This window comes from Spiroplasma endosymbiont of Colias croceus, from assembly GCF_964020095.1.
GTDB lineage: Bacteria > Bacillota_I > Bacilli_A > Mycoplasmatales > VBWQ01 > Spiroplasma_E.
Genome location: NZ_OZ026536.1, coordinates 980418 through 1095760, shown reverse-complemented (window position 1 = coordinate 1095760; position 115343 = coordinate 980418). Strand labels below are relative to the sequence as shown.

The window sequence follows — 115343 nt, the reverse complement described above, 5'->3', positions numbered from 1 at the left end:
TACCTTTATCATCTTTTGGTTTAATAAAATTAGAATTATCTTCAATAACTTCTCATAATGAATTATCAATATCTGTTTTAATTCCACTAGTATCAATATTAACTATTGGTCTTAACATATTTTGTGGATGAGTAATAGTAATTTTAGTTCTAGAATCTAATGATTTTATATTATTATAAGGTATATATGCATTTAATGGACTATCTTCACCACAATTTGAAATAAATTTATTAAATCAATTATTTTTTTGTGATTCTATACCTTTTAAATTAAAACCTTTAATATTTGGATATTCTTTAATTTTTCTTAAACAATTAAATACTTCGGGTGGTATAAAATAAGGGTCATCTGGATTAGTTTCACTATAAGTTAATCCACCTTGACTAATTGAACCTTGACCACGTAAATAATCTACATCTTTAGTTAATAAAAATCTAACATAATGAGTAGTTGCTGTTTGAATATTATCTGTAAAATCAGTTGGTGTTATTTCTGGTCATTTTTTTGAAATAGTAAAACCACTTAAATAATTAATATTACTACTTGCTACAGATATTGCAAATCAAATTTCATTATCTGGAGTAGTAACTTTATCAAATAATAAATCATTAAAATATTTAGAATTTTTAAATTCTTCAACTGTTATAAATAAAATTGGGTCTTTAATAGCCATAATAATTTACTCCTTAATGTAAAATAAAGGGTATTTAAACCCTTTAAATTCCAACTTTAGTTGCTTTTTTCTTATCTTTTTCTGATAATTCTTTTTTAGAAGCTCTTTGACTAATAATAGTATTTTTAAATACTTCATCTTTTTCATTATCATTATTAAAACTATCTAAAGATTTAGCAATTGATGTAGTTTCTAATTGTAATTGAGAATTTATTTGTTTAATATTTGATTTAATAAATTCAATTTCTTTATCTCTTTTTAATTCTTTTGCTAATTTATTTTTCTTTGATTTTTTAATTGATTTTCCAAATAATAGAAATGCTAAAGTAATACATATTCCACTAGCAACTGCTCCTCCTATTACTGCTGATATTAATTCTATTGAAAAATTCATTTTTTATTCCTCCAATTGTATTTTATTTGAATGTTGTTTACATAAATGACATTCTTTTTTATGTTTTTTAATTTCTTTATATTGATATATTAAATAAGGACTTGTAATAATAATTGGTATAGTTATTAATATATATTTAATTAATTTTCCATAATTACCTAATTTAGTAATAAGATTTAATCCAATATGACCAAACATAGGAAATAAAGTTAATATTAAATGGTCAGGTCAAGTAAAATTATATTGATTAGTATAATTTCCTATTCCCATTTCTATTGGTATTTTAGGTATTAATCAAGGTGTACTAGTAAAAAATAATGTTATTAATATACCAATAATATGACTAGTTATTTTTAAAATATTTGATATTAAAATTTTAATTTTATCAATATGAGTACTATTTTTATTAAATCAAATCTTATTTAATCTTTTATATTCTTTATTATCTTTACTTATAGGATTAATAGTATTTCATATACCAATTGGTTTAATTGGTTTATCTAATTCAATAATAATTACCACCTACTTTCATGTTTTATATTTACTTTTATTTTTATAAATTGAAATACCAATATTTTTATTTAAATTATTAGTTTTATGAAAAGTTAAATATTCTTTTCTTTCTACTCTTCATGCTCTACTACCTAATTCAGTTTTTGGTAAAGTTTTAAAATCTTTAAGTTTAAAAAATCCACGTTCTAATCTATTAATAAATGCAGTTGTTTTTAAAACATTAATATTAGTTGATTTAATAATGTTATAACGTTGTTTACCTTTACTAATACCTTTCTGTTCTTTAAGTTGTTTCTTTACATATAAACGTATTTGACTTGGTAAAAACCCTCTTAAAAAATATCTTCAAAATATTGTTCCAGCACCAGAACCATTTTTACCTTTTTGAACTTTCATTAAATTTCAAGTTTCTTCTGGTACATTTGGATAAGTATAAGGACCATATCAACGTTTATTTTTACTTGTATCACTTTGAAATAAACCCTGTAATATTCCTACTTTTAATGATTTATTTGATTTATAAAATAAACCTTTTTTAAATCAAGAACTTGATAATATTACTCATCCTTTATAATCTTTATTATTGTGTTGTTTAATATCTTTATCATTAATATCTTTTTTATCTTCTTTAAACAAATTATTAACTTTTTTTATAGGTTTAAATATTAATTTATCTAATTGAGTTTTTAATTCAGTTAATTGACTAGGTTTTAAAATTGAAATAAGTTTTTTAATAATATTTGGATTAAAAGTTGAATATGGTTGGTCAAGTTCTTCATTACTAACATTTTCACTATCTAAAATTGATTTTAAACTTTGATTTTTACTATATAATTTTAATAAACTAATAATTGCAGTTCTTATATCATTAGTTTCTAATGCAGAATAAATAATTCTAATAATTAAAGGTAACATTATAAGCTCATATGGTTATAATCTCAATTTAATGAAGCATTATCTAATATTACTTCACTCATATTATCACTACCATATTGACTAGTTGTTTCACTATTAATAGTGAAACTATTATCATTAATTAATCTTGCAGTTTCGTTATTAAATGGTGTTTCTTGCATTTCTTCAACATGATTAGTAGTTTCCATAGGTAATAAATTATGAATTATTTCAGATGCACCAGCAACTATTGTTGGAATTGCATAAGCATTATTAAAATCATTATTAATACCCATAGCAACACCACTTGATATTAAACAACCACCAGTACCCATATTTGCTATTTTACGTATAGTTTCAAATCTATTTGGGATTAATTCAGTTAATCCACTAATAAGATTTGAAATACCATAAGCATTTAAACTAATATATGTATCTCAATCCATTAATTTATTATTTTTTAATAATAAATCTGGAAATGGATTTGGATTAATTGAAGAATTAGTAAATTTGCTATAATTTGATAATCCAATTGTTCCTAAACCTAATAATATTTTTTTAGAACTATTAATTAATTTAGTTTTAGTATTTGGTCTTTGATTTAAATTTCAAATATCTAAACCTAATTTTTTACCAAATAATAAACTATTGATTGAACCTAATACTGGATTTGCAATTACTTGACCATAATAAGCACTTGTACCAATCATTGCTGATAATGGACTAATTGAAGAACGAATTATCTTTAATAAAGTATAATTATTTGATTGTATAGTAATGTCATTTGGCATTTTCATTTACTCCTTTTAATAAATTAGTTTGTTTTTCTATTTTAATAATTACTTTACCTTCACAATGAATATTATCTCCAACACATATAGCATAATTATCATGTACATCACTTACTATAAAATAATCATTTCTTAATTTAGGATATTCATCTAATAAAATTGCTCTTATATCATTACTACTAGTTAAATCTTCTGGTTTAGGTGAATAAATAGTAATATGTGCTTTTTCATCAAAATATTTATATATAAATTCCATAATTATTTTTTAGTAAATTCTAATTTTACTGTTCCATAATAATCTTTATTATTGCCAGAAATAGTAGCACTTGTTGATGTAATATTACTAAATGTTACTTTACCTTTTTCATAACCATTATTACCAATATTTAATATTACAGTTTCTAATTCATCATTAGTAGGAGTAGTTCCTGCCATAGTAATTTTTCCTAAATTTTTATAATAAATTACATCTTGTAAATCTAAAATATTCATATTATCATAATCAGTTGATTGATAACTTGCATTAATATTAGTTGCATCAACTTTATAATTTTTTGCTCTTGCTTCTTTAATTTCATCTATTGTAGGCATTTTTTCTTGAATTATATACATTAAATTAGGTCTTATTGCTGCTGGTAATGAATATAATGCTTTACCAATAATACGAATATTATCAGTAGCATTATCTAATTTATTTCTTACTTTAGTAAATGAAATAGGCATACCTCACATATATCTGTTATAAACTACTCCAAATAAATCTAATAATTTATAATCTTTTTCTAAATGCATACCAGAAACAGTATCATGAATAAAATCTTGTTCTAAATAAAAACTTTCATAAAATTCCATTCCCATAATTTGATTTGTATATCTTTTACCAGTTGCTAAAGTATTTGCAGCAATTTGTCCATAATTTAATAATGTAAATGCTTTTGCTAAATTAAAACTACTATCAATACCACAAGCACCAGTTAAATCTGCTTTATTAATACCAACTGTAATATCATCTACTTTTTTAATTAATTTATTATTTCTTTCTCCGATTATATAATAAGCATTTAATGCTTGTTCTTTAGTCATATTATTTAAATTTAAAGGTAATACTAATGATTTAGCAATTGCATAATCTTTTGTACCTTGTAAAAATATTAATTCAAAGTTTTCTCTTAAATTTCTCATAAATGAACTTGTTCAATTTGAAACAATTTGTGTTGCTACATTTGCTGGTGAAGTCATAAATCTTTCAATATCAAATTCTGGAATATTAAAATCAATTGTTAATTCTTTATCAATAATTAATGTTGTTGTTTTAACTGTTCCTTTTTGTCTTTTAGTACCAGTAAATTCATCTCATGTTGAACCTCATAATACACGAACAGTTGCTCTATATATTGCCATTGCTACACCACTAATATTTGCTATTTGGTCAGCAGTAACAGTATTTCTCATAAATAAAGTACTTAATTCAGCAGTTAATTCACCACGAACTTGTGCTTCAAGTACACTTAAAACAGCATTTTCAGTAGGAGAATTACCACCAATAATAAATGCTTTAGGTATTTGTGGAATTGCCATATTATCCTCTTTCTATTTAATAGATTGAAGTGCATTTCCTCTTGCTAAATTTACAAGTTTTTCTAATTCTTTAGGGTCAGTAATACCTGTAGTTTTTGCTTTTTCATTTAATTTTCTTTCTAATTCTTCTGGATTAATACTATTTGTATGTAAATCTAAAAGAGTTTTAGGATTAAAATCATTTGAATTAAGTTTATTTTCTGATTTAATAGGTTCTGTTTTATCAATAAGAAATTCTTTATAATCTTCATTTATTTTATTAAATGCTTCTTGTTTAGATAAAGATTTATAATTATCAGTACTCATTAAATTTTTAATTAAATTTACTTTTTTTGTATCTTTAATATTAGAAAATAATTGTTGCTCTTCAAAACTATTAATTTTATTTTCATATTCTTTTATTTTTATTTCATATTCACTTAATTTAGTTAATTTAGGTTCAATATCTTTTTTACTTTCAGCATATACTACATTTCTATGTTGTTTTAGTAAATTTTTAACATCATCTAAACTATAATTCTCTTTTTCATCAAAAGTAAAATCACTCATACTTTTAATCTCCCTTGTTAATAAAATTTTAATAATTCACTTGGTTAATAGGTCACTTTTATATATGTTAATTTAACATATTCACTTTAATATATTGTATCATTTTTTCCCTTTAAAATAAAGAAAAAATCTATATATAATATAGACCTTTAATCATCATTTTCAATTTTTCTTGGTTCACAAATATTAATAATTATATTATTTTTAGTGGTATTATCTTGATAATTTTCTTGTAAATCATCAAATTCTTCTGGATGACATTTTCTTAAATATTCTCATTGATACTTTGGGTCTTGCATAGTACTTCTTAATAAATAATTAGCAATTTTTTGACATGCTTTATCATAATCTTTTAAAAATTTTTGTTGTCATTTTGTCTGGTAGCGTCGGCAATCAAATATATATTTTCTATCAATTCCTAATGCTAAATTTAAACCAGTTTTTGTCATTCTAGTTGGAACATTTTTATTATCTCTAAAATATTCATTTATTTTTTCTTTATAATTTCCTAATTCTTTTCTTTTTGCTGGCATATTAATCACCTTATTTTAAAACATCAAGTATATAGGGACTTCGTCCCTCGCCACTACGTGGCTCACCCAAATTATAGTCCCAGTAGGTTCACTGGGACTATAATCATTTTTATTTATCTTTATTTTTAGGTTTATCTTTTTTCTTTAAAATATTATCCAATTTATCCAAACCAGCAGACTTAATATCACTATAAGTCATATCAATACTACTTGCTTCTTTAAGATATTTCTTAGGCGACAATTCACTTTTAAGTTCATGCACATAATGTAAAGCACGTGAATTATACCTTTTTAACCAGTGTCTAGGAAAAAATAAAGTCATAGCCATTGCTTCACCACTATAACTTGGAGGCATAATACCTCTTTTAATCATTTTCTTTGTTCTACGACGTGAAAATACTACCTTATTATAATCCTCAATATTAGTATATAAATTAAGATTAAATATAACAATAAAACCCAAAAAACGCATACGTTTAACTTGAACAACATACTCAACTTTTTCTCTTGCTTGTACTGGTATTCTATTAGGGTGTTGTTCAATCAAATACATTGTACCATTAAACATATGACCTATTAACTTACAAAATTGTCCTAAACTTTCTTGTTGATTTTTAAACTGTACTCCTAAATCATTAGAATTTATCTTTAATGCTAATTCATCTAAAATTATTAAATCTTGTTCTTCAAAAGCATAATTACTTGCTAACTGATTAAAAGTAAAAACATCGTTATAATTAACCAAATAAGAATAACCAGTCTTTAACTTAATAGGGAAAGGACTAACTACTCGTTTCTTATGAGTTTGTGCTAAACAACAAGCAAGAGCAGATTTGCCAGTCCTTGGAGGTGCTGAAATAATATAACTACCAACTCGTTTTAAAATTTTAACATTACGAATAGTTATAAGAATTGGATAAATAATTATAATCAAACCTATAACTAATAACACATAACCATATCAAGGCATAATAAACTCCTAACCTATAATTAAACTAATTGCTCTAACAAATAATCATAAAGGTATAATATTTTCTATTCCACTAACAATATCAACATTTAAAGCAGTACTAATCGTATCTGAAAAAATATGTCGTAATAAACTATCCGTTGTAAAAAGAAATTGTCTTAGTGGTTCAACTGGTAAAACTTTACCAACAACACCATAAAGTACTCATCTAAAAGCATTACGTAAATGTCCAAAAACATCATATCAACTTGGTCTTTCATATTCGGGATTAAAAGGACTATTTGGTGGCACTGGCGTTATATTTTCACTTGAAAAAATATTGATTTGACCAAAATTCAACTGTGGTGAAAAAGTTGGTCTAGTTGATTCACCATGAACATCAAAAAATACTGTTAAATGTCTTAAATTTGGAACACGAATAGGCATAGTAACAAAATTATATAAATCTTGTTGATAAATATCATTATCCACTTTACCTTTAAAAACATATTTTGTATCACCAACATAATCTAAAAAACTAAAAGTAAAATTAGCAGTAAAAGTTTTAAAATATTCATATTCAAAATAGAACATAAAACCTTGAATATAAAAACTCAAAGGTTTATCAATTTCAAAATTTAACTGTGTTTGAAAATTTATAATACTTTTACCAGTATTAACAAAATTTAAATTATTAGTATTATTCTTTGCAACATAATTATGATTAAACATAATACGTGAAAATTCATCTAATTGTTTTCTATTAAAAGTATAAACACCAGTTCCCATATCTATCATTTGTGACGGAACACCAACTGTATCACTATAATAATAACACGTATATAAACCTTCATTATTACCTATAAATTCACCACTTACTAATTTTAAATCCGGTTGGTCAACATCAAAATAAGCAGAATTTCATGGTATTGTTGCTCAATCATCAAAATTATGATACTTAACATGTTTAACCATTTCTTTTGTAATATCATAATTAACAATATTAGGGTCATTTGAAGCAATTAAACTAGTTGGTGCTTGAACAGAAGTATTTACAACAAAAAACAATTTAGCAAATTTAAATCACATAATTATTTACCAAACAAACATCTTAAAACTCATCATAAACCATAAAATATAATAAATCCAATAAAAAACTGTGTACCATAAACTACTAAATTTCATAAAATAGTAGTAAATTGGTCAACTGGACTTCCTATAAACATAGTTCAATAATCAACTATACATTGATGTATTTTATTATAAATATCTCAAACACTCATATCTAACACCTACCCAAACAATGACCTAAAAACAAATTTAATACTACGATAAATAAAATTAAAAAATACACCTAATACCAACCAAAAAGTCAAATTAAACAAAATATAAACTTCATCAGTAATATTAGTTTGATTTAAAAATATACCAATATCATTACTAGAAAATATAAAAATTAAATGCAATATACTATTAACAAAATCACTCATAACTAATTACCTACAAACTTCCCTTTTTTATTTTCAACACCCTTAGCCTTATTTCTTAAACGTTTTCTTTCATGTTGCTTAGCAATTTGCTTTCCAACAAATTTTGAACTACCTTTAATGTTTTTGTAACTTTTCTTTACAGTACCCGATGTAGAAACTGGCTGAATATCAATATTTAAAAAAACTGACATAGCAAACTTTATTAAAAGAATAAAAACAACAAAAGTACCCAAATTAAAACCTAAATCTGCCATTGGCAAATTTCAAAATTTCATAAAAATTTGTCCAAATAGTTCTAAAACTTTTGAAATAAAAGCAACACCCATAATAAACTACTCCTATATTATTTTTAATAATTTTAAAATTAATGAAAAAGTAAAAAGTACTAAAATAATTGCTAACAAAGGTACTGGCATTGAAACTATTTGTTGTGAACTATCACCAAAAATAAAACTTTTAATAACCAAAGATAAATTATGTAAACCGGAAAAATCAGTAATATAACTTTGTAAAATATTTTGCACAATATTATTTAAAGAAGGTAAAAGTTTACCTAATAAAGGAAAAACAAAAATTATTGCAAAAAATAATTTAATCATAACTATTACCTCCTAAAAACAACTTTAATTTTTTCTATCTAAATCCACGAATAATATGTCCAATAAATTCTTTAATAAATACTAAGACCATCATAAATATTGGAATTAATACCGGTCAATTTGTCATTATAGAATCACCCGCAAATACTCAGTTAAAAACATAACTAAAAGATTCTAATAATTTTTGACCAATACCTCCAATCATTTCTATTAAAGCACTTAATCCTTTTGGCATACTAATCACCTCCCTCCTCTAATTCTTTTCTTGCTCTTTCTTTACGTTTTTGTTCTTTACAATATCAACAATCTGGGTCAACTACATTGTGTTTTCTATGTTTAAATTTTCAAACTAACTTTTTAATAGTACCTTTAAAAACCCAAGAAGTACCAAGCACAGCAATTATCACAACTATTCATTTAACCATTATTTTCTACCTCCTAAAAAACTATCAAAACTCATATTTTCATATAATCTTTGGTCAAAATTTCTTTTTGCCTTTTTCTTATGCAACTTTTGTCTTGGCATATTTTTTCATTTATCTTTTTTCATAAAATTAATTCACTCCTTATAAAATAAATGTTCTTATAGTTTTATTTTGTTCATTATTTCTTAAATTTTCATTATTAATTTCTAATAATTTACTTTGAAATTCTAATGTTTGTTTTAATTCTTTTACTTGATTATTTAAATTTTCAAATTTTCTTTCTAATTTTTGTTTTTCATATCTTTTTCTTTCAACTTTTAAATCATTCTTTTTAATAAATTTATTTTCTTTTCTCTTAAAAACTCAATTTGTTATTTTATTTTTAATATTATTTCATGGAATACCAATATAACCCACAACAATACCAATTAAGATAGATACTGGTTTAATTGCAACAATTCCTAAAACTATAATGCTAGGAATTAATCCTAAAAATATACTAAATGTAATACATCCAGTTAATGCCATAAATTTTAAAATTCATCACATATATATTTTCACTTTAAACACCACCTAGTGTATAAACATAAGAATAATCCCAGTTTAAACTTGCTCTATCTAAATTAATCTCCGACATACTATCATCATTTAAATCAACATCAACAATACTGTCATCTGTACTTTGATAATCATTAACACTGCCATTAATTAATCTTGCTCTTTCATCAGTAAATACTTCTTGCATTTGAACAACATTATTAGTATTTCCAAAAGGCAATAATAATTGATTTATAATTTCACTTGCTCCGGCAATAATCGTAGGAATAGCAAAATAATTATTAAAATCATTATTTATACCCATAGCAACACCAGTGCTAATCAAACAACCACCAGTACCCATATTTGCTATTTTACGTATAGTTTCAAATCTATTAGGTATTAACTCAGTTAAACCACTAATAACATTCGCTATACCAAAACTATTTAAAGATATATAAGTATCTCAATCTACAAAAGGATTATCAACTATTGGCTTAGGTGTTGGTATTGGAGTAGGAATTGGTGGCTCAGTAGGACATGGTGGTCAAAAACAAGGTTCATCTCTTAATAAAGAAACTGACTTATCTACATACTGAACAAACTTAGCATAATTTATTAAACCAATTGTTCCTAAACCTAAAAATATCTTTTTATAACTATTAATAACTTTATTTCTAGTAGTAGGTCTTTGATTAATATTCCATATATCAATTCCTAACTTTTTACTAAATAATAATGAATTAATAGAACCTAATATTGGGTCTTTTAAATATTGACCATAATAAGCACTAATTCCTACCATAGCACTTAATGGACTTAATCCAGTTCTTAAAATTTTAGTTAAAGTATAATTACTAGTTTGTTCTAAATCATTAGGCACAAATAAAACTCCTTACTTTATATACTAATAAGGAGCTTATTTATGAATTATAATCTAATCCATTGGGGCTGAATGAAAAATATATAATCCATATATAAGCCCCTTATTTAATTTTTACTTATTTCTTTTATTCTCTTTTCTTATTCGTTCCATTTCATTAGCAACTCTATAGCACATTTCACAACCATATACTCGCTCATAAGTCCAATCATTACACTTATGTCTCATAATTTAACTTACTTTCTTGTTGTCTCATTGATTTATTTAAAGCAATATCTAATATACAATTTGGACAATAATATTTTCTAGTATATAAGTTTTGTAAAACTCTTTTAGGACAAATAACTTGGTCACAAAGTTTACACATATAAATCGCTAAATGAAATGCTTGTTCACATGAACAATTATCATTTTTAGCCATAATTTAAAATTAACTCCTAACATATTAATAATTATTTAAAATTACCCTTTTAATAAATAACTATTTTCAATTAGAAAGTTTTTTAATATTACCGCTTAAATCAAGTTCAAGTGAATAAAAATTACCAACTTTTAAATCAACAGTAGATAAACAATTATTAAAATCACTAGCAAATTCTGGATTATATCATTTATCACGTGTTTGGCCAGTTGGCACGCTCGTTTGTTTATTTATTTCTACAAACTTCAAAACATCAAACTTTAATGTTTGACCTTTATTATTTTTATCGGGTATAATACGCCCTTTTTCAATATTAACTAATTGAACTTTAAACATAAAAAAACTTAACCTCGACTATTCATTAAAATTTAATTTAATAAGTTAAGCATAGTAGGGTAAAACCTATACTTATTAATAATATATCATAAAAATATAAAATTTCAACAAAAAATAAAAAAATGAACACTAGTAAGAATAGTCGTAATTACTAATGTTCAATAAACATTATATATATATATATATATATATACAAGTAAAAATATAGAAAAACTAGTTTTTTTCTAATGTAAAACTTTTTTCTTAAAATCTATTTTTTCAACTTTATTACCAAAAATTTTATCTACCCAATTCAAAACATCTTTATCTCTTTGAATTAAATAACCTATTTCACTAGTCCGCAAATAATGCTTATGCGATAAAGCACTTAAATATACATAACGTTCGTAATCTTCATATTCTTTAAAATAATCATTTACAACAGTACTTTCAATAATACCACCAATCATAACAGTATCACCACTACTATCTCTTTGAGTTTTAAAATAAAATACATTTGTAGCATTAAAACTTGCTTTAATTATATCTCCAATTGTTAATTTCTTAATACCACGAACTACAATAGGATTTTTACAATTACGACTAAAAGCATAAGCCTTTACACCTACATCTGCTTGATTTATAGATTTAACATCATCTAATGCTTTTGTAACATATTTTCCTAAATATTTAATAACAAATTCATTTGTACCTTGTTTAACTACTTTTAAATCATTAAAACCGTGAGTTCATCATTCTGCTAACATACTTTTATATATCTTTCTATTAAAAATTATATGAAAATGAATAGCTCCACGTTCTTGATATTCATAAACATAAAAATATTTTAATTCTCCTAAATGTTCAAAACGTTTAGGGTCATTTCATCATTTTTTTAATTTAAGAAAAAATAAACGAATATCTTTTTTTGCTTTTTTAATATCTTGTATATTATCTTTATAAGTTAAAGTAACAAAACTCAACATTTTACTATCATAAAAATTATGTAATGCTTTTTGAATTAAATTAGTTTTAGTACGAACAGTATTATTTCTTAATTTTTGCTTATTACCAACATAACATTTACCTTTTTTATTTCCAATATTATTTAAAAAAGAAATAGGCAAAACAACATTTTTAACATAACAAGCATAAAAAATCTTTTTAACATAAAAATCTTGTTGAAAATCCATATATAAAACTCGACTATTCTAGGTTTTAAAAAAACCAATTTTATACATTTTAATAACAAACAAATCTTAACATAAAAAATTATAAAAGCAAACATAAACAAAAACGATACTTAATATATATTTAATTATATCATTTTACAATTATCATATTTCCAAACTTTTTTTCTAAAATTACTATAATGAAAATCATAAATTAAGAAAGGAAATAATATTATGAATTTTCTTAATAATGAACTTAATTATGATGAACTTGATAATCAAATTAAAAATAATGGTTTAAATTATTTTACAAATCTATTAAAAGCATATGATGATTTTTGATATCAAAATATATATGATAAAACTAAATATAAATATGTTAAAACTGCAAAAAGAAATCCAAATACTCAATATGGTAAAATAAATAATTTTTATCGTAGAGGTTATTTAATATTAGAAACTAATAAATATTATTATCCTTTAGATAATTATATAAAAATTAAAAAAAGAAAAAGAACACTTACAAGTTTAGAACATACAATAATAAAAAATTCAGGTAATGGTAAAAGACAATCTGATGTACAAGATATAATAAAAAATACTAATTTTTCTAAAACATATATGACTAATGTAATGAAAAATGCAATAATTGAAGTTGAAAAAATAAAAGAGAAAAAAGTAGTATTACCAAATGAAAAATTATTTATAAATATGGATGATTGTTTTATTTCTTCATTATTTAATAACAAAAAACAAAAAAATCGTATTCGTACTATTAGTGCAAATAAGGGTAAAGATTTAGATAAATCAACTAAAAGTAGAAATGTTTTAAAAGATAAAAAAATTACTTATATGAAAAATAAAAATGGTCAAAGAATTAAAAGACAAGAATTAATTGATAAAATTTATGAATTTCTTGATTTACAATATATTTATAGTAAAAGTAGTTTAATATTTATTGGTGATGGTGCAACTTATCTTAAATCTACTGCTAAAAAAGAAAATATTCCTTATGTAATTGATAGACATCATGCATTTAAAGCACTTAAAAAAGGATTTATTATTAATAGAAAAGTAGATAATAAAAAATTAACTAATGCATATGAATTATTTGTTAATGGTGAATATTATAAATTATTAGATTTTTTAAAAGAAAATAATGTAAATGAAGAAGTATATAAATATTTTAAAAATAATAAAGATGGTGTTATAAATCAAAAAGAAAATTGAAATCAAGGAGTTTGTGCTGAAAGTGATGTATCACATTTAGTTAAATCTTTAAAAGGATATGGTGCTAAAATTTTTAATGATAAAGTTCTTGATAATATGCTTATTATTAATTCAGCAAGAATTAATAAATTAAATCTTTTACTTTAATATTTTAAAAAATTAATAAATCTAAACCTAAATAGTTAGGAATTTTTAGTTTAGATAATTGTAAAATAATAACTTAAAACACTTGATTATAAATATAAAAAGGTATATAATGTAACCAACAATTAATAATTTAAAGTTGTCTTTTATTTAAAGAAAATTAAATTATAACTATTAACTTTACTCACCCTTATTTTTTTAATTTATAAGAAAAAAATAAATGAAAATTTAATTAAAAATATTTTAATAAATCTCAATTATTAAAAATAAATATTTATATTTAAAAAAGTGGTACTTTAAAAATGATAAATGATAAAGATAAAAATATAGTAAAAAAATCTGATGTTGATAGTTGATGAGGTATTACCACTAGCAATAAATGTGATAAAAAAATTGAGAAATTAAATAAAAAATTACAAGAAACATGTAATAAATTAGATGAAATAAGCAATCTTTATACAAAATCAGTAAAAGAAAACAAAAATTTTGAATATAAAGTTAAAGAACTAAAAGAAGAATTAAAAAAAATTCAAGATAATAATACAAAATTAGAAGCAGAATTAAATGATTCAAAAAACAATAAAAAAGAATTAGAAGCACAATTAAAACAATTTCAAGACAATAAAGAAAAACTAGAAACAGAACTTAAAAATTCTAGAAATAGTAAAGAAAGATTAGAAGAAGAACTAAAAGAAATTCAAGATAAAAATACAAAATTAGAAACAAACTTAAAAGAAGCAACAGAAAGTATTGAACATTTACAAGAAATAATCCAAGATTACATGGATAATAAAGAAAAACTAGAAACAGAACTTAAAAATTATAAGGATAATAATCAAAATTTAGAAGAAGAACTAAAAAAAATTCAAGATAAAAATACAAAATTAGAAACAAACTTAAAAAAAGCAACAGAAAGTATTGAACATTTACAAGAAATAATCCAAGATTACATGGATAATAAAGAAAAACTAGAAGAAGAACTAAAGAGGCTTTTATGTAATCTGTGTATCTTTGTTTTACAAAGTACTAGTTTAGATTAATTCTATCTTCAAATTTTATCATAAAATGAGCAATTGCTGTATTTCAATTTTGAATGGGCATTGTTCATTTTTTTGTTATATTTTCAATTGCTAAATAAAATATTTTAAAAACTGCCATATCATTAGGAAAAACTTTTTTATTTCTGATAACTTTTCGTAATTGACTATTTACAGATTCAATAGCATTTGTTGTATAAATAACTCTTTTGATTTCTGTAGGATAACTAATAAAAACCATTAAATTATCTCAATTTTTATATCAAGATTTAGCAATTTGAGGATATTGTTTATTTCACTTATTTTCAAAGGATTCTAAAGCCTGCATTGCTTGTTCTTCACTACATGCAGTATAAATTGGTTTTAAATCTGCAACTAGAGATTTTCTATGCTTATATGAGACATATTTCAAACTATTTCTAATTTGATGAACGATGCATAATTGATGTTCTGTTTTAAGATAAACTGATTGTATTGCTTCTGACATGCCTGTTAAATTATCACTGCAGGCAATAAGAATATCATTTAAGCCACGATTTTTCATTTCTGTTAAATTTGCTAATCAAAATTTAGCACCTTCATTTTCACTAATTCATAAACCTAAAACATCTTTTTTACCTTCTAAATCAACTCCTAAAGCTATATAAACTGATTTATTAATAATCCTTTTATCTTGTCGTACTTTCACTACTATGCAATCAAAATAAACAATCGGATAGACACTTTCTAATGGTCGATTTTGCGGTAATGTTTAGTAATCTGTGTAACTTACAAAAATAACTATGTTTAATTAATTCTAGTAAATATAATTAAATGACTAGAAAGAGTGAGTTACAGATGGCTAAAAAGCAAAATATTAATAATAATGATCCAATATCAAAAGCAGTAGATTTATTATTAAGACATATTCCGTAATTAAATTTTTTAAAAGTCAATTAATAATTTTAAAATTTATTTTATAATTTTGTTATTAACAATAAATTTAGAAAAGTATTGATAAAAATGATTTTTGAAAATTTAAAAAAATTAAAAAATGAAGAATTTTATAGATATTTTGGTATAAAACGTTTTCATTTTAATGAAATGTTAGAAAAATTAATTGAAATAGAAAAATTAGAAAAAAATAAAGGTCGAAAAAATAAACTTTCAGTAGAAGAAAGATTAATGATGACTTTATTATACTGAAAAGAATATTATACTTTTTTTCAAATGAGTATTAAATCTAAAATGAGCCCATCAAGTTGTTTTCGAAATATTACTTGAGTAGAAAATAAACTTAGTAACCACAAAGATTACCAATTTTTAAAAGAAAGATATAAATTAAAAATTGATAAAAAACAAGAAAATTCAAATGAATTTCAATTTTATTTAATTGATTCAACTGAGATTGAAATTGAAAGACCAACTAAAAAAAACTACAGTTAGAATATTTTTCTGGTAAAAGTTGAATGTATTCTATAAAATTTCAAATTGTATATGATTTTTTTAATAAAAAAATTGTTGATATTTTTGCTGATAATGGTAAAGTGCATGATTTTCAAATATTAAAAAATTCAAATCTTGAATTTTCAGAAAAAACAATAATTATTGGTGATTTAGGATATCAAGGTATACAAAATATTTATAAAAATACAATAATACCAATTAAAAGAACTAAAAATAAAAAATTAACTAAACAAGAAAGAAAATACAATAAGATTGTATCTAAAATTAGAATTAAAGTTGAACATGTCTTTGCTTGATTGAAAAGATTCAAAATTTTAGTAAATAAATGTAGAAAATCTAAATTTAGACTTATGTACTTAAGATTTAACTTACTTTGTGAAATTTTTAATAAAATAAAACCATTAAAATAAAAAAAATATTAAAAATATTTTTTTAAAATTTAAATTTTTATCGAGTTAATATAAAAATATTATTAACAATTTTTTGTTTAAAATGTAAACTCATTTTTTAAACTATTTTTTCAAAAAATATTTATTTCTATATTCAATAACACTAAATAGTTTTAAAACAATTTTATTGACAATTAATTAAATTTAATTACGGAATATGTCCTTAGAAAATACTGAAGATTTAACAACAGTTTTTAAAGAGGGAGGATTGTATAAAGAATTAACAAAAAGATTAGTAGAAAAAATGTTGAATTCTGAGATGCAAAATTATTTGGGATATGAAAAGAATCAAAATAGTAATAGTGACAATGCTCGTAATGGTATAAGTTCAAAAAAAATAATAACTCAACAAGGTAAAATTGAGATTGATGTACCACGAGATCGCAATAGTAATTTTAATCCTATAATAGTTGCAAAAAGACAAAGAAAATTTGATGGTTTTGATCAACAAGTTCTTTCTTTATATGCTTTATATGCAAAAGGTATGACATTATCAGATATTAGAATGCAATTACAAGAGTTATATCATGGTGCTGATATTAGTGAAAGTGTTATTAGTCAAATTACTGATGATGTTATTGATGATGTAAAAGCATGGCAAAATCGACCATTAGAAAGTGTCTATCCGATTGTTTATTTTGATTGCATAGTAGTGAAAGTACGACAAGATAAAAGGATTATTAATAAATCAGTTTATATAGCTTTAGGAGTTGATTTAGAAGGTAAAAAAGATGTTTTAGGTTTATGAATTAGTGAAAATGAAGGTGCTAAATTTTGATTAGCAAATTTAACAGAAATGAAAAATCGTGGCTTAAATGATATTCTTATTGCCTGCAGTGATAATTTAACAGGCATGTCAGAAGCAATACAATCAGTTTATCTTAAAACAGAACATCAATTATGCATCGTTCATCAAATTAGAAATAGTTTGAAATATGTCTCATATAAGCATAGAAAATCTCTAGTTGCAGATTTAAAACCAATTTATACTGCATGTAGTGAAGAACAAGCAATGCAGGCTTTAGAATCCTTTGAAAATAAGTGAAATAAACAATATCCTCAAATTGCTAAATCTTGATATAAAAATTGAGATAATTTAATGGTTTTTATTAGTTATCCTACAGAAATCAAAAGAGTTATTTATACAACAAATGCTATTGAATCTGTAAATAGTCAATTACGAAAAGTTATCAGAAATAAAAAAGTTTTTCCTAATGATATGGCAGTTTTTAAAATATTTTATTTAGCAATTGAAAATATAACAAAAAAATGAACAATGCCCATTCAAAATTGAAATACAGCAATTGCTCATTTTATGATAAAATTTGAAGATAGAATTAATCTAAACTAGTACTTTGTAAAACAAAGATACACAGATTACATAAAAGCCTCATCAAATCTTCTTTGTCTTTTTGCAACTATTATAGGATTAAAATTACTATTGCGATCTCGTGGTACATCAATCTCAATTTTACCTTGTTGAGTTATTATTTTTTTTGAACTTATACCATTACGAGCATTGTCACTATTACTATGTTGATTCTTTTGATATCCCAAATAATTTTGCATCTCAGAATTCAACATTTTTTCTACTAATCTTTTTGTTAATTCTTTATACAATCCTCCCTCTTTAAAAACTGTTGTTAAATCTTCAGTATTTTCTAATAATAAATCTACTGCTTTTGATATTGGATCATTATTATTAATATTTTGCTTTTTAGCCATCTGTAACTCACTCTTTCTAGTCATTTAATTATATTTACTAGAATTAATTAAACATAGTTATTTTTGTAAGTTACACAGATTACTAAACATTACCTTTTGTGCATTTAAATATTGTTTTAAATGTTCTTCAATCTCTTCTTTTGTTAAATCAGGATTTCGATTGTGGTTTAATAAACATTCTTCTGTAGTATAAATTGTTCCTTCACCATCTTGATGAATGCTTCCGCCTTCTAATACAATTGGTGCTTGATAATAATCAATGTTACTATTTTTAGTCATTTCAATTCCAACTTTATTATCAATTTCATAATTTCAATTTCAACTGGGTGGATTAATATTTGGTTCATTTTTCATGCCTCATGCAGTGAAGTGAAAATGAACAGCTCTTCGTTGTCCTTTTTTATTTAATAGACTTCTTGCAAAACCTATCTATTAAAAATTTAATTTTTAAAATAAAATTAAAAATAAAAAAGATAGGTAATCTATGATGTTTGATAAATTAAAAACTATTAACAATCCAGAATTATTAAGATTAACTGGTATAAATGATATTATTTTTAATAAAATTCTAGAAATTTTAAAGACAGAAGAAGTAAAAAAGTTTAAAAATGGTGGTAGGGCGGTTGTCAAAGTTACGAAATAATTTATTATCATATTAGTAACTTATTTCCAAAAATGAATTATTTGAAAAATAATGAAAATTAGACAAAATTACTCTCTTTAACCCTTAATTTTAAATTTATATTCGACGTATTTTAAAAAATATACATTTAAAAAAAATTATTCTCAAAGTTATTAAGGAAAAGACAAGAAATAATCTTGTCTTTTTTTTGTAATTGTAAAATTTTAAAATTTTTTATTATTAACATCCTTTAAATATCTACTACACGCAGTGACCAAGTAGGAGAAAGTTAATAATTAATAACCCTCTTTAATGCTATTATCAACACGTGTTAAGGAACTAAAAAAGTGAACTACAACACAGTTGTTAAAAATAGTAGCTAGCATGTGGACTTGCATGGATAAATAAAAAGTGGAGTGATACCTAATAAAATATACTAACCATTAATGGTAATTCTTGGGGTGGGAGCGAATTGGAAACTAGTATATATAGACCTGTTGTAGGGACCTATTGTATTAATTCTATTCTTTATTTAACCAACCTTGCCACTCCCCAGTGAGCAAGTGTTGGTTTTATTTTTTATTTTTTTTGAAAAAATTTTTTGGGCGAGAAAATAAATTTCAAACTTGTAAAAAAAATTGAGCGGTGCCGGTTCAATTAAAATATTAATTTGCTAAACACAAATTAAATAAATATTGAATCGAATGCCTCAATGTTTTTTAAAATTTCACAATTTATTTTTGAGCCCAGAATTTCTGGAATGAATAAAACGAATAGTATTAATAATATAAAAATAAAAATATATATTCTTTATGCTACAAGCAACAGAATATATTAGAAAGAACTATTATGAAAAAGTATTTTTGTTGAACATGTAAACAACATAAATTAGATTATTTATTCTTTAATACTGATGATATAAAAACAAGACAAAACTTTTTAAGAGACAAAAATAATAAAGCAATTTGTTATGACTGTATTTTAAATGTTAGGTTAAGTAGGAGGTATAAATATGAATAAACAAAAACTATTTTCTTATAAAGACCAAGAAATTATTAATGATTATAATAAAAAACGTAATCAAGAAATAACAAAAGAACATTTAAATAATATAGAAAAATTAAGAGAAGATTTTAAAAAAGAAATAATTAATGAATATAAAGAAAAATTAATTAAATATTTAAAAAATAAAATTGAAAATGATGGATATAGAAGTGCAAGTAATGATTCAATATATTATTCATTAATTAAAAAAATCAATAATCGAGAATTTGATTAATAATGCAATATGACTTAATTATTGGAATTGACCCTGCTGGAATTGGTAATAATGGAATGGTTATATATTCAAGTGAAACTAATAATATTGTTTTTAATGAAACATTTAATACATTAACTGTTTTATGACCTAAAAATATGTATAAAGAAAAATTTAAATTAATTAAAGAAAAATTTATTGATAAAAAAATATTAGTTATTGTAGAAAATTTCTTTTTAACTTCAAAACAATTATTAACTAATCCATTAGCAACTCCTAAAATTATTGGTGCATTAATGGTATTAGTTCAAGATGTTTTTAACTGAGATTATCTAGAAAACCACCCAAAAAATAAAAATAAAATAACAAAGGACATATTCCGTAATTAAATTTAATTAATTGTCAATAAAATTGTTTTAAAACTATTTAGTGTTATTGAATATAGAAATAAATATTTTTTGAAAAAATAGTTTAAAAAATGAGTTTACATTTTAAACAAAAAATTGTTAATAATATTTTTATATTAACTCGATAAAAATTTAAATTTTAAAAAAATATTTTTAATATTTTTTTTATTTTAATGGTTTTATTTTATTAAAAATTTCACAAAAGACATATTCCGTAATTAAATTTTTTAAAAGTCAATTAATAATTTTAAAAAATTTAATTACGGAATATGTCTAAAGAAACAAGAAAAGAAGTAATTAATAATGCAAGAGTAACTGATACTTGATTAGGTTGAGAAATGGGTGGTATTTGAAATGGTAATTGACCATTAAAACATGAAATACATTTAGAAGATAAAAAAGTTTTATCTTTTAGTAATGAAGGATGATATGTTTATCTTGCAACTAATAATAGATTTAAAGATATTGCAATTGAAATACAAGATGCACCAAAAAATGATAGTTTACAACAATTATTATTAAACATGTTAAGTTATACATATAATTACAATAGAAATTTTGAAGGTGCTACATATGATGAAAAAACGGGTAAACCAACAAATAAAATAGCAGAATTACGTGATACATTTTCGGGGCAAAAACCTGACGAAATAATTACTAATTTATTTAAACAATGAGAGTTAGATTATCCAAATTATATAAATTTGCAACAAGTTAAAATATTTAAACAAGTATTTATTATGTTATCAAAATATATTTATTCAACTTTATCAATAAATAAAGGTTTGAATGATGATAATAAAATATTATTACCTTATTATTTTGAACTAAAATCAAGTCCAATAAAACCCAGTAAAAATGATATTTGACAATTTAAAGATATAAAAGTTATATTAAAATCTGAATATTTTGATTTTTCAGATAAGAATAATATTAAATTAAAAAATAATGATATTAGTCAAAATGAATTATTTAAACTTGATGATAATCAATTTAATTGATTATCTATTACAAATGAATTAGAAAGTAATAATATTCCATCATTAGTTCCTGCTGATTGAACACTAGCAAATGGAGAATATGGTAAATATTTTACACGATTAATTATTAATAAAAATAAACTTGAGAATACTTTAAACTTATATGGTTCAAATAAATCTCAATTATTTTCTAAATTAGAATTTTATGAAGAAATATTACAAATTGATAACAATAATGAATTTGATTTACAAATTAAAAAAGCAATTAATAATTTAAATCGTATTGAAATTAGTGGAATATTTGGTGCTGGTAATTATGATTTAATTTTAATAACTGATAAGCAAGAAATAAATTTAAAAAATATTAATCTATTTGATAAATATAACGAAAATATTTCTTATATAAATATTGAACTTTAATTATCAAAAATATCCATCAGGATAATTACCATCTCATGATATATCTATTCTTTCAAGAGTATTTCCACTATTATAAAATTCTGTTTTTTCAGGAGTATCAGAAAAATAAATTTTAAATTCATTTTTTATATCGACTGAAATACCATGAATATCAGACATTCATATTTTTTGAACACCTCATTCAACTTGTTTATGTGGAGTTAAAAAATATTTAACTCCACTAACATTATGGGTAAGCATCCCTCCCATGATTAAACCTATTGTTCCAGTTGTAGCACCAGTTAGTGCTAATGCCAATGTTATTTTACTTAAATTTATTTTTATTCATGTTTTCATAATAAACTTCTCCTTTTTAATTTATTAAATGTTCTGCATTATTAATTTCGTCATCATTTTCTATTTTTTTAATATTTTCTAATAATTCAGGTACAAATCTATCTTCACATTCATCTGCATGTTCTTCACATGCAAAAATATTTGCTAATTCTTCGTCATCAATTACTACATGAACAATATTATCTGAAATATTATTACATCCTTTTCTTTGACAAATTACAATTTCTTCATCAAAATTATCATTCATTATTTTAAATTGTTTTTGTTTACTTTTTACCTTTTTTCGAACTTTACTCCTTTTTTTACTCATAAATTCTCTTTTTTTCCTTGATTTTACTTATAAATTGTACTATTTTTGATTATTTTTACAAGTATGCTTTTAAATGTAAAATAACGCCTAAATTAAAGGCGTTTATTTTGTGATACCTATACTATTAATTATATTGAAATTGTTTATTATATTTTAAATATGAAAGCATTTTTTAAAATAATTTTTATTTTATTTAAAATTACACTTATATATTTATATAATAATTAAGTAAATTAATTTTTTAAATATATTTACAATAAATTTAGATTTTTTTAAAATAGCTAGGAGAAGTAAAATTGAATTTTAATTATAAATGAACTTATAAAGAACAATATCCTAAAATTGATAAATTAATTTTAGAACATATAACAAAGAAATGAGAAAAGTGAGATTGAAGAATAAAAAATACAAGAGATAAAAAGAAATATAAAATTGTTGATTTTCAATATCGAACAAGAAAAACAATGTATGGATTAGTAACTTATAAAAGAAGAATTTATGAATATTTTGATGAAAAATTACAAAAATTAGTTCGTGTTTGTTTAGTTGATGAAAAAATGGAACTTCCAAAATATAAAAGAATTGGTGAAGATATCGAAGATACTATTATTGAAAATTTTGCTGATGGAAAAAGATATCGTGATATTTGTGCGATTTGTAAACAGGCAGGTATTAGTCTTAGTAGCGTTCATAGAGTTTTTAAAAATTTAAAAATAAATGAAGCAAATCCAGTAAAAGTAAAATTGGAAAAAAATCAACCTATTTTTGTAGCAATTGATGATGGACATCGAAAATTTTGAGATTTTAAACGTAAAGGTACAAAATACTCTATGAGATTAATAGTAACATATACAGGACATATTCCGTAATTAAATTTAATTAATTGTCAATAAAATTGTTTTAAAACTATTTAGTGTTATTGAATATAGAAATAAATATTTTTTGAAAAAATAGTTTAAAAAATGAGTTTACATTTTAAACAAAAAATTGTTAATAATATTTTTATATTAACTCGATAAAAATTTAAATTTTAAAAAAATATTTTTAATATTTTTTTTATTTTAATGGTTTTATTTTATTAAAAATTTCACAAAGTAAGTTAAATCTTAAGTACATAAGTCTAAATTTAGATTTTCTACATTTATTTACTAAAATTTTGAATCTTTTCAATCAAGCAAAGACATGTTCAACTTTAATTCTAATTTTAGATACAATCTTATTGTATTTTCTTTCTTGTTTAGTTAATTTTTTATTTTTAGTTCTTTTAATTGGTATTATTGTATTTTTATAAATATTTTGTATACCTTGATATCCTAAATCACCAATAATTATTGTTTTTTCTGAAAATTCAAGATTTGAATTTTTTAATATTTGAAAATCATGCACTTTACCATTATCAGCAAAAATATCAACAATTTTTTTATTAAAAAAATCATATACAATTTGAAATTTTATAGAATACATTCAACTTTTACCAGAAAAATATTCTAACTGTAGTTTTTTTTAGTTGGTCTTTCAATTTCAATCTCAGTTGAATCAATTAAATAAAATTGAAATTCATTTGAATTTTCTTGTTTTTTATCAATTTTTAATTTATATCTTTCTTTTAAAAATTGGTAATCTTTGTGGTTACTAAGTTTATTTTCTACTCAAGTAATATTTCGAAAACAACTTGATGGGCTCATTTTAGATTTAATACTCATTTGAAAAAAAGTATAATATTCTTTTCAGTATAATAAAGTCATCATTAATCTTTCTTCTACTGAAAGTTTATTTTTTCGACCTTTATTTTTTTCTAATTTTTCTATTTCAATTAATTTTTCTAACATTTCATTAAAATGAAAACGTTTTATACCAAAATATCTATAAAATTCTTCATTTTTTAATTTTTTTAAATTTTCAAAAATCATTTTTATCAACACTTTTCTAAATTTATTGTTAATAACAAAATTATAAAATAAATTTTAAAATTATTAATTGACTTTTAAAAAATTTAATTACGGAATATGTCTACAGATAATATTAATCATAAAGTACAAAATAAAAGAGTAAAAGCAATTATAAGAAAAACAAGAACTCCAATTGGAGTTAAAAAAACTGCTGAATTTGTTAAAGACCATTGTCAAAAATTTTATGAAAATATTGAACAAGCAAAAATTATTATTTGTGGTGATAGTGCAGGATGAATTAAAGAAGTTGCTGATTATTTAGGTGCACAGTTTGTTTTAGATAAATTTCATTTAGTTAGAACATTATATCTTGGTATAATGGCTGGAAATAAAGAAAAATATTTAGAAGAATATAATCATTGTAAATATTTAATTAATAATGGTCAATATGAACAATTAATTAACTATTTATATAATCAATTAGATAATCATAAAAAATTAAAAAAACAATACTTTAAAAATAATAAAGAAGGTATTGAAAATCAAGGTGCAAAGTGAAATATTGGTTGTTTTACAGAAACTAATATTTGGCATGTTTTAAAAGAAATGCTTGGTAATAGAACATATAATATTTCAATTTATATTAAAATGGTTATTTTTAAATGTAATAAGATAAATTTTGAAACATAATTTTATATAAAAATTTCTAATTAAAAATATTTTAATAAAAAATAAATACTTTACATATACTTAATAAGTTAAGAATTTTTATTGTGTATAAATATTAAATTTATTTTAGTAATTTTTAAAATTAAGTATTTTAGTTGAAATATATTTTAAAAAATAGTAAGATGAATGTACAATTTCATAAAAATCCAAATTATTTCTTGTCTAAAATTATAATAAAAATATATAGATTTAATTTATTCCGGATTTTTGACAATCTCCCATGGTGGTACACCTAATAAATTATCATTAGAAAATCGTTTATTAATGACTTTAGAATATTGAAGAGAATATCGAACTTATTTTCATATTGCTAAAAGTTATGGAATTAGTGAAAGTAGTTGCTATAGGAATATCAAGTGAATAGAAAATACTTTAATAAAACATCCTGATTTTCAACAACTTGATGGGCAAAAATCACTGTTAAATAATAATTTTAAAGATAAAACAGTTATCATTGATGTGACTGAAAGTACTATTCAACGCCCAAAAAAAGTCAAAAACAATATTATTCAGGAAAAAAGAAAAAACATACAATAAAAACTCAAGTCATAATTGAAAAAGATAGTAAAAAAATTATAAGTTCTTATTTTTCTTATGGTAAAAATCATGATTTTAAAATTTTAAAAAATTCAAAAACGAAATTTTTATCAGAAACAACTATTTTAGTAGATTTAGGATATCAAAGTATACAAAACATACATAAAAATGTCTTATTACCTAAACGAAAATCAAAAAAAACCCTTTAACTAAAGAAGAAAAGAAAAATAATAAGGCTATTTCAAAAATGAGAGTTTTTATTGAACATGTTTTTGCGATTCTTAAAAAATTTAAAATTATTAGTGAAAAATATCGAAATAGAAGAAAAAAATTTGCATTAAGATTTAATTTAATAGCTTCAATTTATAATTTACAATTATTAATTTAAATATATTTGATAATTTAATATTTTATTTTTTTATTTGAAATAATAATTTTTGTTGTATTTTAATGACAAAAAATAAAACATATTTTGAACAATAATTTTTAAAAAATATTAAAAGTGTTATTAAAATAAATTTTTAAACTTAAAAAATGTGATTAATATCATAGTTTTGCAAGAAGTCTAATGTATCATGATTTAATCCAATAACATGGTAAGCAAAATAATATTGATAATAGTTTTCGCCACCTGCATATGTTGCTACGTTATTTTTTGTTAGATATTTTCAAACGTTATTTTCAGCAGTAATATTAGATAAATCAACATTACTTACTTTTTTTATATCTTGGTTTAAAATAGTATTAACAGCTTCTGTTTTTTGATTAGTCTTTAAGTTACTACTTAAATTTCCTACAGTTGTACCAAGTGTTAAAAGACTTAGGGCAGTAATTAAATTTTTCATTTTAAACACCTTCTTTATATATGTGATAAATTAAAAGGATATTTTGGATTAATAATAGTTTCTATAAATTTTAGGAATGATAATATTAATCCAAAACTTGGAAATATTTTCTATCCATCTTAATTTTAACACTTTAAGTATTAATATAAAAGGCAAGAAAAATTAGTAATATATTAATTAATATATTGTTATAATATTATTTTTAAATTTTGGTAATTTATTAGGATTAGTAATTCCTGAATAATTTGCAAAGTTACTATGTTCTCTTACTTTTTTTACATTTCATGTTGAAAGGTCTTGATCAAATAATTTAGCGCCATAAAACATAAAATTCATATATACTGCATTAGAAGTATTTCAATTTGAAAGGTTTTGATTGAATGAGGTTGCACCATAAAACATAAGACTAAAACGGTTTATATTAGATACATTTCATGTTGAAAGATCTTGATTGAATGAAGTTGCATTTGCAAACATAACAAAAGTACTTTTTACATTAGAAACATTTCAATTAGTAATATTACTATTAAATGAAGTGGCTCCATTAAATGTAAAATTCATATTTGTTATATTGGAAGTATCTCATGTTGAAAGGTCTTGATTGAATAAGGTTGCACCTGTAAACATATTTTTTAAAGATGTGATTTCTGGTGGTAATTTGTCAGGTACTTTTTCAATTGTTCTTGGCATTCTAACAACTTGAATTTCTTCTAATGTATTTTTAAAAAATCCAATTTGAATAATTTCTTTACTATTTATCTTTGATAGGTCTCTTTCACTAGTTGTTATTTGTTTGCCATCTTTGTCAATATAAATTGTGTCTTGTTGAGTTTTATTTTGAATATAGTTAGTTGTAATATCATTTTTTTGTATAGTTGAGTTTAAGAAACTTGTTAAATTTCCTGTGGTTGTTGCAAGTGTTAAAAGACTTACTGCTGTTAATAATGTTTTCATTATGAAAACCCCCTTTTTATTTTTTCCAATAACTTCTTAAATTTAAGAAGTTAACTACATTTTAGTGTTTTTAAAAATAAATGCAATTAACTATTTTTGTATATTTGTATTAATAACAAATTATGAAATACTACAATAACTATTATCTTTGTTTGTTGAATTTTGTTTATTTTGTGTATCATTAGCATTTATTTTAATAACATCTAATTTGTCATTTACTTTTTCTTTTTTAATATTTTTATTTTTTTCTCTTTCTTTTAATAAATCTTGTGTGTAATATATATTAACTATTTCAGTTATTGATGGCATAATTTTAATTCCCCTTTATTTTAAAATTAAAAATTCAATTACTTTAAAACTAAAGTTAATTATAAACTTATATTATGTAAGTTTATAATTGAATTATATATTTAAAATATATAATTTAAATATATTTTTGTACAAAATTAAAATTTAAATCTAAGTTATTAAACTTATTTCATTAGTTGTTATAATTGAAATATATTTAATATAATTTAGAGAGGTATTTATTATGGATTTTTATATTATACTTTGAATATTTTTAATATCATTAACTATTAATTTTATTTTCTTTATGATAGCTTTTATTTTTAAAACTACTATTTTAACTGATATTATTTATTGTTTAAGTTTTATTTATTTAAGTGTGATCATCGTTGCGTGAAAGCAAAATTTTAGTCCTGTCCAAATTTCGTTGTTTGTTCTTTATAATATTTGAGCTCTAAGATTAGGTAGTTTTTTATTATTAAAAATTATTAAACATAAGGTTGAATATCGTTTTGATAAAATTATTATTAATTTTTGAAAATTTAGTATTTTTTCAATTTTACAAGGAATTTCAGTTTTTATGATTAGTATTCCTACGGTTTTTGCATTAAGTCTTGATATTGGTTATTTTAATAGTACATTTAATAATTACTTACTTATTTTTATTATGCTTGCTATTTTATTTTTAGTTATTGAGACAATTGCAGATTGACAAAAGTTTAGATTTTCCTTAAAGAAAAAACATGATTTATTTTTTATTAATTATGGTTTATGAAAAGATTGTCGTCACCCTAATTATTTAGCAGAAATTGAGTTTTGATATATGATGACAGCATTGTTTATTTGTGATTTATTATTTAAAAATATTAATAGTGATATAAATTATTTATTTCATTTATTATGATTATTAAGTCCGTTGTATTTTAATGTTGTAGTAATTAATATTACCGACATACCAATATGAGAAGTAAAACAATGACAAAGGTTCCACTCTAATGAAGATTATTACAAATATTTAAATGAAACTAGTTGTGTAATGTGTTATATTGGTAAAAAAGGTCCAATTAATAAAGTGAAAAAATTAATATATAAAAAATAAGAACATATGTTCTTATTTTTTATATATTAATTTATTAAATTCTTTTTATTGCACTATTAACAAAATCTTCATTTGGATCAAATTTAGTTTCGTTATTAATATTTCATAATTTTTCTTGCTCTGTTTTAGTAACTTTATTAGGCATTTGTATATCAAGAATAACATGTAAATCACCACGTTTACTACTATTAGGGTAATAGAATCCCTGATTTTTTAAAGTAATTTTGTCACCGTATTGTAGTCCTAATGGTAATTTATGTTTAATTATTCCTTCAAAGGTAGGAATCATAATAATATTTCCCAAAATAATATCTAAGTAAGATACTGGTAATTTAATATACATATCACTACCTTGACGATCTAAGAAAGCATGTCGCTTAATATTAATACCAACAAATAAATCGCCTTGAGTGCCACCATTATGACCAATTTTACCTTTACCTTTAATTCTAATTTGTTGACCATCAAAAATACTGCGAGGAATATCAAATTCTAATTTTTGATTTTCAATATAATAGCGATGTCCTTTGCATTTTAAACATTTTTGACGAATAATTTTACCAAGTCCTTGACATTGGTTGCAAACACCTTGATGTCTAAACATACCTAATGGTGATTGTTGAACATATTCAAGAACTCCTTTACCTTTACATTTATCACATGTACTAATATCATTAGGAGTTCTAGCACCAGTTTCTTTACAATCATTACAAGCAACATCAATGTTAATACTAATGGTCATTTTTTTGCCAAAGAATACATCACGATAACTAATTTCAACTTTTGTTAGGATATTATCACCTGGTGTTTTACCATTATAGCGTTGTTGTTGTTGTCTTCTATTACCACCAAATAAGTCACCAAATAAGTCACCAAATGCCGAACTAAAGTCACCGAAACCACCAAAGCCACCGAAGCCAGAAGAACTACCAACTCCGGGCATATCATGACCAAATTGATCATATTTTGCTCTTTCATTAGTATCAGATAAAACTTGATAAGCTTCACTTATTTCTTTAAATCGAGCTTCATCACCACCACTTGGTGAATCGGGATGATATTTTTTTGCAAGCGTACGAAACGCTTTCTTAATTTCATCTGGAGTAGCATTACGCGAAACTCCTAGAATTTCATAATAATCACGTTTTTTACTTGCCATTTTGTCCACCTCTAATTATTTTATTTAGTTGTTGCGTCAACATCAATAACATCATCACTTTTATTATCATCTTTTTTAATATGATCTGTTGGTTCTTGTTTTTGTTGGTTCATAAATTGTTGTGCAGCAGCAAATGCTTGTTTTAATTGTTCTAGTTTTTCTTTTAAATCATCATATTTTTTTTCATCTAGTGATTTTTGTAAGTCATCACGTAGTTTTTTCATTTCAGCAATTTGTGGATTTTCTGCTTCGCCTTCTTTTGCTGATTTAGTAACTTCAGCAGTCATTTTATCAATATCATAAATATAGGCTTGTGCTTGATTAGATAATTCAATTTCTTCTTTATGTTTTTCATCGTTTTCACGATTCTTTTCAGCATCTTGTACCATTTTTTCAATTTCGTCTTTACTTAAAGTACCACTATTGCTAATAGTAATTTTTTGTTCTTTATTAGTTTTTAGATCTTTAGCACTAACAGATACAATACCATTAACATCGATATCAAAAGTAACTTCAATTTGTGGAACACCTCTTGGTGCTGGTTCGATACCACTTAATTGGAAACGACCCAGTGAATGATTATCTTTAGCTAGTGGACGTTCTCCTTGTAAAACACTAATATCAACAGCGGGTTGATTGTCTTCAGCAGTTGAAAAAACTTGTGACTTTTTAGTAGGAACAGTAGTATTACGAGAGATTAATGGCGTCATTACTCCTCCTAAAGTTTCAATACCTAATGATAAAGGAGTTACATCTAATAGTAAAACGTCAGTAACATCACCCGATAATACTCCTCCTTGAATAGCAGCACCCAAAGCTACTACTTCATCAGGGTTAACACCACGATGTGGTTCTTTACCAATTTCGTTTTTAATAACTTCTTGCACAGCTGGGATTCTTGTTGAACCACCAACTAAAATAACTTCATCAATTTCATTTTTGCTTAATTTAGCTTCTTTTAAGGCATCACGAACAGGAGCAATAGTTCTTTCAACTAGTGATTTTGTTAGTTCATTAAATTTGGCACGTGTTAATTTTTCATTTAAATGTAATGGACCTGAGGCATTCATTGAAATAAATGGTAATGAAATATCAGCTTGTACTACTCCTGATAAGTCTTTTTTTGCTTTTTCAGCAGCATCTTTTAAACGTTGCATTGCCATTTTATCTTTTGATAAGTCAACACCATTACTTTTTTTGAATTCACTAACTAAATGTTGAACAATTAAGGCATCAAAGTCGTCACCACCAAGTTTGTTATCACCACTAGTTGATAATACTTCAAATGTTCCACCTGCTAATTCTAGAACTGAAACGTCAAATGTTCCACCACCTAAGTCAAATACTAAAATTTTGTGATCTTTATCTTGTTTGTCTAAACCATAAGCGATGGCAGCAGCAGTTGGTTCGTTAATAATTCTTTCTACTTTTAATCCTGCAATAATTCCTGCATTTTTAGTAGCTTCACGTTGTTCATTGTTAAAGTAAGCAGGAACAGTAATAACTGCTTTTGATATTTTTTTACCTAATTTTGATTCAGCAAAAGTTTTAATAGTGCGTAAAATTTCTGCAGATACTTCTTCTGGTTTACGTGTTTTAGTACCGGCTTTAACTGTTTCTTTAGTTCCCATAATTCTTTTAATTGAACTAACAGTATTATCTGGATCAGTAATAGCTTGACGTTTAGCAACTTCACCAACCATAATTTGACCATCTTTGTAAGCAACAACTGATGGTGTTGTTCTTCCGCCTTCGGCATTTTCAATAACTTTTGGCTTATCACCTTCCATTACGGCAACACATGAATTAGTTGTTCCTAGATCGATTCCTAAAATGATTTCTTTATTTGTTGTTTTATTTGTAGACATAATATTTTCACTCCTTAATTTTTCTTTGTTTCTGTTTTTTCTTCTTTAGTTTGAAAAACTTTAACTTTAGTGGTGCTAATGACACGATTATGCAATTCATAACCATTAGCTATAACTTCAACAATAGTATTATTTTTTACATTTTGATAAGCATTGTTTGTATTATCATTAATAATTTCTACTGCCTCATGTTGGTGAGAATTAAATTGATCTCCAACTTTAGCAGTAATTTCTTTTAAACCTTCTTTACCAAGTGCTTTAATTAATTCTTCATAGATAAATTTAAAACCAACTAGGAAATTTTGAACAGCTGCATTATCAGTTTTAAAGTTTAGTGCTCGTTGGAAATTTAATAAAGTATGAACTAAATCTTTAATAATTTTTTGGTTAGCATATTTAATGTGTTCTTTATTTTGAATTTCTAATTCTTTAATGGTATTTAATCTAGTAGCTAGCATTAATTGCTTTTGTTGTGAATTAATTTTATTAAGTTCTGTTGTTAATTCTTTAATTTTTGTTTCTAATTCGATTTCTTTATTTAATGATATTTTTTCTTCTTCGACACTTACTGGTGTTTCAGTAACAGGAGTTGAAATAGTTGTATCTTTAGTTTCTGTTGCTGATACGTTATCAATGTTATCTTTTTTAGCTTTTGTCATTTTATCATCTCATTTCTATTTAAAGTTTTTAATCAATGTTTGATTAATCCAATTTAGAATTTCAGTTAGTTTTTCATATTCTAAACGTTTAGGTCCAACAATTGCAATTTGTCCTTGTTCACCATCATGAACTTTAAAAGTAGTAGTAATCATTGCCATATCGTTATTTTCATTACCCAGTTCTTCACCAATTTTAATTTGTAGTTGATTATTATTTAATTCATCAAAATACATTCATGGTGATTGTGATTCAATGAATTTAATAATTGTTTTAACCTTATTAATATCATTAAATTCAGGATTTTCTAACATATATTGAACACCGTGTGTTGTTGATAGTGGTCGTGAGAAATTAATTAAAGTGTTAACAAATCCTTGAATAATATATTCTGATTTTTGTACTTGTTGTTCAAGGATTGGTTTTAATAAATTTACTTTCTCACTAATTTCACTAATTTTAGTACCAATTAATCTGGTGTTAAAAATATCAATGGCAATTGATAAATCGGTTAATGATGTTTCTTGAATATTAAACATTTTGTTTTGAACATGACCATTACTAGTAATACAAATTGTTAAAGCATTATCATTACTAATCGGTATTAATTCAATTTTTTTTAAAGTATCTTCATTAATATTAGGACCAGTAACAATACTAATCAAATTAGTCATTTCACTTAAAATACTACTAGTTTTATTTAATACTTCGGTAATTACTAAGTTACGGTTATTAAATACTTCTGCTATTTTTTTCTTCAAGATTTCTAGTTCTTGATGTTCACCCATATTCATTAAATTATCAACATAATAGCGATAACCTTTTGTTGAAGGAATACGACCACTAGAGCTATGTGCTTTTTCTAATAATCCTAATGTTTCTAATTCAACACATTCATTACGAATAGTAGCACTAGAAAAATTAATATTGTTATTATTTTCTAAAATAGTTTTGCTACCAATTGGTAATCCTGTTTTAATATATTTTTCAACAATGATTTTTAAAATTTGTGATTGTCTGTTACTTAACATTGTTCACCACCTTTTTTAGCATTCATTAACATTGAATGCCAATACTTATATAATTATAACTGAGAGTGTAATAATATCAAGACTTAATTGAATTTTATTTTTTTACTGAGAATAAACATATTGTCTTTATTGATAGTAATTATCATTCGTTTGTGGGGTATTAGTTCTTCTTTAATAATAGCTTGTGCGATAATAGTTTCAATATAGTGTTGAATATAGCGTTTAATCGGTCGTGCGCCATATTCTTCATCATAAGCATCTTTTAGTATTTTATTAACTACTTCTGATTCATAAGATAATTGTAAATTTTTTTCTTGTCTTAATCGCAATAATAAAGTATCTAATTCTTTAATAATAATTTCTGTTATAACTTTTTTACTTAATGGATTGAAGATAACAATTTCATCAATTCGATTAATAAATTCTGGTCGAAATGATTTTTTTAAGATATTTAATGCTTGCTCTTTGCTGTTATCTTTACCACTTAATAGTTCTTGTGAACCAAGATTTGAAGTCATAATAATTATTGTGTTTTTAAAGTCAATTAAGAGACCATGACTGTCTGTAATTCTACCTTCATCAAGAATTTGTAATAAAATATTTAATACTTCAGGATGGGCTTTTTCGATTTCATCAAAAAGAATGATACTATAAGGATTTCTTCTTACTTTTTCGGTTAATTGTCCACCGTTTTCATAACCAACATAGCCAGGAGGTGAACCTAGTAATTTGCTAACTGCGTGTTTTTCCATAAATTCTGACATATCAATACGAACCATATTTTTTTCGCTATCAAATAAAATATCAGCTAAGGTTCTAGCAACTTCAGTTTTTCCAACACCGGTTGGACCCAAGAAAATAAATGAACCAATTGGGCGATTGGGATCTTTAATGCCAGCACGAGCTCTAATTAAAGCATCACTTACCAACTGTAGGGCATTACTTTGACCTTTAATTCTCGTATTTAAAGTTAAGGGTAATTTTAATAATTTTTCTTTTTCGGTTGCTAATAAACGAGTAACAGGAATGCCAGTTCATTTTGCAACAACTTTTGCAATATCTTCACTAGTAACATCTTCGCGTAGTAAAGGATTATCTTTTTTTATATTTTCACTATCTTTAAGTTCTTTTTCTAAGTTGGGAATAATACTATATTGTAGTTCACCAGCTTTTGTAAAATTACCTGATAATTGATACAATTCTAATTCTGATTTAGCATTTTCTAATTTATTTTTTAAACTAGTAATATGGTCTAATGCTGACTTTTCTTTGATTCATTTATCTTCTAATTGTTGTAAAATATTTTTTTTAGTTTTTAATTGTTTATCGACTTCAATTAGTCTTGTTTGCGAATTTTCATCTTTTTCTTTGCTTAAGGCTGCTTGTTCAATTTTTAATTGTAAGACTTTTCTTCTTATATCATCTAAATCACTAGGAACCGAAGCAATTTCAGTTTTAATACTAGCACAAGCTTCATCAATTAAGTCAATTGCTTTATCAGGTAAGTAACGATCATTAATATATTTATTAGATAGATAAACAGCTTCTCTTAATGCACTATCATGAATTTTGACACCATGATAAGCTTCAAAACGTTCTTTTAAACCACGTAAGATAGCAGTTGTATCTTCTGTTGTTGGTTCTTTAATAATCATCTTACGAAATCTTCGTTCAAGGGCTGCATCTTTTTCAATGTATTGACGATATTCGTCAAGTGTTGTGGCACCAATACAACGTAGTTCACCGCGTGCTAACATTGGTTTTAGTAAATTAGAAGCATCCATTGAACCTTGTGTTCTACCAGCACCAACAATTAAATGTAGTTCATCAATAAATAAAATAATTTTTCCATTAGAATTTTTAATTTGGTTAATAACCGCTTTTAATCGTTCTTCAAACTCACCTTGGAATTTAGCGCCAGCAATTAGTGCTCCCATATCTAGTTCATAAATAATTTTATCTTTTAAGTTACTGGGAACATCACCACGAACAATACGTTGGGCTAAACCTTCAATAATAGCAGTCTTACCAATACCAGGTAAACCGATTAAGACGGGGTTGTTTTTAGTTTTTCGTAAGAGTATTTCTTCTACTTTACGAATATCTTCATCACGTCCAATAATAGGATCCATTTTTCCTGTTTTAGCTTGTACAATTAGATTACGAGCAAATTTATCAAGAATTTTAGGATCATTACTATAGTTAGGGATTTCATTTAATTGCATAATGTCACTCCTCTTTTTAGCACTATAATTACTTGATTGCTAATCATATTAATATACTAACAAATAAAATTAGCAGTTTCAAGTAGTAACTGCTAATTTTATATTTAATTGACTTAGGGATAAGTATTTTCAATTAAAGAAACTTAATATAATATTAATATTTGTGATAGATCTTGTAGGTATTTTAGATCTTAAATATATATTTCTCGTGTAAATAATATATATCATATTTTTAAAAGAATTGATATACTAATTACATAATTGCTAGATAAAAATAAAAAATAGTAATTTAATAACTTTTAAATATTAAATTTATAAGGAAATATTATGAAACAATTTAAACAAAAATTAATTTTATTACTTAGTGCTAGCAGTTTATTAGTAACCTCAGTATTAAGTATTAGTTTTAATAATAAAAATCATCAAACTAGTAATAGTAAAGTTAGCGGCTTTCATATTACTGTTAAGTCATCAAATCGTAACTTAGTTAATAGTATTAAATCTTGAAATAATGATTCACAATATTTATATAATAATGTTAAAAGTACACCATTAAATGTTAATTTTGATAGTTATGATCAAATTATTAATAATGATTGAACACATAGTAATATTGAAACCAATGATATTATTAATGATCAAGGTTATAGTCAATTAAAAAGTATTATTAATGATAATAGTAGTTATTTTAAAAATGCACAAGGTTTTCTTACTGCGGGTGCTTTTGGTCATACTTTTAATGAAAAAAGTAATAATTTAATTTTACAATATCATCAAACAATTAAAGAAAGTATTGATGCAGGACTTTTTGCAACAATATATGAAGCAAGTGACATTAATACTTTAATGGAAGTTCCATATAATTTACAACCAAGTACTAATTTTCAAAAATCTAATTTTGAAACGCGTGCTAAAATATTTCCAATTGGACCATTTGCAAATACTAAGGATAGTTTTAGTAATGAAATATTTGTTTTTTATGTGCATCCTCCTTTTAAAAAATCAGGATTAGAAATTTCTATTAATAATGAAAACAGAGAAATAAAAAAAATTGTTAAAACTAATAGTAATAAAACTTTTGACTATGCTATTTTAAACCAAGATTATACTAAAAATAAACCCACTATATATAATGTTAAATGAAATGATAGTGATGGTAGTACCGTTTTAAGACAAGAAACACTTACTATTAATAGTTCTATGCCAGACATTCAATTTATTAATGAAAAAGAAGATAAATCTTCATTAATTCATCAATATTTTATTAATGAAGAAAAAAATAATAATTTACAAATGATTGCTTTTAGCCAAATTAAATCAGAAGCTGTTATTACTGCTAATGTTAGTGAAGATAAATGAATATATCAGCGTGTTGATGATAATCTTGTTCCACAAGAAGAAAAGGTAACACCTATTTCAAATCAACCATTAAAAACATATCAATCTGAAGATCATACTATTTATTTATTACAAAGAATAGTAAATGATAAAGTTGATAGTTCTTCAAGACAATATTTAAATATTTATAATATTAATCCTTTATCAACTAAGTTTTCTGGTTTTACTAATTTTGCTAATAGTCAATCTGGTATTGATTTTAATCAGTATTTACAAGAAACCACTAATATAGATTGTGCAATTGATGTACTAAATCCAGGTCAATTACGTTATTGATTATTGTTTTATGAGCACGATTTAATTACTCATTTATATGCTAATGTTAAACATGATGAAAAAAATAAAAATAACCCTTTTGCCTTACCAGAAATAAAACCAAAAACAACAACTTTAATTAATAATTGAAATATTATAATTATTGGTAGTACTTTTTTATTAGTTATTATTGCTATTCCAGTAGTTATAGCAATATTAAGAAGAAAGAAAATTAAAAAGTAAGCAGTTTGGGGTAACTCTAGTCATTATAGATATAGTTTACTAAATTTGGGAGCATACCGAAGATGTCAATAATATTCAAATTTGTCTTAAAATTATAAAGTTAGACGAAAATAATTTTGACTTCAATATGCAATTGTATGTTAATATTAACACTTGTAAAATATTAGTCAACAATAATACTTACTTTTATAATTCAAAAATCCTTATTAATAGTTACTTTAATAAGTTTTATTTTATTTTTAGTTATTTTTAAATTTAAGTTTTTATTTTATAATAACTGGATGGCGGTATTTATTTGATAGCATTTAAAATTAACCATTTTTGTATACATATCAATATTATAGGTTCTATCACCAATCATATGCTTTAAAATTTGTTTAATATTAGTTTCAGTAAAGCAACCAATATTTTCAACTAATGCTTGGTTTAATACGCCATCTTTTGCATTAATAAAATAACCAACTTTTAATTTTTTATATTGCAAAGTTAGTAATTGTAAAAAATCAATTAATTCATAATATTGACCTTTGGAAAATAAATTTATTGCATTTTGATAGTGTAATTTAGCAATTTTATTTTTTCTTCTTCCGGCCATTATACCAAGAAATAAAACATGAAAAGCATGGAATTTATCTAAAATAAATTTAGCATTTAAAATTGTAGCAGTTTTTCTAATTCATTTTGCACTATCTCCACAAACTACTAAATTTGCTTGGTCAAAATTTTCAAAATATAAATTACCATATGTTTGAATTAATTTAGCTGTTTTTTCTGCACCAATTTCTGTTTTTGATACTCTTATTTTACATACAGCTCTTTTATTAATTAATTTTCCATTTTTCTTTTTACCAGTACAAAATACTATTAATCTCATAGAACATTTTTTACAATTTTTAGTATTGTGTTTTTCATTAAACTTAAATTTTCTATGTCCCTCATCAATATTTATGTATAGAGTTTGATTTAGTTGCAATGGTATTTTAGGAATATTAGCTTTTGGTAATTCAAACTTTTTATATGTTCTACAAACTGTACTAGTACCTATTAAATCTTCAATAAAAGTATCACAAACATCACGATACTTTTTTCCATCAGCAAAAAATTTTAAAATTTGTTTAATAACATTAGGTGCAAGTTTACTATATTTTTTAACACCAAGATAATTATCTAATAAAGATACGTATTCAGTTTTTTGTTTTTCTATGTTATAATGTGTACAAATACGTCGTTTATAATTTAATAAACCTTTTTTTGTTTTTAATTTTCTTTTTCTAAATCTATATGATTTATATGCAGATTTATCACATGTACTTCATAAATAATCATCTATTTTTGCAAATAATTCTTCTGTTTGTTGTAAATTTAATTCATCTTGATTAAAATAGTGTTTGTCTCAATCAAAATGATTAGGAAATGGTAATTTTATCATTTTTAATTTTCCTTTCTTTTAAATAATTTAATTTTAACTTATATGTGTTAATAAGGAGTAAATATGGCTTTTATCACTAGTTATGCACAATTAAATAAAAAATATAATCTTAATTTTAGTGATAATAATTATGGTTTTAGTTGAGATATTTTTAAACAATTTGTTGGTGATGAATGAGCAGAATATTTTACTACTAATTGTTTTTATCGTTTTATTCCAACTGCAGGGGGAACAAGAAAAACTTGAAATTGTTTAGCATTTGATTTATTTATATGCTGTAATTTTAGCGATAGCAGTGTTCAAGAAGTAAGAAGATACGAAAATACCCATAGTGAAACTACAATTGGTGCTTTAATGAATGTTTGGACATATTCCGTAATTAAATTTAATTAATTGTCAATAAAATTGTTTTAAAACTATTTAGTGTTATTGAATATAGAAATAAATATTTTTTGAAAAAATAGTTTAAAAAATGAGTTTACATTTTAAACAAAAAATTGTTAATAATATTTTTATATTAACTCGATAAAAATTTAAATTTTAAAAAAATATTTTTAATATTTTTTTTATTTTAATGGTTTTATTTTATTAAAAATTTCACAAAGTAAGTTAAATCTTAAGTACATAAGTCTAAATTTAGATTTTCTACATTTATTTACTAAAATTTTGAATCTTTTCAATCAAGCAAAGACATGTTCAACTTTAATTCTAATTTTAGATACAATCTTATTGTATTTTCTTTCTTGTTTAGTTAATTTTTTATTTTTAGTTCTTTTAATTGGTATTATTGTATTTTTATAAATATTTTGTATACCTTGATATCCTAAATCACCAATAATTATTGTTTTTTCTGAAAATTCAAGATTTGAATTTTTTAATATTTGAAAATCATGCACTTTACCATTATCAGCAAAAATATCAACAATTTTTTTATTAAAAAAATCATATACAATTTGAAATTTTATAGAATACATTCAACTTTTACCAGAAAAATATTCTAACTGTAGTTTTTTTTAGTTGGTCTTTCAATTTCAATCTCAGTTGAATCAATTAAATAAAATTGAAATTCATTTGAATTTTCTTGTTTTTTATCAATTTTTAATTTATATCTTTCTTTTAAAAATTGGTAATCTTTGTGGTTACTAAGTTTATTTTCTACTCAAGTAATATTTCGAAAACAACTTGATGGGCTCATTTTAGATTTAATACTCATTTGAAAAAAAGTATAATATTCTTTTCAGTATAATAAAGTCATCATTAATCTTTCTTCTACTGAAAGTTTATTTTTTCGACCTTTATTTTTTTCTAATTTTTCTATTTCAATTAATTTTTCTAACATTTCATTAAAATGAAAACGTTTTATACCAAAATATCTATAAAATTCTTCATTTTTTAATTTTTTTAAATTTTCAAAAATCATTTTTATCAACACTTTTCTAAATTTATTGTTAATAACAAAATTATAAAATAAATTTTAAAATTATTAATTGACTTTTAAAAAATTTAATTACGGAATATGTCTTTTGTCAAGTCTTACTAGAAAAATATGATATTAATTTATTACCTAATAATTCATATGGTATTAAGTGAAAAATTACTAAGGATGGTGGTAGTATTATTTTTCCTAATAATCAACAAATTGATTTTATTGGTTATGCTAATGGTAATAAGATTTTTGGAAAAGAAGCAGGTGGGTCAAGTTTTTTAGGTTCACGTACTGATGAAATAATTATGGCAGAAGAAAAAGAAACATTAACAGAAAAGCAATTAACATATCGATATGAATGATTACAAAATTCTATGTTTAGAAGTAATCGTATTAAAGTTTCAAATGAACCAATTAAAGAGTGAAGTTGAACATTTATTGATAAAAATATATATAGTAGTACCTTTGGAAAATCAATTACTCGCTATTTTTACAAAAGTTTTTTTATTACTTTTACATGCAATCCTTATGATAAATACCACCCATTTTATTTAAAGTATTGCACGCCATTTTTACCTTTAAATGATAAGGTCATGGAAAATCTTAAAAAAGTTGGTAAAATTTATTATGAAAATAAAGATATATTTAGTGGTTTAGGCTTATTTATTTTAAGATTTACTATTAAACCGTTTTGAGATAAATTACCTGAAATTCAACAAAAAACATTATTAGAAATGGAAAAAAGTAATCCTGATGAATTTAATACTGTTTATTATGGTTTTGAATTTTTAGATAGTGATGCAACAATTTTCCCATTTCAAAAAACAGTAAAATATTGACAATTATATGACTTAAAACAATTTTATAATCAAGAAAAAGATATGTATAAATTTGATTTTTATAGTGTTGGTATTGATTGAGCAACTGGTCCAAAAGACCATACTGTATTTATGATAGTTGGTTTTAAAGAATATAATAATACTGGATATTATGACCCTTATGTTATTTGTGAATTAGTAGTTACTCCAAATGATTTTATTAATGAAAATGAAAAAATTAATGCTTATGTAAATGAAATTTTAGGATTAATGGATAATTTTGAAAATTTTGACCAAGCAATTTATTTTTATGATGATAAAGCAAGAACAGCCATTGATTGATTAAATCAAAAATTAATAGATGAACATAATACTATTTTAATAACACAAACTGCTATTAAACATGCTTCAAATCTAAATCAAGAAGCAGGATTAACTAATAGAGTAGTTTGAATGAGAAATATTGGACATATTCCGTAATTAAATTTAATTAATTGTCAATAAAATTGTTTTAAAACTATTTAGTGTTATTGAATATAGAAATAAATATTTTTTGAAAAAATAGTTTAAAAAATGAGTTTACATTTTAAACAAAAAATTGTTAATAATATTTTTATATTAACTCGATAAAAATTTAAATTTTAAAAAAATATTTTTAATATTTTTTTTATTTTAATGGTTTTATTTTATTAAAAATTTCACAAAGTAAGTTAAATCTTAAGTACATAAGTCTAAATTTAGATTTTCTACATTTATTTACTAAAATTTTGAATCTTTTCAATCAAGCAAAGACATGTTCAACTTTAATTCTAATTTTAGATACAATCTTATTGTATTTTCTTTCTTGTTTAGTTAATTTTTTATTTTTAGTTCTTTTAATTGGTATTATTGTATTTTTATAAATATTTTGTATACCTTGATATCCTAAATCACCAATAATTATTGTTTTTTCTGAAAATTCAAGATTTGAATTTTTTAATATTTGAAAATCATGCACTTTACCATTATCAGCAAAAATATCAACAATTTTTTTATTAAAAAAATCATATACAATTTGAAATTTTATAGAATACATTCAACTTTTACCAGAAAAATATTCTAACTGTAGTTTTTTTTAGTTGGTCTTTCAATTTCAATCTCAGTTGAATCAATTAAATAAAATTGAAATTCATTTGAATTTTCTTGTTTTTTATCAATTTTTAATTTATATCTTTCTTTTAAAAATTGGTAATCTTTGTGGTTACTAAGTTTATTTTCTACTCAAGTAATATTTCGAAAACAACTTGATGGGCTCATTTTAGATTTAATACTCATTTGAAAAAAAGTATAATATTCTTTTCAGTATAATAAAGTCATCATTAATCTTTCTTCTACTGAAAGTTTATTTTTTCGACCTTTATTTTTTTCTAATTTTTCTATTTCAATTAATTTTTCTAACATTTCATTAAAATGAAAACGTTTTATACCAAAATATCTATAAAATTCTTCATTTTTTAATTTTTTTAAATTTTCAAAAATCATTTTTATCAACACTTTTCTAAATTTATTGTTAATAACAAAATTATAAAATAAATTTTAAAATTATTAATTGACTTTTAAAAAATTTAATTACGGAATATGTCTATTATGAGTTATGGAAACTTTTATGCTAATAAAGATGATTTACCAAAAACTACTCAATGTTTAGAAGAATTACGTTATGACCAAACCAAAACTAACATTCCTGACAAAAATATGTATCAAGACCCATATGATGCATTGTTTTATGCACTATATCCATATAAAAATATAATTAGGGGTAAAAATAATGCTACTGTGAAAAAAAGCATCTTCACATTTGCCATATAATAAACAAGTACAATATAATTAATAGTTATGGTTTCACAAAATAAACGCCTTGAATTTAGGCGTTATTTTTCGTTTAAAAGCATACTTGTAAAAATAATGAAAAATAGTACAATTTTAAAGTAAAATTAAGACATAAAGAGTAATTTAATATGAGTCAATTTGAAAAACATAAAATAGAACAATCTATTAAAGATTTTAAGAAAAATATAGAAAATGCTCATACAGAAATATCTTTTTTAGAAAAGAAAAAAAATCAAGAATTTAATAATATATCTTTAAAAGACACATCTTTTGATTTTACTGATTGAAATAAAAAAATAAATTCTAAAATTAAATACCACGAATCTGTAATAGATTATTTTAATGAAAAAATATATCAAAGTAATGAATTATTATTAATATTAAATACTAAAAAAGCACCAGTTTTTTCAAAAAAAATCATAAATAGTATTGATAATAAAATAGAAAAATCTAAACCAATTAATATTGCAAAAGGTAAAAGAATAAAACCATAAATATTCTTGTAGGAAGGACAATAAAATGAAAACATGAATAAAAACAAATTTAAACAAAATAACATTAGCATTAGCATTAACTGGTGCTATAAGGAGGCTTTTATGTAATCTGTGTATCTTTGTTTTACAAAGTACTAGTTTAGATTAATTCTATCTTCAAATTTTATCATAAAATGAGCAATTGCTGTATTTCAATTTTGAATGGGCATTGTTCATTTTTTTGTTATATTTTCAATTGCTAAATAAAATATTTTAAAAACTGCCATATCATTAGGAAAAACTTTTTTATTTCTGATAACTTTTCGTAATTGACTATTTACAGATTCAATAGCATTTGTTGTATAAATAACTCTTTTGATTTCTGTAGGATAACTAATAAAAACCATTAAATTATCTCAATTTTTATATCAAGATTTAGCAATTTGAGGATATTGTTTATTTCACTTATTTTCAAAGGATTCTAAAGCCTGCATTGCTTGTTCTTCACTACATGCAGTATAAATTGGTTTTAAATCTGCAACTAGAGATTTTCTATGCTTATATGAGACATATTTCAAACTATTTCTAATTTGATGAACTATGCATAATTGATGTTCTGTTTTAAGATAAACTGATTGTATTGCTTCTGACATGCCTGTTAAATTATCACTGCAGGCAATAAAAATATCATTTAAGCCACGATTTTTCATTTCTGTTAAATTTGCTAATCAAAATTTAGCACCTTCATTTTCACTAATTCATAAACCTAAAACATCTTTTTTACCTTCTAAATCAACTCCTAAAGCTATATAAACTGATTTATTAATAATCCTTTTATCTTGTCGTACTTTCACTACTATGCAATCAAAATAAACAATCGGATAGACACTTTCTAATGGTCGATTTTGCCATGCTTTTACATCATCAATAACATCATCAGTAATTTGACTAATAACACTTTCACTAATATCAGCACCATGATATAACTCTTGTAATTGCATTCTAATATCTGATAATGTCATACCTTTTGCATATAAAGAAAGAACTTGTTGATCAAAACCATCAAATCTTCTTTGTCTTTTTGCAACTATTATAGGATTAAAATTACTATTGCGATCTCGTGGTACATCAATCTCAATTTTACCTTGTTGAGTTATTATTTTTTTTGAACTTATACCATTACGAGCATTGTCACTATTAATATGTTGATTCTTTTCATATCCCAAATAATTTTGCATCTCAGAATTCAACATTTTTTCTACTAATCTTTTTGTTAATTCTTTATACAATCCTCCCTCTTTAAAAACTGTTGTTAAATCTTCAGTATTTTCTAATAATAAATCTACTGCTTTTGATATTGGATCATTATTATTAATATTTTGCTTTTTAGCCATCTGTAACTCACTCTTTCTAGTCATTTAATTATATTTACTAGAATTAATTAAACATAGTTATTTTTGTAAGTTACACAGATTACTAAACATTACCGCTATAAGTGGAGTAACTGGTTTAATAATTGGCTCAGTAGCACAAAACAAAACTAATAACATAAGTTATTTTTTAAATCCTAATTATACAGTGACTTGGGGGGCTATTATATGGTCAGAAAAAATAAGTCGTAAACAAAAAATACATTTGTATTTTGATACAATAAAACAAAATCCTGATGATATAATATGAGATGGAAAATATCCAAAAGGATACTTTAATCATTAAGTTTCAATATTTATATAAGAAATATTTTCGTTATATTTATCAAATAAATTAATATTAGTTAAATTGATTTCTCGTTTATCTGTTATTAGAATTAAATCATAGTTACCAGCGCCAAATATGCCACTAATTTCAATCCGATTAATAATTTAAATCGGATTGAAATTTGTAATTCAAAATTACTATTATTATCAACTTGTGAAATTTCTTTATAAAATTCTAAACTAGAAAATAATTGAAATTTGTTTGAACCATATAAATTTAAAGCATTTTCAATTTTATTTTTATCAATAATTGCTCTTGTAAAATATTTTCCATATTCGCCATTTCCTAATGTTCAGTCAGCCGGAATTAATGATGGGATATTATTGCTTTCTAATTCGTTTGTAATAGATAATCAATTAAATTGATTATCATCAAGTTTGAATAATTGATTTTGACTAATATCATTATTTTTTAATTTATATTTATTAATATCTGTAAATTCAAAATAGACAGATTTTAATACTACTTTTGCATCTTTAAATTCTCAAACTTTTTCAGGTGTAGAATGTATGGGATTTGATTTTAATTCAAAATAATATGGTAATAATAATTTATAATCATCATTTAAACCATTATTAATTGACATTGTTGAATAAATATTTTTTGATAACATAATTACTATTTGTTTAAATATTTGAATTTGTGGTAAATTAATGTAATTTGGATAATCTAGTTCTCATTGCTTAAATAAATTAGTAATAACATCACTTGGTTTTTGATTTTCAAATTTAGCACGTAATTTTGCAATATCTTGTGACAAATTAGTAGGGTCAAAACCATCAAAATTTCTATTATAAGTATATGTGTAAGTTAGCATATCTAATAATACTTTTTGTAAACTATCAATTGGTGGTTTATCATTTACTTCAATTTCAATTGAATTAAAGTTCTGTGATAATTCAATAGCAATAACTCTACTTGGATATGGTGGGTTTGGTTCTTGATGACTATATAAGGAGGCTTTTATGTAATCTGTGTATCTTTGTTTTACAAAGTACTAGTTTAGATTAATTCTATCTTCAAATTTTATCATAAAATGAGCAATTGCTGTATTTCAATTTTGAATGGGCATTGTTCATTTTTTTGTTATATTTTCAATTGCTAAATAAAATATTTTAAAAACTGCCATATCATTAGGAAAAACTTTTTTATTTCTGATAACTTTTCGTAATTGACTATTTACAGATTCAATAGCATTTGTTGTATAAATCACTCTTTTGATTTCTGTAGGATAACTAATAAAAACCATTAAATTATCTCAATTTTTATATCAAGATTTAGCAATTTGAGGATATTGTTTATTTCACTTATTTTCAAAGGATTCTAAAGCCTGCATTGCTTGTTCTTCACTACATGCAGTATAAATTGGTTTTAAATCTGCAACTAGAGATTTTCTATGCTTATATGAGACATATTTCAAACTATTTCTAATTTGATGAACTATGCATAATTGATGTTCTGTTTTAAGATAAACTGATTGTATTGCTTCTGACATGCCTGTTAAATTATCACTGCAGGCAATAAGAATATCATTTAAGCCACGATTTTTCATTTCTGTTAAATTTGCTAATCAAAATTTAGCACCTTCATTTTCACTAATTCATAAACCTAAAACATCTTTTTTACCTTCTAAATCAACTCCTAAAGCTATATAAACTGATTTATTAATAATCCTTTTATCTTGTCGTACTTTCACTACTATGCAATCAAAATAAACAATCGGATAGACACTTTCTAATGGTCGATTTTGCCATGCTTTTACATCATCAATAACATCATCAGTAATTTGACTAATAACACTTTCACTAATATCAGCACCATGATATAACTCTTGTAATTGCATTCTAATATCTGATAATGTCATACCTTTTGCATATAAAGAAAGAACTTGTTGATCAAAACCATCAAATCTTCTTTGTCTTTTTGCAACTATTATAGGATTAAAATTACTATTGCGATCTCGTGGTACATCAATCTCAATTTTACCTTGTTGAGTTATTATTTTTTTTGAACTTATACCATTACGAGCATTGTCACTATTACTATGTTGATTCTTATCATATCCTAAATAATTTTGCATCTCAGAATTCAACATTTTTTCTACTAATCTTTTTGTTAATTCTTTATATAATCCTCCCTCTTTAAAAACTGTTGTTAAATCTTCAGTATTTTCTAATAATAAATCTACTGCTTTTGATATTGGATCATTATTATTAATATTTTGCTTTTTAGCCATCTGTAACTCACTCTTTCTAGTCATTTAATTATATTTACTAGAATTAATTAAACATAGTTATTTTTGTAAGTTACACAGATTACTAAACATTACCTATATAAGAAATATTGTTCGTTCTTTTTCATTTCAAAATCTGGTAATTTTTTCGGTACTGGTTTTCCACCATCATATTTACCAATTTTTGCATATGTTATTTTTGCATTATTAATAATTTCTTTTCTTGTTTCAGTTCCACCACCGATAGCAATTAAATCTAATACTGATTTTTCTTGTCCAATAAATTGTTTTGCTAAATTTCAAGGTAATATTTGTTCACTAAATCATTGTTCTAGTATTCTAACTTTTGGTTGAGTTTCAATAGGCATTGATAATAGCGGAAATGCTATCTTATCTTTAACAAATAACTTTGGGTATACTTCCATATTATCAACTTCACCAAGTACCTTTATATTGCCAAAAATCATGCTTCTAGGGGCTTTAATTTTTAAACCAATTACTTTGGTATCTTTATCTAATGGTTTTTGTAATTTAATAATAATTGGATAACCATCTCTTGTTTTAAAATCTTTAATTTTAATAATAGTTATACTTTTAGTACTTCTTGTTTTAGGGTTTTGATAAGGTTGTGAGTAGTTATTAATGATATATAAATTATCAATATTATTTTCAGTTAGTGGCTCATTAATAGATACAGCATATAACTTAAATTGATTTAATAAATTTATTTCTTGAAAAATTAAGTTTTTAATATCAGTCATACTATATTCAATAGTATTATCATTAATATTTGTGCTAGCTCTTTGATTTAATTGCATAGTAAAGTCTGATGTTTCAACAGCAGTAGTTTTTAATGCTTTATCAATATCAATAAAACCTATTTTAATAGTATTTGCTGAAAATTTTAAACTATTATTTTCATTATTTTTAAATAAACGTTCAATTTCATAAATATAAATTGTTCTTTGGATGGGTTACAATTTATTGGACACTAATTACGTAGACAAGTAAACAAATTTGTTAAAAGAAAGGAACTATAATTATGGCCAATATTAACTCATATACCGATGAATTTAAAAAACAAATAGTAGCTTTATATCAAAGTGGCAAATCAGTATCTTGCCTTGCTAAAGAATATAATGTTACAAGAGCAGCTACTTACAATTGAATTAAGCAATTTAGTAATTCAGGAAGTTTTAAAACTAAAGATAATCGTTCTTTTGAAGAAAATGAATTAATTAAATTAAGAAAAGAATTAAAGCAATTACGAATGGAAAATGATATTTTAAAGCAAGCAGCACTAATAATAGGCAGAAAATAGAAATTATTGTCAAAAATAAAGCTAAATATAAAATTCGCACAATGTGTCGTTTTTTAAAAATATCTAAATCAACATATTATTTTAATTTAAAGAAAAAAGAAAATAAAATCAAAAATAATATTTATGATGAAGCTGTTATTAGTGCTTTTAAAGAAAATAAAGAAGTTTATGGACTAGAAGATTAAAAAAAATTCTAGAAAACCAAGAAATTTATTTATCGCGCAGAAAAATTAAAAAAATTATGAATGAACATAATTTAATATCAAAATATACTAAATTATCATTCAAAAATCATAATAACAAAGTTAACGATAGTCAAATAACTAATCTTGTTAATAGAAAATTTAAGAATAGGATTAAAAATGAAGTTATTGTTAGTGATTTAACTTATGTACAAGTTAATGGTAGGTGAAACTATATTTGCCTATTAATAGACCTATTTAACCGCGAAATTATCGGACATAGTGTTGGAGTTAAAAAAGATCCATCATTAGTACATCAAGCATTTATGCAATCAAATCGCTGTTTAAAAGATATTCAAATATTTCATAGTGATCGCGGTAATGAATTTAACAATAAAATTATTGATAAACGAGGCTTTTATGTAATCTGTGTATCTTTGTTTTACAAAGTACTAGTTTAGATTAATTCTATCTTCAAATTTTATCATAAAATGAGCAATTGCTGTATTTCAATTTTGAATGGGCATTGTTCATTTTATTGTTATATTTTCAATTGCTAAATAAAATATTTTAAAAACTGCCATATCATTAGGAAAAACTTTTTTATTTCTGATAACTTTTCGTAATTGACTATTTACAGATTCAATAGCATTTGTTGTATAAATCACTCTTTTGATTTCTGTAGGATAACTAATAAAAACCATTAAATTATCTCAATTTTTATATCAAGATTTAGCAATTTGAGGATATTGTTTATTTCACTTATTTTCAAAGGATTCTAAAGCCTGCATTGCTTGTTCTTCACTACATGCAGTATAAATTGGTTTTAAATCTGCAACTAGAAATTTTCTATGCTTATATGAGACATATTTCAAACTATTTCTAATTTGATGAACTATGCATAATTGATGTTCTGTTTTAAGATAAACTGATTGTATTGCTTCTGACATGCCTGTTAAATTATCACTGCAGGCAATAAGAATATCATTTAAGCCACGATTTTTCATTTCTGTTAAATTTGCTAATCAAAATTTAGCACCTTCATTTTCACTAATTCATAAACCTAAAACATCTTTTTTACCTTCTAAATCAACTCCTAAAGCTATATAAACTGATTTATTAATAATCCTTTTATCTTGTCGTACTTTCACTACTATGCAATCAAAATAAACAATCGGATAGACACTTTCTAATGGTCGATTTTGCCATGCTTTTACATCATCAATAACATCATCAGTAATTTGACTAATAACACTTTCACTAATATCAGCACCATGATATAACTCTTGTAATTGCATTCTAATATCTGATAATGTCATACCTTTTGCATATAAAGAAAGAACTTGTTGATCAAAACCATCAAATCTTCTTTGTCTTTTTGCAACTATTATAGGATTAAAATTACTATTGCGATCTCGTGGTACATCAATCTCAATTTTACCTTGTTGAGTTATTATTTTTTTTGAACTTATACCATTACGAGCATTGTCACTATTACTATGTTGATTCTTTTCATATCCCAAATAATTTTGCATCTCAGAATTCAACATTTTTTCTACTAATCTTTTTGTTAATTCTTTATACAATCCTCCCTCTTTAAAAACTGTTGTTAAATCTTCAGTATTTTCTAATAATAAATCTACTGCTTTTGATATTGGATCATTATTATTAATATTTTGCTTTTTAGCCATCTGTAACTCACTCTTTCTAGTCATTTAATTATATTTACTAGAATTAATTAAACATAAGACATATTCCGTAATTAAATTTTTTAAAAGTCAATTAATAATTTTAAAATTTATTTTATAATTTTGTTATTAACAATAAATTTAGAAAAGTGTTGATAAAAATGATTTTTGAAAATTTAAAAAAATTAAAAAATGAAGAATTTTATAGATATTTTGGTATAAAACGTTTTCATTTTAATGAAATGTTAGAAAAATTAATTGAAATAGAAAAATTAGAAAAAAATAAAGGTCGAAAAAATAAACTTTCAGTAGAAGAAAGATTAATGATGACTTTATTATACTGAAAAGAATATTATACTTTTTTTCAAATGAGTATTAAATCTAAAATGAGCCCATCAAGTTGTTTTCGAAATATTACTTGAGTAGAAAATAAACTTAGTAACCACAAAGATTACCAATTTTTAAAAGAAAGATATAAATTAAAAATTGATAAAAAACAAGAAAATTCAAATGAATTTCAATTTTATTTAATTGATTCAACTGAGATTGAAATTGAAAGACCAACTAAAAAAAACTACAGTTAGAATATTTTTCTGGTAAAAGTTGAATGTATTCTATAAAATTTCAAATTGTATATGATTTTTTTAATAAAAAAATTGTTGATATTTTTGCTGATAATGGTAAAGTGCATGATTTTCAAATATTAAAAAATTCAAATCTTGAATTTTCAGAAAAAACAATAATTATTGGTGATTTAGGATATCAAGGTATACAAAATATTTATAAAAATACAATAATACCAATTAAAAGAACTAAAAATAAAAAATTAACTAAACAAGAAAGAAAATACAATAAGATTGTATCTAAAATTAGAATTAAAGTTGAACATGTCTTTGCTTGATTGAAAAGATTCAAAATTTTAGTAAATAAATGTAGAAAATCTAAATTTAGACTTATGTACTTAAGATTTAACTTACTTTGTGAAATTTTTAATAAAATAAAACCATTAAAATAAAAAAAATATTAAAAATATTTTTTTAAAATTTAAATTTTTATCGAGTTAATATAAAAATATTATTAACAATTTTTTGTTTAAAATGTAAACTCATTTTTTAAACTATTTTTTCAAAAAATATTTATTTCTATATTCAATAACACTAAATAGTTTTAAAACAATTTTATTGACAATTAATTAAATTTAATTACGGAATATGTCCATAGTTATTTTTGTAAGTTACACAGATTACTAAACATTACCGCAATAAATTCTATTTTTATTTATAGACTTCTTGCAAAACCTATCTATTAAAAATTTAATTTTTAAAATAAAATTAAAAATAAAAAAGATAGGTAATCTATGATGTTTGATAAATTAAAAACTATTAACAATCCAGAATTATTAAGATTAACTGGTATAAATGATATTATTTTTAATAAAATTCTAGAAATTTTAAAGACAGAAGAAGTAAAAAAGTTTAAAAATGGTGGTACACCTAATAAATTATCATTAGAAAATCGTTTATTAATGACTTTAGAATATTGAAGAGAGTATCGAACTTATTTTCATATTGCTAAAAGTTATGGAATTAGTGAAAGTAGTTGCTATAGGAATATCAAGTGAATAGAAAATACTTTAATAAAACATCCTGATTTTCAACAACTTGATGGGCAAAAATCACTGTTAAATAATAATTTTAAAGATAAAACAGTTATCATTGATGTGACTGAAAGTACTATTCAACGCCCAAAAAAAGTCAAAAACAATATTATTCAGGAAAAAAGAAAAAACATACAATAAAAACTCAAGTCATAATTGAAAAAGATAGTAAAAAAATTATAAGTTCTTATTTTTCTTATGGTAAAAATCATGATTTTAAAATTTTAAAAAATTCAAAAACGAAATTTTTATCAGAAACAACTATTTTAGTAGATTTAGGATATCAAGGTATACAAAACATACATAAAAATGTCTTATTACCTAAACGAAAATCAAAGAAAAACCCTTTAACTAAAGAAGAAAAGAAAAATAATAAGGCTATTTCAAAAATGAGAGTTGTTATTGAACATGTTTTTGCGATTCTTAAAAAATTTAAAATTATTAGTGAAAAATATCGAAATAGAAGAAAAAAATTTGCATTAAGATTTAATTTAATAGCTTCAATTTATAATTTACAATTATTAATTTAAATATATTTGATAATTTAATATTTTATTTTTTTATTTGAAATAATAATTTTTGTTGTATTTTAATGACAAAAAATAAAACATATTTTGAACAATAATTTTTAAAAAATATTAAAAGTGTTATTAAAATAAATTTTTAAAATTAAAAAATGTGATTAATATCATAGTTTTGCAAGAAGTCTATTAATAATTTAAAATATTCTTACTTATAATATCAACTATCTGTTTAGCAACTTCCACTTTTGAACCAATCAAATTATAATTATTATTTTTAAAATAAAAATTAATTTCTGTTTCATTTTTACCCATAACACTAATATTATTAATACAAATACCATCACAATTTTTAATTTTCATTTTTTCGATACCAAGATTTTTATCATTAAATTCTTGAGCAGCAAAACCAATTAAAACTTGTTGTGTTTTCTGCTTACCTAAAAATGCCAATACATCAATATTAGCAATCAGTGATAAAGATAAATTTTCATTTTTATTTTTAATTATTTTATTAGGAATATATTTACTTACTTTATAATCATTTAAACCAGCACCACATATTACAATATCAGCATTATCAAAGTTTTCTTTCATTGCTAAGAACATTTTTTCATTAGTATTTGCTTCAATAATAGTTAGGTTTTTTTGTGATTTAATTTCAAAATCACAATCACCTGCAACTAATACTACTTTAGCCTTAGTTTTAAGAAAAGCATCTACTAATGCTTTACCCATTTTTCCTGAAGAATTATTAGTAATATAACGAATTGGATCAATATAAGTTCTAGTACGACCAATATTAATTAAAATTTTTTTATTAGATAAATCAATACTTTTTTTAAAAAAATCTTTAATTATTGTTAATGCATTATTTGGACTTTTAACCCGTCCATCACCAATCATCTTACAGGCTAACATTCCTGAATCTGGAGGAATAATAGTAATATTTTCAAAATTAGATAATTCTAATAAATTTTTTTGAAAACTTTGATTGTGATACATATTATGATTCATTGCTGGAAATAATATCTTTTCTGCTTTGGAAGCTAAAAATACTGATAATGCTAAACTATCAGCAATTGCTAAATTTGCTTTACTAATAAAACTCATAGTAGCAGGATAAACAACAATTAAATTTGTTTTAATTGCTAAATTAGTGTGAGTAATTAAATCTCCTTTAACATACGATTCTTGTTCAAACATTTCAGAATAATAAGAAAATGTTTTATCTTCTAGAAAATGTAAAGAACTTTTAGTACAAATAATATCAACTAAAAATTCTTTTTTTAATTGTTTTAATAAAATTAAGGCTTTGTTTGCTGCAATACTACCAGTAATTATTAAAGTAATATGTTTCATTATTTTCTCCTATCATATCATTAAACATAAAATAAACAAACAAAACCTATCTTTAAAATATGATAGCATTGAAAATAGGTTTTTATTATTAAAAATTTATTTTTACTTTTTATCAAGTATAACTGAAACTCGTGTTTTATTTTTTTTAAAAATAGTATACTTAACAATTCCTGATTTTAAAGCAAATAAGGTATCATCACCACCACGCCCTACATTTTCACCAGGGTGAATTTTAGTTCCACGTTGACGATAAATAATTGTTCCCTCTTTTAAACTTTGTCCATCACCAATTTTAGCACCTAAACGTTTAGAATGTGAATCACGACCATTACGAGTTGAACCTACTCCTTTTTTTGAAGCAAATAATTGTAAATTTAATTTATAAAACATAATTACACCTCCTTTATGTTAATATATTTTGGATATTGTTCTTTAATAGTTTTTAATAGTCAAAGCATTGTTTTTAAAATGATTTGACTATTATTAGTGAAACTAGCAACTTTAAGTTTAACTAATCCAGCAGTATTATTAATTACTTGAACTTGATCATTATCAAGTTCATGAAGTGCATTTAATGTACCAATAACAATGGCTGAAATCCCTGCACAAACAATATCATTTCCAATTTTTGAAAAATTAGCATGACCAGTAATTATAACTTCTACAATGTTACTATTTTGGTAATTATAAGTAACTTTAACCATAATTTGATATTACCTTAAATTATTTTTTATTATTTTCATCATCATCTTTAACAGTCATATTTTTATGATCAAAAATAGTTTTTAAATTACCTTCACTAACAACAGTTTTAGTGTTATCTGGTTCTGTAATATTATCCTTAACAACTGATTTAGTTTTAACAACTTTTTCTTTTGTAAGTTCTTTTTTTACTTTACTAACTACTGATTTTGGCTCTTTAATAATAGGAGTTACTACTTTAGAAATTACTTCTTTTTTTACTTCATCTTTAATTACTGATTTTGATTGTTCTGCCTTCTTATCAACAAGACTTTTACCAGCAAGTAAAATATCAGTAATTAATACCTTTGTATATGGCTGACGGTGTCCATACATTGTTTTTGAATTTTTCTTAGGTTTATATTTAAACACTCGAATCTTTTTTGATTTATCTTGTTTAATAATCTCACCATGAACTTCAGCACCTTTTAGGAAAGGTTTACCGAATTGTTGATCAATCATCAATATTTTGTCAAAAATAATCTTATCTTTAGCTTTGCCAACAAGTTTTTCAACAAAAATTTCTTGACCATAGGAAACATTAATTTGTTTTCCTCCTGTTTGAATAACTACAAACATTTTTCTTATTACCTCCAGTTTAGACTCGCCTTATAGGTGGAATAAATCACTTGTTAACCTAAAGTAGAGCGGTTGAAACTGCATAAACAGTCTTAAATATTATAAAGTATTTTTTATTAAAAGCAATACAAAATTTAGTAATTATAGACATAATTTAAATATAAAAATTACTAAAAAAAGAAAAATAAAAAAATATATCTTTAATACTTAATATTTAATATAACTATAATTATATCTACACTAAATTATGTAATTAATATTTTTTTATAATTATTATTAAAATTATGATATTATTTTTCTAAACTTAATATAAGTTTTTAACTCATTACTTGTTAAAAAGTAAATGAGTTTTTTATTTTTAGAAAGGAAGATTAAAAGAAATGGCTAAAGATAAAAATATCGTTAATGAAACAATTGATTATTTACCATTGATTGGTGCTGGATTAGGAGCAATTGATGGTCTTTCATGAACAAATCCACTACCTGTTACCGACATTGCAATTGGTGCTGTAGCCGGAGGAATAACAGGTTATCAAATTAAAAAATCCATAAAACATAAAGATAAAAATAAAACCAAAGTTGGAACATCATTAATTTGTGGTGCTGGTGCTGGTGTATTAAATGCAATATTAAATCCAGAAGCATCATTAATGAATACATTAGAAGCAACTGCTGGTGGTATTATAATTGCTAAAGGTGGCAAATATATTGTTGATAAAGGTAGTAATTATGTAAAATCTAGACCAGAATATCAAATATTGAAACAAGGATATAAAATCAAGAAAAAAGTAAATAAGATTCAAGATTTTTCTTCAATAAAAAAAGAAGCAAATTCACTAAATTCACAAAAAAAATCTTCAACAAATCAATATAAATTAAAACTAATGTAAACTAATCAATAGTAAATTAAAACATTAAAAAATTATTTAGGAATGAAAATATAATTGATATTCAATTTAACTCATTTCTTTTTAAGTATTGAAATTAAAACAGAAAGGAAATATAATAACACTTTGGAGTGGTGAAAAATGAAAAGAAAATTAAGTTACAAAAAAATGCTAGCAACAGTTGGTGCATTAACTGTTGTATTACCAATGTCTTTAAGTATTGCATCATGTGCAATAAAAGAAAAACAAAAAAAATAATGATCAAAAAATAGTAAATTGAATTAATCAAACTAATTATTCACTTGATAATATTATAATTAATAGTACTATAGATGAATTAAAAACAAACATTAGTTCAGAATTTATTAAAAATTCATTAGATGAAATTAATCAAAAAAATTTTAATAATGATTTATTTTCATTAAATAAAATTATAAATGAAAAAAATGAAGAAATTAATAATAATGATTTTAAAAAAATAGGACTTATTAATGCAAAAATTAATTATAATTATGGAAAAATTAAAAATCAATTTGTTGATTTAAAAATCAGTGTAAAATATTCAGATAAACAAATTGTTGATGCTATTAGTGAAACAAAATATACAAAAAAAGTTAATTTTCAAAGTTCAGTAATGGAATTAAATGATTCAATTAATGCTGAATTTATTAAAAATTCATTAATTTCTGAAATTAAAAATTCTTTTAAAAATAATTTATTTTCATTAAACAAAATTACTAATAATAAAGAAATTGATTTAAAAGATGAAGACTTCACAGTTAGTGGTTCTATTGATGCAAAAATTAATTATAATTATGATTCATTTAAAAATTTAACTACTAATCTAACAATTATCATAGGTGAAGGTCAAATTTCTAATAAATATGAATTAAATGATGGAAAAATAAATAAATTTCTTCAAATCTGAGATAGTATAATATTTGCTGCAACAGAGAACGGAAATATTTGAGAGATTGATTTTACTAATAATACAAAAATCAATAAATATCAATTAAATGAAGAACGTATAAATAGTTTAATTAAAGCATCAAATGGTAAAGTATATGCTGGTACAATAACAAATACAGTTTGAGAAATTAATTTAGAAACTGAAACTGCAGAAAAGAAATTCACTGGATTTGGTGATAAGTATGATTCTAAAACTTTAATTGAAGGTTCAAAAGATAAGTTATATGTTGGTACTGGTATTGGTAATGTTTATGAATTAGATATTAATACTGGTAATACTAAAAAATATCGTTTTGACGATTGAGGTGATGTAAATACCCTAGTTAAAATTACAGAAAATAAAATAGACTTCTTGCAAAACTATGATATTAATCACATTTTTTAAGTTTAAAAATTTATTTTAATAACACTTTTAATATTTTTTAAAAATTATTGTTCAAAATATGTTTTATTTTTTGTCATTAAAATACAACAAAAATTATTATTTCAAATAAAAAAATAAAATATTAAATTATCAAATATATTTAAATTAATAATTGTAAATTATAAATTGAAGCTATTAAATTAAATCTTAATGCAAATTTTTTTCTTCTATTTCGATATTTTTCACTAATAATTTTAAATTTTTTAAGAATCGCAAAAACATGTTCAATAACAACTCTCATTTTTGAAATAGCCTTATTATTTTTCTTTTCTTCTTTAGTTAAAGGGTTTTTCTTTGATTTTCGTTTAGGTAATAAGACATTTTTATGTATGTTTTGTATACCTTGATATCCTAAATCTACTAAAATAGTTGTTTCTGATAAAAATTTCGTTTTTGAATTTTTTAAAATTTTAAAATCATGATTTTTACCATAAGAAAAATAAGAACTTATAATTTTTTTACTATCTTTTTCAATTATGACTTGAGTTTTTATTGTATGTTTTTTCTTTTTTCCTGAATAATATTGTTTTTGACTTTTTTTGGGCGTTGAATAGTACTTTCAGTCACATCAATGATAACTGTTTTATCTTTAAAATTATTATTTAACAGTGATTTTTGCCCATCAAGTTGTTGAAAATCAGGATGTTTTATTAAAGTATTTTCTATTCACTTGATATTCCTATAGCAACTACTTTCACTAATTCCATAACTTTTAGCAATATGAAAATAAGTTCGATACTCTCTTCAATATTCTAAAGTCATTAATAAACGATTTTCTAATGATAATTTATTAGGTGTACCACCATTTTTAAACTTTTTTACTTCTTCTGTCTTTAAAATTTTTAGAATTTTATTAAAAATAATATCATTTATACCAGTTAATCTTAATAATTCTGGATTGTTAATAGTTTTTAATTTATCAAACATCATAGATTACCTATCTTTTTTATTTTTAATTTTATTTTAAAAATTAAATTTTTAATAGATAGGTTTTGCAAGAAGTCTATTGAATAATTTTTATACAGTAAATAAAAAACATATATTTAAAAAGGTGCGTAACATATATTACGCGCCTTTTTTTCGTTTTATTTTTTTAGATTTATATCACTTATTATAACTTAATATATGATTTTTTTTGTTTTTTTCTTAATACTAATAATAAAATAATACTCGTTAAAAAAATACCAATAACAGCACCAGCGATTGAAATAATAAAACGTATTAAAATTTGTTGAGGAGTTAAAAAGTATCCTGACAAATAAAATAATGATAAAACAAAAGCAAATGGAATACTATATGTAAATTGATCTAATTGATGTAATTTTAACTTATATGTAATAAAGGTTATAATAAAAGTAAATATGATTAAACTTAAACTAGAAAGTACCATTATTCAAAAAGGTAATTTAAAAGTAAAAGTAAAATCAGTACTAGTAGTAAAAAAAGAATAATCCCTGGAATTAATACTTGTATTATTAAATAGCCAACACTTATCAAAAACTTAGTTCTTAGAAATGTATTTTCACTATTATTTTCAAAATTAACTTCTTGGTTTTTATTTTCCATACTTATCCTCTTCTATAATATAATTCTTTACAATTTTAACATGCTTTTATCAATAATTAAATACGATTTATATTTATTAAATAACACTTATTTTAATACAAAAATTTAAAATAAAAGTAAAAATAGTTTTCCACAATTTAATGAAATTAAAAATTATTTATCCTATAAATTAATTGATTTTTTTGATTTAGTTTTTGTTTTATTTTGTAAATATGTATTAAAATTTATTGCGTGTTTTTGTGCTTCTTCTAAATCTTGTTTTTGTACTTTTTTCTTTTCATCAAATTTTTTTGCTGCTACTTTTCCTTTTATAATAACTACATGACTACCTTTAACAACTGCATAAGTAACACCACCAGCAACAGCAGCTCCTGCAACAATAATGCCTGCAGGTGGAGATATAAAAAAAGTTGTAACCAAAACACCAGCAGCACCAATAATAGTACCTCTAACAGCACCTTCAGGAATCCCTTCATAAGCCTCCTTAACAAGTCCTTTAGTAGACGCACAAATAATTTTTAACGTTTTTGCTGTTGTTGAATGCTTTGTTTTAAATTTTTTTCAGTATTTGTATTTTTTCTTAGTCATTTCTGGATGATAATTACTATCAACTAATATAAAATTAGTTTCATCTTTTTGTCTTTCATCTAAATCTGCAATTGCCTTTTCTAGTTCTAATCAAGTCATTATTAACTTCTCCTTTTTTAAAAAAAATAAAAAAAACTCATTTACTTTTGAATAAGTAATGAGTTTAAAACTTAATATAAGTTTTAAAAAAATAATATCATATTTTCTATATTTAGTATAGAAAATTTAATTATTCTTATCAATATTACATAAATTTTTATACTATCTATATGATTAAAATTTAGGGGACCGTGTCGAAGATGTCGGTAACTAATCATTTTCAAAAATAAAAACTTTCTTTTTTTTACCCTTGAATTAAAAATAAATGACAAAAGACGAGAATAAAAATCTTGTCTTTTTTTGTAATTGTAAAATTTTAAAATTTTTAATAAACCTCTTTAACGCTATTATCAACACGTGTTAGGAAACTAAAAAAGTGAACTACAACACAGTTGTTAAAAATAGTAGCTAGCATGTGGACTTGCATGGATAAATAAAAAGTGGAGTGATACCTAATAAAATATACTAACCAGTATTGGTAATTCTTGGGGTGGGAGCGAATTGGAAACTAGTATATATAGACCCGGAGTGGGGACGAACTATTATTATTCTTAATTTAACCAACCTTGCCACTGACAAGTGAGCAAGTGTTGGTTTTATTTTTTATTTTTTTTGAAAAATTTTTTGGGCGAGAAAATAAATTTCAAACTTGTAAAAAAAATTGAGCGGTGCCGGTTCAATTAAAATATTAATTTGCTAAACGCAAATTTAATAAATATTGAATCGAATGCCTCAATGTTTTTTAAAATTTCACAATAGACTTCTTGCAAAACTATGATATTAATCACATTTTTTAAGTTTAAAAATTTATTTTAATAACACTTTTAATATTTTTTAAAAATTATTGTTCAAAATATGTTTTATTTTTTGTCATTAAAATACAACAAAAATTATTATTTCAAATAAAAAAATAAAATAGACTTCTTGCAAAACTATGATATTAATCACATTTTTTAAGTTTAAAAATTTATTTTAATAACACTTTTAATATTTTTTAAAAATTATTGTTCAAAATATGTTTTATTTTTTGTCATTAAAATACAACAAAAATTATTATTTCAAATAAAAAAATAAAATATTAAATTATCAAATATATTTAAATTAATAATTGTAAATTATAAATTGAAGCTATTAAATTAAATCTTAATGCAAATTTTTTTCTTCTATTTCGATATTTTTCACTAATAATTTTAAATTTTTTAAGAATCGCAAAAACATGTTCAATAACAACTCTCATTTTTGAAATAGCCTTATTATTTTTCTTTTCTTCTTTAGTTAAAAGGTTTTTCTTTGATTTTCGTTTAGGTAATAAGACATTTTTATGTATGTTTTGTATACCTTGATATCCTAAATCTACTAAAATAGTTGTTTCTGATAAAAATTTCGTTTTTGAATTTTTTAAAATTTTAAAATCATGATTTTTACCATAAGAAAAATAAGAACTTATAATTTTTTTACTATCTTTTTCAATTATGACTTGAGTTTTTATTGTATGTTTTTTCTTTTTTCCTGAATAATATTGTTTTTGACTTTTTTTGGGCGTTGAATAGTACTTTCAGTCACATCAATGATAACTGTTTTATCTTTAAAATTATTATTTAACAGTTATTTTTGCCCATCAAGTTGTTGAAAATCAGGATGTTTTATTAAAGTATTTTCTATTCACTTGATATTCCTATAGCAACTACTTTCACTAATTCCATAACTTTTAGCAATATGAAAATAAGTTCGATACTCTCTTCAATATTCTAAAGTCATTAATAAACGATTTTCTAATGATAATTTATTAGGTGTACCACCATTTTTAAACTTTTTTACTTCTTCTGTCTTTAAAATTTCTAGAATTTTATTAAAAATAATATCATTTATACCAGTTAATCTTAATAATTCTGGATTGTTAATAGTTTTTAATTTATCAAACATCATAGATTACCTATCTTTTTTATTTTTAATTTTATTTTAAAAATTAAATTTTTAATAGATAGGTTTTGCAAGAAGTCTAATGCAATATCACTTAATTATTGGTATTGACCCTGCTGGTATTGGTAATAATGGAATTGTTATATATTCAAATGAAACTAATAATATTGTTTTTAATGAAACATTCAATACATTAACTGTTTTATGAACTAAAAATATTTATAAAGAAAAATTTCAATTAATTAAAGAAAAATTTATTGATAAAAAAATATTAGTTATTGTAGAAAATTTCTTTTTAAGTTCAAAACAATTATTAACTAATCCATTAGCAACCCCTAAAATTATTGGTGCATTAATGGTATTAGTTCAAGATGTTATGAATTGAGATTATCAAGAAAGTGAACCAAAAAATAAAACTAAAATAGAAAATTATAAAGGAAATATAAAATTAACAAAACATGAACAAGATGCTTATAAACATATTCAATATTATTTAAAAAATCATAAAAAAATATTAATTTTTGATAATTATTTAAGGAAATTATAAAAATGAAAGATAAAACAAATTATGTCAAATTAACAGTAAAACTTAGTAACACTATTGAAGCAAAATATTACGAAAAAGGTAATAAAGAATTATATTATAGTGTTCGTGGTCAATGAAATGGATTAAACTATGTTATGGAATTGCAACACTTTTTAGGACTATTTTTTGGTAAACATTTGTTGTTGATATTTAACTGGAGTTAAGTAGTTTAAAGTGCTGTGAATTCTTATATTGTTATATCAATTGATGTAATCAAATAATTCTAATTTTAATTGGATTAATGATAAAAATTTTACATCATTAATAAATTCGGTTTTAAAAGTTTTAAAAGTTGCTTCAGCAACAGCATTATCATAAGGACAACCTTTTTTACTTAAAGAACGGTTAATGTTGAATGCTAGTAAAAGTTTATCACGTAATGTTTAGTAATCTGTGTAACTTACAAAAATAACTATGTTTAATTAATTCTAGTAAATATAATTAAATGACTAGAAAGATTGAGTTACAGATGGCTAAAAAGCAAAATATTAATAATAATGATCCAATATCAAAAGCAGTAGATTTATTATTAGGACATATTCCGTAATTAAATTTAATTAATTGTCAATAAAATTGTTTTAAAACTATTTAGTGTTATTGAATATAGAAATAAATATTTTTTGAAAAAATAGTTTAAAAAATGAGTTTACATTTTAAACAAAAAATTGTTAATAATATTTTTATATTAACTCGATAAAAATTTAAATTTTAAAAAAATATTTTTAATATTTTTTTTATTTTAATGGTTTTATTTTATTAAAAATTTCACAAAGTAAGTTAAATCTTAAGTACATAAGTCTAAATTTAGATTTTCTACATTTATTTACTAAAATTTTGAATCTTTTCAATCAAGCAAAGACATGTTCAACTTTAATTCTAATTTTAGATACAATCTTATTGTATTTTCTTTCTTGTTTAGTTAATTTTTTATTTTTAGTTCTTTTAATTGGTATTATTGTATTTTTATAAATATTTTGTATACCTTGATATCCTAAATCACCAATAATTATTGTTTTTTCTGAAAATTCAAGATTTGAATTTTTTAATATTTGAAAATCATGCACTTTACCATTATCAGCAAAAATATCAACAATTTTTTTATTAAAAAAATCATATACAATTTGAAATTTTATAGAATACATTCAACTTTTACCAGAAAAATATTCTAACTGTAGTTTTTTTTAGTTGGTCTTTCAATTTCAATCTCAGTTGAATCAATTAAATAAAATTCAAATGAATTTCAATTTTATTGTTTTTTATCAATTTTTAATTTATATCTTTCTTTTAAAAATTGGTAATCTTTGTGGTTACTAAGTTTATTTTCTACTCAAGTAATATTTCGAAAACAACTTGATGGGCTCATTTTAGATTTAATACTCATTTGAAAAAAAGTATAATATTCTTTTCAGTATAATAAAGTCATCATTAATCTTTCTTCTACTGAAAGTTTATTTTTTCGACCTTTATTTTTTTCTAATTTTTCTATTTCAATTAATTTTTCTAACATTTCATTAAAATGAAAACGTTTTATACCAAAATATCTATAAAATTCTTCATTTTTTAATTTTTTTAAATTTTCAAAAATCATTTTTATCAACACTTTTCTAAATTTATTGTTAATAACAAAATTATAAAATAAATTTTAAAATTATTAATTGACTTTTAAAAAATTTAATTACGGAATATGTCTAAAATATGTTTTATTTTTTGTCATTAAAATACAACAAAAATTATTATTTCAAATAAAAAAATAAAATATTAAATTATCAAATATATTTAAATTAATAATTGTAAATTATAAATTGAAGCTATTAAATTAAATCTTAATGCAAATTTTTTTTTTCTATTTCGATATTTTTCACTAATAATTTTAAATTTTTTAAGAATCGCAAAAACATGTTCAATAACAACTCTCATTTTTGAAATAGCCTTATTATTTTTCTTTTCTTCTTTAGTTAAAGGGTTTTTCTTTGATTTTCGTTTAGGTAATAAGACATTTTTATGTATGTTTTGTATACCTTGATATCCTAAATCTACTAAAATAGTTGTTTCTGATAAAAATTTCGTTTTTGAATTTTTTAAAATTTTAAAATCATGATTTTTACCATAAGAAAAATAAGAACTTATAATTTTTTTACTATCTTTTTCAATTATGACTTGAGTTTTTATTGTATGTTTTTTCTTTTTTCCTGAATAATATTGTTTTTGACTTTTTTTGGGCGTTGAATAGTACTTTCAGTCACATCAATAATAAATGTTTTATCTTTAAAATTATTATTTAACAGTGATTTTTGCCCATCAAGTTGTTGAAAATCAGGATGTTTTATTAAAGTATTTTCTATTCACTTGATATTCCTATAGCAACTACTTTCACTAATTCCATAACTTTTAGCAATATGAAAATAAGTTCGATACTCTCTTCAATATTCTAAAGTCATTAATAAACGATTTTCTAATGATAATTTATTAGGTGTACCACCATTTTTAAACTTTTTTACTTCTTCTGTCTTTAAAATTTCTACAATTTTATTAAAAATAATATCATTTATACCAGTTAATCTTAATAATTCTGGATTGTTAATAGTTTTTAATTTATCAAACATCATAGATTACCTATCTTTTTTATTTTTAATTTTATTTTAAAAATTAAATTTTTAATAGATAGGTTTTGCAAGAAGTCTAATATTTATTGTTAATATTTGATTTTTATTTTATTTAATTTATCATCAAAAAGAGCAGACAAATAGATTCACTAATATTTATAGTCAAATTAATTTAACAATATACATAACTATTACTGCCCTTATTTTTTGAGTGTGGATATTTATTGATAGTGTTTCAAAGTTAGATTTAGAACTTAATTGATTTTGAAAATTGAATAATTTATCTTTATTTTGTTCCTTTTTAGATCATTTAGTATCACCAATATTGATGATTATTTTTTTAATTTTAACGTTTAGAAAAAACAAATTTAATATCAATATTAAAAAACAATTTATATTAGTGGTTATTTATCCAATTATTTATCTAACTTATATTTATATTAGAGCCGGTATTTTACAAGCAAATGATGTTAAAAATTTTATTTATCCTTATAACATCCTCAACTTTAATTATTCAATTATTGGAATTCCATTATGAATTAATAGTATCTTAGTTATAATGTTAATTATTAGTACTATTATTAGTACTACATTATTTTATTTGTGAATTAATAAATTTTATTATAAAACAATTAAAGAACAAATAATAATGCAAATAAAGTAATATTTCTGCTAAATCTTAACAATAAATATTAAGCTGATTCATGGTAAAATATAAATATATATTTTAATATTTTAAAATAGGTGAGGTAAGATGGCATTCTTAAAAAGAATCGAAGCATATGGTTTTAAGTCATTTGCAGAGCCTTTAACAATAGAATTTGATACTAATATTGTAGGTATTGTTGGCCCTAATGGTTCTGGGAAGTCTAATATTAATGATGCTATTCGTTGAGTTTTAGGTGAACAATCAGTTAAATCATTACGTGGTGAAAATAGTGAAGATATAATTTTTAATGGTGCTAAAGGAAAACAACCATTAAATAGTGCTCAAGTTACTTTAGTTTTTGATAATACTAATAAAATATTTAAAGTTGATTTTAATGAAGTACAAATTACTAGAAAAACTTTTCGTAATAGTTCAGAAAATGAATATTACATTAATAAAGCTCGTGTTCGTTTAAAAGATGTACAAGAAATTATTATGGGTACAGGTTTAGCTAAAGGTTCACTTGCAATTATTAGTCAAGGTAATGTTTCACGATTTGCTGATTCTAAGCCAGAAGAAAGAAGAACTTTATTTGAAGAGGCTGCTGGTGTTTCAAAATACAAAAAGAGGAAAGAAGAGTCATTACGTAAATTAGAGCGTACTAATGAAAATTTAGTTCGAGTTAATGATATTATTAGTGAAATAAGTAGAAAAATTGAACCATTAGCAAAACAAGCACAGAAAGCTAAAACTTATGTTGAATTACGTGATAATTTAAAAAAATATGAAATTACTATTATTGTTAAAGATTTGGAGACATATCATAATCAATTAAAACTTACAACAGTTAGTATAAATGATAATGAAATTTTACAACAACAACTTAATTTAAATATTAGTAAGAATGAACAACAATTAAAATTTTTAAAAAATAAAAGTTATGATTTAGATAAAAACATTAATAGTTTAGAAATGAATTTATCTAATGTTAATAGTTTATTGCAAGTTTTAGAACAACAAAAATCGTTAATGAAAACAAAACAAAGTGAAATAAAAGATCAAACAGAAGTTGAAAAATTAAAAAATGAAATTGAAACTTTGCTTACTATTATTGAACAAAAAACTTTTTTACAAAAAAAAGAACAAGAAAATTTTGATAAAATTAATAATTTATTTGAAGAACTAAATGTTCAACATCAAGATTTAATTTTAGGACAAAATAATATTCATCGTGGTTTAGGTGAAAAAAAAGCACAATTAGAATCGGTAATTAATTATCAACAACGACAAAATCAAAAATATTTGGGTGTTCAAACAATTTTAAATAATAAAGATAAACTATATGGCATCATTGGAGTAGTGAGTGATTTAATTTCGGTGCCCGATCTTTATAGTGAAGCGATTGTTAAAGTATTGGGCAATACTTTAAAAAACATTGTTACGGCGACTAACAAAGATGCAACCAAGGCTGTTGAATTTTTAAAACAAAATAAAGCGGGAATTGCCACTTTTTTACCTTTAAATTCAATTCAAGTTCGAACAGCGACTAAAGAAGATGAAATTATTGTTAATAATAAATCAGGTTATTTAAGTTTTGCTCATCATTTAGTTACAGCAGTTGATAATAGAATTCAGCCGATTATTAATTTTCTTTTAGGTCGTACTATTATTTGTGAAGACTTAGAAAGCGCAAGAGTTATTTCACAATTAATTGCTGCTAAATACCAATGTGTAACTTTAGATGGTCAATTAATTAAAGCTGGTGGTGCTATTGTTGGAGGTTATCAACATCAAAATAGTATTAATGTTTTTAAAGAAAAGTTAATAGTTTCTGAATTAAAAGAAGAAATTAAATCATTAGAACAACAATTAGTTAATATAAATGTCCAAAGAACAAGTATTGAAAGCGAATTAAATAATTATCAAGGTCAAAAGTTGACAATTACTTTAACAATAAATAAACTGATTAGTGAAATTAGTGATATCACTAATCAATCACAATTATTAACTACTCAATATCAAACATTAACTGGTAAAAAATTAGATATTGATACTACAAACCAATTAAATGATATTTTTATTCAATATGAAAATTCTAAATATGATCAAGCAACAATAAAAAGTCAACTACAATTAATTCGTAAACAGAAACATCAATTATTAGAACAAATGCAAAGTTTAGAAAATGAATTATATAGTTTAAATCAAGAACATTTTATGACTAGTGATAAATTAAATAATCAAAAGCTTGAACAAGTAAAAATGGAGTCAAAAGTAGAACAACATTTAAGACGTTTAGTTGAAACTTATAATTTAACTTATGAATATGCTAGAGAACATTATAGTGAACCATTAGCAGACGAACAACAAGCACGTAATTTGGTACAACAATTACGTAGTGAAATTGAAGATTTAGGATTTGTAAATATTAATGCTATTGAAGAATTTGAAAATGAAAATGAACGTTATTTACGTTTAAAAACTAAACATGATGAATTACAATTAGCATCACAATCTTTGTTAACAGCCATTGATGAAATGGATAATGTTATGGTAACGCAATTTGATGAAACAATGAAAGCTATTAATATGGTATTGCCCGAAACATTTCAAACTTTATTTGGTGGAGGAACTTGTAGTTTACGATATACATCACCTGATGATATTTTAAATACAGGTGTGGAAGTGCTTGCTAATCCTCCTGGTAAAAGAATTAGTAATTTAAACTTATTATCAGGTGGTGAAAAATCATTAGTTGCATTAGCAGTATTATTTGCTATTTTAAAAGTCAAGCCGTTGCCATTGACAATATTAGATGAGGTTGAAGCACCATTGGATCCAGCAAATTTAGAGCGTTTTGCTAGATATGTTCGTAGTTTTTCACAATATACACAATTTATTATTGTTACTCATCGTCCAGGCACAATGGAAAATTGTGATGTATTATATGGTACAACTATGCAAAATCAAGGAATTACGAAAATGGTAGCCATTAAATTAGCAGATGCTAAAAAAATTATTGAAAGCGATAAATCAGTGAAAAATGTTAATTATGTCGTTTAAATTTTATGTTATATTAAAAATAAATTTATTAAAAACAGACCTATTTCACAGGTCTGTTTTTAATAAATTTAAGTATTATTATTTTTTATTGTGATGAAACATTAACGATTCATGTTGGTGTTAAACTAACCATATCAATAACAACTCCATTACCATTATCATAGTCAGAAATTTGTCATATGTATCATTGTGCAATTAATATTGCTGCAACTGCACCAATTATTGGAGCTAATGCTGGTAAGGCAACACCTAGGACAGCAGAGACTGCTCCTATTCCCGAACCAATCGCATTATTTAATTTATGTAATAGACTTCTTGCAAAACCTATCTTTTTTATTTTTAATTTTTAAAATAAAATTAAAAATAAAAAAGATAGGTAATCTATGATGTTTGATAAATTAAAAACTATTAACAATCCAGAATTATTAAGATTAACTGGTATAAATGATATTATTTTTAATAAAATTCTAGAAATTTTAAAGACAGAAGAAGTAAAAAAGTTTAAAAATGGTGGTACACCTAATAAATTATCATTAGAAAATCGTTTATTAATGACTTTAGAATATTGAAGAGAGTATCGAACTTATTTTCATATTGCTAAAAGTTATGGAATTAGTGAAAGTAGTTGCTATAGGAATATCAAGTGAATAGAAAATACTTTAATAAAACATCCTGATTTTCAACAACTTGATGGGCAAAAATCACTGTTAAATAATAATTTTAAAGATAAAACAGTTATCATTGATGTGACTGAAAGTACTATTCAACGCCCAAAAAAAGTCAAAAACAATATTATTCAGGAAAAAAGAAAAAACATACAATAAAAACTCAAGTCATAATTGAAAAAGATAGTAAAAAAATTATAAGTTCTTATTTTTCTTATGGTAAAAATCATGATTTTAAAATTTTAAAAAATTCAAAAACGAAATTTTTATCAGAAACAACTATTTTAGTAGATTTAGGATATCAAGGTATACAAAACATACATAAAAATGTCTTATTACCTAAACGAAAATCAAAGAAAAACCCTTTAACTAAAGAAGAAAAGAAAAATAATAAGGCTATTTCAAAAATGAGAGTTGTTATTGAACATGTTTTTGCGATTCTTAAAAAATTTAAAATTATTAGTGAAAAATATCGAAATAGAAGAAAAAAATTTGCATTAAGATTTAATTTAATAGCTTCAATTTATAATTTACAATTATTAATTTAAATATATTTGATAATTTAATATTTTATTTTTTTATTTGAAATAATAATTTTTGTTGTATTTTAATGACAAAAAATAAAACATATTTTGAACAATAATTTTTAAAAAATATTAAAAGTGTTATTAAAATAAATTTTTAAACTTAAAAAATGTGATTAATATCATAGTTTTGCAAGAAGTCTAATGTATCATGATTTAATCCAATAACATGGTAAGCAAAATAATATTGATAATAGTTTTCGCCACCTGCATATGTTGCTACGTTATTTTTTGTTAGATATTTTCAAACGTTATTTTCAGCAGTAATATTAGATAAATCAACATTACTTACTTTTTTTATATCTTGGTTTAAAATAGTATTAACAGCTTCTGTTTTTTGATTAGTCTTTAAGTTACTACTTAAATTTCCTACAGTTGTACCAAGTGTTAAAACACTTAGGGCAGTAATTAAATTTTTCATTTTAAACACCTTCTTTATATATGTGATAAATTAAAAGGATATTTTGGATTAATAATAGTTTCTATAAATTTTAGGAATGATAATATTAATCCAAAACTTGGAAATATTTTCTATCCATCTTAATTTTAACACTTTAAGTATTAATATAAAAGGCAAGAAAAATTAGTAATATATTAATTAATATATTGTTATAATATTATTTTTAAATTTTGGTAATTTATTAGGATTAGTAATTCCTGAATAATTTGCAAAGTTACTATGTTCTCTTACTTTTTTTACATTTCATGTTGAAAGGTCTTGATCAAATAATTTAGCGCCATAAAACATAAAATTCATATATACTGCATTAGAAGTATTTCAATTTGAAAGGTTTTGATTGAATGAGGTTGCACCATAAAACATAAGACTAAAACGGTTTATATTAGATACATTTCATGTTGAAAGATCTTGATTGAATGAAGTTGCATTTGCAAACATAACAAAAGTACTTTTTACATTAGAAACATTTCAATTAGTAATATTACTATTAAATGAAGTGGCTCCATTAAATGTAAAATTCATATTTGTTATATTGGAAGTATCTCATGTTGAAAGGTCTTGATTGAATAAGGTTGCACCTGTAAACATATTTTTTAAAGATGTGATTTCTGGTGGTAATTTGTCAGGTACTTTTTCAATTGTTCTTGGCATTCTAACAACTTGAATTTCTTCTAATGTATTTTTAAAAAATCCAATTTGAATAATTTCTTTACTATTTATCTTTGATAGGTCTCTTTCACTAGTTGTTATTTGTTTGCCATCTTTGTCAATATAAATTGTGTCTTGTTGAGTTTTATTTTGAATATAGTTAGTTGTAATATCATTTTTTTGTATAGTTGAGTTTAAGAAACTTGTTAAATTTCCTGTGGTTGTTGCAAGTGTTAAAAGACTTACTGCTATTAATAATGTTTTCATTATGAAAACCCCCTTTTTATTTTTTCCAATAACTTCTTAAATTTAAGAAGTTAACTACATTTTAGTGTTTTTAAAAATAAATGCAATTAACTATTTTTGTATATTTGTATTAATAACAAATTATGAAATACTACAATAACTATTATCTTTGTTTATTGAATTTTGTTTATTTTGTGTATCATTAGCATTTATTTTAATAACATCTAATTTGTCATTTACTTTTTCTTTTTTAATATTTTTATTTTTTTCTCTTTCTTTTAATAAATCTTGTGTGTAATATATATTAACTATTTCAGTTATTGATGGCATAATTTTAATTCCCCTTTATTTTAAAATTAAAAATTCAATTACTTTAAAACTAAAGTTAATTATAAACTTATATTATGTAAGTTTATAATTGAATTATATATTTAAAATATATAATTTAAATATATTTTTGTACAAAATTAAAATTTAAATCTAAGTTATTAAACTTATTTCATTAGTTGTTATAATTGAAATATATTTTTTTAATTCTTCTAAGTTATTAATTATATCTTGTGATAAGTTATGTTTATTTAATTTTCAATTTGAATAATGGACATATTCCGTAATTAAATTTAATTAATTGTCAATAAAATTGTTTTAAAACTATTTAGTGTTATTGAATATAGAAATAAATATTTTTTGAAAAAATAGTTTAAAAAATGAGTTTACATTTTAAACAAAAAATTGTTAATAATATTTTTATATTAACTCGATAAAAATTTAAATTTTAAAAAAATATTTTTAATATTTTTTTTATTTTAATGGTTTTATTTTATTAAAAATTTCACAAAGTAAGTTAAATCTTAAGTACATAAGTCTAAATTTAGATTTTCTACATTTATTTACTAAAATTTTGAATCTTTTCAATCAAGCAAAGACATGTTCAACTTTAATTCTAATTTTAGATACAATCTTATTGTATTTTCTTTCTTGTTTAGTTAATTTTTTATTTTTAGTTCTTTTAATTGGTATTATTGTATTTTTATAAATATTTTGTATACCTTGATATCCTAAATCACCAATAATTATTGTTTTTTCTGAAAATTCAAGATTTGAATTTTTTAATATTTGAAAATCATGCACTTTACCATTATCAGCAAAAATATCAACAATTTTTTTATTAAAAAAATCATATACAATTTGAAATTTTATAGAATACATTCAACTTTTACCAGAAAAATATTCTAACTGTAGTTTTTTTTAGTTGGTCTTTCAATTTCAATCTCAGTTGAATCAATTAAATAAAATTGAAATTCATTTGAATTTTCTTGTTTTTTATCAATTTTTAATTTATATCTTTCTTTTAAAAATTGGTAATCTTTGTGGTTACTAAGTTTATTTTCTACTCAAGTAATATTTCGAAAACAACTTGATGGGCTCATTTTAGATTTAATACTCATTTGAAAAAAAGTATAATATTCTTTTCAGTATAATAAAGTCATCATTAATCTTTCTTCTACTGAAAGTTTATTTTTTCGACCTTTATTTTTTTCTAATTTTTCTATTTCAATTAATTTTTCTAACATTTCATTAAAATGAAAACGTTTTATACCAAAATATCTATAAAATTCTTCATTTTTTAATTTTTTTAAATTTTCAAAAATCATTTTTATCAACACTTTTCTAAATTTATTGTTAATAACAAAATTATAAAATAAATTTTAAAATTATTAATTGACTTTTAAAAAATTTAATTACGGAATATGTCTAATGAAATAATTTAAATTTATTATTATCAAATACTGATTTTATTTGTTCATTTTTTACTTTCATTATTTCTAAATTAAAAGGTACACGTTCATTCATATAATTAATATGATATTGATATATATTATCTGGATTACAAGTTGTTATTTTAATTCTTTTTTTAGCATTACCAATAGCAAATGTTATTGCTTGAAATTCTGCTTGACTAAATTCATTTGCTTCTTCTTCTCATTCTATTGCTAAATCAAAACCTTTTATTTCTGCTCTAGAAAGACCTTTTAAAGGTATTCTATCATTACTATTACTATATACACCCATCACTCGTATAAATGATTTATTACCTTTAAATCTAAAATCTGCTTGTTTATTTGGATATTTTAAATTAAAGTCTACATAATCATTAAATCCAGCAGAAATAAATGCTTCATATATTTCTTTAACCATATCATTAATATCTTTATTTAATTTTCTAAATCCATAAATAGCAACTTTTTTATTTAATTTAATTGCTACTGCAAATAATACTGGTAATATCATTGCAACATTAAATGTTTTACTACTATATCGTGATCCACTAAAATTATATTCATCATGTGTAAAATCAGATTCACCTAATAATCAATAAACTATTTCATATATAAATGTAAATTCTTTATTCATAATATTATTCCTGTAATTCTTCTAATTTTAAAAGTTGGCCATATCTTGTAGGGTCACTAACAATAGCGATTGTATCATTTTGCATTTGTAAAGAAATTCTTATTCTCTCATTAACTTTATCTCAATATAATGTTTGAACATCAGTATTCAACTCACCATATAAAAATTCTTTACACATAAAAGCAAATTTCTTATTACTTGATTGATTTTCAAAATTATAATAAATTTTATATTTAGTATTTGATTTAAAAGTATATTTAATATGATTTATATTTATTTTTGTTCCTACTTCTTTTCATTGTGGAATACTTGGAGTTGGTGTATTTTTTAATTCAATATCTCAAATATTTTCTTCTATTTCATTTGTAGTTAAACTACCAGACCTTATTTGTAATTTTGATTTAATATCAACTTTAATAGTATCTTGTAATTCTTCTAATGAAAATATATTCCCATATTGTTTATTTCCTCCAATAATAATTAATTGACTTTTTCTATTAACAGTTCCTAATTTAATAATTAATGAAGCATCTTCATTATCAATTTTACCTTTAACAAGCATATAATCTCCACCTATATGAGTAGAACTAGATTTAAATTCTATTTTTAGTTTTACACTTGTTTGATTAAAAGGTGGTTTATCTCATGTTATAAATGCTCTATAATATTTATTAAAACTAAGAGCAAAATCTTCTCATGTACGATTATCAAGACTTTTACCTATTATTTTTCAATTTTCTTTATCTTGTTTTTTATCAATATTAATTTTATTTTCATTAATAGCACCAACAATAGTTTTATTACTAGTTTCTAAAGTAGGAATTTCTTGACCAATAGCATTCATAGAAAAAGCAATTGGAAATTGTGATTTTGTATCTTCTAATTTTTTATCTACTTCTTCTTTTTTATAATAATCTGATAAATCTGCACTTCCACCAGTAGCACTAATAGTATTAGTTTTTTCATCAATCTTAATATTTTCACCAGCAGTTAATTTATTTTGTTTTTTATCTAATAAAGTATCAACATATACTTTATTTGTAGAATCAGTTTCAAAAGTAGGTGTACCAACATCAATAATTCTTTTATCATTAGCAGAAATACCTTTATCATCTTTTGAATTAATAAAATTAGGATTATCTTTATTAACTTCTCATAATGAATTACCACCAATAGCACTAATAACTTTCTTTTCTTGAGTTTCTTTACCATCAACTAATTTCATAGTATCATTACTAAAATATTTAGTAAATAATTCAAGTGTTGTTAAATTATCTATTGATTTAATACCCCTAGTATCAATATAAAGTACTGAACCCATAATATTTTTTGGATGACTAATAGTAATTTCAGTTCTAGGGTCTGATGATTTTAAATTAAGAGTTTGTAAATAAATTTCTCATGGATTTTGTTCACCACCATTACCCATAAATTTTTTAAATCAATTTTGTTTAGGTGAAACATTAAGATTAAAACCTTGCATAGTTGGATATTCATTTATTTCTTTTAAATAATTAAATACTTGTGGAACAATATAATAAGGTTCTTCTGGATAGTAATACCACCTTGACCAATACTTGCTTGACCACGTGCATATTCAACACCTTTACCTAATAAAAAATTAACATAATGAGTAGTTGCTGTTTGTATATTATCAGTAAATTTTGTTGGATTTATTTCTGGTCATTTTTTTGAAATAGTAAAACCACTTAAAAAATCAATATTACTACTTGCAATTTCTATTGCATATCTAATTTCACTATCTGGTGTTGTAACTTCATCAAATAATGATTTATTAAATCCTTTTCAATTTTTAAATTCTTCAATTGTAATAAACATTAATGGGTCTTTAATAGCCATAATAATTTACTCCTTAATGTAAAATAAAGGGTATTTAAACCCTTTAAATTTTAAATTTAGTTACTTTTTTCTTATCTTTTTCAGATAATTCTTTCTTTTTAGATTTTTGTGCTATTACAAAATTATCTATTTGTTCTTGTTCTACATTAAAACTATCAAGTAATTTAGCAGTTGATGTAGTTTCTAATTGTAATTGAGAATTTATTTGTTTAATATTTGCTTTAATAAATTCTAATTCTTTATTATTTTTTAATTCTTTTGCTAAATTAGATTGTTTTGATTTTTTAATAAATTTTGATAAAAATAATAAAACAATAGTAACAATTACTCCACTAGCAACTGCTCCACTTAATACTGCTGATATTACTGTTGTAGATAAATTCATTTTTTATTCCTCCAATTGTATTTTATTTGAATGTTGTTTACATAAAAGACATTCTTTTTTATGTTTTTTAATTTCTTTATATTGATATATTAAATAAGGACTTGTAATTATTATTGGAATAGCTATTAATAAATATTTAATTAATTTTCCATAATTACCTAATTTAGTTATAAGATTTAATCCAATATGACCAAACATAGGAAATAAAGTTAATATTAAATGGTCAGGTCAAGTAAAATTATATTGATTAGTTTGATTATCAATAATTAAATTAGTTATTGGATGAGTATAATTACCTATTCCCATTGATATTGGTATTTTAGGTATTAATCAAGGTGTTATTGTAAAAAATAATGTTATAAACATACCAAGACTATGACTAGTTATTTTTAAAATATTTGATATTAAAATTTTAATTTTATCTATATGAGTACTATTTTTATTAAATCAAATCTTATTTAATCTTTTATATTCTTTATTATCTTTACTTAATGGATTAATAGTATTTCATATACCAATTGGTTTAATTGGTTTATCTAATTCAATAATAATTACCACCTACTTTCATGTTTTATAAAAATTAGAATTTTGTTTAATTTTTATATATTTTCTTGTATGTAAAGAATTTTTTAATAATTGTTTTCTTTCATATCTTCATTGTGTACTTCCAATTTCATTTTTAGATAAAGTTTTATATTCTTTTAATTTAAAAAAACCTTTTTCTAATCTATTAAGAAAATGCATAGTTTTTTGAACATTAATATTATTTGGATAAATTACACTAGTATCTTGTGAACCATAATATTTACCTTTTTTAGCTAATTCACTTTTAACATATTTTCTTAATTGACTTGGTAATCATTTTCTATTTCAAAATTTTCAAAATATTGTTCCAGCACCAGAACCATTTTTACCTTTTGCTTGTGTCATTAATATTCATATTTCTTGTGGAAATGTTGGATAAGTATATGGACCATATCATATTTGTCTTTTATCATTGGACATATTCCGTAATTAAATTTAATTAATTGTCAATAAAATTGTTTTAAAACTATTTAGTGTTATTGAATATAGAAATAAATATTTTTTGAAAAAATAGTTTAAAAAATGAGTTTACATTTTAAACAAAAAATTGTTAATAATATTTTTATATTAACTCGATAAAAATTTAAATTTTAAAAAAATATTTTTAATATTTTTTTTATTTTAATGGTTTTATTTTATTAAAAATTTCACAAAGTAAGTTAAATCTTAAGTACATAAGTCTAAATTTAGATTTTCTACATTTATTTACTAAAATTTTGAATCTTTTCAATCAAGCAAAGACATGTTCAACTTTAATTCTAATTTTAGATACAATCTTATTGTATTTTCTTTCTTGTTTAGTTAATTTTTTATTTTTAGTTCTTTTAATTGGTATTATTGTATTTTTATAAATATTTTGTATACCTTGATATCCTAAATCACCAATAATTATTGTTTTTTCTGAAAATTCAAGATTTGAATTTTTTAATATTTGAAAATCATGCACTTTACCATTATCAGCAAAAATATCAACAATTTTTTTATTAAAAAAATCATATACAATTTGAAATTTTATAGAATACATTCAACTTTTACCAGAAAAATATTCTAACTGTAGTTTTTTTTAGTTGGTCTTTCAATTTCAATCTCAGTTGAATCAATTAAATAAAATTGAAATTCATTTGAATTTTCTTGTTTTTTATCAATTTTTAATTTATATCTTTCTTTTAAAAATTGGTAATCTTTGTGGTTACTAAGTTTATTTTCTACTCAAGTAATATTTCGAAAACAACTTGATGGGCTCATTTTAGATTTAATACTCATTTGAAAAAAAGTATAATATTCTTTTCAGTATAATAAAGTCATCATTAATCTTTCTTCTACTGAAAGTTTATTTTTTCGACCTTTATTTTTTTCTAATTTTTTTATTTCAATTAATTTTTCTAACATTTCATTAAAATGAAAACGTTTTATACCAAAATATCTATAAAATTCTTCATTTTTTAATTTTTTTAAATTTTCAAAAATCATTTTTATCAACACTTTTCTAAATTTATTGTTAATAACAAAATTATAAAATAAATTTTAAAATTATTAATTGACTTTTAAAAAATTTAATTACGGAATATGTCTATTATCACTTTGAAATAATGTTGTTAAAGTTCCAATTTTTAAATTTTTATTATCAACAATAAATCTACCTTTTTTAAATCCTGAACTTGATAATACTTCTCATGCATTATTTGGTATTTCTTCTTCATTTTCTTTAAATAAATTATCAAATTTATTTACATAATTTTTAACAGTTCTAATTTCTGTTGGTATAATAGAATTTTTAAAACTATTTATTGGATTTTTAAATTTATTAATTTCATTTTGTAATATAGATAATTCACTTGGTTTTAATATACTTGTTAATTTTTTAAGTATATTTGGATTAAAAACACTATATGGTTGATGTATTTCTTTTTCACTAATATTTTCACTATCAAATACTGCTTTTAATGATTGATTTTTATAATAAGTTTTTAAAGCATTTATTAATGCTAATTTAATATCATTACTTACTAAAGCATTATATATTCATTCAATAATTAAAGGATTCATTATAAACTCATGTGATTATAATCTGAATTTAATGAAGCATTATCCTGATTTAATTGTACTTCGCTCATATTATCACTACCATATTGACTAGTTGTCTCACTATTAATTGAAAATCTATTATCATTAATTAATCTTGCAGTTTCATTATTAAATGGTGTTTCTTGCATTTCTTCAATATGATTTGTAGTTTCCATAGGTAGTAAATTATGAATAATTTCAGAAGCACCAGCAATTATGGTAGGTACTGCATAAGCATTATTAAAATCGTTATTAATACCCATTGCTACACCACTACTAATCAAACATCCACCAGTTGCCATATTACAAATTTTTCTTATTGCTTCAAATTTATTAGGTATTAACTCAGTTAATCCACTAATAAGATTTGATATACCATAAGCATTTAAACTAATATATGTATCTCAATCCATTAAATGATTATCAGTGCTATTATTACTAAATAATAAATCATCTGGAAAAGGATTAACTGGTGTTGTACTTGGAAATGGATTAGGAGTTGGATTAGGATTAATATTTATATTAGTAAATTTAGCATAATTAACTAAACCAATTGTTCCTAATCCTAATGCTATTTTTTTAGAACTATTAATTAATTTAGTTTTTGTACTTGGCATTTGATTTAAACTTCATATATCTAAACCTAATTTTTTACCAAATAATAAACTATTAATTGAACCTAATACTGGATTTCCTATAAGTTGACCATAATAAGCGCTTGTACCAATCATTGCTGATAATGGACTAATTGAAGAACGAATTATTTTTAATAAAGTATAATTATTTGATTGTACAATGGTGTCATTTGGCATTTTCATTAACTCCTTTTACATTAGTTTGTTTTTCTATTTTAATTATTACTTTACCTTCACAATGTATATTATCTCCTACACATATAGCATAACTATCATGTACATCACTAACAATAAAATAATCATTTCTTAATTTAGGATATTCATCTAATAAAATTGCTCTAATATCATTACTAGTAGTTAAATCTTCTGGTTTTGGTGAATAAATAGTAATATGTGCTTTTTCATTAAAATATTTATAAATATATTCCATAATTATTTTTTAGAAAATTTTAATTCTATTTCTTCAATATAATCTTTATCATTACCAGTCATAGTAGCACTTATTGATGTAATATTACTAAATGTTGCTTTACCTTTTTCATAACCATTATTACCAGCATTTATTATTGCAGTTTCTAATTCATCATTAGTTGGTGTATCACCAGCCATTTTAATTTTTCCTAAATTTTTAAAATAAATTAAATCATTTAAACTAATTCTAAAATCATCAAAATCAGCAATTTTAAATGTTACTGGTGTTTTTTCTCTTTTTTCTGGAGTTAATTTAATTCAATTAGTTCAACAACGTTTTTGTGCTTCTTTAATTTCATCAACAGTTGGCATTTTTTCCATAATAATAAATGATAATCAACCACGAATTGCTGTTGTTATACCATAAAGTGCTTTACCTAATGTTTTTTGATTTAATGTATTATTATCAATTAAATTTACTATTTTTTGAAAACTATTAGGTTGTGCAAATGCATTTTTATGTACAAAAACTCCTAATACTTTTTTTAAATCAAATGTTTTTTCTAAATGTAAACCAGTTTTAGTATCTTTAACCATATCTTTATTTAAAAACATATGTTTATATAAATACATACCAAATACTGATTGTTTATATAATTGACCACTTGCTACAGTATCAGCAGCAATTTGACCATAATTTAATCTTAAATATGCTTTTGTTAATTGTAACATTGGAGTAAATCCTAATGCACCAATAAAATCACTTACATTTGTACCAATTTCAGTTTCAGTTATATTTCCTAATAATTCATTCATTTTATCACCAATTTGATAAAATGCTGATTTTGCTGTATCTTCTGTCATTTCTAACATATTAATAGGAATTACTTGTGATTTAGCAATACAATAATCTTTAATACCTTGTAAAAAAATACATTCTTGAATAAATAAATAATTTCTTAATGCACTTTCTGCTCATATTGATAACATATTTGCTTTTAATGGAATTGGACTTGACATAAATCTATTCATATCAAAATCTTCAGTTCTTCAATCAATAACTAATATTTGGTCTAAAATAACACTAGTTGTTCTTAATGTTGTTCATTGTTTATTTGTTCCAACTTCAACATCATATTTTGAACCTCAACGTAAACGTTCAGCAATACGATAATATGCTTCTACTGCTCCAGGTATTTCACTTATTTGTTCTGCAACTGCACTTGCTTTTAAAAACATCATACTTTCATCATTATAAAGTATACCTTTTACTTGTGCTTCCATAGCAGTTAACATTGCTTTATTTCCATTATTACCACCAGTAATTAAACCAGTTGGAACTTGTGGAATAGCCATAATATCTCTCCTTTTGAGAAATATTTAATTATTTACTAAATAAAAATTCTAAAAATTTAATCATTTCTTGTTTAGTTTTTGCACCAACAACTTCTGTATTTTTTAATAATTCTTCATTTTTAGATGTAATATTATTATCTAATTCAAAAAGTGTTTTTGGATTAAAAAACTCTTGTTTAGATTCTTCATTTTTAATAATTTCTTGTTTTTTAATTTCTTTATTATGTAAATTATTATTAAATATTTCTGCATAATCTTCTTTTATTTTATTTAAAGCAGAATGTTTATCAAGTTCTTTATATTCAGTATTAATTAATGATTTAACTATTTTTAATTGTTTATCATTAAAACCATTAAATAATTCTTTTTCTTGATATTCATTAACTTTATTTTCATATTCTTTTAATTTTGTTTCATATTCATTTATTTTTGGTTCTAATTCAGTTTTAGTATTTTTATAAACAAAATTTCGGTGTTGTTCTAATAAATTTTCTAATTCTTCATTAGTATAATTTTTATTTTTATCTCAGTTAAAGTTTTCCATATTTAACTCCTAAACTCACAGAATAGCTACTGTTTCCTTAATATTAATTATATCATTTTTATCCTTTAAAATAAAGAAAAAAACCTATATTTATTATAGGTTTCTAATCATTATTTTCTATTTTTCTTGGTTCACAAATATTAATAATTATATTACTTTGTATGTTATTATCTTCTTCATTAATATCAAATTCATTAGGATGAGATTTTAATCAATGAGTATAAATTAACTCTGGTTTTACTAATGCTTTTTCTAACATATGAGTCGAAATAATACTACGTGCTTTATCATAACTTTTTAAAAAATTACGTTGTCATGGATTACTTCTGCGTCGGCAATCAAATATAAATTTTCTATCAATTCCAAGTGCATTATTTAATCCTTGTGGTGTTAATGTTTTATTTTTAGTTCTTAAATAATTACTAATTGTAACATCATAATTTCCTAATTCTTTTCTTTGTTTTGGCATATTATCACCTTTAAATCATTATTATCATTAAATATATTATAACATTTACTACTATTCTTATATATAATCATTTGTAATTAAAAGAAAGGATTAATGCCTATGATTTTACTATCTGAAAAACTTGATAACTATCAACATAAAATAAATCATGAAAAACAAATGTTATTAGATTATGATAATAAAATATTAAAATATGATAATGATTGATTTTTAAATCAATATGATAGAAGTAAATATAAAGTAATAAAACGTAGAAAACATTTAATAAAAAGTGAATTTGGAATATCTTATTTACCATTAAGAACATATAAAAATAAATTAACAAATGAAATTATAACTCCAACAAGAACATATATTGATATTGATAAATATAAAAATTATACAAATTGAGTTAATAAATTAATAATATTAAATGCAGATTTAAATAATATTACATATCCTATAATTAAACATAATTTAAAAATAGATATATCTTTATCAACTATTTGTAGAAGAGTAAAGAAAACTATTATATTTGTACAAGAATTACCACAAGAAAAAATAAAAATATTACCAACTGATTATATTTATATTCAATCAGATGAATCTTATAATAATTTAATTGATAATAAGAAAAAAATAAAATTTAGGCATAGAACAGTAAGTATTAGTACTGGTTTTGATTTAAATAAATCTACTGATAATAGACATGTTTTAGAAAATAAATATATTTTTGTTATTTCAACTAGAAAAGGTCAAAGAATTACTAAAAAAGAATTTGCTAAATCTATAATAACTAATTTAGATAATATTTTTATTGGTTATACTAATGAAAATTTAAAATTAACTGGTGATGGTGCAACTTATCTTAAATCTACTGCTAATTATTTAAAAATTGATTATGCTGTAGATAAATGACATCCATTACAAAAATTAAAACAAGTATTTATTGTAGGAAAAGGTAAAAGAACAAAAGAAAATAATAAAAAATTAAATTATGCTTATTATAAATTATTTTTAAATGGTAATTATTATAAATTATTAGATTATTTAAAAGAAAATAATGCTGATGAAAAAATATATGAATATTTTAAAAATAATAAAAAAGGTATTGAAAATCAAAATGCTATTTGAAATATTGGTTGTAGTGCTGAAAGTGATGTTTATCATTTAATAAAATCAATATCTAATAATAATGCAAAAATTTATTCAAAAGAAGCATTTTTTAATTTATTAAAATTAAAACAAGCAAGAATTAATAAATTAAAAGTGTTTGTTTAAATTTATAAAATTTAATAAATCTAAACCTAAATAGTTAGGAATTTTTATTTTATAAAATTTAATAAAATCTATATTAAGACTTGACATTAACCCTATTTAGGGTTATAATATTTATAACAATTAATAATTTATTTTATCTTTTATTTAAAGAAAATTAAATTATATCCACATTTGAAATACGTTCATAAAAACTCAAGTCATAATTGAAAAAGATAGTAAAAAAATTATAAGTTCTTATTTTTCTTATGGTAAAAATCATGATTTTAAAATTTTAAAAAATTCAAAAACGAAATTTTTATCAGAAACAACTATTTTAGTAGATTTAGGATATCAAGGTATACAAAACATACATAAAAATGTCTTATTACCTAAACGAAAATCAAAGAAAAACCCTTTAACTAAAGAAGAAAAGAAAAATAATAAGGCTATTTCAAAAATGAGAGTTGTTATTGAACATGTTTTTGCGATTCTTAAAAAATTTAAAATTATTAGTGAAAAATATCGAAATAGAAGAAAAAAATTTGCATTAAGATTTAATTTAATAGCTTCAATTTATAATTTACAATTATTAATTTAAATATATTTGATAATTTAATATTTTATTTTTTTATTTGAAATAATAATTTTTGTTGTATTTTAATGACAAAAAATAAAACATATTTTGAACAATAATTTTTAAAAAATATTAAAAGTGTTATTAAAATAAATTTTTAAACTTAAAAAATGTGATTAATATCATAGTTTTGCAAGAAGTCTAATATATAATTTGTTAATTCAAATATTTATTTTTTTATGTTTAATTTATTTTTTCATTATTATTTTAGTGTTAAAATAATATAGTCTTAAAAATAGAGGAGAATATAAATATGAGTTTTGCTGACATTATGTCAAAAAAAGTACAAAAAACATTAGAAAAAAATTTAAGTAAAAAAACTTTAACCATGGAAAATATGGAAGCAACAATTAAAGAATTCAGATTAATTTTGTTAGAGGCTGACGTTAATTTTAGAGTAGTTAAAACTTTAACTAATGAAATTATTAATAAAGCAAAAGGTGAATTTATTAAAGAAGGCTTAGATCAAAAAGAAATGTTAATTAAAATTATTCATGATCAATTAACAAAGATTATGGGTACTAAGAATGTTGAATTAGATTTATCTACTAATCCCACTGTTATTATGATAGTTGGTTTACAAGGTTCTGGTAAAACAACAACAATATCTAAACTAGCAAAGTTGTTAACAGATAAATATCAAAAAAAATGTTTACTAGTTGCAGGAGATATTTATCGTCCAGCTGCTGTTGAACAATTAAAAGTTTTAGGAAAACAATTGAATATTGAAGTTTTTTCCCAAAAAAATGAAACTCCTACTAATATTGTTAAAAATGCTCAAATATATGCTAATAAAAATAAGTTTGATGTAATATTAATTGATACAGCTGGAAGATTACACATTGATGAAAAATTAATGCAAGAACTAGCAGAAATAAGAAAAATTACTTCACCAAAAGAAGTTTTACTTGTTTGTGATGGTATGGCAGGACAAGATATAATTAATGTTGCTATTGAGTTTAATAATACTATTCCTATTACTGGAAGTATAATCACTAAATTAGATGGTACTGCTAAGGGTGGTTCAGCTCTTTCAATTTCTTATTTAACAAAGATTCCTGTTAAGTTCTTAGGAATGGGTGAAAAGGTAAGTGATTTAGAAGTTTTTTATCCAGAAAGAATGGCAGAACGTATTTTAGGAATGGGTGATCTTACTACATTAATGGAGAAGGCCGAAAGTATAGTTTCAACTCGTGATGTTGAAGAAACTATGAATAGAATGATGTTAGGTCAATTTGATTTGAATGACCTTGTTAATCAAATGAAGCAAATTCAAAAAATGGGTAAATTGGGCTCACTTGTAAAAATGATTCCTGGTATGTCTGCTAAAATTAGTGATGCTAAAATTAGTGATGCTGAAACTGATTTAAAAATAGCAGAATATATTATTGCTTCAACAACTGCTCAAGAACGTGAAAAGCCACAAATTTTACGTTATCCAACTAGAAAAGCAAGAGTATTAAAAGGCTCAGGTCGTTCAGAAAAAGAATTAAATAAAGTGCTAAACCAATTTGAAAAAACTAAAAAAGTTATGGATCAAATTGCTGGTCAGATTAAAAAAGGAGAAATGCCAAATATTCCAGGATTAGATAAGTTAATAAAAAGTTAGAAAAATAAAAAAAATTTGTTATTTTTTGTTAATTTGTTAAAATTTATTTAACTCAAGAAATGTATAAAACTTTGATTTCTTGAGTTTTTATAGATATTATTTTATTAAAATTTTTTTAAATTTTCTTCTTTGTTTTTAAAAATTTAATTTATTTTTTAAAGTAAAACTAGATTTTAAAAAGAAAATAGTGTTTAAATAGTGGGTTATTTTAAATTAAAAATATAGCAAAAATTTATTTTTTCTTTTTCAGTTGCTTAATAATATTTAGGGAACAAGATAACTTTGAATTGTGTTTAGTAAACAAATTAAATTCAGTTAGGAGACAATAATTATGAAAGATACGTATACATCTGTTCGATTAGCTCAAAAGCCACAAAATTCTTTTGCTTGCTATCGATGTGGTAGAGTAATTTTGATAGCTGATTACTTAGAAGGAATAAATATTCAAGTTAATTGCAGTCGTTGTGGCTTTAAGAAGCGTGTTAATAGTATAAAGATAGAGAAAATAAACAGTAAACCAAATTCAGCGCTAAATTCTAATGAAATTTCAAAAGAAAAGATAAATGAAATTTTTAATTCCTAAAACTATTAAATTTGTAAAATTACAAATTTGGAGAAGTGTTGGTTTAATTGATTTATTAATTATTTTAATGGTAGTTGGATTTGCTTCAATTATTATTTTATTGTTGCAAATTGATATTATTTTTAAAATATTAGCTGTTATTTTAGTTGGTTGTGCTACTATTCCGCTTACTTTTTATTGACAGCCAAGAAAAAAAGGATGAGAAATTATTTTATTATGATTTAAATTTCATAGTAAAAATCGTTATTATAAATCTGAAAAAAATTCACAAATATTAGTACCATTTAAAAAAATTATTAGTAAGAATGTGATGCAATTAAATGTGAAAAATACAAATTATACTAGAGCTTTATTATTGGAGGGTTTTAATATTACATTATTATCTAATGAAGAAGCCTCAAATAAAATTAAAGATTTAGCTGCAGCTTTTAAAATTATTAATATTTCTATGTCTTTAATAAAGATTGATATGCCTTTAGATATAACTGCGCAAACTAATTTTTATAAAGAACAACTCGAAAAAATTGATTTAGAAAATATTAGTGAAAAAGCAAAATTAGCAAGAAAATTTCAAATGATATCAGCAATTAATGCTAATAATGAAATTCAAAATCAAAATGAAATGACGCAACCATTTTTTTACTTATTTTTTTATTCATCAAATCAAGAAAAATTAAAAGAAGAACTAAATGCTTTTAAAAATTATATCAGTCGTAGTGGTGTTAAAGCTAGTGATATTAATTGTTTTGAAATGATGGTTGTTTATAGTAAATTAATAAATTCTAATGAAAATGCTTCGTTAGAAGAAATGTTTACTACAAAAAAAGAAGAAACTGTTAAAAGTAAAGATTTAACTAATGATTTAGCGATTAAAGAATTATTAGTTCATAAGAATAATTTAGAATTTGCTAATTGTTTTCAAACTGTTTATAACATATATGATTATCCATTTGAAGTTTCAGCAGTCTGATTAGCAAATTTAGTAAATATTCCGAATACTAGTTTAATCTTTACTTTTGATAGTATCAGTGAAGAAAGTGCTAAAAAACAATTGAATAAAGCTATGCAAAATTTAGCAACTTTAAATTTTATGACAAAATCATTATCAGAACGAAGAGATTATGATTATCATTATCAATCATTAAATGAATTATTAGATCAAATTGCTGGTGGTGGTGAAAAAATATTTAATACTAATATGTATTTATTAATTAATGGTGCTGATCGTAAGCAACTTAAGCAAAATATTAGTACTGCCGAATACGAAATAAAAAACAATAATATGAAGTTTGATAAATTATATTATCGTCAATTAGAAGCTTTTTTATCAGTAATGCCAGATAGTGCTGATTGATTTAAAGAAACAGGTCACGAAATGCCATGTTTAACAATAGGTGCTAGTTTTCCTTTTTTAAATCAAGAATTAAATGATAAACAAGGACTGTTTCTTGGATTTAATGAAAGTGGTAATAAAGTATTTTTTGATCAAAGAACTAAAAGTAGTACTCGTAAAAATCATAACCAATTAATTATTGGTACTAGTGGTTCGGGAAAATCTTATACTTCTAAAAAAGAAGTAAATTATCAAATTATGCTTGGTCATAAAGTAATTGTTATTGATCCTGAACGTGAATATCGCGATTTATGTAATTATCATGATGGAAGTTGAATTGATGTTGGTGACGGTTCTTCTGGTAATATTAATCCATTTCAAATTACATTGGCACTGAGTGATGATAATACTAATGATAATAATACTCGTGATATTTTAGCACCACATATGCAATTCTTAGAACAATTTTTAAACGTTGCTACTGGTGGATTAACGAGAAATGAATCAAGTTTATTAATGATTTATGTAAATTTAATGTATGAAAAATTTGGTATTACTTCTCGAACAAAAATTCATTTATTAAAACCAAATCAATTTCCAATTTTTCAAGATTTATATGATATTATTGAATCTGATATGGTTAAAGAAGAAGAGATTAGAAGTAAAAATGAATTAAAAAATTTACTAATTATATTATCAAGATTTGCAACTGGTGGTACTGATGCTAATTTATGAAATGCTCATACTAATATTAATAGCAGTAGTTTATTACAAGTTTATGATTTATATACTTTAACGCAATCAGGGAATAAACGTTTAGTTAACGCTCAAATGTTTTTAATTTTGAAATATATTGAAAATGAAGTACGAAAAAATAAAAATGATAATGAAATTAATAATAAACAACAATGAATTTCAATTACTATTGATGAAGCCCATTTACTTATTGATAAAGAATTTCCAGCAGCATTATTATTTATGTATCAAATTGTTAAGAGAATTCGTAAGTATACAGGTATGATAAATATTATTACACAAAATATTAACGATTTTCTTGGTTCTGAAGAAATTAAAAAATATACTACTGCTATTATTAACTCAAGTCAATATTTAAAAGTATTAAATTTACAACCTCATGATTTAGCGGCATTAAATGAATTGTATTCTTCATATGGTGGCATTTCTGCTAATGAAACTGATTTTATTGCTCGTGCTAAAGTTGGTGAATGTCTTTTTGCTATTTCTAGTTTATATCGTATGTGTTTAAATATTAATGTTAGTGATGCTGAAACACAAGCAATTAAAAATATAAAAAATAACGAAATTGAAAATTAGTATATTTTTATACATTATCGATTTCATCAATAATTGTTAATTTATTTTAAATTAAATATAAAGATACTTTCATATTAATAAAACTTATAAGTTTTATTAATATGATTTTATTTAAATAAAAAATTTTATAAAACAATAAAAAATAAGTTGATAAAATTGAAAATTTTTATTTACTTTATTTTAAAACCAACTATAATTAAAGTGTATCAACATTATTTATAACATATGAATTTGACTGTAAGTCCTAATTTATCTCTTTAAGGAGTAAAATAGGGCTTATTATATTATTAGATAAATTCATGCTTTATAAACAATTTTGATTAGTAAATAATTTTATTTTTTTTATTATTTAAGGAGGAAAAACTTATGATTTTTAATTATCTATCAGATGGACCTGATATAAATAAAATCATTGATGTAGCAAAACCTTATGTTTCGGCAGTTGCAGGATTGCTAATTGCTGCTTTAATTGCATTTAGTGTTTTTAAAATAATTATATTGGGAAAAGATTTAGCGGCTGCTGGTGATGATCCACAACGTAGAAGTGAGATTAAAAAAGCGTTTATGTATACATTAATTGCACCAATTATTGGCATTACTGCATCAGCAATAATAATTGCTCTTGTGCAAGCTTTTGGTGGTAATCCAAATATTCTTCCTAGCTAACTAAAGAAAGTTATATATTAACTTAATATTAAGTTATGAAGAGAAAAGAGATGAAAATATGGATTGACTAACAGATATTATACTAGGAGCTTTATTATTTATACCTTGACTTATTTTCATTCAAGGACCATTATATTTAATTGATATTTTATTGAGATCACCTAATCATTGTCATGGCGGCATATTTGATTATTTAACAACTGATGCGATAACTAATTTAGTTTTTGGAGATTTTACTAAAGATCTACTTAATAGTAAAAATTTACCAGTATTTTTTTCAGCATTAGCAATTGTTTCAATTGGCGTAATACTTATTATGTTTATTATGCAATTAATTATTATTCAATTTACTGAAACACATACAATTAGAGAAAAATTAGGTAAAGCTATAAAAAATACATTTTTAGCTTTTTTAGTAATTGTTTTCATTCCATTTTTTATGAGTACTATAAATTATTTAATAACAGGATTATTGGCAGTTTTACAAATTACAGCTTTAGGAAAAAATGCTAGTTTAGCTGATTTATTATGAGGTATTGGTGCTCCGGATGCTAATGCTGCTCAGCATGATCCTGGTGTTTATTCAATGCCACCTATTTCTCAATTAAAACATTGAAACTTTATTCTTGAAATTATTGCGGTGTGATTTACTTTATATGTATTATTTGTTGCATCAATGACGTTGGTTGAAAGAATTATTGATTTATTACTTTTATTTTCAATATCACCAATTGTTGCTTCTATGATGCCTGTTGATCAAGGAAAAAGATTGGGTGTTTGAAAAGAAATGGTAATAGGTAAGTTTATTATTGGTCCAGGAACGATGTTACCTATTTATATCTTTCTTCAAATATTACCAAAGGCAATATTAGATATTACTAATAATACTAATTTTAGTTGACTTGAAAAACAAGTTTTATATACGTTATTTTGTACAGCCGGTGCTATTAGTTGTTTAAGAACTCAAAAAATTATTAATCACTTAGTAACACAAAACTTAGGTGTACAAAGTGCTATTGATTCTAATGGAGCAGCTATTGCTGGAAATATTATGGGTAAAGCTCGGACTTTTGCTAGCCTTGCAGCAGGTGGTGCTGGTGCATTAAAACTTGGGAAACAAATTGCATTTGGTGGTGCTAAAGATGGAAGAAATCCTGATGGTAGTCAAAAGAAAGCAAATGGACTATTAAAAAATGGTATCACAGGTTATTTAGGTAAAGGTACTAAAGGAGTTGCTAAAGGAATTGGTAAATTTCAAAATTCTCATGATCAAGGTACTAAATGACAAGATACAAAAAATAATTTAAAAAGCCCTTTTGTTGGATTAAATAATATGGCTAAGGGTGCTTTTGTTGAACCTTTTGTAAATTTAAATAACACTAGAAAGAGTGCAAGAAGAGGAGATCCTGATGAATAAAAAAGTAAAATATTAAAATCTTGGAGAAATAATCATGAAATTTAAAAAAACAAAAAATGAATTTAAAAAGAAAAAAAGTTATCGTTGAAGACGTAATGTAACTATTGGTGTTTTATTATTAATAATATCAGGTATTGCTGGTGTTATTTCCCAATATGGGTAAAATATAAATTATTATAAAATATATAAAAAATAAAGGAACATAAAAATGAAATTTATTCGTCAAAAAAAATGAGTACTACCAGCAGTAATTATAATTGTTATACCCTTTTTAGTATTAATAAATACTTTATTAGTTTATGCTTTAGTCTTTGTTCGTAACATGTTTTCTCATAGTGGAGATAATCAACAACCATTTACACTTAAATTTTTAATACAGGATGTTATTAATTATTGATTAATATTTTTAATTCTATTTCTTATTGAATTTTCAGTTTTATTATCTTACTTTATGATTCATAAATATAAAATTTATCGTGAAACTCATAATAAAAGTCGCTTTTTACGTGATTCAAAAAATAAAGTGTATGGATCTGCTGCTTGATTAACACCCACTGAAATTGCTAATACTTTTCCTTTATCAAAAACTGTTGAAAATGATTATGGTATTGTTGTTCAAACAACAAAGACTAAAATTGGTGGTGTCCAATTTAATATTAAGTCTGATGCTCATAATATTGTAATTGGGGGAACAGGAAGTGGTAAAACTCAAAAATTAGTTATTCCAACTATATATTTAAATGCCCAATCGAAAATTAAACCATCAATGGTTATTACTGACCCAAAAGGAGAATTATTTCAAAATCATTCTAAAATATTAAAAGATAATGGTTACGATGTTTATGTTATTAATTTACGTGATACATCAGTATCTAATTCATGAAATCCTTTTGTTAAAGTATATGATTTTTATGTAGAATCAATGCGTTTAAAAAAAGAAAATAATCCTTTAAATGAATCAATTACTTATGAATCAATGGCATTATCATGAATTAATGATATTGTTGAAGCTTTATTTCCTGAATCAGATCCAAAACAAAAATTTTGAAATCAATCAGCGATGCAAGTTGTCAAATCAATTATGTTATTTATGTTAGAACAACTTGAAGATCAACCTGATGTTCCTTTAAAATACTTTAGTATGTCAAATGCTGCTATTGTTGCTACTAATCGTCAACGATATGTTGAAATTCTAAAAAAAATGCCAACTCATAGTTTAGCTCGTCAAATTGGTTTAGGTGCATTAGAAGGTGCTGAAGAAACTGCGGGATCAATTAGTCAAATGGTTGCTAATGGATTACGTTTATTTACTGATCCAGTGACGCGAAATATTAGTTGTAGTAATGATATAAATTTAGATGAAATTGTAAAAAAACCAAGTGCTGTTTTCTTAGTTGTTCCTGATGAAAGTAATGAACGTAATGCTTTTGTATCAATGTTTATTGCACAGTTATATAAAAATACAATTCGTTATGCAAGTACTTTACCTGATATTAAATTACCACGTCCTTTATACTTTTTATTTGATGAGTTTGGTAATATACCAACGATTGCTAGTATGGCACAAATGATTACTGTTGCACGAAGTCGTAATATTTTTTTCATGATGATTATGCAAGATTTACAACAATTAACACAAAAATATGGTAAAGAAACAGCAGAAACTATTTTTAATAACTGTATTTTGCATACTTTTTTGCAAACTATGGATTTACAAACCGCTAATAAATATTCAGATATGTTCGGTGAAAAAACAATTATTAATTATAGCCATTCTGGTAATAAAGATAAAAAAGCTGATAATATTAATTCATCATTACAAGGTAAAAAATTAATTACAGGTAGTGAGTTAATGAAATTAGATTTTGATACTGCTGTTATTTTTTTAGCAAAACATAATCCAGCAAAAACACGTTTAATTCCGTTTTATGAATGAGGAAGTAAACCGGCAGGACAAGCAACTGTTACAAATGCTTCACGTTTAATTGATTTTAATAAAGATTATTATTTAAGTTATATTGGTTTATTCTATTATATTGAGAAAAGAAAAAATCCACAAGCTGCTGCCGAAAGAGAAAAATCAGAAAAATAAAAAACAAACAATAGTTAAGAAATTGTATATAAAAGAATATTTATTTTAATATATAAATGTATATTATTGATAGATATAGAAAATAACGATATACTTATTTCATGAATAGATCAAAAATATAAGTTTTACTTTTTATAAATTATGCTAAAAAAGGTAAGTACATAATAATATTAAATATTATAAATAAACTTATATGAAAGGATTTTAAATATGAATGTTTCCAATATTATTTCTTTAATAAGATTAATATTAGTCCCAATTATTGTTAGTTTAATGATTATCGGTCCAATAGATAATGATAATTTTTATCATCTTTGAATAACAAGTATTAATATTAATAGTTATAGTTTACCGATTAGTTGGTTAATAGCAGCAATTTTATTTATTATTGCTGCCATTAGTGATTTTATTGATGGATGATGAGCAAGAAAATTTAATCAGGTAACAACTTTTGGTAAATTTTTTGATTCAATTGCAGATAAACTTTTAACTAATGGTGTTTTAATTGTAATGGCATGTGCTACTATAATTCCCGTTTGAATGGTAATTATTTTGGTATTACGTGATTTTATTATTGATGTAGTTCGTCAAATTTTGGCTACTAAAGGTACAGTAATGGCTGCTGATAAATATGGTAGAATAAAGGCAGCATTACAAATGTTAGGAATTACAATTTTATTTTTTATTAATTGACGATTTTTAAATGGTAGTGTTAATGGTCATAGTAATAATGATCAATATGGTTTAATTAATCAATTAGTAATGATACCAATGTACGTTGCTACAGTATTAAGTATTTTTAGTGCTTATAATTATATTAGTTCAAATAGTAAAAAATTGTTTAATATCTAAAAATAAAAGGAGTATTAATATAAATGATAAATAAAGTAATTGTTTTGAATCAGTGAGCAGTAGTTACAGGAGCGTCTAAAGGATTGGGATATTATTACTGTCAAGCATTATTAGCACAAGGTTATCACGTATTAGGGGTATCACGTGATAGTAAAAAAATATTAGAATTAGCAGATAAGTATTCACACTTACAAGTTAAAAATTATGATTTAGATTTATCTGATTTAAAAAATATTTATAAATTATTTGAGTTATCAAAAGAATTAAATGTAACAGTAGTTATTAATAATGCTGGTTATGGTGTTTGAGGAACATTTGCAGATAGTATGTTAGAACAAGAATTAAATATGATTAATTTAAATATTTCTTGTTTACATATTTTAACAAAGTTATTTGTTCAACGTTTTAGTAAAAATAATTATGGTCGTGTTATTAATATTGGAAGTATGGCAGCTTTTAGTCCAGGTCCTGTTTTTGCTAGTTATTATGCTTCTAAATCATATGTTTGAAGTTTAGGTGTTGCAGTTAATTATGAATTAAAAAGAGCAAAAAGTAAAGTAAGAGTAATTACAATTTGTCCAGGTCCATTAAAAACTGAATTTTGAAATCGTAGTAGTAATGGTAAAGGAAATAAAGAACATTATAGTTCATTATTACCAGTTTTAGATACTGAAACTTATGCTAAAAAGTCTTTACAAACAGCCTTAAAAACAAAAAGAAAAAGTTTTATTATTACAGGAATTTCTAATAAAATTACAAGAACTATTATTAGAATATTACCTTTAAAAACAGTACTTAAGTTAGTATATAATTATCAAAAAAATCGCTAATAATGAATTTCATTTTTTATTTTAATCGTAAAAATTATTAAAAAAACATTTATTTATTATAAATGTTTTTTTATTGTTTTCTTTAAAAGAAAGGTTTATGATGTATCCAACTTCTTAACATTTTAAGAAGTTATTAAAAAAGAGGTGTTATTTATGAAAAAATATTTATCAATGTTAACAACAATAGCATTATCAGCAGCATCAATATTTTCAACTTCTTCGATATTAAATTCATATGTAAAAAATTACAATTTAATAAATGTTGATAATTTACATGATGTAATACAACCAATTGATATTGTTGAATACCCTATTTTTGCTGATAATGGAGAAACTACAGTTAAAACTTTTGAAAAAAATGTTATTGTTCTTTTAGTGATCCTTCAAAATTAAAATATATAGAATTAACTGATATAAAAAGTCATGTCGATTTTCATATAAATGGAAAAGATTATTATTATAATGATCAAAGGACATATTCCGTAATTAAATTTAATTAATTGTCAATAAAATTGTTTTAAAACTATTTAGTGTTATTGAATATAGAAATAAATATTTTTTGAAAAAATAGTTTAAAAAATGAGTTTACATTTTAAACAAAAAATTGTTAATAATATTTTTATATTAACTCGATAAAAATTTAAATTTTAAAAAAATATTTTTAATATTTTTTTTATTTTAATGGTTTTATTTTATTAAAAATTTCACAAAGTAAGTTAAATCTTAAGTACATAAGTCTAAATTTAGATTTTCTACATTTATTTACTAAAATTTTGAATCTTTTCAATCAAGCAAAGACATGTTCAACTTTAATTCTAATTTTAGATACAATCTTATTGTATTTTCTTTCTTGTTTAGTTAATTTTTTATTTTTAGTTCTTTTAATTGGTATTATTGTATTTTTATAAATATTTTGTATACCTTGATATCCTAAATCACCAATAATTATTGTTTTTTCTGAAAATTCAAGATTTGAATTTTTTAATATTTGAAAATCATGCACTTTACCATTATCAGCAAAAATATCAACAATTTTTTTATTAAAAAAATCATATACAATTTGAAATTTTATAGAATACATTCAACTTTTACCAGAAAAATATTCTAACTGTAGTTTTTTTTAGTTGGTCTTTCAATTTCAATCTCAGTTGAATCAATTAAATAAAATTGAAATTCATTTGAATTTTCTTGTTTTTTATCAATTTTTAATTTATATCTTTCTTTTAAAAATTGGTAATCTTTGTGGTTACTAAGTTTATTTTCTACTCAAGTAATATTTCGAAAACAACTTGATGGGCTCATTTTAGATTTAATACTCATTTGAAAAAAAGTATAATATTCTTTTCAGTATAATAAAGTCATCATTAATCTTTCTTCTACTGAAAGTTTATTTTTTCGACCTTTATTTTTTTCTAATTTTTCTATTTCAATTAATTTTTCTAACATTTCATTAAAATGAAAACGTTTTATACCAAAATATCTATAAAATTCTTCATTTTTTAATTTTTTTAAATTTTCAAAAATCATTTTTATCAACACTTTTCTAAATTTATTGTTAATAACAAAATTATAAAATAAATTTTAAAATTATTAATTGACTTTTAAAAAATTTAATTACGGAATATGTCTATATAACAAATTATTTTCTTTTGCTAATTTAATATAAAACTCTACTACTAATCTTGCTAATTGTTTATTATCATAACGTATTAATTTATTTTCTATTTTTAAACAATCAATAACATTAACAAATTTAAAATCATAATCAAAACCTATTAATAAACATGCCATAGCATCATCTTTAAACCCATAATCTAATCCAGCACTAAATCTATAACTTGGTTGTAATAAACGTGATATTTTATGAATTAAATGAGTATATATTCCACCAGATTCATAACCTACTAAACCATGACTTCTTACTCTTGCAGATATTGGGTCAAGTTTTTCTAATTCTAATAATCGTTGACCTTCATGTTCTGGTAATAAATAATTAAGTTTTCAATTTTGATAATGAACTATTCTTTTATCTTTTTTATTAAAATAAAATTGTTCATATTCATTAATTATTTGTTTTTCATTTTGAGGACAATATGTAACTACATTTTTAATATAATAATTTAAAATACTTCAAGGATTACAACTATTAATTTCTAATAATTGACTACAACCACGAATAGCATCTGCCATATCTTGTCAATCTTTTTCAGCAATTTGATGTGCTTCATCAACATGTCTAATTACATAATCATATTTTGAATTATCTGGTAAACCAGTTAATTTAATTTCACTATTATTTTGTTTATATAAAGCACGACATTCAATTTCACTATCTCTATAATTAATAGTTTTACGAGTTTCAGACATTGTATATTCTAAACCAATAGCAAATAATACTCATCTATTTTTTAATTGTTTTCAAGTATCATATAATTGTTCACTCATATTTCTAAAAACATAAGTTTTAACTTTTGTATTAGGTAATACAGTTGTTTTACATTCAAAATCAAAATCTTGAATAGTTTTACCAGATTTACGACTACCTAATTGGAATGGCAACACTTTTTAGGACTATTTTTTGGTAAACATTTGTTGTTGATATTTAACTGGAGTTAAGTAGTTTAAAGTGCTGTGAATTCTTATATTGTTATATCAATTGATGTAATCAAATAATTCTAATTTTAATTGGATTAATGATGTAAAATTTTTATCATTAATAAATTCGGTTTTAAAAGTTTTAAAAGTTGCTTCAGCAACAGCATTATCATAAGGACAACCTTTTTTACTTAAAGAACGGTTAATGTTGAATGCTAGTAAAAGTTTATCAATAATTTTATTGTTAAATTCATTACCGCGATCACTATGAAATATTTGAATATCTTTTAAACAGCGATTTGATTGCATAAATGCTTGATGTACTAATGATGCATCTTTTTTAACTCCAACACTATGTCCGATAATTTCGCGGTTAAATAAGTCTATTAATAGGCAAATATAGTTTCACCTACCATTAACTTGTACATAAGTTAAATCACTAACAATAACTTCATTTTTAATCCTATTCTTAAATTTTCTATTAACAAGATTAGTTATTTGACTATCGTTAACTTTGTTATTATGATTTTTGAATGATAATTTAGTATATTTTGATATTAAATTATGTTCATTCATAATTTTTTTAATTTTTCTGCGCGATAAATAAATTTCTTGGTTTTCTAGAATTTTTTTTAATCTTCTAGTACCATAAACTTCTTTATTTTCTTTAAAAGCACTAATAACAGCTTCATCATAAATATTATTTTTGATTTTATTTTCTTTTTTCTTTAAATTAAAATAATATGTTGATTTAGATATTTTTAAAAAACGACACATTGTGCGAATTTTATATTTAGCTTTATTTTTGACAATAATTTCTATTTTCTGCCTATTATTAGTGCTGCTTGCTTTAAAATATCATTTTCCATTCGTAATTGCTTTAATTCTTTTCTTAATTTAATTAATTCATTTTCTTCAAAAGAACGATTATCTTTAGTTTTAAAACTTCCTGAATTACTAAATTGCTTAATTCAATTGTAAGTAGCTGCTCTTGTAACATTATATTCTTTAGCAAGGCAAGATACTGATTTGCCACTTTGATATAAAGCTACTATTTGTTTTTTAAATTCATCGGTATATGAGTTAATATTGGCCATAATTATAGTTCCTTTCTTTTAACAAATTTGTTTACTTGTCTACGTAATTAGTGTCCAATAAATTGTAACCCATCCAAATTGGTCAATTCTTTTAACAGTTAAAGGTTTTTTATAATACATTTGTTTTAAAATATCATTAAGATAACCAAAATGTTCTAACATTTATTCTTACTCTTATTTTCAAGTTGAATTACTATAGGGTGTGTGTTATCAGTATTAATATCTATTTTTGTAGATAAATTATAGTCTTTTACATATGCTCTTTCTAAATATCAAGCAGAAGAATTAGGACTTGCTTTTAAAAATCTTTGAAGATTTAAATGTTTAATTTTTGCATATGCTCAATTAATTTGTTGTAAAAAAGTATCTTTTTGTTTCTTTTTTCACTCATTTATAGTATTTTGAGTAATATTTAAGAACATTTGCATACCTTCTTTTGTTGGTATTTCTTCATTAGTAGTACAATATTCAAAATATTTTTTTATTTCTTCTTTTAAAGATTTAATATTGTATCTAATTCTTATTTTTTCTTCTTGCACATAAAAATCTCCTTTCATATGCTTTAAAAACAAAAAAATTTATGATATAATTAATATAATCTTTAAGTTAAGTTTCACCAAAAATAACTTATGAACTTTATTAATTACTTCATATATTTATTTCTTTAATTTTTATAATATAATTATAACAAAAATAGCATTATACTGCTATTTTTTTATTTCTTTTCTTAAATTTAAATATTTTTTTTCATTTACTTTTTCAAAATTTAAATTCAGGATTTTGTTTTTTATATATAATAATGCAACCAATTAAAGCACCAATTATATTTAAAGAAATTGTTAATCTTAAAATACCAAAAATATTATTTTTTTGACATTGTTTTATACCATCAAAAGCAAGTAATCCCAAAACAATAATAATTGGTAAACAAATACCAAATATAATTACTCAGATATCCATTTTTATTTTCCTTTTCTATTTACATTTTCTTTTATTGTACATTATTTTATTAAAAAAGAAAAGATAACTAATAAAAGTTATCTTTAAACGTTGCAATAGATTTGCTAGTTATTTCAATCGTTCTTTATTATTATACTTCAAAATTAAACTTTTTTCAACAATATTTTAATAAATTTGCTAGAATAGTTAGGATAAAAAATAAATAGAAAGGTGTTGAAATATGTTTAATTATAAAAATAATCTTGAATATGAAATTAATAAAATTATAACAAATCATGTTAATAAAATCCATGCTTTTGATGAATATTTTTTTCAAAATAGAGATAAAGATAGATATAAAGTTGCTAAAAAATGTAATCGTAGTATTATTTTTGAATTTGGTAAAATGATTTTTAATCAAAGAGTTTATTGAGATAAATTAAAAAAAGAATATTATTATCCAGTTTATGAAGAATTTAATATTGATAAAAGAGCAAAAATTATTAGTTGATTAAAAGAAGAAATATTATCATATATTGGAAGAAAGAAACATTATCAAGATATACAAGATATTTTTAAATATACTTATGTTTCAAAAGTAACAATTAGTAAAATTCATAAAAATTCAAAAGTGCAAGAAAAATTACCAGAACAAAAATTTAAAGTAAAAAATAGTGAATATATTTATATTAATGCTGATGATTGTTATGTTCCTGTTTGAAATAAAAATCATAAAAGAGAAATGCAAAAAATTCGTAGTATTTCATATAATACTGGTAAAAAACAAATAGGTAAAAATAGAAATAAGTTATCAAATAAAATTTATACTTTTATGGGTGATTATAAATATAGTCCTAAAGAAGATTATTTACAAGCAAATCCGACAGTTGATTTTACTTGAAATGGATTAAAAAAATATTATGAGTTTGAAAATTCTAAATTAGTAGTATCTGGGGATGGTGCTGGATGAATATATAATTTAGCAAAATATTTGGGTGCTTATTATGTATTAGATAAATATCATGCTTTTTATTATTTATGAACTGCATATAACATTTATTACAATAGTATGTATTTTCTAATTCACTAAATCAAATATATTTTTCATTATGAATATTACATTTCATTTTTTTCACCAATTAATTTATAAAAACATTTATTACAAGTTCTATTTGCAAATGATGAATTTTTATGACAAATATCACATGAACCATTAATTCTATATTCTGTACATTCCATTTTATTCATCCCTTTCTATAATTTTTAATATTTCTTGTATTTCAATATATTTTTTATTTTTAAGTAATTTTTCATTACATAAATTTTTAATTAATTCTATTTTTTCAACATTTAATAACATATTAATTTCCTTTAATACTTTAAATAAAATATTTTTTCATTATGAGTATTTATATCTTTCATTGGTGTAACAATATAATTTATTACTAAATCATTATCTTTATATGGATTATTTATTTTAAAACTTTTCATATCTTTTTCTCATGTAATGTTATATTTAAAACATTCTTGATTTTTATCATTTGTAAAAATATAATAACCATTATATTTTTCATAAAATGTACAAGATATTAATTCATTTTCATTTGTAGTAATATCTGAAATATTTTTTATATATTTTAAAATATCACTACCTTTAATACTTTCAATATCTTTTGTAATTGATTTTTTACATAATTTATAATTAAAATCTTCAATTATTTTTAATGCTATTTTTTTATTTTTTTCATCAATAGTAGTATATTGTTTAGGAAATCATGTTTCATATTCACCAATTTCTAATAATATGCCACCTTTATTTTTTTCATCTTTATATGTTTCTCTAATTTTAGTTTTCAAATCTAAATTAACATTAATCATTACGAATCCTTTCTATGTATAAGCCTTATCACATACAGTGATAAAAGGCTTATATACTACTAACTAATACTTCTACTACTACGTAAGGCTTATGCTACTGTAAGTAGCATAAGCCTTGGAGGGTAGGGGTTCTAGGGGAAGGGAACCAAAAAATATCAAGTTTTAAAAGAGCAACACAAAAATTACTATTAGTTATATCTGCACTATAGCCTTTAATAATTTTTATTTAGTTATGTAATAATTAATTACTTTAATAAAGTACAGATTTATCAAAATAATTAATTATAATTGTTCAACAATTAAAAATGAGAGTTTTATCTCTCATTTAATTTCTTATTAAACCGTATCCAAGTTTGCAATGCGCCCTTTCATAAACCGTTATATAATTTATCACTATTTTGTTTAAGTAGTTCTATTTCCAATTTTAATGAATTAATTTCTTGGTTTTTTATTCATATTTATATCTCCTACTTAATCTAACATTTAAAATACAGTCATAACAAATTGCTTTATTATTTTTGTCTCTTAAAAAGTTTTGTCTTGTTTTTATATCATTAGTATTAAAGAATAAATAATCTAATTTATGTTGTTTACATGTTCAACAAAAATACTTTTTCATAATAGTTCTTTCTAATATATTCTGTTGCTTGTAGCATAAAGAATATATATTTTTATTTTTATATTATTAATACTATTAGTTTTATTAATTCCAGCAATTCTGGGCTCAAAAATAAATTGTGAAATTTTAAAAAACATTGAGGCATTCGATTCAATATTTATTTAATTTGTGTTAAACAAATTAATATTTTAATTGAACCGGCACTGCTCAATTTTTTTTACAAGTTTGAAATTTATTTTCTCGCCCAAAAAATTTTTCAAAAAAAATAAAAAATAAAACCAACACTTGCTCACTGGGGAGTGGCAAGGTTGGTTAAATAAAGAATAGAATTAATACAATAGGTCTCTACAACAGGTCTATATATACTAGTTTCCAATTCGCTCCCACCCCAAGAATTACCATTAATGGTTAGTATATTTTATTAGGTATCACTCCACTTTTTATTTATACATGCAAGTCCACATGCTCTAGCTACTATTTTTAACAACTGTGTTGTAGTTCACTCTTTTAGTTCCCTAACACGTGTTGATAATAGCGTTAAAGACGGTTATTAATTATTAACTTTCTCCTACTTAGTCACTGCGTGTAGTAGATATTTAAAGGATGTTAATAATAAAAAATTTTAAAATTTTACAATTACAAAAAAAGACAAGATTTTTATTCTCGTCTTTTATCATTTATTTTTAATTTAAGGGTTTAAAAAAGAAAGGAGCTATTTTTAAAACTTTTTAGTTATCGACATCTTCGCCACGCTCCCAAATATTTTTAAGTCATACTTTAATATGATAATATTTATTATTATTTTATTTTTAATTGTATTAAATTAAGGTATGATTTTTTAATTTAATATTAAAATTTCTAAAAAGGAATGTTTAACTTAGTTCTTCTATTTTAATATTACTATTAATATTTTTTTTGTTATCTACATTTTGCTTATTTTTATTATATAATAAAGAAATTCCTATTATTAAACCAATTAAATTTAATGTTAAAAATAATAATATGATGCCTAATACATTATTACTATTACATAAAGTTATACCTCAAATTAAAAACACTATTCAAATTACTAAACATATTCATATAATAAATGTAATTAAACCAATACTCATTACCTTGCACCTTTTTCTTTCTAAAAAATAATTAAACTAAATAAAATATAGTATTTTCTATTAGATTCTTATAATTTAATATTTTTTTCTTTATACAAGTATTTACTCTATATAAATATAAGAAAAATGCATATTTTTATGCATTTTTCTTATATTTATTAAATCAACCCCTATCTATATCCTTTTCTTATGATCAATTTATTTCATTTGGTTTCATTGGTTTTTCATTATTCTTTACACTAATAATTTTACCATTTTTAACGTTAATAACAGTATTTGCAACATATTGGAAGTTAGGATTATGAGTAACCATAATAATTGATGTTTTATATTCTCGATTAACATCCAATAAAATTTCTAACACCTTACGTCCCATTTCCTCATCAAGTGCTCCTGTTGGCTCATCACAAAATAAAATTGTCGGATTTTTTGCTAGTGCTCTACCAATCGATACTCTTTGTTGTTGTCCACCCGATAATTGACTTGGAAACTTATTCATATGTTCATCCATTTCAATAACTTGAAAAATATCATCAATACTCATATTTTTATTTTTATTTTTAGCAAGATTTTCACCAACTTCAGCATTTTCACGAGCAGTTAAGTTAGTTAATAAATTGTATTGTTGAAAAATAAAACCAACATTATCTCGTCTAAATTTAGTTAAATGACTATCTTTTAATAAAGATAAATTGTATCCCGCCACAAAAACATCACCAGTATTAGGTTTATCCAATCCCGAAATAATATTTAATAATGTTGTCTTACCACTTCCCGATGGTCCTAAGATAACAACAAAATCACCTAATTTAATTTTTAAATTAACTCCTTTTAATACTTCATATTCTAAGTCTCCAGTTAAGTAAGATTTTTTAACATCAAATAATTCAATAACATTAGTTTGAGTATCAGGAGTATTATTAGTCATTGATATAATTTTACCTGCTAAAATTTCTTTTGAATGAGTTTTTGTTAATTTTTTAATTGCTTTTTGATTATCTTTAAAAGCTTGCAATTTAGCTTTATTAGCTTCTATTTCTTCCTTTGATTCTGGTTTATCATGAGATTTATGAGTTACTGGTGGTATTGTACCTTCGGTTTTAGATACTGACTTCTTTGTAAAACTAGATTCTAACTTATTTTTAGTTACTTGTTCACTTGAATTTTTAGTGTTTTTTTTATCATTTTTCATGTTTTTATTCCTTTCTGCTTTTAATCAATTTCATTTAAAGTTTTAATTGGATTAATCTTCTTCATGGCATATCAATCAATAATAAAGGTTGTTGCATAAATACCAAAGACAATTAAACCAACCACAAGCGGTAATCATCAAACAAAGAATAATGGTAAAACCCATGTTGTATTAGCAGCTAAATAGTTAAGAATAAACTTAACAATTATTCATCCTACAGGAAAACCAATAACAAACATAACAGCAATCACTGGTAAATACATACCAATAACAATATTAGTTATTTTTGCATCACTATAACCAAGTGTTTTCATTGTTGCTATTGTTTTACGATTTTCATAAATTACTAAATTACTTGTTAATAAAATAATAAAGAACGAAATGATTAATGAAAAGATAATAAATGCAACCAATACTGTATCAACTAAAGCAGTAATTTGATTTAACAACTGATGATGGATATCTTTTGGGGTAATATTAACAGCACTACCTGCACCATAACCTTGATAAGTACCAGAACCATCAGTACCACCATTTAAACCAAAAGCACTGTAATCTCCATACATTTGCGAAGTTGAAAATGAATTAGTTATATCTGGTAATGATTGCGAATTTGAAAATTTAAAATTAAAGATTGGATTTTCATTTTCAAATATTTGATTAAGTTTATAAATAACGGGATCATTTAATTGATTAAGAAAATTTTGATATTCATTAAATGATTTTAATTTACCAAAATCAACATCACAAGTTGTTTTTTTGTCTTCTCATTCTTTTTTAAATAATAAAAATAAAAATTCTTTTGTTTTATTAAATGATAAAACTTTATCAGCATTAGTTTTACTAATATAAGCATTAGGTTGACCATAACCATTATATATACCAACTACTTTATACGTTGGTGTTTTAGAACTTATCTTATCATTATAAGAATTAACAACCTTACCAGCAGCAACTTCTTTTAACATATTTGTAGCATTAATACCCGCATTAACATAAGCCTCATCCTTTAACTCATCAACTTGTGTATAACCAGTTTGTTGTTTTAATAATGTTACATTATTAACATTTTTACTATCACCAACAACGTTATCAATATTAATTTTATCCAAATCAAAAGGTTTCAATTTATTATTATCTTTAAATTTCATAGTATTACCATTACTACTCATTTTAAATTCATCATTTATTTTTAAATTTAATTGTTTAGCAATTGTTTGATTAATAACAAGACTAATACTATTATCACTATTTTCTTGTTCTAAAAGTTGATTTAATGAAGAACCTCCAGCATCATATAATTGCATCATTGAAGGTTTGCCTAACTGTTGTTGATTTTGTAAACCATAAACTTTCATTAAATATTTGTTCTGTTTAAATAATTTTTCAGGAGTACCAATAAAGTAAGTTCCTAATTCATCAGTTTCTTTATCAAAAGGCACAACATTAAAAGCAACATTAAAAGGAGCATTGGGATCACTATAAGCTTTGGCAATATTTTGACGAATAAAATATGGGCTTTTAGTATAAGCACCTTGCACTACAGTTTGTCCCATTCTATTATAAAATAAAGCACCAAATCAAATTCCAACTTTATTAATTCAACTATCACGCTCTTTGTCACTAATTTCAGATGCATTATTATTCAATAATTGTGTTTCATTAGTTAAATGTCACGGATATAATTTATCGTTAGTATCAAAACTTAAATTATCAATATCATTAATAAAAGTAGGACCCTTACTTGAGGCATTTTTGTAAGCAGGAATATTACTATTTGCTCAATCTTTGAATTTTGTAATATCTAAATCATTAGGATTAGTACTAATCTTACCAGTCTTCGAAATCGTACCACTAATATTCATTGCCACTGTTGTTCGATAGTTTTGATAAAATTTTCTAATAATATTATAAGTATTCTCACTATAAAAACTGTTAATATTAGTATTTTTTAAAACTGTGTCATACATTGGTAATGCATTTGGTCAAGCCATTTGTACCATAATTCCAACAATCACAGAAGCATCTTTAATATCACTAGAATCTAATCCATTTAAAAAGTTTTTAGTAAGCATTTTACCATTTAAATACGTTAAACCAGTATATCCTAAATCACTAATAGCAGCACTGGGATTAGATTCATCTGACATTGGAGCATATGCTTCAGCATTAATATTATTTTCTAATAATTCTTTAACAAAAGTATCATTTAATGGTCCAGAATTATCAAAACGTGGTGAATGTCAATATGTATCACCAGTAGTACTATCAACACTAGAAGTATAAGTTCAATCATCTTTATTATTTGGATTATAAGTTTTATAAAAACTATATGGAGAATTATAAGTCGGAATGTCATATTCAACTAAGGAGTGATAATTCATACCAGTAAAAGAAAGTAATTTATTATCAGCCATAATTTTTGGACCAATAATAGATGTTGTCATTAAAGTTGTTCCTAAAAACATAGTTAATGATGCTGCTGCCATTTTTCCAATTGATGATGTAAATAGTGATAAACGGAATCTTGTTAAAAATCCACGATTAATACTTTTTGTTTTAATAATTCGACTAAAGCGAGAATTAACAGTAGCTGATTCGTTTTTAATTAAATCTATTGGTTTTTTAATAACTGTTAAAGCACTAATAACTCATGCAATAATTGATAAAAAACCAAATATTAAAATTAAACAATATATAAATCCTAAACCATTAAAAATAAAATGACCAAAATCTAGATTAAAATAGTTGGCAAATGTTTGAACTATAATTACTTGTAAACCACTTGCTGGTAAAAACACTAAAATAGTACCAATAAGTGCTGCTACCATTGGATAAGCTAAAGATGTAATTAAAATTTTAATATTACTATAACCTAATGATTTTAAAATTCCAATTTGTGTTCGTGAATTATCAATATTTTTATAAGTAATTAATATTACTGTAATTGCTGTAATAATTAAAACAATTAACAATAAACCAATTAATAAACTTTTAAATCCAATAATAGTTGCATTCAAAGTAGCAGTACGATTATTAAACGTATACTTATTATTTCCTAACTTATATACTAAAGCAGCATCAGAATCAATAGTATTAATATATTTACTTCTTAAACTTTGTGAAATTAATTTAATATCATTAATTTTACCTATTGTTGATTTTCCAACAAAATAAATTTCGCGATCATTATCAGAAGAAATTGTGATTTTTTCATTAGCTTTATCATATGATCAAATATAATTATTTTTTTCTAACCTTTTACTTAAACCAAATTGCATTGGATAAACGTATAATAAACCTTCACGAGTTTTATTTGGAATTGGTGTAGTTTGATCAATAATTGGGGTTGTGAAATCAGCAGATACACCATATCCAACAATTTTTAATCAATTATAACTACTATAAGCAGCATCATTTAAATCATATCCTGAAACTTTTAAACTACTTCCTAATTGATCTGATTGCACACGAATTGTATCATTAATATGCAAATTATTTTTTTGAGCAAATTCTTTATTAATAACTACCTGTTTTCAACTTGGAGTTTTATCTGGATTATTACTATCTCCTATTTGATAACCATCACTAATGATTAATTTATCAATACGAGCATCTTGATTATAAGTTAATATTTTTAAAATTCTAGGATTACTATTATTATCTAATTGCATAGTTCTGCCTTCAACACGATCTCATATAAATTCATTACCAGCATCATTTGCAATATTGTTAATATCAAAATCATTCTTTTCATCAACAGCAGTTGTTGATGTTGAGATTTTATTAGAAACAGTTTTTGGAGTAGTATTAGATAAATCAATAACAAAATCATGTAAATTAGATTTTGCAACTAATGTTGAATATTCATCAGAAATTCTTGCTAAACTTGTTTGCATTAATGAAAAAATAGTTGATGATAATAATACTAAAACAATTAAACCAACTAATTGAATTTTATTACGAAATGCTTGTTTAAACGCATTTTTAAAAAGCAAAAATGATTGTTTTTTCATATTCGTTCTTCCTTTCTTTTAAATTTTAAAACAAAAAAAGTTATTGAATTAAAGCCATTTTTCAACCATTAATTAAAGTTTTTAAATCTTGAATAGTTTTAGTAATAAGTAGTGTTAATTGGGCACTTAAAAAATAAGTTAAATTCTTCTTAAAAATAGCAATTAAAAGTTTTTTATTATTATCAGTAATAGAAACTTGGTGGTCAAAATTAGTAAACATTTGTTTTTTAAATTGCCATGTTAAAATGATAATTTTAGTTTTAGTATATGCTTTTACTGGAAATTGTTTATTAATAATATTGGGTAATGAAGAATTACTAAATAATGTTACTCAAGTTTTTTTAATTAAATTAAAAATTGTAAATAAATTATCACTAAACATTTTTCATGAAAAGAAACCTAATCAATAGTAAAAGAACACTAAAATTAGTACTGAAATAAAGTTATTTATTGATGGTAATGATATTTTAATCATAGTAAAATTAAATTGTAAAATAATAGCAATTATAATAATTCACAAAATAGTAAAACGCATCACTTTCATAATTTGATTATTATTACGGCTTAAAAAACTAAAACAAATAAATAAATGTAAAATCGAAATCAATGATAGCATTGGTAAACTTTCTAAATCTAAAAAATTAATATTAATTACCATTTCTTGAACTGGTAATAAAAATAAACAAAATTGTGCTAAAAATCATAAACTAAATTGAAGAATAATGATTTTTGTTTTATTAAATATTTTTTTATTATTAATACTATTTTTATGAAAATTAATAGTAATTAAAAAAGTTAATTTCATAATTAAAAGTAAAAAAAGAACTGGTAAACCAAAAAAAATAAATAATTGTTCAAAATTATTAATACTATTAATTTTTAAAATATTACTACTACGTAACATTATATTCACCTTTAAATAAACTTTGTTATTATTATAATTATAAACTATTAAAATTAAATAATGCAATTATTTAGTTTTAGATAGTGTTCAAATATTCAAAAAGAAAAGGAAAAAAGAAAATGTTATGAAACTGCTGTATTAAATTCTTTAGTAATAATTTTGATAATGAATATCAATATTTACAAACTATGGATTCAAACTATATGTACTACCCCACTACTAATTATCAAACTACTACATCTACTACTAAAATAATAGCTGTTGAACAACCAACTAAAAATACATCAACAGTTTTTTCAAATAGAAAAATTATTTCAAAACCATTGAAAAAAAAGATACAAGAAAATTAAGGTAATGTTTAGTAATCTGTGTAACTTACAAAAATAACTATGTTTAATTAATTCTAGTAAATATAATTAAATGACTAGAAAGATTGAGTTACAGATGGCTAAAAAGCAAAATATTAATAATAATGATCCAATATCAAAAGCAGTAGATTTATTATTAGGACATATTCCGTAATTAAATTTAATTAATTGTCAATAAAATTGTTTTAAAACTATTTAGTGTTATTGAATATAGAAATAAATATTTTTTGAAAAAATAGTTTAAAAAATGAGTTTACATTTTAAGCAAAAAATTGTTAATAATATTTTTATATTAACTCGATAAAAATTTAAATTTTAAAAAAATATTTTTAATATTTTTTTTATTTTAATGGTTTTATTTTATTAAAAATTTCACAAAGTAAGTTAAATCTTAAGTACATAAGTCTAAATTTAGATTTTCTACATTTATTTACTAAAATTTTGAATCTTTTCAATCAAGCAAAGACATGTTCAACTTTAATTCTAATTTTAGATACAATCTTATTGTATTTTCTTTCTTGTTTAGTTAATTTTTTATTTTTAGTTCTTTTAATTGGTATTATTGTATTTTTATAAATATTTTGTATACCTTGATATCCTAAATCACCAATAATTATTGTTTTTTCTGAAAATTCAAGATTTGAATTTTTTAATATTTGAAAATCATGCACTTTACCATTATCAGCAAAAATATCAACAATTTTTTTATTAAAAAAATCATATACAATTTGAAATTTTATAGAATACATTCAACTTTTACCAGAAAAATATTCTAACTGTAGTTTTTTTTAGTTGGTCTTTCAATTTCAATCTCAGTTGAATCAATTAAATAAAATTGAAATTCATTTGAATTTTCTTGTTTTTTATCAATTTTTAATTTATATCTTTCTTTTAAAAATTGGTAATCTTTGTGGTTACTAAGTTTATTTTCTACTCAAGTAATATTTCGAAAACAACTTGATGGGCTCATTTTAGATTTAATACTCATTTGAAAAAAAAGTATAATATTCTTTTCAGTATAATAAAGTCATCATTAATCTTTCTTCTACTGAAAGTTTATTTTTTCGACCTTTATTTTTTTCTAATTTTTCTATTTCAATTAATTTTTCTAACATTTCATTAAAATGAAAACGTTTTATACCAAAATATCTATAAAATTCTTCATTTTTTAATTTTTTTAAATTTTCAAAAATCATTTTTATCAACACTTTTCTAAATTTATTGTTAATAACAAAATTATAAAATAAATTTTAAAATTATTAATTGACTTTTAAAAAATTTAATTACGGAATATGTCTTTTGAACAATAATTTTTAAAAAATATTAAAAGTGTTATTAAAATAAATTTTTAAACTTAAAAAATGTGATTAATATCATAGTTTTGCAAGAAGTCTAATATAGTAAATTCATTATTGATAGCATCACATATTCTATTAATATTTCATTCTAAACTATCTGCTGCAAATTGTTCAGTACTATTAAAAATAAGAAATTGATAATAGTAATTCATTATCTTAGAATCTTCAATATTATTAATAAAATTTTTTAATTCATTTATACTTTTTGATAATTTTTTTTGAAAACTATTATAGTAATTTTCATTATTATAATCTTCTAAATCAATTAAAAATTGTTTTCTTTTCATAACATTACTAACTAATACTACTTGATCACTACATTCTTTAACTTTTTCTAGATTTCTTTTATGATTTAAAATAAATTCTTGATAATTTTCAACAATAATTTTAAATTTTTTAATATTTTTTTCAAAATTAATAAAAACATTACACAACTCAGCAATTTTTTCTTTTCACTCTACTGATAAAAACTGTTCTAGATTTTCTTCTTGTATAATTTGTTTTCAAAAATTAATCGCATTATCAGGAATTTTTAATTCAGGAAAAAAGTAATCAAAATTAATTCGTGCTTGTTCTTGTTTAAATTTTATAATTTCAAAATATTGCTCTGGAAATGATTCTTTAACTATATTTTTTAATTCAATAATTAAGTTATGTTCTTCATTAAAAATTTGCTGTTCTTTCTCAATTCATTCTAATGAATCTATTAAATTTTCTAATAAAAGTTCATCAAATATTAAAAACTTTTTATTATTATAAAGAGAAAATAATTCTTTATAAAGGACATATTCCGTAATTAAATTTAATTAATTGTCAATAAAATTGTTTTAAAACTATTTAGTGTTATTGAATATAGAAATAAATATTTTTTGAAAAAATAGTTTAAAAAATGAGTTTACATTTTAAGCAAAAAATTGTTAATAATATTTTTATATTAACTCGATAAAAATTTAAATTTTAAAAAAATATTTTTAATATTTTTTTTATTTTAATGGTTTTATTTTATTAAAAATTTCACAAAGTAAGTTAAATCTTAAGTACATAAGTCTAAATTTAGATTTTCTACATTTATTTACTAAAATTTTGAATCTTTTCAATCAAGCAAAGACATGTTCAACTTTAATTCTAATTTTAGATACAATCTTATTGTATTTTCTTTCTTGTTTAGTTAATTTTTTATTTTTAGTTCTTTTAATTGGTATTATTGTATTTTTATAAATATTTTGTATACCTTGATATCCTAAATCACCAATAATTATTGTTTTTTCTGAAAATTCAAGATTTGAATTTTTTAATATTTGAAAATCATGCACTTTACCATTATCAGCAAAAATATCAACAATTTTTTTATTAAAAAAATCATATACAATTTGAAATTTTATAGAATACATTCAACTTTTACCAGAAAAATATTCTAACTGTAGTTTTTTTTAGTTGGTCTTTCAATTTCAATCTCAGTTGAATCAATTAAATAAAATTAAAATTCATTTGAATTTTCTTGTTTTTTATCAATTTTTAATTTATATCTTTCTTTTAAAAATTGGTAATCTTTGTGGTTACTAAGTTTATTTTCTACTCAAGTAATATTTCGAAAACAACTTGATGGGCTCATTTTAGATTTAATACTCATTTGAAAAAAAGTATAATATTCTTTTCAGTATAATAAAGTCATCATTAATCTTTCTTCTACTGAAAGTTTATTTTTTCGACCTTTATTTTTTTCTAATTTTTCTATTTCAATTAATTTTTCTAACATTTCATTAAAATGAAAACGTTTTATACCAAAATATCTATAAAATTCTTCATTTTTTAATTTTTTTAAATTTTCAAAAATCATTTTTATCAACACTTTTCTAAATTTATTGTTAATAACAAAATTATAAAATAAATTTTAAAATTATTAATTGACTTTTAAAAAATTTAATTACGGAATATGTCTAAAGATGATGAACAATATTTAAAAAGCAAAGTAATGAATCTGCTTTAATTAAACTATTAAAAAATATAGTAAGGTCATCACTATTAATTGTTTTTATTAATTGTTTGCAATATTTTTTTCTATTTTTGCACTTGTAATCTTAGAAGTTATTTCTTTTCTAAAATCCTTAATATTTTTTTGCTTTTTATTATCAGAACCTATTTCTTGAATTTCTGTAGGCACTTTTTTACATCCTTTCAAATAAAAAACCCATTTATTTTATTAAAAATAAAACAATGTGCTTGAAAAACATATTTTTTTGAATTTTTTATTTTAAATTTTCATTAAAATAAGCAAAGGAACAATTCTAAAATAAATTAGTTATAATTTATTTGAAAAAGTTAATTAACAATTTCTAAAATCTCTTGTTAATTACCTATAATAATGCATATAGTTTATCTCTAATATTTGAGATAAACTATTGCTAAATAATAGCATGTATAAAATGTATTACAAATAATATACAAAAATCATACTTTATATTACATTAATTTTACTAATTAAAATGATAAATAAAATCATATTCAATTAATTTTAACACTTTTATTATGAAATAAATTTTATTTTGTAAATAAAATATTTTATAATAAAAATACTATTTATATATAGAATAGGGGTTACATAAATCCACTATTATAAATAGTACTACTTAAAGGGGGAGGAAATTATGAGCAAATTATTAACATCAACACCAAAAAAAGATGGTTTTTTTGCCCCAATTGAATCAATAGAACATAAAGGCACATGAATGATTTGACCGCTTATGAAAGATAATTAACAAAAAGAATGTCAACCAGCACGAACTGTTTTTGCAAAAATAGCTAACTCAATCAATAAGCATGAACCAGTAAAAATTATTATTAATAAAAGTAATTGAAATGAAGCTCGCAAACTATTAGATCCAACTATCAAATTAATCGATATTAAATATCAAGATAGTTGAGCGCGTGATATGGGACCAATTTATTTATTAGACTTCTTGCAAAACTATGATATTAATCACATTTTTTAAGTTTAAAAATTTATTTTAATAACACTTTTAATATTTTTTAAAAATTATTGTTCAAAATATGTTTTATTTTTTGTCATTAAAATACAACAAAAATTATTATTTCAAATAAAAAAATAAAATATTAAATTATCAAATATATTTAAATTAATAATTGTAAATTATAAATTGAAGCTATTAAATTAAATCTTAATGCAAATTTTTTTCTTCTATTTCGATATTTTTCACTAATAATTTTAAATTTTTTAAGAATCGCAAAAACATGTTCAATAAAAACTCTCATTTTTGAAATAGCCTTATTATTTTTCTTTTCTTCTTTAGTTAAAGGGTTTTTTTTGATTTTCGTTTAGGTAATAAGACATTTTTATGTATGTTTTGTATACTTTGATATCCTAAATCTACTAAAATAGTTGTTTCTGATAAAAATTTCGTTTTTGAATTTTTTAAAATTTTAAAATCATGATTTTTACCATAAGAAAAATAAGAACTTATAATTTTTTTACTATCTTTTTCAATTATGACTTGAGTTTTTATTGTATGTTTTTTCTTTTTTCCTGAATAATATTGTTTTTGACTTTTTTTGGGCGTTGAATAGTACTTTCAGTCACATCAATGATAACTGTTTTATCTTTAAAATTATTATTTAACAGTGATTTTTGCCCATCAAGTTGTTGAAAATCAGGATGTTTTATT

The 115343-nt window shown here is 22.5% G+C and carries 144 protein-coding genes, 5 pseudogenes and 1 other annotated feature (2 of these 150 cut by a window edge); of the genes and pseudogenes, 48 read left to right on the top strand and 101 right to left on the bottom strand.

What is annotated here, in order from left to right:
* From AACL24_RS06820 to AACL24_RS06715, 22 genes are all read right to left on the bottom strand, one after another.
* Positions 1-673, bottom strand: partial view of a hypothetical protein gene (locus AACL24_RS06820; protein ID WP_339049255.1) — the 5' portion only. It extends 689 nt beyond the left edge of the window; only the first 673 of its 1362 coding nucleotides appear in the window; the start codon lies at positions 671-673; its stop codon lies off the left edge, out of view.
* A 43-nt stretch (positions 674-716) separates the two neighbouring features.
* Positions 717-1067 (bottom strand): hypothetical protein, encoded by a 351-nt coding sequence (locus tag AACL24_RS06815; protein ID WP_339046124.1) that lies wholly within the window; start codon positions 1065-1067, stop codon positions 717-719.
* 3 nt (positions 1068-1070) lie between these two features.
* Positions 1071-1589: a hypothetical protein gene (locus tag AACL24_RS06810; protein WP_339046126.1), complete on the bottom strand. Its 519-nt coding sequence runs from the start codon at positions 1587-1589 to the stop codon at positions 1071-1073.
* Positions 1590-2495 carry a hypothetical protein gene (locus tag AACL24_RS06805; RefSeq protein WP_339048645.1) on the bottom strand — a complete coding sequence of 302 codons (906 nt, stop codon included), beginning with the start codon at positions 2493-2495 and terminating at the stop codon, positions 1590-1592.
* Positions 2495-3265: a hypothetical protein gene (locus AACL24_RS06800; RefSeq protein WP_339048643.1), complete on the bottom strand. Its 771-nt coding sequence runs from the start codon at positions 3263-3265 to the stop codon at positions 2495-2497. The genes AACL24_RS06805 and AACL24_RS06800 overlap by 1 nt, the downstream gene beginning before the upstream one ends.
* Complete coding sequence (locus AACL24_RS06795) at positions 3234-3521, bottom strand: hypothetical protein (protein WP_339046485.1); 288 nt, start codon at positions 3519-3521, stop codon at positions 3234-3236. The genes AACL24_RS06800 and AACL24_RS06795 overlap by 32 nt, the downstream gene beginning before the upstream one ends.
* Positions 3522-3523: 2 nt before the next feature.
* Positions 3524-4843 carry a hypothetical protein gene (locus tag AACL24_RS06790; protein WP_339048641.1) on the bottom strand — a complete coding sequence of 440 codons (1320 nt, stop codon included), beginning with the start codon at positions 4841-4843 and terminating at the stop codon, positions 3524-3526.
* A 12-nt stretch (positions 4844-4855) separates the two neighbouring features.
* Positions 4856-5392, bottom strand: coding sequence for a hypothetical protein (locus tag AACL24_RS06785; RefSeq protein ID WP_339046491.1), 537 nt, complete (start codon positions 5390-5392; stop codon positions 4856-4858).
* A 149-nt stretch (positions 5393-5541) separates the two neighbouring features.
* Positions 5542-5925 carry a hypothetical protein gene (locus AACL24_RS06780; RefSeq protein ID WP_339046493.1) on the bottom strand — a complete coding sequence of 128 codons (384 nt, stop codon included), beginning with the start codon at positions 5923-5925 and terminating at the stop codon, positions 5542-5544.
* A 109-nt stretch (positions 5926-6034) separates the two neighbouring features.
* Complete coding sequence (locus AACL24_RS06775) at positions 6035-6895, bottom strand: hypothetical protein (RefSeq protein ID WP_339049254.1); 861 nt, start codon at positions 6893-6895, stop codon at positions 6035-6037.
* Positions 6896-6904: 9 nt separating this feature from the next.
* On the bottom strand, positions 6905-7942 hold the full coding sequence (locus AACL24_RS06770; RefSeq protein WP_339049253.1) for a hypothetical protein: 1038 nt from the start codon (positions 7940-7942) through the stop codon (positions 6905-6907).
* A 23-nt stretch (positions 7943-7965) separates the two neighbouring features.
* On the bottom strand, positions 7966-8157 hold the full coding sequence (locus AACL24_RS06765; protein WP_338956933.1) for a hypothetical protein: 192 nt from the start codon (positions 8155-8157) through the stop codon (positions 7966-7968).
* A 209-nt stretch (positions 8158-8366) separates the two neighbouring features.
* Positions 8367-8690 (bottom strand): hypothetical protein, encoded by a 324-nt coding sequence (locus AACL24_RS06760; protein ID WP_338960510.1) that lies wholly within the window; start codon positions 8688-8690, stop codon positions 8367-8369.
* A gap of 12 nt (positions 8691-8702) precedes the next feature.
* Entirely contained in the window at positions 8703-8963 is a 261-nt protein-coding gene (locus AACL24_RS06755) for a hypothetical protein (protein WP_338973731.1), read from the bottom strand.
* Positions 8964-8997: 34 nt separating this feature from the next.
* The gene (locus AACL24_RS06750; RefSeq protein WP_338956925.1) at positions 8998-9198 is read right to left on the bottom strand and encodes a hypothetical protein; all 201 of its coding nucleotides are present in this window, start codon (positions 9196-9198) and stop codon (positions 8998-9000) included.
* Position 9199: 1 nt separating this feature from the next.
* On the bottom strand, positions 9200-9388 hold the full coding sequence (locus AACL24_RS06745) for a hypothetical protein (protein ID WP_339049252.1): 189 nt from the start codon (positions 9386-9388) through the stop codon (positions 9200-9202).
* Positions 9388-9513 (bottom strand): hypothetical protein, encoded by a 126-nt coding sequence (locus AACL24_RS06740; RefSeq protein ID WP_339049251.1) that lies wholly within the window; start codon positions 9511-9513, stop codon positions 9388-9390. Before AACL24_RS06740 ends, AACL24_RS06745 begins: the two co-directional genes overlap by 1 nt.
* Before the next feature lie 16 nt (positions 9514-9529).
* Positions 9530-9949 (bottom strand): hypothetical protein, encoded by a 420-nt coding sequence (locus AACL24_RS06735; protein WP_339049250.1) that lies wholly within the window; start codon positions 9947-9949, stop codon positions 9530-9532.
* 1 nt (position 9950) lies between these two features.
* The gene (locus AACL24_RS06730; protein WP_339049249.1) at positions 9951-10808 is read right to left on the bottom strand and encodes a hypothetical protein; all 858 of its coding nucleotides are present in this window, start codon (positions 10806-10808) and stop codon (positions 9951-9953) included.
* A 217-nt stretch (positions 10809-11025) separates the two neighbouring features.
* Positions 11026-11229, bottom strand: coding sequence for a hypothetical protein (locus AACL24_RS06725; RefSeq protein WP_339049248.1), 204 nt, complete (start codon positions 11227-11229; stop codon positions 11026-11028).
* A 60-nt stretch (positions 11230-11289) separates the two neighbouring features.
* Positions 11290-11565 (bottom strand): hypothetical protein, encoded by a 276-nt coding sequence (locus AACL24_RS06720; protein WP_281748222.1) that lies wholly within the window; start codon positions 11563-11565, stop codon positions 11290-11292.
* 224 nt (positions 11566-11789) lie between these two features.
* The gene (locus AACL24_RS06715) at positions 11790-12737 is read right to left on the bottom strand and encodes a rolling circle replication-associated protein (RefSeq protein WP_339049247.1); all 948 of its coding nucleotides are present in this window, start codon (positions 12735-12737) and stop codon (positions 11790-11792) included.
* A 213-nt stretch (positions 12738-12950) separates the two neighbouring features.
* Here AACL24_RS06715 and AACL24_RS06710 point away from each other — a divergent pair, with 213 nt between their 5' ends.
* Together AACL24_RS06710 and AACL24_RS06705 are read left to right on the top strand one after the other, a co-directional pair.
* Positions 12951-14093 (top strand): Mbov_0401 family ICE element transposase-like protein, encoded by a 1143-nt coding sequence (locus AACL24_RS06710; protein ID WP_339049246.1) that lies wholly within the window; start codon positions 12951-12953, stop codon positions 14091-14093.
* A gap of 299 nt (positions 14094-14392) precedes the next feature.
* Positions 14393-15130 carry a hypothetical protein gene (locus AACL24_RS06705; RefSeq protein WP_339049245.1) on the top strand — a complete coding sequence of 246 codons (738 nt, stop codon included), beginning with the start codon at positions 14393-14395 and terminating at the stop codon, positions 15128-15130.
* Here AACL24_RS06705 and AACL24_RS06700 read toward each other — a convergent pair.
* A pseudogene (locus AACL24_RS06700) lies at positions 15117-15869 on the bottom strand (IS256 family transposase); the annotation flags it as partial. The gene AACL24_RS06705 and the pseudogene AACL24_RS06700 sit on opposite strands and share 14 nt — an antisense overlap.
* 260 nt (positions 15870-16129) lie before the next feature.
* On the opposite strand from AACL24_RS06700, the gene AACL24_RS06695 reads away from it, so the two are divergent.
* The 3 genes from AACL24_RS06695 (at position 16130) to AACL24_RS06685 (ending at position 18373) form a co-directional block, all read left to right on the top strand.
* Positions 16130-16552, top strand: a complete 423-nt coding sequence (locus AACL24_RS06695) for a transposase family protein (RefSeq protein ID WP_339045912.1) — start codon at positions 16130-16132, stop codon at positions 16550-16552.
* 23 nt (positions 16553-16575) lie between these two features.
* The gene (locus tag AACL24_RS06690) at positions 16576-16983 is read left to right on the top strand and encodes a transposase family protein (RefSeq protein ID WP_339045908.1); all 408 of its coding nucleotides are present in this window, start codon (positions 16576-16578) and stop codon (positions 16981-16983) included.
* Positions 16984-17179: 196 nt separating this feature from the next.
* Positions 17180-18373: an IS256 family transposase gene (locus AACL24_RS06685; RefSeq protein ID WP_339049244.1), complete on the top strand. Its 1194-nt coding sequence runs from the start codon at positions 17180-17182 to the stop codon at positions 18371-18373.
* A 41-nt stretch (positions 18374-18414) separates the two neighbouring features.
* Here the strand turns inward: AACL24_RS06685 and AACL24_RS06680 are convergent.
* Together AACL24_RS06680 and AACL24_RS06675 are read right to left on the bottom strand one after the other, a co-directional pair.
* Positions 18415-18747: pseudogene (locus tag AACL24_RS06680) on the bottom strand (transposase); the annotation flags it as partial.
* Between the two features lie 57 nt (positions 18748-18804).
* The gene (locus AACL24_RS06675; RefSeq protein ID WP_339049242.1) at positions 18805-19101 is read right to left on the bottom strand and encodes an agmatine deiminase family protein; all 297 of its coding nucleotides are present in this window, start codon (positions 19099-19101) and stop codon (positions 18805-18807) included.
* 130 nt (positions 19102-19231) lie between these two features.
* Here AACL24_RS06675 and AACL24_RS06670 point away from each other — a divergent pair, with 130 nt between their 5' ends.
* From AACL24_RS06670 to AACL24_RS06655, 4 genes are all read left to right on the top strand, one after another.
* On the top strand, positions 19232-19390 hold the full coding sequence (locus tag AACL24_RS06670; RefSeq protein WP_339049241.1) for a hypothetical protein: 159 nt from the start codon (positions 19232-19234) through the stop codon (positions 19388-19390).
* A gap of 991 nt (positions 19391-20381) precedes the next feature.
* Positions 20382-20648, top strand: a complete 267-nt coding sequence (locus tag AACL24_RS06665) for a hypothetical protein (RefSeq protein WP_339049240.1) — start codon at positions 20382-20384, stop codon at positions 20646-20648.
* A 2-nt stretch (positions 20649-20650) separates the two neighbouring features.
* Complete coding sequence (locus AACL24_RS06660) at positions 20651-21016, top strand: hypothetical protein (RefSeq protein WP_339049239.1); 366 nt, start codon at positions 20651-20653, stop codon at positions 21014-21016.
* A gap of 287 nt (positions 21017-21303) precedes the next feature.
* The gene (locus AACL24_RS06655) at positions 21304-22434 is read left to right on the top strand and encodes a hypothetical protein (RefSeq protein WP_339046406.1); all 1131 of its coding nucleotides are present in this window, start codon (positions 21304-21306) and stop codon (positions 22432-22434) included.
* Here the strand turns inward: AACL24_RS06655 and AACL24_RS06650 are convergent, their stop codons facing one another.
* Entirely contained in the window at positions 22435-22770 is a 336-nt protein-coding gene (locus tag AACL24_RS06650; protein WP_339049238.1) for a hypothetical protein, read from the bottom strand. It lies immediately after the preceding gene.
* Between the two features lie 16 nt (positions 22771-22786).
* A complete protein-coding gene (locus AACL24_RS06645; protein WP_339040929.1) occupies positions 22787-23080 on the bottom strand; it encodes a hypothetical protein in 294 nt (97 codons plus the stop codon).
* A gap of 296 nt (positions 23081-23376) precedes the next feature.
* Between AACL24_RS06645 and AACL24_RS06640 the strand changes: the two genes are divergently transcribed.
* Positions 23377-23949, top strand: coding sequence for a UPF0236 family transposase-like protein (locus AACL24_RS06640; RefSeq protein WP_339049237.1), 573 nt, complete (start codon positions 23377-23379; stop codon positions 23947-23949).
* 187 nt (positions 23950-24136) lie between these two features.
* Here the strand turns inward: AACL24_RS06640 and AACL24_RS06635 are convergent, their stop codons facing one another.
* Positions 24137-24544 carry a transposase family protein gene (locus tag AACL24_RS06635; RefSeq protein ID WP_339045908.1) on the bottom strand — a complete coding sequence of 136 codons (408 nt, stop codon included), beginning with the start codon at positions 24542-24544 and terminating at the stop codon, positions 24137-24139.
* 23 nt (positions 24545-24567) lie between these two features.
* Positions 24568-24990 (bottom strand): transposase family protein, encoded by a 423-nt coding sequence (locus AACL24_RS06630; protein WP_339045912.1) that lies wholly within the window; start codon positions 24988-24990, stop codon positions 24568-24570.
* A 96-nt stretch (positions 24991-25086) separates the two neighbouring features.
* Here AACL24_RS06630 and AACL24_RS06625 point away from each other — a divergent pair, with 96 nt between their 5' ends.
* The 4 genes from AACL24_RS06625 (at position 25087) to AACL24_RS06615 (ending at position 26623) form a co-directional block, all read left to right on the top strand.
* On the top strand, positions 25087-25659 hold the full coding sequence (locus AACL24_RS06625) for a UPF0236 family transposase-like protein (RefSeq protein ID WP_339049236.1): 573 nt from the start codon (positions 25087-25089) through the stop codon (positions 25657-25659).
* Positions 25660-25905: 246 nt separating this feature from the next.
* Entirely contained in the window at positions 25906-26235 is a 330-nt protein-coding gene (locus tag AACL24_RS06620) for a transposase family protein (RefSeq protein ID WP_339046414.1), read from the top strand.
* Positions 26232-26444 carry a hypothetical protein gene (locus tag AACL24_RS15545; RefSeq protein WP_422398084.1) on the top strand — a complete coding sequence of 71 codons (213 nt, stop codon included), beginning with the start codon at positions 26232-26234 and terminating at the stop codon, positions 26442-26444. The genes AACL24_RS06620 and AACL24_RS15545 overlap by 4 nt, the downstream gene beginning before the upstream one ends.
* Positions 26426-26623 (top strand): transposase family protein, encoded by a 198-nt coding sequence (locus tag AACL24_RS06615; protein WP_339049399.1) that lies wholly within the window; start codon positions 26426-26428, stop codon positions 26621-26623. Before AACL24_RS15545 ends, AACL24_RS06615 begins: the two co-directional genes overlap by 19 nt.
* A 139-nt stretch (positions 26624-26762) precedes the next feature.
* Here the strand turns inward: AACL24_RS06615 and AACL24_RS06610 are convergent, their stop codons facing one another.
* The 3 genes from AACL24_RS06610 to AACL24_RS06600 all read right to left on the bottom strand — a co-directional run bounded on the left by AACL24_RS06610 (position 26763) and on the right by AACL24_RS06600 (position 28343).
* Positions 26763-27080 (bottom strand): hypothetical protein, encoded by a 318-nt coding sequence (locus tag AACL24_RS06610; protein ID WP_339049235.1) that lies wholly within the window; start codon positions 27078-27080, stop codon positions 26763-26765.
* 177 nt (positions 27081-27257) lie between these two features.
* A complete protein-coding gene (locus tag AACL24_RS06605) occupies positions 27258-28034 on the bottom strand; it encodes a BspA family leucine-rich repeat surface protein (protein WP_339049234.1) in 777 nt (258 codons plus the stop codon).
* Positions 28035-28154: 120 nt separating this feature from the next.
* A complete protein-coding gene (locus tag AACL24_RS06600; RefSeq protein ID WP_339049233.1) occupies positions 28155-28343 on the bottom strand; it encodes a hypothetical protein in 189 nt (62 codons plus the stop codon).
* 223 nt (positions 28344-28566) lie between these two features.
* On the opposite strand from AACL24_RS06600, the gene AACL24_RS06595 reads away from it, so the two are divergent.
* Positions 28567-29421 carry a DUF1295 domain-containing protein gene (locus AACL24_RS06595; RefSeq protein ID WP_339049232.1) on the top strand — a complete coding sequence of 285 codons (855 nt, stop codon included), beginning with the start codon at positions 28567-28569 and terminating at the stop codon, positions 29419-29421.
* A gap of 34 nt (positions 29422-29455) precedes the next feature.
* On the opposite strand, the gene AACL24_RS06590 is transcribed toward AACL24_RS06595, so the two are convergent.
* The 5 genes from AACL24_RS06590 to AACL24_RS06570 all read right to left on the bottom strand — a co-directional run bounded on the left by AACL24_RS06590 (position 29456) and on the right by AACL24_RS06570 (position 36361).
* Entirely contained in the window at positions 29456-30580 is a 1125-nt protein-coding gene (locus tag AACL24_RS06590) for a DnaJ C-terminal domain-containing protein (protein ID WP_339049231.1), read from the bottom strand.
* Between the two features lie 20 nt (positions 30581-30600).
* On the bottom strand, positions 30601-32448 hold the full coding sequence (gene dnaK / locus AACL24_RS06585) for a molecular chaperone DnaK (protein WP_339046440.1): 1848 nt from the start codon (positions 32446-32448) through the stop codon (positions 30601-30603).
* Between the two features lie 14 nt (positions 32449-32462).
* Complete coding sequence (locus tag AACL24_RS06580) at positions 32463-33107, bottom strand: nucleotide exchange factor GrpE (RefSeq protein WP_281748893.1); 645 nt, start codon at positions 33105-33107, stop codon at positions 32463-32465.
* A gap of 15 nt (positions 33108-33122) precedes the next feature.
* A complete protein-coding gene (hrcA, locus tag AACL24_RS06575; RefSeq protein ID WP_252320996.1) occupies positions 33123-34136 on the bottom strand; it encodes a heat-inducible transcriptional repressor HrcA in 1014 nt (337 codons plus the stop codon).
* Between the two features lie 83 nt (positions 34137-34219).
* Positions 34220-36361 carry an ATP-dependent Clp protease ATP-binding subunit gene (locus AACL24_RS06570; RefSeq protein WP_339049230.1) on the bottom strand — a complete coding sequence of 714 codons (2142 nt, stop codon included), beginning with the start codon at positions 36359-36361 and terminating at the stop codon, positions 34220-34222.
* 327 nt (positions 36362-36688) lie between these two features.
* On the opposite strand from AACL24_RS06570, the gene AACL24_RS06565 reads away from it, so the two are divergent.
* Positions 36689-38257: a hypothetical protein gene (locus AACL24_RS06565; protein ID WP_339049229.1), complete on the top strand. Its 1569-nt coding sequence runs from the start codon at positions 36689-36691 to the stop codon at positions 38255-38257.
* A gap of 268 nt (positions 38258-38525) precedes the next feature.
* On the opposite strand, the gene AACL24_RS06560 is transcribed toward AACL24_RS06565, so the two are convergent.
* A complete protein-coding gene (locus AACL24_RS06560) occupies positions 38526-39686 on the bottom strand; it encodes an Mbov_0401 family ICE element transposase-like protein (protein WP_339046499.1) in 1161 nt (386 codons plus the stop codon).
* 63 nt (positions 39687-39749) lie between these two features.
* On the opposite strand from AACL24_RS06560, the gene AACL24_RS06555 reads away from it, so the two are divergent.
* A complete protein-coding gene (locus AACL24_RS06555) occupies positions 39750-40079 on the top strand; it encodes a hypothetical protein (RefSeq protein ID WP_339049228.1) in 330 nt (109 codons plus the stop codon).
* Positions 40080-40252: 173 nt separating this feature from the next.
* Here AACL24_RS06555 and AACL24_RS06550 read toward each other — a convergent pair whose 3' ends face one another.
* Entirely contained in the window at positions 40253-40660 is a 408-nt protein-coding gene (locus tag AACL24_RS06550; protein ID WP_339045908.1) for a transposase family protein, read from the bottom strand.
* Positions 40661-40683: 23 nt separating this feature from the next.
* On the bottom strand, positions 40684-41106 hold the full coding sequence (locus AACL24_RS06545; protein WP_339045912.1) for a transposase family protein: 423 nt from the start codon (positions 41104-41106) through the stop codon (positions 40684-40686).
* A 311-nt stretch (positions 41107-41417) separates the two neighbouring features.
* On the opposite strand from AACL24_RS06545, the gene AACL24_RS06540 reads away from it, so the two are divergent.
* Positions 41418-42410 (top strand): hypothetical protein, encoded by a 993-nt coding sequence (locus AACL24_RS06540; protein ID WP_339049227.1) that lies wholly within the window; start codon positions 41418-41420, stop codon positions 42408-42410.
* A gap of 187 nt (positions 42411-42597) precedes the next feature.
* Here the strand turns inward: AACL24_RS06540 and AACL24_RS06535 are convergent, their stop codons facing one another.
* On the bottom strand, positions 42598-43005 hold the full coding sequence (locus AACL24_RS06535; RefSeq protein ID WP_339045908.1) for a transposase family protein: 408 nt from the start codon (positions 43003-43005) through the stop codon (positions 42598-42600).
* A gap of 23 nt (positions 43006-43028) precedes the next feature.
* Positions 43029-43451, bottom strand: coding sequence for a transposase family protein (locus AACL24_RS06530; RefSeq protein ID WP_339045912.1), 423 nt, complete (start codon positions 43449-43451; stop codon positions 43029-43031).
* A 96-nt stretch (positions 43452-43547) separates the two neighbouring features.
* On the opposite strand from AACL24_RS06530, the gene AACL24_RS06525 reads away from it, so the two are divergent.
* From AACL24_RS06525 to AACL24_RS06515, 3 genes are all read left to right on the top strand, one after another.
* Positions 43548-43778, top strand: coding sequence for a hypothetical protein (locus AACL24_RS06525; RefSeq protein ID WP_339049226.1), 231 nt, complete (start codon positions 43548-43550; stop codon positions 43776-43778).
* A 149-nt stretch (positions 43779-43927) separates the two neighbouring features.
* The gene (locus tag AACL24_RS06520) at positions 43928-44293 is read left to right on the top strand and encodes a hypothetical protein (protein WP_339046503.1); all 366 of its coding nucleotides are present in this window, start codon (positions 43928-43930) and stop codon (positions 44291-44293) included.
* A 25-nt stretch (positions 44294-44318) separates the two neighbouring features.
* Positions 44319-44441 (top strand): hypothetical protein, encoded by a 123-nt coding sequence (locus tag AACL24_RS06515; RefSeq protein ID WP_339049225.1) that lies wholly within the window; start codon positions 44319-44321, stop codon positions 44439-44441.
* On the opposite strand, the gene AACL24_RS06510 is transcribed toward AACL24_RS06515, so the two are convergent.
* From AACL24_RS06510 to AACL24_RS06495, 4 genes are all read right to left on the bottom strand, one after another.
* Positions 44428-45666 carry an IS256 family transposase gene (locus AACL24_RS06510; protein ID WP_339049407.1) on the bottom strand — a complete coding sequence of 413 codons (1239 nt, stop codon included), beginning with the start codon at positions 45664-45666 and terminating at the stop codon, positions 44428-44430. The two genes, AACL24_RS06515 and AACL24_RS06510, sit on opposite strands and share 14 nt — an antisense overlap.
* Positions 45667-46079: 413 nt before the next feature.
* Positions 46080-46847 (bottom strand): hypothetical protein, encoded by a 768-nt coding sequence (locus tag AACL24_RS06505; RefSeq protein WP_339049224.1) that lies wholly within the window; start codon positions 46845-46847, stop codon positions 46080-46082.
* A 180-nt stretch (positions 46848-47027) separates the two neighbouring features.
* Positions 47028-48266: an IS256 family transposase gene (locus AACL24_RS06500; protein ID WP_339049405.1), complete on the bottom strand. Its 1239-nt coding sequence runs from the start codon at positions 48264-48266 to the stop codon at positions 47028-47030.
* An 89-nt stretch (positions 48267-48355) separates the two neighbouring features.
* Entirely contained in the window at positions 48356-49081 is a 726-nt protein-coding gene (locus AACL24_RS06495; protein ID WP_339049223.1) for a hypothetical protein, read from the bottom strand.
* A gap of 224 nt (positions 49082-49305) precedes the next feature.
* On the opposite strand from AACL24_RS06495, the gene AACL24_RS06490 reads away from it, so the two are divergent.
* The 3 genes from AACL24_RS06490 to AACL24_RS06480 are packed head-to-tail and all read left to right on the top strand — an operon-like array spanning position 49306 to position 50227.
* Entirely contained in the window at positions 49306-49584 is a 279-nt protein-coding gene (locus tag AACL24_RS06490; protein WP_338987908.1) for a transposase, read from the top strand.
* A 41-nt stretch (positions 49585-49625) separates the two neighbouring features.
* A complete protein-coding gene (locus tag AACL24_RS06485) occupies positions 49626-49769 on the top strand; it encodes a hypothetical protein (RefSeq protein ID WP_339049222.1) in 144 nt (47 codons plus the stop codon).
* Positions 49770-49825: 56 nt separating this feature from the next.
* Positions 49826-50227 (top strand): DDE-type integrase/transposase/recombinase, encoded by a 402-nt coding sequence (locus AACL24_RS06480; RefSeq protein WP_339049221.1) that lies wholly within the window; start codon positions 49826-49828, stop codon positions 50225-50227.
* Here AACL24_RS06480 and AACL24_RS06475 read toward each other — a convergent pair.
* Positions 50219-51457, bottom strand: a complete 1239-nt coding sequence (locus AACL24_RS06475) for an IS256 family transposase (protein WP_339049403.1) — start codon at positions 51455-51457, stop codon at positions 50219-50221. The two genes, AACL24_RS06480 and AACL24_RS06475, sit on opposite strands and share 9 nt — an antisense overlap.
* 158 nt (positions 51458-51615) lie before the next feature.
* On the opposite strand from AACL24_RS06475, the gene AACL24_RS06470 reads away from it, so the two are divergent.
* From AACL24_RS06470 to AACL24_RS06460, 3 genes are all read left to right on the top strand, one after another.
* Complete coding sequence (locus tag AACL24_RS06470; RefSeq protein WP_339045912.1) at positions 51616-52038, top strand: transposase family protein; 423 nt, start codon at positions 51616-51618, stop codon at positions 52036-52038.
* Positions 52039-52061: 23 nt separating this feature from the next.
* Positions 52062-52469, top strand: a complete 408-nt coding sequence (locus tag AACL24_RS06465) for a transposase family protein (RefSeq protein WP_339045908.1) — start codon at positions 52062-52064, stop codon at positions 52467-52469.
* A gap of 342 nt (positions 52470-52811) precedes the next feature.
* Positions 52812-53641, top strand: a protein-coding gene (locus AACL24_RS06460; RefSeq protein WP_339045885.1) for an IS5 family transposase whose coding sequence is annotated in 2 segments (ribosomal slippage) — positions 52812-53208 and positions 53208-53641 — 831 coding nt in all. Because the reading frame shifts where the segments join, the coding sequence is not laid out codon by codon here.
* A gap of 180 nt (positions 53642-53821) precedes the next feature.
* Here the strand turns inward: AACL24_RS06460 and coaBC are convergent.
* The 4 genes and pseudogenes from coaBC to rplU form a co-directional block, all read right to left on the bottom strand.
* Complete coding sequence (gene coaBC / locus AACL24_RS06455) at positions 53822-54994, bottom strand: bifunctional phosphopantothenoylcysteine decarboxylase/phosphopantothenate--cysteine ligase CoaBC (protein ID WP_339049220.1); 1173 nt, start codon at positions 54992-54994, stop codon at positions 53822-53824.
* A 102-nt stretch (positions 54995-55096) separates the two neighbouring features.
* Complete coding sequence (gene rpmA, locus AACL24_RS06450) at positions 55097-55384, bottom strand: 50S ribosomal protein L27 (protein ID WP_174481212.1); 288 nt, start codon at positions 55382-55384, stop codon at positions 55097-55099.
* A gap of 2 nt (positions 55385-55386) precedes the next feature.
* Positions 55387-55698, bottom strand: a complete 312-nt coding sequence (locus tag AACL24_RS06445; protein ID WP_339049219.1) for a ribosomal-processing cysteine protease Prp — start codon at positions 55696-55698, stop codon at positions 55387-55389.
* A 325-nt stretch (positions 55699-56023) separates the two neighbouring features.
* Positions 56024-56314, bottom strand: a pseudogene (gene rplU / locus AACL24_RS15540) (50S ribosomal protein L21); the annotation flags it as partial.
* Between the two features lie 11 nt (positions 56315-56325).
* Positions 56326-56398: a sequence feature (ribosomal protein L21 leader region), on the bottom strand.
* A gap of 296 nt (positions 56399-56694) precedes the next feature.
* Between rplU and AACL24_RS06435 the strand changes: the two are divergent.
* Complete coding sequence (locus AACL24_RS06435) at positions 56695-57204, top strand: hypothetical protein (protein WP_339049217.1); 510 nt, start codon at positions 56695-56697, stop codon at positions 57202-57204.
* Between the two features lie 631 nt (positions 57205-57835).
* On the top strand, positions 57836-58555 hold the full coding sequence (locus AACL24_RS06430) for a hypothetical protein (protein ID WP_339049216.1): 720 nt from the start codon (positions 57836-57838) through the stop codon (positions 58553-58555).
* A gap of 139 nt (positions 58556-58694) precedes the next feature.
* Here AACL24_RS06430 and AACL24_RS06425 read toward each other — a convergent pair.
* The 5 genes and pseudogenes from AACL24_RS06425 to AACL24_RS06415 form a co-directional block, all read right to left on the bottom strand.
* Positions 58695-59524, bottom strand: a protein-coding gene (locus AACL24_RS06425) for an IS5 family transposase (RefSeq protein ID WP_339046819.1) whose coding sequence is annotated in 2 segments (ribosomal slippage) — positions 58695-59128 and positions 59128-59524 — 831 coding nt in all. Because the reading frame shifts where the segments join, the coding sequence is not laid out codon by codon here.
* A gap of 181 nt (positions 59525-59705) precedes the next feature.
* Positions 59706-59984, bottom strand: a complete 279-nt coding sequence (locus AACL24_RS15535) for a DxFTY motif-containing membrane protein (protein ID WP_422398069.1) — start codon at positions 59982-59984, stop codon at positions 59706-59708.
* The gene (locus AACL24_RS15530; protein WP_422398068.1) at positions 59984-60160 is read right to left on the bottom strand and encodes a hypothetical protein; all 177 of its coding nucleotides are present in this window, start codon (positions 60158-60160) and stop codon (positions 59984-59986) included. Before AACL24_RS15530 ends, AACL24_RS15535 begins: the two co-directional genes overlap by 1 nt.
* A 162-nt stretch (positions 60161-60322) precedes the next feature.
* A complete protein-coding gene (locus AACL24_RS06420) occupies positions 60323-60847 on the bottom strand; it encodes a hypothetical protein (RefSeq protein ID WP_339049215.1) in 525 nt (174 codons plus the stop codon).
* A gap of 1096 nt (positions 60848-61943) precedes the next feature.
* A pseudogene (locus tag AACL24_RS06415) lies at positions 61944-62773 on the bottom strand (IS5 family transposase).
* 76 nt (positions 62774-62849) lie between these two features.
* Here AACL24_RS06415 and AACL24_RS06410 point away from each other — a divergent pair.
* Both AACL24_RS06410 and AACL24_RS06405 read left to right on the top strand, forming a co-directional pair.
* Entirely contained in the window at positions 62850-63314 is a 465-nt protein-coding gene (locus AACL24_RS06410) for a hypothetical protein (RefSeq protein ID WP_339046528.1), read from the top strand.
* A gap of 2 nt (positions 63315-63316) precedes the next feature.
* Complete coding sequence (locus AACL24_RS06405) at positions 63317-63517, top strand: hypothetical protein (protein ID WP_339046530.1); 201 nt, start codon at positions 63317-63319, stop codon at positions 63515-63517.
* Here AACL24_RS06405 and AACL24_RS06400 read toward each other — a convergent pair.
* The 4 genes and pseudogenes from AACL24_RS06400 to AACL24_RS06385 form a co-directional block, all read right to left on the bottom strand.
* Positions 63473-63727: pseudogene (locus AACL24_RS06400) on the bottom strand (IS3 family transposase); the annotation flags it as partial. The gene AACL24_RS06405 and the pseudogene AACL24_RS06400 overlap by 45 nt on opposite strands.
* 360 nt (positions 63728-64087) lie before the next feature.
* Complete coding sequence (locus tag AACL24_RS06395; RefSeq protein ID WP_339045908.1) at positions 64088-64495, bottom strand: transposase family protein; 408 nt, start codon at positions 64493-64495, stop codon at positions 64088-64090.
* A 104-nt stretch (positions 64496-64599) separates the two neighbouring features.
* Complete coding sequence (locus AACL24_RS06390) at positions 64600-64941, bottom strand: transposase family protein (RefSeq protein WP_339049214.1); 342 nt, start codon at positions 64939-64941, stop codon at positions 64600-64602.
* Positions 64942-65129: 188 nt separating this feature from the next.
* A protein-coding gene (locus tag AACL24_RS06385) for an IS5 family transposase (protein WP_339049213.1) occupies positions 65130-65959 on the bottom strand; the annotation gives its coding sequence in 2 pieces (ribosomal slippage) (positions 65130-65563 and positions 65563-65959; 831 coding nt in all).
* 751 nt (positions 65960-66710) lie between these two features.
* Between AACL24_RS06385 and AACL24_RS06380 the strand changes: the two genes are divergently transcribed.
* The 3 genes from AACL24_RS06380 to AACL24_RS06370 all read left to right on the top strand — a co-directional run bounded on the left by AACL24_RS06380 (position 66711) and on the right by AACL24_RS06370 (position 70881).
* Positions 66711-69668, top strand: a complete 2958-nt coding sequence (locus tag AACL24_RS06380) for an AAA family ATPase (RefSeq protein WP_339046422.1) — start codon at positions 66711-66713, stop codon at positions 69666-69668.
* Between the two features lie 179 nt (positions 69669-69847).
* Entirely contained in the window at positions 69848-70018 is a 171-nt protein-coding gene (locus tag AACL24_RS06375; protein ID WP_339046424.1) for a hypothetical protein, read from the top strand.
* A 33-nt stretch (positions 70019-70051) separates the two neighbouring features.
* Positions 70052-70881 (top strand): IS5 family transposase gene (locus tag AACL24_RS06370; RefSeq protein ID WP_339045885.1). Its coding sequence is split into 2 segments (ribosomal slippage): positions 70052-70448 and positions 70448-70881, totalling 831 coding nucleotides; the frame shifts between segments, so codons are not numbered across the junction.
* A 139-nt stretch (positions 70882-71020) separates the two neighbouring features.
* On the opposite strand, the gene AACL24_RS06365 is transcribed toward AACL24_RS06370, so the two are convergent.
* The 19 genes from AACL24_RS06365 to AACL24_RS06275 all read right to left on the bottom strand — a co-directional run bounded on the left by AACL24_RS06365 (position 71021) and on the right by AACL24_RS06275 (position 82995).
* A complete protein-coding gene (locus AACL24_RS06365; protein WP_339046428.1) occupies positions 71021-71338 on the bottom strand; it encodes a hypothetical protein in 318 nt (105 codons plus the stop codon).
* A 177-nt stretch (positions 71339-71515) separates the two neighbouring features.
* Positions 71516-72292 carry a BspA family leucine-rich repeat surface protein gene (locus AACL24_RS06360; RefSeq protein WP_339046430.1) on the bottom strand — a complete coding sequence of 259 codons (777 nt, stop codon included), beginning with the start codon at positions 72290-72292 and terminating at the stop codon, positions 71516-71518.
* Between the two features lie 120 nt (positions 72293-72412).
* Entirely contained in the window at positions 72413-72601 is a 189-nt protein-coding gene (locus AACL24_RS06355; RefSeq protein ID WP_339046432.1) for a hypothetical protein, read from the bottom strand.
* 471 nt (positions 72602-73072) lie between these two features.
* Complete coding sequence (locus AACL24_RS06350; protein WP_339045908.1) at positions 73073-73480, bottom strand: transposase family protein; 408 nt, start codon at positions 73478-73480, stop codon at positions 73073-73075.
* A gap of 23 nt (positions 73481-73503) precedes the next feature.
* Positions 73504-73926 (bottom strand): transposase family protein, encoded by a 423-nt coding sequence (locus tag AACL24_RS06345; protein ID WP_339045912.1) that lies wholly within the window; start codon positions 73924-73926, stop codon positions 73504-73506.
* A gap of 100 nt (positions 73927-74026) precedes the next feature.
* A complete protein-coding gene (locus AACL24_RS06340) occupies positions 74027-74686 on the bottom strand; it encodes a hypothetical protein (RefSeq protein WP_339049212.1) in 660 nt (219 codons plus the stop codon).
* Between the two features lie 4 nt (positions 74687-74690).
* Positions 74691-76169, bottom strand: a complete 1479-nt coding sequence (locus AACL24_RS06335) for a hypothetical protein (protein ID WP_339049211.1) — start codon at positions 76167-76169, stop codon at positions 74691-74693.
* A gap of 23 nt (positions 76170-76192) precedes the next feature.
* Complete coding sequence (locus AACL24_RS06330; protein WP_339049210.1) at positions 76193-76546, bottom strand: hypothetical protein; 354 nt, start codon at positions 76544-76546, stop codon at positions 76193-76195.
* Positions 76547-76589: 43 nt separating this feature from the next.
* Positions 76590-76931 (bottom strand): hypothetical protein, encoded by a 342-nt coding sequence (locus AACL24_RS06325; protein WP_174480417.1) that lies wholly within the window; start codon positions 76929-76931, stop codon positions 76590-76592.
* 3 nt (positions 76932-76934) lie between these two features.
* Positions 76935-77489: a hypothetical protein gene (locus AACL24_RS06320; RefSeq protein ID WP_339049167.1), complete on the bottom strand. Its 555-nt coding sequence runs from the start codon at positions 77487-77489 to the stop codon at positions 76935-76937.
* Positions 77490-77936 (bottom strand): hypothetical protein, encoded by a 447-nt coding sequence (locus tag AACL24_RS06315; RefSeq protein ID WP_339049209.1) that lies wholly within the window; start codon positions 77934-77936, stop codon positions 77490-77492.
* 196 nt (positions 77937-78132) lie between these two features.
* Positions 78133-78540, bottom strand: coding sequence for a transposase family protein (locus AACL24_RS06310; RefSeq protein WP_339045908.1), 408 nt, complete (start codon positions 78538-78540; stop codon positions 78133-78135).
* A 23-nt stretch (positions 78541-78563) separates the two neighbouring features.
* The gene (locus AACL24_RS06305) at positions 78564-78986 is read right to left on the bottom strand and encodes a transposase family protein (protein ID WP_339049208.1); all 423 of its coding nucleotides are present in this window, start codon (positions 78984-78986) and stop codon (positions 78564-78566) included.
* 87 nt (positions 78987-79073) lie between these two features.
* On the bottom strand, positions 79074-79562 hold the full coding sequence (locus tag AACL24_RS06300) for a hypothetical protein (protein WP_339049207.1): 489 nt from the start codon (positions 79560-79562) through the stop codon (positions 79074-79076).
* Positions 79562-80392: a hypothetical protein gene (locus AACL24_RS06295; RefSeq protein ID WP_339049206.1), complete on the bottom strand. Its 831-nt coding sequence runs from the start codon at positions 80390-80392 to the stop codon at positions 79562-79564. Before AACL24_RS06295 ends, AACL24_RS06300 begins: the two co-directional genes overlap by 1 nt.
* Complete coding sequence (locus AACL24_RS06290; protein ID WP_339046845.1) at positions 80361-80645, bottom strand: hypothetical protein; 285 nt, start codon at positions 80643-80645, stop codon at positions 80361-80363. The genes AACL24_RS06295 and AACL24_RS06290 overlap by 32 nt, the downstream gene beginning before the upstream one ends.
* Before the next feature lie 2 nt (positions 80646-80647).
* Complete coding sequence (locus AACL24_RS06285; protein WP_339049205.1) at positions 80648-81982, bottom strand: hypothetical protein; 1335 nt, start codon at positions 81980-81982, stop codon at positions 80648-80650.
* Positions 81983-82010: 28 nt separating this feature from the next.
* Entirely contained in the window at positions 82011-82526 is a 516-nt protein-coding gene (locus AACL24_RS06280; protein WP_339046843.1) for a hypothetical protein, read from the bottom strand.
* A 103-nt stretch (positions 82527-82629) separates the two neighbouring features.
* A complete protein-coding gene (locus AACL24_RS06275) occupies positions 82630-82995 on the bottom strand; it encodes a hypothetical protein (protein WP_339049204.1) in 366 nt (121 codons plus the stop codon).
* A 99-nt stretch (positions 82996-83094) separates the two neighbouring features.
* On the opposite strand from AACL24_RS06275, the gene AACL24_RS06270 reads away from it, so the two are divergent.
* From AACL24_RS06270 to AACL24_RS06215, 12 genes are all read left to right on the top strand, one after another.
* A complete protein-coding gene (locus AACL24_RS06270; RefSeq protein ID WP_339049203.1) occupies positions 83095-84255 on the top strand; it encodes an Mbov_0401 family ICE element transposase-like protein in 1161 nt (386 codons plus the stop codon).
* Positions 84256-84409: 154 nt separating this feature from the next.
* Positions 84410-84832 carry a transposase family protein gene (locus AACL24_RS06265; RefSeq protein WP_339049401.1) on the top strand — a complete coding sequence of 141 codons (423 nt, stop codon included), beginning with the start codon at positions 84410-84412 and terminating at the stop codon, positions 84830-84832.
* 289 nt (positions 84833-85121) lie between these two features.
* Positions 85122-86477, top strand: a complete 1356-nt coding sequence (gene ffh, locus AACL24_RS06260) for a signal recognition particle protein (RefSeq protein WP_339049202.1) — start codon at positions 85122-85124, stop codon at positions 86475-86477.
* 331 nt (positions 86478-86808) lie between these two features.
* On the top strand, positions 86809-87060 hold the full coding sequence (locus tag AACL24_RS06255) for a hypothetical protein (protein ID WP_174480064.1): 252 nt from the start codon (positions 86809-86811) through the stop codon (positions 87058-87060).
* Positions 87041-89728: an Mbov_0397 family ICE element conjugal transfer ATPase gene (locus AACL24_RS06250; protein WP_339049201.1), complete on the top strand. Its 2688-nt coding sequence runs from the start codon at positions 87041-87043 to the stop codon at positions 89726-89728. The genes AACL24_RS06255 and AACL24_RS06250 overlap by 20 nt, the downstream gene beginning before the upstream one ends.
* A gap of 366 nt (positions 89729-90094) precedes the next feature.
* Positions 90095-90394 carry a hypothetical protein gene (locus AACL24_RS06245; protein ID WP_339049200.1) on the top strand — a complete coding sequence of 100 codons (300 nt, stop codon included), beginning with the start codon at positions 90095-90097 and terminating at the stop codon, positions 90392-90394.
* A 58-nt stretch (positions 90395-90452) separates the two neighbouring features.
* A complete protein-coding gene (locus AACL24_RS06240) occupies positions 90453-91811 on the top strand; it encodes an Mbov_0396 family ICE element transmembrane protein (protein WP_339049199.1) in 1359 nt (452 codons plus the stop codon).
* Between the two features lie 34 nt (positions 91812-91845).
* Positions 91846-91974 carry a hypothetical protein gene (locus AACL24_RS06235; protein ID WP_256468397.1) on the top strand — a complete coding sequence of 43 codons (129 nt, stop codon included), beginning with the start codon at positions 91846-91848 and terminating at the stop codon, positions 91972-91974.
* Between the two features lie 45 nt (positions 91975-92019).
* Positions 92020-93903, top strand: a complete 1884-nt coding sequence (locus AACL24_RS06230) for a VirD4-like conjugal transfer protein, CD1115 family (protein WP_281749401.1) — start codon at positions 92020-92022, stop codon at positions 93901-93903.
* 210 nt (positions 93904-94113) lie between these two features.
* Positions 94114-94755: a CDP-diacylglycerol--glycerol-3-phosphate 3-phosphatidyltransferase gene (pgsA, locus tag AACL24_RS06225; protein ID WP_339049198.1), complete on the top strand. Its 642-nt coding sequence runs from the start codon at positions 94114-94116 to the stop codon at positions 94753-94755.
* Positions 94756-94778: 23 nt separating this feature from the next.
* Positions 94779-95585 (top strand): SDR family NAD(P)-dependent oxidoreductase, encoded by an 807-nt coding sequence (locus tag AACL24_RS06220; RefSeq protein ID WP_339049197.1) that lies wholly within the window; start codon positions 94779-94781, stop codon positions 95583-95585.
* Positions 95586-95738: 153 nt separating this feature from the next.
* A complete protein-coding gene (locus AACL24_RS06215) occupies positions 95739-95978 on the top strand; it encodes a hypothetical protein (protein WP_338986560.1) in 240 nt (79 codons plus the stop codon).
* Between the two features lie 280 nt (positions 95979-96258).
* Here AACL24_RS06215 and AACL24_RS06210 read toward each other — a convergent pair whose 3' ends face one another.
* The 7 genes from AACL24_RS06210 to AACL24_RS06180 form a co-directional block, all read right to left on the bottom strand.
* On the bottom strand, positions 96259-96666 hold the full coding sequence (locus AACL24_RS06210; RefSeq protein WP_339045908.1) for a transposase family protein: 408 nt from the start codon (positions 96664-96666) through the stop codon (positions 96259-96261).
* 23 nt (positions 96667-96689) lie between these two features.
* A complete protein-coding gene (locus tag AACL24_RS06205; RefSeq protein WP_339045912.1) occupies positions 96690-97112 on the bottom strand; it encodes a transposase family protein in 423 nt (140 codons plus the stop codon).
* Between the two features lie 87 nt (positions 97113-97199).
* Positions 97200-98144, bottom strand: coding sequence for a phage terminase large subunit (locus AACL24_RS06200; RefSeq protein ID WP_339046620.1), 945 nt, complete (start codon positions 98142-98144; stop codon positions 97200-97202).
* A 12-nt stretch (positions 98145-98156) separates the two neighbouring features.
* A protein-coding gene (locus tag AACL24_RS06195) for an IS3 family transposase (protein ID WP_339046622.1) occupies positions 98157-99277 on the bottom strand; the annotation gives its coding sequence in 2 pieces (ribosomal slippage) (positions 98157-99034 and positions 99034-99277; 1122 coding nt in all).
* A 39-nt stretch (positions 99278-99316) separates the two neighbouring features.
* The gene (locus AACL24_RS06190; protein WP_339046623.1) at positions 99317-99439 is read right to left on the bottom strand and encodes a hypothetical protein; all 123 of its coding nucleotides are present in this window, start codon (positions 99437-99439) and stop codon (positions 99317-99319) included.
* A complete protein-coding gene (locus AACL24_RS06185) occupies positions 99433-99816 on the bottom strand; it encodes a terminase small subunit (RefSeq protein WP_286640968.1) in 384 nt (127 codons plus the stop codon). The genes AACL24_RS06190 and AACL24_RS06185 overlap by 7 nt, the downstream gene beginning before the upstream one ends.
* 160 nt (positions 99817-99976) lie before the next feature.
* Positions 99977-100237: a hypothetical protein gene (locus AACL24_RS06180; protein ID WP_339046626.1), complete on the bottom strand. Its 261-nt coding sequence runs from the start codon at positions 100235-100237 to the stop codon at positions 99977-99979.
* Positions 100238-100457: 220 nt separating this feature from the next.
* Here AACL24_RS06180 and AACL24_RS06175 point away from each other — a divergent pair, with 220 nt between their 5' ends.
* A complete protein-coding gene (locus AACL24_RS06175; RefSeq protein WP_339049196.1) occupies positions 100458-101306 on the top strand; it encodes an Mbov_0401 family ICE element transposase-like protein in 849 nt (282 codons plus the stop codon).
* Between the two features lie 26 nt (positions 101307-101332).
* On the opposite strand, the gene AACL24_RS06170 is transcribed toward AACL24_RS06175, so the two are convergent.
* From AACL24_RS06170 to AACL24_RS06150, 5 genes are all read right to left on the bottom strand, one after another.
* Positions 101333-101455, bottom strand: a complete 123-nt coding sequence (locus AACL24_RS06170; protein WP_339046547.1) for a hypothetical protein — start codon at positions 101453-101455, stop codon at positions 101333-101335.
* A gap of 132 nt (positions 101456-101587) precedes the next feature.
* Positions 101588-102094: a hypothetical protein gene (locus AACL24_RS06165; protein WP_339049195.1), complete on the bottom strand. Its 507-nt coding sequence runs from the start codon at positions 102092-102094 to the stop codon at positions 101588-101590.
* 1918 nt (positions 102095-104012) lie between these two features.
* Complete coding sequence (locus tag AACL24_RS06160) at positions 104013-105017, bottom strand: ABC transporter ATP-binding protein (protein ID WP_338986639.1); 1005 nt, start codon at positions 105015-105017, stop codon at positions 104013-104015.
* Between the two features lie 20 nt (positions 105018-105037).
* The gene (locus tag AACL24_RS06155; protein ID WP_339049194.1) at positions 105038-109033 is read right to left on the bottom strand and encodes an ABC transporter permease; all 3996 of its coding nucleotides are present in this window, start codon (positions 109031-109033) and stop codon (positions 105038-105040) included.
* A 40-nt stretch (positions 109034-109073) separates the two neighbouring features.
* Complete coding sequence (locus tag AACL24_RS06150) at positions 109074-109937, bottom strand: hypothetical protein (protein ID WP_339049193.1); 864 nt, start codon at positions 109935-109937, stop codon at positions 109074-109076.
* 119 nt (positions 109938-110056) lie between these two features.
* Between AACL24_RS06150 and AACL24_RS06145 the strand changes: the two genes are divergently transcribed.
* The gene (locus AACL24_RS06145; protein ID WP_339046534.1) at positions 110057-110287 is read left to right on the top strand and encodes a hypothetical protein; all 231 of its coding nucleotides are present in this window, start codon (positions 110057-110059) and stop codon (positions 110285-110287) included.
* Between the two features lie 359 nt (positions 110288-110646).
* On the opposite strand, the gene AACL24_RS06140 is transcribed toward AACL24_RS06145, so the two are convergent.
* The 10 genes from AACL24_RS06140 to AACL24_RS06100 form a co-directional block, all read right to left on the bottom strand.
* Positions 110647-111054 (bottom strand): transposase family protein, encoded by a 408-nt coding sequence (locus AACL24_RS06140; protein ID WP_339045908.1) that lies wholly within the window; start codon positions 111052-111054, stop codon positions 110647-110649.
* 23 nt (positions 111055-111077) lie between these two features.
* Complete coding sequence (locus AACL24_RS06135) at positions 111078-111293, bottom strand: hypothetical protein (RefSeq protein ID WP_339047170.1); 216 nt, start codon at positions 111291-111293, stop codon at positions 111078-111080.
* Positions 111283-111501 (bottom strand): hypothetical protein, encoded by a 219-nt coding sequence (locus AACL24_RS06130; protein ID WP_339046964.1) that lies wholly within the window; start codon positions 111499-111501, stop codon positions 111283-111285. The genes AACL24_RS06135 and AACL24_RS06130 overlap by 11 nt, the downstream gene beginning before the upstream one ends.
* A gap of 158 nt (positions 111502-111659) precedes the next feature.
* Entirely contained in the window at positions 111660-112097 is a 438-nt protein-coding gene (locus tag AACL24_RS06125; RefSeq protein ID WP_339046418.1) for a hypothetical protein, read from the bottom strand.
* A gap of 549 nt (positions 112098-112646) precedes the next feature.
* Positions 112647-113054: a transposase family protein gene (locus tag AACL24_RS06120; RefSeq protein WP_339045908.1), complete on the bottom strand. Its 408-nt coding sequence runs from the start codon at positions 113052-113054 to the stop codon at positions 112647-112649.
* A gap of 86 nt (positions 113055-113140) precedes the next feature.
* Complete coding sequence (locus AACL24_RS06115; RefSeq protein ID WP_339048698.1) at positions 113141-113500, bottom strand: transposase family protein; 360 nt, start codon at positions 113498-113500, stop codon at positions 113141-113143.
* 198 nt (positions 113501-113698) lie between these two features.
* Positions 113699-113824 (bottom strand): hypothetical protein, encoded by a 126-nt coding sequence (locus AACL24_RS06110; protein ID WP_339046416.1) that lies wholly within the window; start codon positions 113822-113824, stop codon positions 113699-113701.
* A 968-nt stretch (positions 113825-114792) separates the two neighbouring features.
* Positions 114793-114990, bottom strand: a complete 198-nt coding sequence (locus AACL24_RS06105) for a transposase family protein (protein ID WP_339049399.1) — start codon at positions 114988-114990, stop codon at positions 114793-114795.
* Entirely contained in the window at positions 114972-115184 is a 213-nt protein-coding gene (locus AACL24_RS15525; RefSeq protein ID WP_422398084.1) for a hypothetical protein, read from the bottom strand. The genes AACL24_RS06105 and AACL24_RS15525 overlap by 19 nt, the downstream gene beginning before the upstream one ends.
* On the bottom strand, positions 115181-115343 hold the final stretch of the coding sequence (locus AACL24_RS06100; RefSeq protein WP_339046414.1) for a transposase family protein. The gene runs 167 nt beyond the window's last position; only the last 163 of its 330 coding nucleotides appear in the window; its start codon lies beyond the right edge, outside the window — the gene reads right to left on this strand; it ends in the stop codon at positions 115181-115183. The genes AACL24_RS15525 and AACL24_RS06100 overlap by 4 nt, the downstream gene beginning before the upstream one ends.